Annotated in this window: 126 protein-coding genes, 4 tRNA genes, 1 other RNA gene, 1 pseudogene, 2 riboswitches and 1 other annotated feature (1 of these 135 only partly in view); of the genes and pseudogenes, 27 read left to right on the plus strand and 105 right to left on the minus strand. The window is 30.1% G+C overall.

All coding sequences use genetic code 11. From position 1 onward, the window contains the following. The 3 genes in view from RH95_RS01730 to RH95_RS01740 are tightly spaced (at most 49 nt apart) and all read right to left on the minus strand, a layout consistent with a single transcriptional unit that may run on beyond the window. Positions 1-15 carry the 5' portion of an ATP-dependent DNA helicase gene (locus RH95_RS01730; protein ID WP_010242630.1) on the minus strand. The gene continues 2,283 nt to the left of window position 1, outside the view, so 15 of the gene's 2,298 nt are visible here — the first part of the coding sequence; the start codon lies at positions 13-15; the stop codon falls past the left edge of the window. Positions 16-64: 49 nt separating this feature from the next. Then, positions 65-529 carry a tRNA (cytidine(34)-2'-O)-methyltransferase gene (locus tag RH95_RS01735; RefSeq protein ID WP_010242632.1) on the minus strand — a complete coding sequence of 155 codons (465 nt, stop codon included), beginning with the start codon at positions 527-529 and terminating at the stop codon, positions 65-67. Then, entirely contained in the window at positions 523-2,079 is a 1,557-nt protein-coding gene (locus tag RH95_RS01740; protein WP_010242634.1) for an NAD(P)/FAD-dependent oxidoreductase, read from the minus strand. Before RH95_RS01740 ends, RH95_RS01735 begins: the two co-directional genes overlap by 7 nt. A 93-nt stretch (positions 2,080-2,172) precedes the next feature. Between RH95_RS01740 and lepB the strand changes: the two genes are divergently transcribed. Beyond that, positions 2,173-2,691 (plus strand): signal peptidase I, encoded by a 519-nt coding sequence (gene lepB / locus RH95_RS01745; protein WP_010242635.1) that lies wholly within the window; start codon positions 2,173-2,175, stop codon positions 2,689-2,691. A gap of 5 nt (positions 2,692-2,696) precedes the next feature. Beyond that, positions 2,697-3,017, plus strand: a complete 321-nt coding sequence (locus RH95_RS01750; protein WP_010242636.1) for a hypothetical protein — start codon at positions 2,697-2,699, stop codon at positions 3,015-3,017. A gap of 95 nt (positions 3,018-3,112) precedes the next feature. On the opposite strand, the gene RH95_RS01755 is transcribed toward RH95_RS01750, so the two are convergent. The 3 genes from RH95_RS01755 to RH95_RS01765 are packed head-to-tail and all read right to left on the minus strand — an operon-like array spanning position 3,113 to position 5,402. Continuing rightward, the gene (locus tag RH95_RS01755; RefSeq protein WP_010242637.1) at positions 3,113-4,267 is read right to left on the minus strand and encodes a sensor histidine kinase; all 1,155 of its coding nucleotides are present in this window, start codon (positions 4,265-4,267) and stop codon (positions 3,113-3,115) included. Further along, positions 4,264-4,929, minus strand: coding sequence for a response regulator transcription factor (locus tag RH95_RS01760; RefSeq protein ID WP_010242638.1), 666 nt, complete (start codon positions 4,927-4,929; stop codon positions 4,264-4,266). The genes RH95_RS01755 and RH95_RS01760 overlap by 4 nt, the downstream gene beginning before the upstream one ends. Then, positions 4,926-5,402, minus strand: coding sequence for a dihydrofolate reductase (locus RH95_RS01765; RefSeq protein WP_010242639.1), 477 nt, complete (start codon positions 5,400-5,402; stop codon positions 4,926-4,928). The genes RH95_RS01760 and RH95_RS01765 overlap by 4 nt, the downstream gene beginning before the upstream one ends. Before the next feature lie 374 nt (positions 5,403-5,776). On the opposite strand from RH95_RS01765, the gene RH95_RS01770 reads away from it, so the two are divergent. Then, the gene (locus tag RH95_RS01770) at positions 5,777-6,505 is read left to right on the plus strand and encodes a hypothetical protein (RefSeq protein ID WP_010242640.1); all 729 of its coding nucleotides are present in this window, start codon (positions 5,777-5,779) and stop codon (positions 6,503-6,505) included. Between the two features lie 508 nt (positions 6,506-7,013). Beyond that, positions 7,014-7,087 (plus strand) — tRNA-Cys (locus RH95_RS01780). Between the two features lie 92 nt (positions 7,088-7,179). Here RH95_RS01780 and RH95_RS01785 read toward each other — a convergent pair. The 3 genes from RH95_RS01785 to RH95_RS01795 form a co-directional block, all read right to left on the minus strand. After that, a complete protein-coding gene (locus tag RH95_RS01785; RefSeq protein ID WP_010242644.1) occupies positions 7,180-8,121 on the minus strand; it encodes a histidine racemase CntK family protein in 942 nt (313 codons plus the stop codon). A 120-nt stretch (positions 8,122-8,241) separates the two neighbouring features. Further along, positions 8,242-9,414 (minus strand): methionine adenosyltransferase, encoded by a 1,173-nt coding sequence (gene metK, locus RH95_RS01790; protein ID WP_010242646.1) that lies wholly within the window; start codon positions 9,412-9,414, stop codon positions 8,242-8,244. A 187-nt stretch (positions 9,415-9,601) separates the two neighbouring features. After that, positions 9,602-9,696: riboswitch (SAM riboswitch) on the minus strand. 43 nt (positions 9,697-9,739) lie between these two features. Next, positions 9,740-10,693: an AEC family transporter gene (locus RH95_RS01795; RefSeq protein ID WP_010242648.1), complete on the minus strand. Its 954-nt coding sequence runs from the start codon at positions 10,691-10,693 to the stop codon at positions 9,740-9,742. Between the two features lie 86 nt (positions 10,694-10,779). On the opposite strand from RH95_RS01795, the gene RH95_RS01800 reads away from it, so the two are divergent. From RH95_RS01800 to RH95_RS01815, 4 genes are read left to right on the plus strand one after another with little or no spacing between them, the layout of a single operon-like run. Beyond that, positions 10,780-11,688: a hypothetical protein gene (locus RH95_RS01800; protein ID WP_010242650.1), complete on the plus strand. Its 909-nt coding sequence runs from the start codon at positions 10,780-10,782 to the stop codon at positions 11,686-11,688. Between the two features lie 32 nt (positions 11,689-11,720). After that, on the plus strand, positions 11,721-11,930 hold the full coding sequence (locus tag RH95_RS01805; protein WP_010242653.1) for a DUF1858 domain-containing protein: 210 nt from the start codon (positions 11,721-11,723) through the stop codon (positions 11,928-11,930). A 60-nt stretch (positions 11,931-11,990) separates the two neighbouring features. Further along, a complete protein-coding gene (locus RH95_RS01810; RefSeq protein WP_010242654.1) occupies positions 11,991-14,000 on the plus strand; it encodes a YcdB/YcdC domain-containing protein in 2,010 nt (669 codons plus the stop codon). A 56-nt stretch (positions 14,001-14,056) separates the two neighbouring features. After that, positions 14,057-15,061, plus strand: a complete 1,005-nt coding sequence (locus tag RH95_RS01815) for a polysaccharide deacetylase family protein (protein WP_010242656.1) — start codon at positions 14,057-14,059, stop codon at positions 15,059-15,061. Between the two features lie 267 nt (positions 15,062-15,328). On the opposite strand, the gene RH95_RS01820 is transcribed toward RH95_RS01815, so the two are convergent. Next, complete coding sequence (locus RH95_RS01820; RefSeq protein WP_010242658.1) at positions 15,329-16,594, minus strand: Glu/Leu/Phe/Val family dehydrogenase; 1,266 nt, start codon at positions 16,592-16,594, stop codon at positions 15,329-15,331. 399 nt (positions 16,595-16,993) lie between these two features. Here RH95_RS01820 and RH95_RS01825 point away from each other — a divergent pair, with 399 nt between their 5' ends. Continuing rightward, positions 16,994-17,878: a YitT family protein gene (locus RH95_RS01825; protein ID WP_010242660.1), complete on the plus strand. Its 885-nt coding sequence runs from the start codon at positions 16,994-16,996 to the stop codon at positions 17,876-17,878. Positions 17,879-17,923: 45 nt separating this feature from the next. Here RH95_RS01825 and RH95_RS01830 read toward each other — a convergent pair whose 3' ends face one another. Genes RH95_RS01830 through RH95_RS01845 form a run of 4 tightly spaced genes read right to left on the minus strand, consistent with a single transcriptional unit; the run spans position 17,924 to position 22,720 of the window. Beyond that, positions 17,924-18,613 carry a CPBP family intramembrane glutamic endopeptidase gene (locus RH95_RS01830; protein ID WP_036742991.1) on the minus strand — a complete coding sequence of 230 codons (690 nt, stop codon included), beginning with the start codon at positions 18,611-18,613 and terminating at the stop codon, positions 17,924-17,926. Position 18,614: 1 nt separating this feature from the next. Beyond that, positions 18,615-19,157 carry a 5-formyltetrahydrofolate cyclo-ligase gene (locus RH95_RS01835; protein WP_010242664.1) on the minus strand — a complete coding sequence of 181 codons (543 nt, stop codon included), beginning with the start codon at positions 19,155-19,157 and terminating at the stop codon, positions 18,615-18,617. Between the two features lies 1 nt (position 19,158). After that, complete coding sequence (locus tag RH95_RS01840; protein ID WP_010242665.1) at positions 19,159-21,750, minus strand: PD-(D/E)XK nuclease family protein; 2,592 nt, start codon at positions 21,748-21,750, stop codon at positions 19,159-19,161. Beyond that, positions 21,731-22,720: an RluA family pseudouridine synthase gene (locus RH95_RS01845; RefSeq protein WP_010242666.1), complete on the minus strand. Its 990-nt coding sequence runs from the start codon at positions 22,718-22,720 to the stop codon at positions 21,731-21,733. Before RH95_RS01845 ends, RH95_RS01840 begins: the two co-directional genes overlap by 20 nt. A 74-nt stretch (positions 22,721-22,794) precedes the next feature. Between RH95_RS01845 and RH95_RS01850 the strand changes: the two genes are divergently transcribed. After that, positions 22,795-23,520 carry an endolytic transglycosylase MltG gene (locus tag RH95_RS01850; protein WP_010242667.1) on the plus strand — a complete coding sequence of 242 codons (726 nt, stop codon included), beginning with the start codon at positions 22,795-22,797 and terminating at the stop codon, positions 23,518-23,520. Positions 23,521-23,543: 23 nt separating this feature from the next. Here RH95_RS01850 and hydF read toward each other — a convergent pair whose 3' ends face one another. Genes hydF through hydE form a run of 3 tightly spaced genes read right to left on the minus strand, consistent with a single transcriptional unit; the run spans position 23,544 to position 27,195 of the window. Beyond that, the gene (gene hydF, locus RH95_RS01855) at positions 23,544-24,719 is read right to left on the minus strand and encodes a [FeFe] hydrogenase H-cluster maturation GTPase HydF (RefSeq protein WP_010242668.1); all 1,176 of its coding nucleotides are present in this window, start codon (positions 24,717-24,719) and stop codon (positions 23,544-23,546) included. Next, positions 24,719-26,140, minus strand: a complete 1,422-nt coding sequence (gene hydG / locus RH95_RS01860) for a [FeFe] hydrogenase H-cluster radical SAM maturase HydG (protein WP_010242669.1) — start codon at positions 26,138-26,140, stop codon at positions 24,719-24,721. The genes hydF and hydG overlap by 1 nt, the downstream gene beginning before the upstream one ends. A 14-nt stretch (positions 26,141-26,154) precedes the next feature. Next, positions 26,155-27,195 (minus strand): [FeFe] hydrogenase H-cluster radical SAM maturase HydE, encoded by a 1,041-nt coding sequence (hydE, locus tag RH95_RS01865; protein WP_010242670.1) that lies wholly within the window; start codon positions 27,193-27,195, stop codon positions 26,155-26,157. A gap of 255 nt (positions 27,196-27,450) precedes the next feature. Here hydE and RH95_RS01870 point away from each other — a divergent pair, with 255 nt between their 5' ends. Beyond that, positions 27,451-28,767, plus strand: coding sequence for an MATE family efflux transporter (locus tag RH95_RS01870; protein ID WP_164486732.1), 1,317 nt, complete (start codon positions 27,451-27,453; stop codon positions 28,765-28,767). Between the two features lie 79 nt (positions 28,768-28,846). Here the strand turns inward: RH95_RS01870 and trxB are convergent, their stop codons facing one another. Then, entirely contained in the window at positions 28,847-29,800 is a 954-nt protein-coding gene (trxB, locus tag RH95_RS01875) for a thioredoxin-disulfide reductase (RefSeq protein ID WP_010242672.1), read from the minus strand. Positions 29,801-29,868: 68 nt separating this feature from the next. Between trxB and RH95_RS01880 the strand changes: the two genes are divergently transcribed. Then, complete coding sequence (locus RH95_RS01880) at positions 29,869-30,756, plus strand: DUF2207 family protein (protein WP_010242674.1); 888 nt, start codon at positions 29,869-29,871, stop codon at positions 30,754-30,756. 69 nt (positions 30,757-30,825) lie between these two features. Here the strand turns inward: RH95_RS01880 and RH95_RS01885 are convergent, their stop codons facing one another. From RH95_RS01885 to RH95_RS01960, 16 genes are all read right to left on the minus strand, one after another. Further along, complete coding sequence (locus tag RH95_RS01885) at positions 30,826-31,347, minus strand: HutD family protein (protein WP_010242676.1); 522 nt, start codon at positions 31,345-31,347, stop codon at positions 30,826-30,828. Beyond that, the gene (gene fni, locus RH95_RS01890) at positions 31,348-32,364 is read right to left on the minus strand and encodes a type 2 isopentenyl-diphosphate Delta-isomerase (protein ID WP_010242678.1); all 1,017 of its coding nucleotides are present in this window, start codon (positions 32,362-32,364) and stop codon (positions 31,348-31,350) included. Positions 32,365-32,411: 47 nt separating this feature from the next. Then, positions 32,412-33,380 (minus strand): gluconeogenesis factor YvcK family protein, encoded by a 969-nt coding sequence (locus RH95_RS01895; protein ID WP_010242680.1) that lies wholly within the window; start codon positions 33,378-33,380, stop codon positions 32,412-32,414. Continuing rightward, on the minus strand, positions 33,365-34,231 hold the full coding sequence (gene rapZ, locus RH95_RS01900) for an RNase adapter RapZ (RefSeq protein ID WP_010242682.1): 867 nt from the start codon (positions 34,229-34,231) through the stop codon (positions 33,365-33,367). Before rapZ ends, RH95_RS01895 begins: the two co-directional genes overlap by 16 nt. An 18-nt stretch (positions 34,232-34,249) precedes the next feature. Then, positions 34,250-35,152 carry a UDP-N-acetylmuramate dehydrogenase gene (gene murB / locus RH95_RS01905; protein WP_010242683.1) on the minus strand — a complete coding sequence of 301 codons (903 nt, stop codon included), beginning with the start codon at positions 35,150-35,152 and terminating at the stop codon, positions 34,250-34,252. Between the two features lie 460 nt (positions 35,153-35,612). After that, positions 35,613-36,290, minus strand: coding sequence for a hypothetical protein (locus RH95_RS01910; protein WP_010242685.1), 678 nt, complete (start codon positions 36,288-36,290; stop codon positions 35,613-35,615). An 80-nt stretch (positions 36,291-36,370) separates the two neighbouring features. Beyond that, positions 36,371-36,850, minus strand: a complete 480-nt coding sequence (locus RH95_RS01915; protein ID WP_010242688.1) for a hypothetical protein — start codon at positions 36,848-36,850, stop codon at positions 36,371-36,373. 479 nt (positions 36,851-37,329) lie between these two features. Next, the gene (locus tag RH95_RS01920) at positions 37,330-37,812 is read right to left on the minus strand and encodes a ferritin (RefSeq protein ID WP_010242690.1); all 483 of its coding nucleotides are present in this window, start codon (positions 37,810-37,812) and stop codon (positions 37,330-37,332) included. Positions 37,813-37,907: 95 nt separating this feature from the next. Then, positions 37,908-40,010 carry an alpha/beta hydrolase family protein gene (locus RH95_RS01925; RefSeq protein ID WP_010242692.1) on the minus strand — a complete coding sequence of 701 codons (2,103 nt, stop codon included), beginning with the start codon at positions 40,008-40,010 and terminating at the stop codon, positions 37,908-37,910. Positions 40,011-40,038: 28 nt separating this feature from the next. Further along, positions 40,039-40,932: a PSP1 domain-containing protein gene (locus tag RH95_RS01930; protein WP_010242694.1), complete on the minus strand. Its 894-nt coding sequence runs from the start codon at positions 40,930-40,932 to the stop codon at positions 40,039-40,041. 1 nt (position 40,933) lies between these two features. After that, positions 40,934-41,866 carry a DNA polymerase III subunit gene (locus tag RH95_RS01935; protein ID WP_010242696.1) on the minus strand — a complete coding sequence of 311 codons (933 nt, stop codon included), beginning with the start codon at positions 41,864-41,866 and terminating at the stop codon, positions 40,934-40,936. After that, the gene (locus tag RH95_RS01940) at positions 41,866-42,156 is read right to left on the minus strand and encodes a cyclic-di-AMP receptor (protein ID WP_010242698.1); all 291 of its coding nucleotides are present in this window, start codon (positions 42,154-42,156) and stop codon (positions 41,866-41,868) included. The genes RH95_RS01935 and RH95_RS01940 overlap by 1 nt, the downstream gene beginning before the upstream one ends. Positions 42,157-42,164: 8 nt before the next feature. Beyond that, on the minus strand, positions 42,165-42,491 hold the full coding sequence (locus tag RH95_RS01945; RefSeq protein WP_010242700.1) for a cyclic-di-AMP receptor: 327 nt from the start codon (positions 42,489-42,491) through the stop codon (positions 42,165-42,167). Next, positions 42,488-43,096, minus strand: a complete 609-nt coding sequence (gene tmk, locus RH95_RS01950) for a dTMP kinase (RefSeq protein WP_010242702.1) — start codon at positions 43,094-43,096, stop codon at positions 42,488-42,490. The genes RH95_RS01945 and tmk overlap by 4 nt, the downstream gene beginning before the upstream one ends. Then, on the minus strand, positions 43,093-44,445 hold the full coding sequence (locus RH95_RS01955) for an aminotransferase class I/II-fold pyridoxal phosphate-dependent enzyme (protein WP_010242704.1): 1,353 nt from the start codon (positions 44,443-44,445) through the stop codon (positions 43,093-43,095). The genes tmk and RH95_RS01955 overlap by 4 nt, the downstream gene beginning before the upstream one ends. 61 nt (positions 44,446-44,506) lie before the next feature. Next, positions 44,507-45,487: a biotin--[acetyl-CoA-carboxylase] ligase gene (locus RH95_RS01960; RefSeq protein WP_010242705.1), complete on the minus strand. Its 981-nt coding sequence runs from the start codon at positions 45,485-45,487 to the stop codon at positions 44,507-44,509. Between the two features lie 59 nt (positions 45,488-45,546). Between RH95_RS01960 and RH95_RS01965 the strand changes: the two genes are divergently transcribed. Together RH95_RS01965 and ffs are read left to right on the plus strand one after the other, a co-directional pair. Continuing rightward, a tRNA-Ser gene (locus RH95_RS01965) sits at positions 45,547-45,636 on the plus strand. Between the two features lie 3 nt (positions 45,637-45,639). Then, an RNA gene (gene ffs / locus RH95_RS09320) (signal recognition particle sRNA large type) lies at positions 45,640-45,904 on the plus strand. Here ffs and RH95_RS01970 read toward each other — a convergent pair. The 3 genes from RH95_RS01970 to RH95_RS01980 all read right to left on the minus strand — a co-directional run bounded on the left by RH95_RS01970 (position 45,905) and on the right by RH95_RS01980 (position 47,969). After that, positions 45,905-46,648 (minus strand): hypothetical protein, encoded by a 744-nt coding sequence (locus tag RH95_RS01970; RefSeq protein ID WP_010242707.1) that lies wholly within the window; start codon positions 46,646-46,648, stop codon positions 45,905-45,907. Next, entirely contained in the window at positions 46,635-47,480 is an 846-nt protein-coding gene (gene ispE / locus RH95_RS01975; RefSeq protein WP_010242709.1) for a 4-(cytidine 5'-diphospho)-2-C-methyl-D-erythritol kinase, read from the minus strand. Before ispE ends, RH95_RS01970 begins: the two co-directional genes overlap by 14 nt. A gap of 222 nt (positions 47,481-47,702) precedes the next feature. Then, complete coding sequence (locus RH95_RS01980; RefSeq protein ID WP_010242711.1) at positions 47,703-47,969, minus strand: Veg family protein; 267 nt, start codon at positions 47,967-47,969, stop codon at positions 47,703-47,705. Between the two features lie 232 nt (positions 47,970-48,201). Here RH95_RS01980 and RH95_RS01985 point away from each other — a divergent pair. The 3 genes and pseudogenes from RH95_RS01985 (at position 48,202) to RH95_RS01995 (ending at position 51,063) form a co-directional block, all read left to right on the plus strand. Further along, positions 48,202-49,163 (plus strand): annotated as a pseudogene (locus tag RH95_RS01985) (IS30 family transposase). A 176-nt stretch (positions 49,164-49,339) separates the two neighbouring features. Continuing rightward, a complete protein-coding gene (mnmA, locus tag RH95_RS01990) occupies positions 49,340-50,401 on the plus strand; it encodes a tRNA 2-thiouridine(34) synthase MnmA (protein ID WP_010242713.1) in 1,062 nt (353 codons plus the stop codon). A 23-nt stretch (positions 50,402-50,424) separates the two neighbouring features. Further along, positions 50,425-51,063, plus strand: coding sequence for a 50S ribosomal protein L25 (locus RH95_RS01995; protein WP_010242714.1), 639 nt, complete (start codon positions 50,425-50,427; stop codon positions 51,061-51,063). Between the two features lie 52 nt (positions 51,064-51,115). Here RH95_RS01995 and RH95_RS02000 read toward each other — a convergent pair whose 3' ends face one another. Genes RH95_RS02000 through RH95_RS02025 form a run of 6 tightly spaced genes read right to left on the minus strand, consistent with a single transcriptional unit; the run spans position 51,116 to position 57,295 of the window. After that, positions 51,116-51,796 carry an HAD family hydrolase gene (locus RH95_RS02000; protein ID WP_010242715.1) on the minus strand — a complete coding sequence of 227 codons (681 nt, stop codon included), beginning with the start codon at positions 51,794-51,796 and terminating at the stop codon, positions 51,116-51,118. Next, the gene (locus RH95_RS02005) at positions 51,774-53,108 is read right to left on the minus strand and encodes a CehA/McbA family metallohydrolase (protein ID WP_010242716.1); all 1,335 of its coding nucleotides are present in this window, start codon (positions 53,106-53,108) and stop codon (positions 51,774-51,776) included. The genes RH95_RS02000 and RH95_RS02005 overlap by 23 nt, the downstream gene beginning before the upstream one ends. A 60-nt stretch (positions 53,109-53,168) precedes the next feature. Continuing rightward, positions 53,169-54,476 (minus strand): ABC transporter substrate-binding protein, encoded by a 1,308-nt coding sequence (locus tag RH95_RS02010; protein WP_010242718.1) that lies wholly within the window; start codon positions 54,474-54,476, stop codon positions 53,169-53,171. A gap of 41 nt (positions 54,477-54,517) precedes the next feature. Further along, positions 54,518-55,339, minus strand: a complete 822-nt coding sequence (locus tag RH95_RS02015; protein ID WP_010242720.1) for a carbohydrate ABC transporter permease — start codon at positions 55,337-55,339, stop codon at positions 54,518-54,520. After that, positions 55,336-56,229, minus strand: a complete 894-nt coding sequence (locus tag RH95_RS02020; protein ID WP_010242721.1) for a carbohydrate ABC transporter permease — start codon at positions 56,227-56,229, stop codon at positions 55,336-55,338. Before RH95_RS02020 ends, RH95_RS02015 begins: the two co-directional genes overlap by 4 nt. Further along, positions 56,219-57,295, minus strand: a complete 1,077-nt coding sequence (locus RH95_RS02025) for an ABC transporter ATP-binding protein (protein WP_010242722.1) — start codon at positions 57,293-57,295, stop codon at positions 56,219-56,221. Before RH95_RS02025 ends, RH95_RS02020 begins: the two co-directional genes overlap by 11 nt. Before the next feature lie 249 nt (positions 57,296-57,544). On the opposite strand from RH95_RS02025, the gene RH95_RS02030 reads away from it, so the two are divergent. Further along, a complete protein-coding gene (locus RH95_RS02030; RefSeq protein ID WP_010242723.1) occupies positions 57,545-57,871 on the plus strand; it encodes a hypothetical protein in 327 nt (108 codons plus the stop codon). 59 nt (positions 57,872-57,930) lie between these two features. Here the strand turns inward: RH95_RS02030 and smpB are convergent, their stop codons facing one another. From smpB to RH95_RS02060, 6 genes are read right to left on the minus strand one after another with little or no spacing between them, the layout of a single operon-like run. Next, positions 57,931-58,386, minus strand: a complete 456-nt coding sequence (gene smpB, locus RH95_RS02035; RefSeq protein WP_010242724.1) for an SsrA-binding protein SmpB — start codon at positions 58,384-58,386, stop codon at positions 57,931-57,933. Beyond that, positions 58,379-60,481 (minus strand): ribonuclease R, encoded by a 2,103-nt coding sequence (gene rnr, locus RH95_RS02040; RefSeq protein WP_010242725.1) that lies wholly within the window; start codon positions 60,479-60,481, stop codon positions 58,379-58,381. The genes smpB and rnr overlap by 8 nt, the downstream gene beginning before the upstream one ends. Continuing rightward, positions 60,481-61,653, minus strand: a complete 1,173-nt coding sequence (locus RH95_RS02045) for a D-alanine--D-alanine ligase family protein (RefSeq protein WP_010242726.1) — start codon at positions 61,651-61,653, stop codon at positions 60,481-60,483. Before RH95_RS02045 ends, rnr begins: the two co-directional genes overlap by 1 nt. A gap of 5 nt (positions 61,654-61,658) precedes the next feature. Then, positions 61,659-63,212, minus strand: coding sequence for a UDP-N-acetylmuramoyl-tripeptide--D-alanyl-D-alanine ligase (locus RH95_RS02050; RefSeq protein WP_010242728.1), 1,554 nt, complete (start codon positions 63,210-63,212; stop codon positions 61,659-61,661). 9 nt (positions 63,213-63,221) lie between these two features. Next, entirely contained in the window at positions 63,222-63,992 is a 771-nt protein-coding gene (locus tag RH95_RS02055) for an alpha/beta fold hydrolase (protein WP_010242730.1), read from the minus strand. Continuing rightward, on the minus strand, positions 63,979-64,410 hold the full coding sequence (locus RH95_RS02060) for a hypothetical protein (RefSeq protein ID WP_010242732.1): 432 nt from the start codon (positions 64,408-64,410) through the stop codon (positions 63,979-63,981). Before RH95_RS02060 ends, RH95_RS02055 begins: the two co-directional genes overlap by 14 nt. A 106-nt stretch (positions 64,411-64,516) precedes the next feature. Between RH95_RS02060 and RH95_RS02065 the strand changes: the two genes are divergently transcribed. After that, positions 64,517-64,756: a glutaredoxin family protein gene (locus RH95_RS02065; RefSeq protein ID WP_010242734.1), complete on the plus strand. Its 240-nt coding sequence runs from the start codon at positions 64,517-64,519 to the stop codon at positions 64,754-64,756. A 504-nt stretch (positions 64,757-65,260) separates the two neighbouring features. Here RH95_RS02065 and bioA read toward each other — a convergent pair. The 10 genes from bioA to RH95_RS02115 form a co-directional block, all read right to left on the minus strand. Continuing rightward, the gene (gene bioA, locus RH95_RS02070) at positions 65,261-66,460 is read right to left on the minus strand and encodes an adenosylmethionine--8-amino-7-oxononanoate transaminase (protein ID WP_010242736.1); all 1,200 of its coding nucleotides are present in this window, start codon (positions 66,458-66,460) and stop codon (positions 65,261-65,263) included. A gap of 8 nt (positions 66,461-66,468) precedes the next feature. Beyond that, positions 66,469-67,152 (minus strand): dethiobiotin synthase, encoded by a 684-nt coding sequence (bioD, locus tag RH95_RS02075; protein WP_010242738.1) that lies wholly within the window; start codon positions 67,150-67,152, stop codon positions 66,469-66,471. Between the two features lie 16 nt (positions 67,153-67,168). After that, the gene (locus RH95_RS02080) at positions 67,169-67,723 is read right to left on the minus strand and encodes a biotin transporter BioY (RefSeq protein ID WP_010242740.1); all 555 of its coding nucleotides are present in this window, start codon (positions 67,721-67,723) and stop codon (positions 67,169-67,171) included. A 153-nt stretch (positions 67,724-67,876) separates the two neighbouring features. Next, positions 67,877-68,644: a hypothetical protein gene (locus tag RH95_RS02085; protein ID WP_010242742.1), complete on the minus strand. Its 768-nt coding sequence runs from the start codon at positions 68,642-68,644 to the stop codon at positions 67,877-67,879. Next, positions 68,644-69,330, minus strand: coding sequence for an ABC transporter ATP-binding protein (locus RH95_RS02090; RefSeq protein ID WP_010242744.1), 687 nt, complete (start codon positions 69,328-69,330; stop codon positions 68,644-68,646). Before RH95_RS02090 ends, RH95_RS02085 begins: the two co-directional genes overlap by 1 nt. Further along, complete coding sequence (locus RH95_RS02095; protein ID WP_010242746.1) at positions 69,327-69,686, minus strand: GntR family transcriptional regulator; 360 nt, start codon at positions 69,684-69,686, stop codon at positions 69,327-69,329. Before RH95_RS02095 ends, RH95_RS02090 begins: the two co-directional genes overlap by 4 nt. Before the next feature lie 210 nt (positions 69,687-69,896). Continuing rightward, positions 69,897-71,021: a pyridoxal-phosphate-dependent aminotransferase family protein gene (locus RH95_RS02100; protein WP_010242748.1), complete on the minus strand. Its 1,125-nt coding sequence runs from the start codon at positions 71,019-71,021 to the stop codon at positions 69,897-69,899. Positions 71,022-71,114: 93 nt separating this feature from the next. Beyond that, a complete protein-coding gene (locus RH95_RS02105) occupies positions 71,115-71,720 on the minus strand; it encodes an ECF transporter S component (RefSeq protein ID WP_010242750.1) in 606 nt (201 codons plus the stop codon). Between the two features lie 52 nt (positions 71,721-71,772). After that, positions 71,773-71,885: riboswitch (FMN riboswitch) on the minus strand. A gap of 80 nt (positions 71,886-71,965) precedes the next feature. Continuing rightward, positions 71,966-73,342 (minus strand): L,D-transpeptidase family protein, encoded by a 1,377-nt coding sequence (locus RH95_RS02110; protein ID WP_010242752.1) that lies wholly within the window; start codon positions 73,340-73,342, stop codon positions 71,966-71,968. Positions 73,343-73,492: 150 nt separating this feature from the next. Continuing rightward, positions 73,493-73,576 (minus strand) — tRNA-Leu (locus tag RH95_RS02115). A gap of 295 nt (positions 73,577-73,871) precedes the next feature. On the opposite strand from RH95_RS02115, the gene RH95_RS02120 reads away from it, so the two are divergent. From RH95_RS02120 to RH95_RS02130, 3 genes are all read left to right on the plus strand, one after another. Continuing rightward, positions 73,872-74,273 carry a hypothetical protein gene (locus RH95_RS02120; RefSeq protein ID WP_010242754.1) on the plus strand — a complete coding sequence of 134 codons (402 nt, stop codon included), beginning with the start codon at positions 73,872-73,874 and terminating at the stop codon, positions 74,271-74,273. 100 nt (positions 74,274-74,373) lie between these two features. Continuing rightward, the gene (locus RH95_RS02125; RefSeq protein ID WP_010242756.1) at positions 74,374-75,264 is read left to right on the plus strand and encodes a copper amine oxidase N-terminal domain-containing protein; all 891 of its coding nucleotides are present in this window, start codon (positions 74,374-74,376) and stop codon (positions 75,262-75,264) included. A 119-nt stretch (positions 75,265-75,383) separates the two neighbouring features. Continuing rightward, positions 75,384-76,559: an FIVAR domain-containing protein gene (locus tag RH95_RS02130; RefSeq protein WP_010242758.1), complete on the plus strand. Its 1,176-nt coding sequence runs from the start codon at positions 75,384-75,386 to the stop codon at positions 76,557-76,559. 81 nt (positions 76,560-76,640) lie between these two features. Here RH95_RS02130 and RH95_RS02135 read toward each other — a convergent pair whose 3' ends face one another. The 6 genes from RH95_RS02135 to RH95_RS02160 all read right to left on the minus strand — a co-directional run bounded on the left by RH95_RS02135 (position 76,641) and on the right by RH95_RS02160 (position 84,296). Next, a complete protein-coding gene (locus tag RH95_RS02135) occupies positions 76,641-77,450 on the minus strand; it encodes a C39 family peptidase (RefSeq protein WP_010242760.1) in 810 nt (269 codons plus the stop codon). A 65-nt stretch (positions 77,451-77,515) separates the two neighbouring features. Beyond that, the gene (locus RH95_RS02140; protein ID WP_010242762.1) at positions 77,516-78,811 is read right to left on the minus strand and encodes a bifunctional folylpolyglutamate synthase/dihydrofolate synthase; all 1,296 of its coding nucleotides are present in this window, start codon (positions 78,809-78,811) and stop codon (positions 77,516-77,518) included. Then, complete coding sequence (locus RH95_RS02145; protein WP_010242763.1) at positions 78,808-81,459, minus strand: valine--tRNA ligase; 2,652 nt, start codon at positions 81,457-81,459, stop codon at positions 78,808-78,810. Before RH95_RS02145 ends, RH95_RS02140 begins: the two co-directional genes overlap by 4 nt. A 74-nt stretch (positions 81,460-81,533) precedes the next feature. Further along, positions 81,534-81,735, minus strand: a binding site (T-box leader). Continuing rightward, the gene (locus RH95_RS09475) at positions 81,736-81,948 is read right to left on the minus strand and encodes a sodium ion-translocating decarboxylase subunit beta (protein ID WP_141567118.1); all 213 of its coding nucleotides are present in this window, start codon (positions 81,946-81,948) and stop codon (positions 81,736-81,738) included. A 67-nt stretch (positions 81,949-82,015) separates the two neighbouring features. Then, positions 82,016-83,008 carry a tryptophan--tRNA ligase gene (gene trpS / locus RH95_RS02155; protein ID WP_010242767.1) on the minus strand — a complete coding sequence of 331 codons (993 nt, stop codon included), beginning with the start codon at positions 83,006-83,008 and terminating at the stop codon, positions 82,016-82,018. Between the two features lie 4 nt (positions 83,009-83,012). Then, the gene (locus RH95_RS02160; RefSeq protein WP_010242768.1) at positions 83,013-84,296 is read right to left on the minus strand and encodes an amidohydrolase; all 1,284 of its coding nucleotides are present in this window, start codon (positions 84,294-84,296) and stop codon (positions 83,013-83,015) included. Between the two features lie 97 nt (positions 84,297-84,393). Between RH95_RS02160 and RH95_RS02165 the strand changes: the two genes are divergently transcribed. The 5 genes from RH95_RS02165 (at position 84,394) to RH95_RS02185 (ending at position 87,988) form a co-directional block, all read left to right on the plus strand. Further along, positions 84,394-85,050: a trimeric intracellular cation channel family protein gene (locus RH95_RS02165; RefSeq protein ID WP_010242769.1), complete on the plus strand. Its 657-nt coding sequence runs from the start codon at positions 84,394-84,396 to the stop codon at positions 85,048-85,050. A gap of 1 nt (position 85,051) precedes the next feature. Further along, positions 85,052-85,366, plus strand: coding sequence for an MTH1187 family thiamine-binding protein (locus tag RH95_RS02170; RefSeq protein WP_010242770.1), 315 nt, complete (start codon positions 85,052-85,054; stop codon positions 85,364-85,366). A gap of 76 nt (positions 85,367-85,442) precedes the next feature. Then, positions 85,443-86,405 (plus strand): P1 family peptidase, encoded by a 963-nt coding sequence (locus RH95_RS02175; RefSeq protein WP_010242771.1) that lies wholly within the window; start codon positions 85,443-85,445, stop codon positions 86,403-86,405. A gap of 43 nt (positions 86,406-86,448) precedes the next feature. Beyond that, positions 86,449-87,204 (plus strand): ECF transporter S component, encoded by a 756-nt coding sequence (locus RH95_RS02180; RefSeq protein WP_010242772.1) that lies wholly within the window; start codon positions 86,449-86,451, stop codon positions 87,202-87,204. A 1-nt stretch (position 87,205) separates the two neighbouring features. Then, positions 87,206-87,988, plus strand: a complete 783-nt coding sequence (locus tag RH95_RS02185; RefSeq protein WP_010242773.1) for a type III pantothenate kinase — start codon at positions 87,206-87,208, stop codon at positions 87,986-87,988. A gap of 9 nt (positions 87,989-87,997) precedes the next feature. Here RH95_RS02185 and murI read toward each other — a convergent pair whose 3' ends face one another. From murI to RH95_RS02370, 40 genes are all read right to left on the minus strand, one after another. Beyond that, a complete protein-coding gene (murI, locus tag RH95_RS02190) occupies positions 87,998-88,831 on the minus strand; it encodes a glutamate racemase (RefSeq protein WP_010242774.1) in 834 nt (277 codons plus the stop codon). A 172-nt stretch (positions 88,832-89,003) separates the two neighbouring features. Beyond that, positions 89,004-89,074: transfer RNA gene (locus RH95_RS02195), tRNA-Lys, on the minus strand. Positions 89,075-89,250: 176 nt separating this feature from the next. Next, positions 89,251-89,454 carry a hypothetical protein gene (locus tag RH95_RS02200; protein WP_010242775.1) on the minus strand — a complete coding sequence of 68 codons (204 nt, stop codon included), beginning with the start codon at positions 89,452-89,454 and terminating at the stop codon, positions 89,251-89,253. A gap of 239 nt (positions 89,455-89,693) precedes the next feature. Beyond that, entirely contained in the window at positions 89,694-89,972 is a 279-nt protein-coding gene (locus RH95_RS02205; RefSeq protein WP_010242777.1) for a hypothetical protein, read from the minus strand. A gap of 6 nt (positions 89,973-89,978) precedes the next feature. Next, positions 89,979-90,287 carry a phage holin, LLH family gene (locus RH95_RS02210; protein WP_010242778.1) on the minus strand — a complete coding sequence of 103 codons (309 nt, stop codon included), beginning with the start codon at positions 90,285-90,287 and terminating at the stop codon, positions 89,979-89,981. Continuing rightward, positions 90,274-90,660: a phage holin family protein gene (locus RH95_RS02215; protein ID WP_010242780.1), complete on the minus strand. Its 387-nt coding sequence runs from the start codon at positions 90,658-90,660 to the stop codon at positions 90,274-90,276. Before RH95_RS02215 ends, RH95_RS02210 begins: the two co-directional genes overlap by 14 nt. Position 90,661: 1 nt before the next feature. After that, positions 90,662-91,411, minus strand: a complete 750-nt coding sequence (locus tag RH95_RS02220; protein ID WP_010242783.1) for an N-acetylmuramoyl-L-alanine amidase — start codon at positions 91,409-91,411, stop codon at positions 90,662-90,664. Between the two features lie 10 nt (positions 91,412-91,421). Beyond that, positions 91,422-91,760, minus strand: a complete 339-nt coding sequence (locus RH95_RS02225) for a hypothetical protein (protein WP_010242785.1) — start codon at positions 91,758-91,760, stop codon at positions 91,422-91,424. 60 nt (positions 91,761-91,820) lie between these two features. Beyond that, positions 91,821-92,456: a hypothetical protein gene (locus tag RH95_RS02230; protein ID WP_010242789.1), complete on the minus strand. Its 636-nt coding sequence runs from the start codon at positions 92,454-92,456 to the stop codon at positions 91,821-91,823. 52 nt (positions 92,457-92,508) lie between these two features. Continuing rightward, a complete protein-coding gene (locus RH95_RS02235; RefSeq protein WP_235777705.1) occupies positions 92,509-92,676 on the minus strand; it encodes a CD1375 family protein in 168 nt (55 codons plus the stop codon). A gap of 70 nt (positions 92,677-92,746) precedes the next feature. After that, complete coding sequence (locus RH95_RS09555; RefSeq protein ID WP_158309959.1) at positions 92,747-92,902, minus strand: CD1375 family protein; 156 nt, start codon at positions 92,900-92,902, stop codon at positions 92,747-92,749. Beyond that, complete coding sequence (locus tag RH95_RS02240) at positions 92,899-93,117, minus strand: hypothetical protein (protein WP_010242793.1); 219 nt, start codon at positions 93,115-93,117, stop codon at positions 92,899-92,901. The genes RH95_RS09555 and RH95_RS02240 overlap by 4 nt, the downstream gene beginning before the upstream one ends. 9 nt (positions 93,118-93,126) lie before the next feature. Further along, positions 93,127-94,425 carry a hypothetical protein gene (locus RH95_RS02245; protein ID WP_010242795.1) on the minus strand — a complete coding sequence of 433 codons (1,299 nt, stop codon included), beginning with the start codon at positions 94,423-94,425 and terminating at the stop codon, positions 93,127-93,129. Positions 94,426-94,441: 16 nt separating this feature from the next. Further along, a complete protein-coding gene (locus tag RH95_RS02250) occupies positions 94,442-95,116 on the minus strand; it encodes a phage tail-collar fiber domain-containing protein (protein ID WP_036742998.1) in 675 nt (224 codons plus the stop codon). A gap of 11 nt (positions 95,117-95,127) precedes the next feature. After that, positions 95,128-95,310, minus strand: coding sequence for a hypothetical protein (locus RH95_RS02255; RefSeq protein ID WP_010242800.1), 183 nt, complete (start codon positions 95,308-95,310; stop codon positions 95,128-95,130). Positions 95,311-95,319: 9 nt separating this feature from the next. Beyond that, the gene (locus tag RH95_RS02260) at positions 95,320-96,915 is read right to left on the minus strand and encodes a hypothetical protein (RefSeq protein ID WP_010242802.1); all 1,596 of its coding nucleotides are present in this window, start codon (positions 96,913-96,915) and stop codon (positions 95,320-95,322) included. After that, complete coding sequence (locus RH95_RS02265; RefSeq protein WP_010242804.1) at positions 96,905-97,675, minus strand: hypothetical protein; 771 nt, start codon at positions 97,673-97,675, stop codon at positions 96,905-96,907. The genes RH95_RS02260 and RH95_RS02265 overlap by 11 nt, the downstream gene beginning before the upstream one ends. After that, positions 97,668-98,804, minus strand: coding sequence for a baseplate J/gp47 family protein (locus RH95_RS02270; RefSeq protein WP_010242806.1), 1,137 nt, complete (start codon positions 98,802-98,804; stop codon positions 97,668-97,670). The genes RH95_RS02265 and RH95_RS02270 overlap by 8 nt, the downstream gene beginning before the upstream one ends. Next, positions 98,797-99,222, minus strand: coding sequence for a DUF2634 domain-containing protein (locus RH95_RS02275; protein ID WP_010242808.1), 426 nt, complete (start codon positions 99,220-99,222; stop codon positions 98,797-98,799). The genes RH95_RS02270 and RH95_RS02275 overlap by 8 nt, the downstream gene beginning before the upstream one ends. Before the next feature lie 10 nt (positions 99,223-99,232). Continuing rightward, positions 99,233-99,691, minus strand: a complete 459-nt coding sequence (locus tag RH95_RS02280) for a hypothetical protein (protein WP_010242810.1) — start codon at positions 99,689-99,691, stop codon at positions 99,233-99,235. Then, positions 99,691-101,181 carry an XkdQ/YqbQ family protein gene (locus RH95_RS02285; protein WP_010242811.1) on the minus strand — a complete coding sequence of 497 codons (1,491 nt, stop codon included), beginning with the start codon at positions 101,179-101,181 and terminating at the stop codon, positions 99,691-99,693. Before RH95_RS02285 ends, RH95_RS02280 begins: the two co-directional genes overlap by 1 nt. Then, on the minus strand, positions 101,178-101,759 hold the full coding sequence (locus RH95_RS02290; protein WP_010242813.1) for a hypothetical protein: 582 nt from the start codon (positions 101,757-101,759) through the stop codon (positions 101,178-101,180). The genes RH95_RS02285 and RH95_RS02290 overlap by 4 nt, the downstream gene beginning before the upstream one ends. Positions 101,760-101,761: 2 nt before the next feature. Continuing rightward, the gene (locus RH95_RS02295; protein ID WP_010242815.1) at positions 101,762-103,879 is read right to left on the minus strand and encodes a tape measure protein; all 2,118 of its coding nucleotides are present in this window, start codon (positions 103,877-103,879) and stop codon (positions 101,762-101,764) included. A gap of 169 nt (positions 103,880-104,048) precedes the next feature. Continuing rightward, positions 104,049-104,465: a phage tail assembly chaperone gene (locus RH95_RS02300; RefSeq protein ID WP_010242817.1), complete on the minus strand. Its 417-nt coding sequence runs from the start codon at positions 104,463-104,465 to the stop codon at positions 104,049-104,051. 1 nt (position 104,466) lies between these two features. Continuing rightward, a complete protein-coding gene (locus RH95_RS02305; RefSeq protein WP_010242819.1) occupies positions 104,467-104,907 on the minus strand; it encodes a phage tail tube protein in 441 nt (146 codons plus the stop codon). An 11-nt stretch (positions 104,908-104,918) separates the two neighbouring features. Next, positions 104,919-106,232 carry a phage tail sheath C-terminal domain-containing protein gene (locus RH95_RS02310; RefSeq protein WP_010242821.1) on the minus strand — a complete coding sequence of 438 codons (1,314 nt, stop codon included), beginning with the start codon at positions 106,230-106,232 and terminating at the stop codon, positions 104,919-104,921. Next, positions 106,232-106,402 (minus strand): hypothetical protein, encoded by a 171-nt coding sequence (locus RH95_RS09660; RefSeq protein ID WP_010242823.1) that lies wholly within the window; start codon positions 106,400-106,402, stop codon positions 106,232-106,234. Before RH95_RS09660 ends, RH95_RS02310 begins: the two co-directional genes overlap by 1 nt. Beyond that, a complete protein-coding gene (locus RH95_RS02315; protein ID WP_010242825.1) occupies positions 106,395-106,817 on the minus strand; it encodes a phage tail terminator family protein in 423 nt (140 codons plus the stop codon). The genes RH95_RS09660 and RH95_RS02315 overlap by 8 nt, the downstream gene beginning before the upstream one ends. Further along, positions 106,811-107,206, minus strand: a complete 396-nt coding sequence (locus tag RH95_RS02320; RefSeq protein ID WP_010242827.1) for an HK97 gp10 family phage protein — start codon at positions 107,204-107,206, stop codon at positions 106,811-106,813. Before RH95_RS02320 ends, RH95_RS02315 begins: the two co-directional genes overlap by 7 nt. Continuing rightward, the gene (locus RH95_RS02325) at positions 107,203-107,574 is read right to left on the minus strand and encodes a hypothetical protein (protein WP_010242829.1); all 372 of its coding nucleotides are present in this window, start codon (positions 107,572-107,574) and stop codon (positions 107,203-107,205) included. Before RH95_RS02325 ends, RH95_RS02320 begins: the two co-directional genes overlap by 4 nt. Positions 107,575-107,629: 55 nt before the next feature. Next, positions 107,630-107,977 carry a hypothetical protein gene (locus tag RH95_RS02330; RefSeq protein ID WP_010242832.1) on the minus strand — a complete coding sequence of 116 codons (348 nt, stop codon included), beginning with the start codon at positions 107,975-107,977 and terminating at the stop codon, positions 107,630-107,632. Next, on the minus strand, positions 107,974-109,011 hold the full coding sequence (locus tag RH95_RS02335; protein WP_010242834.1) for a major capsid protein: 1,038 nt from the start codon (positions 109,009-109,011) through the stop codon (positions 107,974-107,976). The genes RH95_RS02330 and RH95_RS02335 overlap by 4 nt, the downstream gene beginning before the upstream one ends. A 13-nt stretch (positions 109,012-109,024) precedes the next feature. Continuing rightward, positions 109,025-109,330, minus strand: coding sequence for a hypothetical protein (locus RH95_RS02340; protein WP_010242836.1), 306 nt, complete (start codon positions 109,328-109,330; stop codon positions 109,025-109,027). Positions 109,331-109,343: 13 nt separating this feature from the next. Continuing rightward, entirely contained in the window at positions 109,344-109,919 is a 576-nt protein-coding gene (locus tag RH95_RS02345; RefSeq protein WP_010242838.1) for a phage scaffolding protein, read from the minus strand. Between the two features lie 421 nt (positions 109,920-110,340). After that, complete coding sequence (locus tag RH95_RS02350) at positions 110,341-110,589, minus strand: hypothetical protein (protein WP_010242840.1); 249 nt, start codon at positions 110,587-110,589, stop codon at positions 110,341-110,343. After that, on the minus strand, positions 110,555-112,075 hold the full coding sequence (locus RH95_RS02355; RefSeq protein WP_010242842.1) for a minor capsid protein: 1,521 nt from the start codon (positions 112,073-112,075) through the stop codon (positions 110,555-110,557). The genes RH95_RS02350 and RH95_RS02355 overlap by 35 nt, the downstream gene beginning before the upstream one ends. Then, positions 112,053-113,405, minus strand: coding sequence for a phage portal protein (locus RH95_RS02360; protein ID WP_010242845.1), 1,353 nt, complete (start codon positions 113,403-113,405; stop codon positions 112,053-112,055). The genes RH95_RS02355 and RH95_RS02360 overlap by 23 nt, the downstream gene beginning before the upstream one ends. Continuing rightward, the gene (terL, locus tag RH95_RS02365; RefSeq protein WP_050992396.1) at positions 113,398-114,543 is read right to left on the minus strand and encodes a phage terminase large subunit; all 1,146 of its coding nucleotides are present in this window, start codon (positions 114,541-114,543) and stop codon (positions 113,398-113,400) included. Before terL ends, RH95_RS02360 begins: the two co-directional genes overlap by 8 nt. A gap of 75 nt (positions 114,544-114,618) precedes the next feature. After that, the gene (locus RH95_RS09685; RefSeq protein WP_050992397.1) at positions 114,619-114,810 is read right to left on the minus strand and encodes a hypothetical protein; all 192 of its coding nucleotides are present in this window, start codon (positions 114,808-114,810) and stop codon (positions 114,619-114,621) included. Between the two features lie 10 nt (positions 114,811-114,820). Then, positions 114,821-115,237, minus strand: coding sequence for a terminase small subunit (locus RH95_RS02370; protein ID WP_010242846.1), 417 nt, complete (start codon positions 115,235-115,237; stop codon positions 114,821-114,823). Between the last annotated feature and the right edge of the window lie 106 nt (positions 115,238-115,343).

A 115,343-nucleotide genomic window follows, 5' to 3' on the forward strand; every position in this document is an offset into this window, starting at 1 on the left:
TTTTACTTCTTTCACAATAAACCCTCTCTTTTTACAAAATCAAAAACTCTATAAATATAAAAATTTATTCCAAATCTAAAAAATCAAGTTGTCTTAAAGCTTCAAAAAGTATAATATTTGCTGAATTTGACAAGTTTAAACTTCTTCCATAATCTTTTAGCATGGGGATTCTTATTGCATTTTCATAATTCGAAAAAATTAAGTCTTCTGGCAATCCTCTAGTTTCTGGCCCAAAAATAATAAAATCACCATCTTTGTACTTTACATCAGAATATTTTTTCTTTGCCTTCGTACTTGCAAGATAAAAATTGCTATCTGGATATTTTTCTAAAAGTTCATCATAGGAATCATAATAATTTATATCCACTAAGTGCCAATAATCTAGTCCTGCCCTCTTTAAATGTTTGTCATCAACCTTAAATCCAAGTGGTTTAATTAAATGAAGTCTTGTATGAGTAAGTCCACAAGTTCTTGCGATTGCCCCAGTATTAAAGGGAATCTCTGGTTCATAAAATACTATATTTAACATTTTTTATCTCCTTCCAAAATTTCTATTGCACATTTAAGTCCGTCTAGAGCAGAAGAAATTATTCCACCAGAATAACCTGCCCCTTCTCCAATGGGATATAAATTTTTAATTCTTTCACTTCTATAATCTTTTCTCACAATTCTAATTGGAGAAGATGTCCTCGTTTCTACTCCTGTTAATATTGCATCATCATCACAAAAACCATTAACTCTTTTGTCCATTACATTTAGTGCATTTTTTATAGCGTGATTTATGCTATCTGGATAAATATCATTTAAGTTTTTAAAAGTATAATCTGGTTTAAAAGTTGGATTTACTTCTCCAAGTTTTTCTGTCACTCTATTTTCCAAAAAGTCCTTAACTCTTTGCACTGGTGCTTTCCCACATCCAAGTTCATAAGCTCTTTTTTCAATTTTATTTTGAAAATTCATTCCAGCTAAATTTCCCTCGCCAAAAATTTTCGAGTCCACTGTTGCTACAATAGCAGAGTTTGAATTTTCTCCACTCCTGTCGTGATAGCTCATGCCATTGATACATAATTTTCCTTCTATTGAAGACGAGTTAATGACATAACCACCAGGACACATACAAAAAGTATACACTGAATGCTCTTCATCTTTATCTGTGACGTTTAGCTGATAAGTTGCAGATGGAAGTTTTTCTGAAATCATTCCATACTGTGAAAGTTCAATATTTTTTCTCTTATGCTCAATTCTAAAGCCAACTGCAAAGGGTTTTTGCTCCACTAAATTATATTTATCGAGCATAACAAAAGTATCTCTCGCAGAATTGCCAATTGCCAAAATATAAACGTCAGCTTGATATTCCCCTTTATCAGTTATAATTTTATCTAGATTTCCATCTGTTATTTTAAAATCAATTAACTTTTCGCTAAATTTATAAATTGCACCACATTTTTCAATTTCATTTCTCATATTTTTTATAACATCGCGCAAAATATCTGTACCAATATGAGGCTTTTGTTCGTATAAAATATCTTCTGGTGCACCATTTTTCACAAAAATATCAAATATGTGCGAAACTCTTTTATCCTTCGATCTAGATGTAAGCTTTCCATCAGAGAAAGTCCCAGCACCACCTTCTCCAAACTGCACATTAGAATTCTCATCAAGCTTTCCAATTTTATGAAGAATTTCAATGTCTTTTACTCTCTCATCAACTGGCTTACCTCTCTCAATTAAAGTAACTTCTACGCCACTTTTTGAAAGTGCATAGGCAGCAAAAAGACCTGCAGGTCCAGTCCCAACTATCACTGCAGTTTTTATATTATTTTTGTTTTTAATTTCAAGTTTTTCTTCCTGAAATTCTGCAATATTATTTCTAAGTTTTTTTACAATTTTTTTGTCAATATCCTTTAAATCTAGATCCACAAGAACTTGATATACAAAAAATATTCCTCTCCTTGCATCAATAGACTTTTTATAAATTTTATATTTAAAATTCTTTTTATTTATTTCTCTTTCAATTTTTTCCCTCAAAAAACTTTCGTCTTTATCATAGGGAACTTTTATGTTTCTCAAAATTATCATAATTTCACCAAAAACATTATATCACGAAACTTTTGTTGATAAAAAACTAAATAATGAGTATTATAAAAATAGGTGTTTTATGTAGTAGTTATTATGAAAAAACATTTATCGGACTTAAAATTTATAATAATTGCAATATTAATTGCTCTTTTCATTAAAACTTTTTTATTTAATACCGTTAAAGTTCAGCAAACATCAATGTATCCTACATTAAAGCCCAATGATATAATTCTTTCTAGTTCACTTTACAGATTTAAAGGTGACTTTAAAAGAGGAGATATTATTGTTTTTAAATCAGTTAATGAAAATAAACTTCTAGTAAAAAGAATTATTGGACTTCCAGGAGAAGTGGTAGAATTTTATGATGGTACCATTTATATTGATGGTAAAGAATTAGATGAAAAATACTTTGATGAAAAACCCTACACACTTTCAAATACAAATAAATTTGTATTGAAAGATAATGAATTATTTGTATTAGGAGATAACCGGACTCCAAATGGGTCAATGGACTCAAGGGCTTTTGGACCAATTAATATAAAAAGCATAAGATCTCATCCCTTTTATAGATTATTCCCATTAAATTCAGAAAAATTTATTAATGGGAGTTGATAATAATGAATAAAAAAAATTTATTTATACTTTTAGTAATGACTCTATTAATTTTACCTTGTCAAATTTCAGCAAGTTCTATTAAAGAGAATATTAATGACGAGGTTCCTCTTAGAATGGGACTATATAATGTCGTAAAAGATTATAATTTCTACCAAGAAAAAACTGTACCTTGGGGTGTATTCTATACAAAGGATGGATTTAATTATTATAAAGACAATTTACATTTCGTTGGGATGAATGAAATTAAATTTACTTATTATAGATCTATGAATTCTGATCTAAAGGTCTATAAAATTTGCAATGGTTCTGGATTTATGGAGTAGTAAATAATACATAAAATGCCACTTTAAAAAGAGATTCAACATGGAATCTCTTTTTGTATGTCAAAAATGACTATGTATAAATTTCGAAAAAAGCCTCAATAAATATCTTTTATTTTGGGCAAAATTATTTCTACAATAGTTCCAATTTTTTCATTGTTTGCATTTTTATTGTCATAAACTTTTACATCTCCCTTTAATTTTTCCATAATATTTTTCACAAGATTTAGCCCTATGCCATAGCCTCCACTTTTTTTATTTCTCGACTCATCTACTCTGTAAAATAAATCAAAAATCTTTTCCTTGTCCTCATCACTTATGCCAATTCCTGTGTCAACTACTTCAATAAAATAATCTTTCTCATTTTCTTTAAAGTTAAAGAAAAGACTTCCGCCAGAAACATTATAAATTATTCCATTTTTTGCGACATTAAATAGCACTCTTTCCAGCAAAATATCACTGGAATAGATAATCTCACTTTCCACATTTGAAATAATTTTTATATTTTTTTCATCTGCCAAGTCCTCTAAATCTAAAATAACCTCATCAATTAAATCCTTTAAATCAAATTCACTAAAATTCACATTTTCTCTTCTGTTTAAAAATAAAATAGTTTCAATTATACTAGATATTTTATCAGTATTTTCTTCGAAATTATCTAAAAGTTCACGCAAATCCTCATCTTTAACTTTATTTTTCATTAAGTAAATTTCAAGAGATGACTTCATAACGGCAACAGGCGTATTTAACTCATGAGCAATAGAAGATGCCATGGACTTCTCCCTAAAATAACTAGAATAAATCGTATCAAAAGACTTCTCAAAGGCAAGGGACAGTTCTTCAATTTCCTGTGATTCACCTTTCATACAAATCTCTTCTCTATCTTTTAAATTGTCCATGTCAATCTCAATAACTTTTTCCTTTAATTCATTTAAAGGGCTTATGATTTTTAAAATTACTCTGTAATAAATTAGAGAGCCTATTAAAATTGTAGATACAATTACAATTTTAGAAAAATTTTTTATCTCTTTTGTTGAATTTAGCTTCGCATCTTCAATTACAATAAAAAGATCTTTTCCACTTTTATGAACCTTTTCTTCTTCTATAATATCTTCACCAAGGTCAAGAATTCTCTTCTCTTGGTATTTTCCAATAATAAAATTAGATGTTGCTGTCATAATCACAAAAATTAAAATTACAGAAAATAAAAGCTTAAAGACAATAGTTTTTTCAAAATTTTTAAACTTTTTCATTTAATCATATAACCCTTTCCAATTTCATTTACAATAATATTTTTACCAAGTTTTGATTTTAATTTCTTTCTAAGTGCAGACATGTGAACTCTAACTACATTAGAAAATAAATCCACATCGTCATTCCAAATATGTTCAAGTAGCTCTTCTGTTGTTACATACCTTCCAATATTAAAAAATAAATATTCTAAAATCCCCGCTTCCTTTGCAGTAAGTTTTAATTCCTCATCATTTATATAAAAAATTCTTTTTGTAGTATCAAATTTAATGCCCTCTTTTTCAATAATGGAATTTTCTATTGTTGTCTTTCGCCTTAAAAGTGATCTGATTCTAGCTTTTAGTTCTTCAAAATGGAAGGGTTTTATAATATAATCATTTGCACCAAGGTCAAACCCACGCACTCTGTCATCCACATCAGAAAGAGCAGTTAGCATAATTACATTGACTTCACTGTTTTCCCCTCTTATTTCCTTTAGAATTTCAAACCCATCCTTTTTAGGCAAATTTATATCTAAAATAATGAGGTCGTAATCATTGGTAAAGGCCATAAAGGACCCTTCTTCGCCGTCAAGGGCTGTGTCAACAACATAGCCAGAGTGGACCAAGCCCTCTCTTATGGACTCCAAAAGCCTTTCTTCATCTTCAATAACTAAAATTTTCATTTCTTCCTCTTCCAAATTTCATGAAAAACTTTATAATTTGGATCTTCTATTTCAAACTTATCTACAAGTTTAAAATCGTCAAAACTAGGAATAAATTTGTCTGCACCTTCTACAACAGTGTCAACTCTTGTAACTATAAGTTCATCAATTTCATCCCACAAAAGTTTTGCAATCTCAGCTCCGCCAATTACAAAAACTTCTTTGTCTTTATATCTATTTGTAATATTATTTAATTTTTCTATGGAATCAACATAATACAAGTCTTCTTCATCTTCTCTATCAGAATGAGTAAAAACGACAGAAATCCTATTTGGAAGTTTCTTTCCAATAGAATCAAAAGTAGTTCTTCCCATTACGATAATATTTCCAGTAGTGTAATTCTTAAACATATGAAGATCATTTTCTACAAATAAAATTTGCTCTCCATCCTTGGCAATAGCATTGTTGTTGTCAACTAAAATTAATAATTTCATTTGAACCTCCAATAAATTAAATTCTTACATTAATCATAGCATTATTCAAAGACTTTTTTAACAATTTATAAAGCTTTAGATATATTTCTTATAAAATTCACAAAATCCCGTCAAAGTAAAAGTGTAACGTATGTCCATACAGTTAATGAAAATATATAAATAAAAATTATAATAAAAATTATAAAAAGTATTGACGTTGCTATCGATAATTGATATCATTAATTTGGAGAATTATAATTCTATTAAAACTAACCATCAATTGAAATAGTAGATTTTTGAAAATTTGCCTAAAATTAAAAGGAGGTGTAGATTTAAACATTAATTATTTAAAAAATAAAAATAAATGAATTAATAAAATAATAGAAGAGGAAATTATGAAAATTTTTAAAAAAATGATAAGTTTAGCGTTAGTAGTAGTTATTATGATGAACTCTGTAACACCGATTTATGCTAACTCAAAATTGGATACTAACTTTATAAATATTAATGAAGATTTTAATAAAGATGAGATTATAATTGATTATAAAGAACATAGAGAAGATGGAGAATATTACATAGTAGAAAAAATTAATGGCGATAAAATTAATAGTAAGATTTATAAAATCGAAGATGGCGAGAATGTTTTAAAAAATTCGATTATTAGTGAAATTGAGAATGGAAAAGTTTTTTGTCTTGAAACTAAATCAGATGGTATAGTTGAAAAATATGAGGTTTCAGCAAAAATAATTGATAATATTGAAAATCACAAACAAGATAAAAATGAAATATCACTCTTAGGAAATAATACTTATTTGCGAACTGATAGGTATGGGATTTCTTTAGTAGGTAAAAAGGTTACTATTGCAATTACTGCAGCAGCAATCGTCGCTGCAGTAGCATATATAAATATGCCAATTGCAACAAAAATCATTATTTCAGCTATATCTGCAGGTGGTGGAGCCGGAGTTGCATCACTACCAGACTATTTATACGTTACTAGTAATGTTTATAGAACTCATAGTACAGGTAAAATCTATACTAGATATGAAAATGATTACTATTTAGATTCTAAAAGGACGCAATATATTGGTTCTTGGTCTTTTAGTGAAAGAGGGCTTCATTAAACTATGAAGTTAATCAAGAGAGAACTAATCAAAATATTTTTTATACTTGGTATACAAATTTTATGCGGATATATTTTCTCTCATTTTTTAAAAAAAAGTTTTAATTTAAGAGAATTTTTTACAAACTATGTAATGATTGTATTTTGGATAGTTTATTTCGTTGTTGTAATTGTCATTAACATTTTAAAAATGAAAAATAGAATAAATTAAAGTAAATTTCTAGGAAATTAAAATAATTTTCTAGAAATTTTTTATTTGTGTTAGGAGCAACAATAACTCATTTTATTGGATATTGCGAATATCTTATTTAAGTAGATAAAATTTTCTATAAAGAAAATTTTACTCAATTAATTATAATCTTTTTATTTAAAAATTGTGCTTTTGTAATAATGTAAAAAAAAAGATATATGTAATAGACTCGAATATGTCTTTATAGTTGAGAGCATAAATAATTGTTGTAAAATTTACTTGTAATTTTTATTATTTTTTGCTATACTAATATTGTTATGGCGACATAGCCAAGTGGTAAGGCACGGGTCTGCAACACCCTTATCACCGGTTCAAATCCGGTTGTCGCCTCCATAATAATTAATTATCTACTGATCTTGGTCAGTAGATTTTTTTATTTTTGAGTACAAAAAAAGAGAGGTTTCCCTCCCTTTTTTATATTTTAATCAATCAAATCCAAACTTTTCTCTCATTACCTTTAATTCTTCATCTGTCAAGTCGTTCTCGTCTTTTTCTTCTGATTCATTTTCTTTTCTTTCTGCAACGATTTTGTCATGTTCTGCTACGACTTTTTCTACTACGTCTTGTGGAATGTCAATTGATTTCTTTTCTACATCGGATAGTTCAATTTCTCCGCCGACACATAATTTTTTTCCATCTTCAAATTCATAGACAAAAACTTCTAGTTCACCAGCTGGATTCTTTATTGATATTTTGTAATCTTCATCAAGTGATTTTATATCCTCTTCTAAGAAATTAACAACAGCTGCTGTCCCTGATCCACAAGATCCTTCTCTGAAAAGTGTTTGAGTTTCTTCTACAAATACATAGGGAACAATTTCTAATTTTTCTCTATTTAAAAAGATAACTGCATAGGCTTCAGATTTATAATTTTCTTTTAAAATCTTTAGAGCTTCTTCTACAAATTCTTCGTCTTCCTTTTCTTCTACAATTAGATGACTTATGCCTGGTAATTCTATAAGTTTATATTCCTTATCTTTTACCTTAACTGTTTTTTTATCTAGAGGTTCTTCCATCGCCACATAAGCTTTTTTATTCTTTACATCTGCTATTACATCTGTTGTTCCTTCTTTTCCGCTTACATAAACTTCTATATCAACAGGACCATCTGTGTCATAAAAACTTGCTGAATAAAGTCCATAGGCTCTTGTCGCATTTGCACAAAATTCGCCACCCATCATATCCATTCTAAGTGGTGCCCCTTCATAAGCTGGAGATATAAAACCAACTTGTTCAACTTCTTTATCAATTTGATTTATTATACAGTCAGTGTAAGCTTTTCTATATCCTGGATAAACTGGTGCAACAACAAATCCAGTTATATTACCACATGGGTTTGCTCTAAAATAATTAAAACTTTTCCTCATAATCATCCTCTTCTCTTCTATTTCTCAAAACCTTCTCAATATATTATAACATATTAAGATAGTGTTTTTTCTCGGCTAATTATTTTCTACCCGATTTTGCTCTTTTAATTCACTATAAATTTATTTTAAATATTTTTTAAGAGTTTCTACCCTATCTGTCTTTTCCCATGGTAAGTCAATATCTGTTCTTCCAAAGTGACCATAAGCTGCTGTTTGTCTATAAATTGGTCTTAATAAATCTAGCTCACGTATAATTGCAGCTGGTCTCATATCGAAATTTTCCATAATTATTTTTTCAATTTCTTCATCTGATAGTTTACCTGTACCAAAAGTTTCTACATATACTGAAGTTGGTCTTGCTATTCCAATTGCATAAGCAAGTCCAATTTCAACCTTGTCTGCTAAACCTGCTGCTACAATATTTTTTGCAATATATCTTGCATAATATGCTCCAGATCTATCTACTTTTGTTGGATCTTTACCAGAAAAAGCTCCACCGCCATGTCTTCCAAATCCACCATAAGTGTCTACAATTATTTTTCTTCCTGTTAATCCTGCATCTGCCATTGGTCCACCAATTACAAATCTGCCAGTTGGATTAATAAAGAATTCTGTCTTATCATCTATTAATTCCTTTGGAACAACTTTTTCCACAACTTCTCTTATAATATCTTCTCTTATTTGTTCCATTGGAACTTCTTTTGAATGTTGTGATGATACAATTACATTTTTAAGTCTAACAGGTTTGTCTTCTTCATATTCAACAGTAACTTGTGTCTTTCCATCTGGCCTTAAATAATCCAACGTTCCATCTTTTCTAACTTCTGTAAGTCTTATTGCAAGTTTATGTGCAAGTGAAATTGGAAGTGGCATAAGTTCTTCTGTTTCATTACAAGCAAATCCAAACATAATACCTTGATCGCCTGCTCCAAAAGAGTCTAGTTCATCTATGCCTTCTTCTTTGAATCTGTCCACTCCCATTGCAATATCAGATGATTGTTCTTTTATTGCTGATAGTACAGCACAAGTCTTTCCATCAAAACCGTATTTTGCTCTATTATATCCAATTTCATCTAGAACTTCTCTTGCAGTTTTTTCAAAATCTACATAAGTGTCTGTTGAAATCTCTCCAGTTATAACTATCATGCCTGTGGAAGCCATAGTTTCACAAGCTACTCTTGCGTTTTTATCTTCTGCCAAAATTTTATCTAGTATGGCATCTGATATCTGATCGCAAACTTTGTCAGGATGTCCTTCTGTTACGGACTCTGAACTAAATTGCCATTTTTTCATTTTTTTCATTCCTCCATTTTTTATAATACCCCTTAGATTTAATTTTATGAATTTATTTTACTTTTTATATTTTTATTTGTGATTTTAAACTTTTATGATTTTTATAAGATTGTAAAAATTTAAAATTCACGCAATAACATTTTTAATTCATAAAAAAAATCCTCACAAAAAAAGCGAGGACCCTTAAACCTCATCTTTCAGATAAAAAAATCTGTGGGATTTAGCACCAACTAGGTTGCTGGGTTTCAAAGTGCCCATTCACTCCACCACTCTCAATAAGGTATTCTTTTTTTAGTTGTAATGTGATTATAGCACTTATAATTTTTTAGTGCAACAAATTAAAATAATTCATAAGAGATATCCCAACAGGATAAGTAACTATACTCATTATAAAACTAAGAGTTATTATCTTTGAAGCAAATTCATAATCTGAATTCATTTGCCTTGTAAAAATAAAACAGTTTGCTGCACAAGGAGTTGCCCAAAAAACGTAAGCTATTCCCAGCTCCATATTTGTAAATCCAAGCCACTTTCCTGTTGGAATTAAAATTAATGGTGCAAGAACAGTTTTTATAAATGCTGATAAAAACATCAATTTAAAATCACTCTTTGAACTTTCAAAATTTAAACTTGCTCCTATAAGTATTAAAGACATTGGAGTTGAAATTTTTGAAACCATTTCAATTGCCTTATCAACGCCAGAATAAACTGGTATGTGAAGAAAATTAAATAATGCTCCAAAAACAACTCCAATAATCATTGGATTTTTTATAATTTTTACAATTATATCTAAGAAAGATATTCTTTTTTCTTCTGATTCGCTATAATATGTCAAAAGTATTATTGCAGAGATATTGTAAAGAGTTAGACCAAAGGAAACTATAACTATCATATGTTCCATTGATGGTGCGCCATTATACAATATATCAAGTATAGGAAAACCAACATAGACAAAATTTGATCTATAAGCACAGTGCACAAACGCAGAAAGTTTTCTCTTGTCTTTTATTCCTATTACTTTTCCTATTATTAACGATAAAAAAATTACAAATATTACTCCCAAAAGTATGTATAAAACATACTTAGGATGAAGAGATTCTATTCTAGCATTTTTTATATCGTAAAATAATTTAAAGGGCAGCGCCAAGTAAAACACTATCCAAGTTCCCTTATCTACAAAATTATCATCTATATGTCCTCTTTGTTTTGCAAAATATCCCAGCAAAAGTACTAAAAAAACTGGAGAAACTATATTAAATCCCATAAGTAAATTTTCCATTTAATCACCTATTAAAATTATATGTGAAACTTTTTCTCTTGTCGAGAACTATGTTTTAAAATACAATAGTCATAGGAGGTTATATTATGAAAAAATTTATTGGCGTTGCTGTTACTTCTCTAATCTTATTTTCAAGTATAAATGTTTTTGCAAGTGCAAAAGTTTCTGGTCAAAGTATTGTTCTAGATGGTAAAGATACTGGCATAAAGGGCTACAACATAAAGGACAACAATTATTTTAAGCTTCGTGATGTTGCCGCTCTTTTAGATGGCAAAGATGCCGAGTTTAGTGTGAATTATGATGAAAATAGATCTGCTGTCATGATTAATAGCAAATCTGATTACAAAAAAGGTGAAAAAGATTTAATTCCACTTAAAGACACTGATTCTGAAATAAAAAAATCTAGTCACAATGTTTTTGTAAATGGAGTTAGACATTCCTTTAGTGTCTACACTATTGATGGCTACAATTACTTTAATCTTCGTGAACTTGGAAAAACTATTGGGTTTGACGTTACTTTTGACGAGAAAAATAATAATATTCTAATTGATTCAAAGGCTATAGATGGGAAATCTCTTGTAAACAATCAAGTTGAAATCAAAATAGTCGATTATAAAACTAGTTACGATGAAAGCAATCTGGATATAATTAAAAATCCTAAATTAGATATAAATAAATTTTTCTCAAATGTTAAAAACAACATCCTTGCCACTCAAAATGAGGGGCAAATTACTTCTGAGGCCACTTATGTGAAATCAGAAAATATTGTAGAAATTATTCCAAAATCAACTAAGTACAGCGGAAAATTTTCTTATAAACCTTATATAGAAATTACTCAAGGTGATAAGTCTGAAACTTTCCCATACTCTGGCGAATTTGAAGTTGCAAAAACTTTAACTTCAAAGGGTTTTGATTCTACAAAAGAATTTGAAATTAGTTTAGGTTCAAAAAAAGAAGATAATTTTATTAAATACTCATCTTTTAATTACGAATAATTTTGGGTATAATGTCAACAGGAGGTGTTAAAGTGGAAATAAAAAAAGATATGTTAATCGGAGAAATTCTTTCTAAGAAACCCGAATCCATTGGCACTCTTATGAGTTTTGGAATGGGATGTATAATGTGCCCTTCTTCTCAAATGGAAACTCTTGAAGAAGCTGCTATGGTTCATGGTATAGATCCTAATATTATAGTAGCTGCTCTCAATAAAGATGATAAGGAAGAAGCAGAAGCTTAATACTTTGAAGAGGCAGTTGGCCTCTTCTTTTTTTACATATTTTATATGCGAGGAGAAATTATGAAAAATAAAAACTTAATTGTTGCTACATCAGTTTTATTACTTCTATCACCTGTATATGCAAGTGAACTAAATAAAAATAGCAATGCGATGCCTGATGAAGCAATTTCAGTTGAAATTACTGCAAAGGAAAAAGAAAAAGTAAAAAAGATAAAAGAAATATTTAATATTACAGAAAACTATGAAAATTTCACAATTTTAAAGGAACCTGTTGATGGCGACACTGGAAGTGATTATTTAAACAAACTTGTAAAGGACAAATACATTGAAATGTATAAATGGAGCGATGAAAATCTAGGTGGAATTGACGTTTCATTTAATAGTGACGGTGAATTTATTTCTTACTCAAAATGGAAAAATGAACCAGAAAAAAGTACAAAGACTCTTTCTAAGGTTGAAGCACAAAAAATGACTGAAGAACTTTTGCAAAAATTAATAAAAGATTTTGATAAAAAATATACTTTCTGTGACTATGAAGTTTTTAAAGGAAGTAATGACATAAATATTACTTATCAAAGAGTTATAAATGGAGTTCCTCTTGCTGATACCTTTATGACTGTAAATATTGACTCTCGCTTTGGAGAAGTTAGTGATATCTATTCTTTGGGAGCAAATTCTAATGCATACTCTTTTCTAAAAAATTCTGATTTTAAAAAAGACAATAAAATAAGTTTAGATGAAGCTAAAAAAATATTTTTGGAAAAATCTCCCCTTGTTCTTTCCTATAAAATTAATGAGAAAGATGACAGCGTAGAAAAAGTTTACCACACAAAAGTAGCAGACATTGACGCAAAAACAGGAGATATTGTAAAAGAAAAAACAGATTTAAACTTTATGCCTTATGGAGGAGTAGAAGAAGCAAAAGATTCCAGTGATTTAACTAAAACTGAAATTAAAAAAATTGATGGACTTAAAAATATTAAATCTAAAAATGCAGCAAAGAAAAAAGCAATTGAGATTGTAGGAGAAGATTTCGAAATATCAAATATTTCTCTCTACTCTGACAAAAAAGATTATTATTACAGAATGAATCTTGAAAAAGAAAAAAATGGAGGACAAATTGTTTTAAATGCAGAGAATCTAAATTTAATAAACCTTGACACTTGGTCTGACAAAAAAGAATATAATAACAATGTTAAAGAAAAAGATGCAATAAAAATTGCAAAAAACTTCCTTGAAAAGTATGGCGACAAGAGCGAATTAAATTTAGAAAAAATTATAGTTGAAAAATCTCAAATGGGCACAAATGTCTTTTTCCCTAGATATGTAAATAAAATTCCTGTAATTGATGAAGGCGCTATGATTTTTGTAGATGATGAAAAAATAGTAACTACTTATGATAGAACTTCATCTGAACATGACTTTAAAAAGGTAGAAGAAATTAATCTAACAAAAGAAGAGGCAAATCAAATATATTTAAATTCCAAAAATTTTGGCTTAAAATATGAAATTTCTGACAAAGGTCCAAAACTCTTATATGGAACCGTAAAAAAAATAGAGCCCATCATTGGAAAAGATAGAATTTTGAGAGATTCCTTTGGAGAAATAGTTAATTTTAAAGAACAAATTAATTACCAAGATTTTGACAATGCAAAAAATAAAAAAGCTCTAAATTCTTTAAAAGAAATGGGCATTGGATTAATTGGAAAAAATCTATCTGACAAAGTAACTTATGAAGAATTTTATTCTCTCATAGGGGAAGACTTGGGAAAAGATATTTATTATAAATCTAGATTTGGAATTGATATAGAAAATTTAAAAAATAAAAATATTTTACAAAAAGACGTGATAAAGGGCCTTGTGATAAATAATGATTTAGAAAAATTTACAGAAGCCAAAGATATTTTTAAAGAAGACTTATTTAAAAATAAAGAAGAATTAAAAGATTACGAAAAATATTATATTGTGGCAAAGGGCTTTGGATTTTTAAATTGTGATGTTGATCCAGACTCTCAGCCAAATCTTGAAGATGTTTTATATATTATCTATGATTCTATAAATAAATTGTAATTCTTTTGTAATTGCAACTTAGATTCCTGTGATGTATATTATCATAGGGAGGTACTATGAACGATTCAAACTACGATAGAAGAAAAAGAATTAGAAGACAAAAGGCAAGAAGAAGAAAGAGAATTAGACAAATTATTTCCCTTTCCCTTCTGGCAATTGTCATAATTTTTACTTTTTCAAAAATTCTTTCTTCTAAAAAACCTGCAAAAGAAATTTCACCATCTATTATGTGGTATTATACAAATGAAATCTGGCCAGATAGACCGAAAAAATATTTTTACGACAGCGATTATATCTCTAACCAAGCTCTTGAACCTTTTAGAGATATTCGAAAAGAATTTATAGTAAAAGGATCAAATCACCTTCAAAAAGTCGATAAATATGCTTACGATGCTAAGGAAATTAGAGAATATATAAAGAAAAATAATTATAAAGGTGATAAAAGAATTGTATTCTTAACTTTTGACGATGGTCCAAATAATGTAATTACTCCACAAATTTTGGATATATTAAAAGAAGAAGATGTTCGTGCTACTTTCTTTTTAGTTGGAAAATCTATTGGCGACAAAACTTCTCAACGAGTACGTGAAATTTTATCTAATGGAAATGCTATTGCAACTCATTCCTTTAGTCATGATTACGACTATTTATATCCAAATAGAACTGTAAATGGCACAAGAGTTTATGAAGAAATAGAAAAAACCAATGGCAGACTAAAAAATATTTTGGGCGATAACTTTCATTCCAGTGTATTTAGATACCCTGGCGGAGAAATGTCTTGGAATAATACAATTGCTTCCAATTCATTAATAGAATCTAATGGAATTCACTGGATTGACTGGAACTGTTTAGTCGGCGATGCAGAAAGAAAGTCTGTTAGACCAACTACAGTTGAAGGATTTGTAAACTACCTCGACAAAAGTTTAAACCAAAATAAAAATACAAAAATTGCCGTTGTTCTAGCACACGATGCTAAAAACAAACAGCTAACTGCCGATTCTCTAAGAGATGTAATAAAATATTTTAAAGATAGAGGCTATGAATTTGGAATTTTAAAATAAAACTTTAAAGATATAAAGATTAAGCTGCAGAAATGCAGCTTTTTCATATAGTTATAAATTCTTCAAAAAACTTATCTTTTAAATATCTTTCAATATGTGTATTTTACCTTTGATAAAATCATAAACTCAATATATTTATTATTACTATATTAATGTTTAAACTATTTTTGTAACATACATTAAATTTTTCTAAAATAAATAAAAAAGCCGCAACTACAAGCTGCGACTTTTATCTTCATTTTTTGTAAAATTTATTTACAGAACAGATTAATACCATCCTCTAAGTTTCATTGCTTTGTCAATTGATTGAATAGCGTACATGTAAACTCCTTCTCTAGGAACTACATCGTATTCGTCACAAATTCCAAATACACCTTCGATAGCTTTCATCATATCTGCTTCTTGTTTCTTTTCTACTTCTGCTTCTGTCCAGTACATTCCGTATTGATTTTGAACCCATTCGTAATAAGAAACTAGAACTCCACCAGAGTTAGTTAAGATATCTGGAGTTAGAGGAATTCCTCTTTCCATAAGAGCTTTATCTCCTTCTGGAGTAGTAGGACCATTTGCTGCTTCACAAACTAATTTAACATTAAGTTTTTTAGCAACGTCACCTGTGATTACATTTTCAAGAGCTGCTGGAATTAAGATATCCCATTCGCCTGTCCAAAAATCTTCTTCAGAAATTTTTTCTGCTCCTGGGAATCCAATAAGAGTTTTGTGTTCATTCTTATAAGCAAGAAGTTCTTTGAAATCTAATCCTTTTTCAGAATATAGAGCATAGTTTCCTTCTTTTTTATCCCATTCAGCTAATGCATAAACTTTTCCGCCTTGTCTTTCAATATTCTTAACTGTGAAAGATCCAACATTACCAAAACCTTGAACTGCAATTTTTGCTGTTGCAAAGTCAATTCCTTCACGTTTTGCAGCTTCTCTAGTTACTACTGCAACACCAAAGCCTGTTGCTTCGTTTCTTCCTTCAGACCCACCAAGTCCAACTGGTTTACCAGTGAAAGTTCCTATATCTTGTCTATCTCCATTTAATTTGATGTATTCGTCAAGGAACCAAGCCATAATTTGTCCATTAGTGTTAACGTCTGGTGCTGGAATATCAATTCTTTCACCAAGATATTTGTAAAGTCCTCTTATCCAACCTCTTGAAAGTTGTTCTAATTCTCTTTCAGATAATTCAGATGGGTCTACACAAATACCACCTTTTCCACCACCATATGGAAGTCCAAGTGCTCCACCTTTGAAAGTCATCCAAAGAGAAAGAGCTTTAACTTCATCTAGATTTACATTTGGATGGAATCTAACTCCTCCCTTAGAAGGACCAACTGCTGATGAGTGAGCTGATCTCCAACCTTTGAAAACTTTAACTGAACCGTCATCCATTTTTACTGGAATAGAAATTTCAATAACTCTTTCAGGTTCTTTTAGAAGTTCATAAACTGCTGGGTCACAACCTAGTTTATCACATGCAGCCTTAACTTTTTGTTGAGCTGCTACCAATGGATTTAAAGTATCTGTCATTTTTAACACTCTCCTTTATGTATAATCATGATAACCATTTCTTACAGCTTTTATTATATCAAATCAACTTATTAAGTTCAAGAAGTGTTATTAACTTTAACGAATTGTTATTATTTGTACTATTCGCTTTAAATTTTACTTTTTTTTAGTGAATATTAATTCAATTCGTAAACAAAAGTAAGCCAAATTTAAAAAAATCTTTATTTTATGTTGGATTTTTATTTTTTATATTAATAAATATCCTATTAAATATAGCCTTTTTACTTATGATATCATTTTCATCATTTAAATTTAAATTAATAAAAAAATCTCCCTTAGGTTAAAATTTTTTATTTAAAATAATTAATTCTCCTTAATTTTATTTCAATTATAGTGTATTATACTTGTTGAGGTGATTTTATGAGTTCTAGTAATTTAAGTTTAAAAAGTTGGATTTTCTCAAAAACTTTTGCCAGAAAACTTTTTTCTGTAATACTTTGTAATATTATTGCTGCATTTTCCATTACTTACATAATTAAACCAAATTTACTTATATCTGGAGGTCTAACTGGTCTTAGTATTCTTATTTCAAATGTAACTGGCCTTAGTCTTCCAATGTTAGTTTTTGTTTTAAATATACCAACTTCTGTTTTAAGTTTTTTCTTTTTAGATAGAGATTTTACTTTTTTTTCTACTCTAGCAATTTTACTTTTATCAATGTTTATCTCTTTTTATGAAAAAATTATGCCAAATTTTTTTCTCACTAAAGAACCAATACTTGCTTGTATTTTCGGAGGACTTTTAAATGGAATTGGAGCGGGCATTGCTTTTAGAAGCGGAACTTCTACTGGAGGTCTTGACATAATTGCTGCAATTTTAAAAAAGAAATTTAATATAACTATCGGAAATGTTCTTATGGGAATTAATTTTATAATTGTAAGTTGCCTAGGCTATCTTTATACAATTGATAAAGTTCTTTTTACTTTAATTTTAATGTTTATAAATTATAGTGTAATAGATAGAATACAATTAGGTGTTGGAAAACAAAAACAAGTTTTAGTTATTTCTGAAAAAAATGAGGAAATTTCTAGAAAAATTCATGAAGAAATACATAGAGGTTCTACATACATAAAAGGAGTCACTTCTTATAAAAAGAAAAACATTTACATTCTCTATGTAGTTTGTTCCTCTAGGCAACTTGTAAAAGTTAGACAAATCATAAAAGAAGAAGACCCTGAAGCTTTTGTTTCTGTATCAGAAACCTCAGAAATTTTGGGCAATGGATTTAAAGCGCTTTCTATATAATATAAAAAAACCACGACAATTTATCAAAACTCGTGGTTTTTATCTTTAGTTAATTATATTTCCAGCAGTTATATAAAGTCCTATTAAACTCCAATCGTATATTATGTGAATTAAATAGGTCACTGTCAGATTCTTTGAAAACACATAAGACATTGACAGGCCTGCTCGTATTATTGAAATTATCAAAACCGCTTGCAAAATGTTAAAATTATAAGTTGTAATGTGCATTGCTCCAAAAATTACTGAAGATAAAATTATTGCACATATATTTTTAAATGTTTCATTTTCTGTTTTCATTTTATTTATTACAAAAAGAAAGGGAATTATAAAAATTATTTCTTCTGCAATAAACTGTATAATTGTGGAAACAAAAAAGTCTTTAAAGTTATCTGGATTTAAGCTTTCAAAAATAGGATTTGTATTTCCTTCTATTCCAAATTGTTGCATCACTATGCTCGATATTACAATAGCTACTGCACAAAACAAAAGACCCAAAATTATATAAAATATGTCCTTTTTTTTCATAGGCAAAAATATTTTCTTTATAAAATCTCTATCTACAATTAAAAGAGATAATAAACATAGTGCACTCACTGCTACTGCACCTAATATTTCGCTTTTTATATTAAATACATAGAAAATTATTCCTACTCCATAAAAAGATGCAATTGAAACTAATAGTGCTAAAATCCATTTATATGTTTTGGCTTCAATTTTAGGATAAACTCTATTCATTTTATTTGTCAAATTTTTCAAACCCTTCATCTGTCAAAAGATAATCTAATTTTTTGTCATAATCTTCGTGAATTACTTTATCGACTTTCTGATCAGAATATCCTATTCCCATTTTTATTGTATCTACTTTTTCAAAAAACCTGTCGTAAAATCCTCCGCCATATCCAAGGCGATATCCCTCTTTATCAAAAGCAAGACCTGGTGTTATTGTAAGATCAACATCTATTTCTTCTTTTCCTTCCTTTGGTTCAAGTATTCCCATTTTATTTGGCTCTAGATCTTCAATCCCTTCTACTTCTACTGCGATCATTTCTTTTCCCTTAACAAGTGGCACCAAAAGTTTTTTGCCATCTTCTTTTATCATTTCAATTATTTTTAATGTGTCAACTTCTGTTCTATAAGAAATAAAAACAAAAACTGATTTTGCATTCTTATAAATTTCTAAGTTCTTTAAATTTTCTCTAATTTTTTCATCTTTTTCTTTCTTATTTTTTATTTTTGATCTTATTTTTGTATATTTCTTTCTAAGTTCTTTTTTATCCATTTTAATTCTCCTTATTTTCGCAAATTTCTTTATAATTGCAATTTTTACATTTGCTATCTGAATTATAATTGCCACTTTTTATATTAGATACCATGGAAATAATTTCATCTTCTACTCTCTTTAGCAGGTCTTGCAATTCTTCTTCAGTAAAATAATACTTTTTATTATCATCTTTTGGAAGTATATCTGAATTCTTTATTACTGTAACAATTTCTGCTCTTTTCACAGATCCATAATTTGCACTCGCTATTTTCTTACCCTTTTTTACCCTCGATATAGCATAAATTGGCATCTGAAAAGATTTTAAATCTTCAATTTCTTTTTTATTTTTTACAGATGACCTCTTATAATCAATTAAAATTTCTTCATCGGATCTAGCATCAATTCTGTCAATTCTTCCCTTTATCTTTATTCCCGAAACTTCCGTTACAAAACTTTCTTCAAAATATTTTGGCACAAATCCGTACTTTCTCTGTTCTATTAAGTCTTTTTCTATATATCTTTTTAAAATATTAAAAGTATTTATTACAGAAATTTTTTGAAGAAAATTAAGACTTTCAAAATCTCCCAAATTTTCTTCTTCTAAAATAATTTCCTTCAATGTTTTTTCTCTAAAATCTTTTTCTCTTTTAAAATATTTTTCTAAAATATGATGATATTTATCTCCCATGTTTAGATAAAATTTTTCATCATACTTTCTGCTAAATTCCTCAATTTTATAAATTCTCTCAAAAAGAAATTTTCTGGGACAATCTTTTAAAATATCAAAATCTGTCGCAGAATAAACTCTACTACAAATTTTATCATTTATTCTACTAATATATTCTGCACCTAAGTTATAATCATGCTTTGAATTTTCTAACTTCTCTTTTAATTTTAAAGTTTTATATGTTAACTCTCTTTTTTCTATATCTAAATTTAAATCAAAAATTAAAGTATTTAAAAGTTTTGAAAATCCCTTTTCTTCATCTTCATTCAATATAAAAATTTTATCAGCTAAAATTAAATCATATATCAAGTAAATATAATCTCTTTGGAAATTGTCCTTTATAAGTCCAATTTTTGTCATGTACCCTTCTGTTTCTAGTTTATAAATAAAATTACTTTTCATATTATTTTCAAAATTGTGGTCAAATCCTATTAGAAATAGATTACTAAAATATCCAAAATAATTTGACCTGTAATCAGAAATTTCTATTCCTTCTAGATTTTGAACTTCTTCAGTCTTGAAATTCTCAATATATTTTTTAATAATCAATACAAATTCTTCTAAAGTTATTTGGCGATAAAATTCCTCAAGTCTTTTTACTTTATCAAAACTTTCTCTAAGTTTTTTTATAAATCTCAATTCTCTGAAAAGTATAAAATTTAGACTTTCTTCAAGCTGTGAATTTATAACCTCTTCTGCATCTTTTAAATATTTAGAAAAAAATTCTGTATAATAATCAATGCTATTTTTCTTTTCTATTTTTTCAGACTTTAAAAAATCTACACCATATAAAAAATCGACTAAATTTTCATCCTCTATGCTTAAATTTTTTATGTTGTCAAAATTTATTTCATCTAAATTTTTAAAATTAAAGGATATTAGAACAGATTCCAGTTTGTTTTCATTCACAGGTAATTTAAAATAATTGAGTTTCACTCTTTTTATTGTATTAGTTTTGTCTTTTAATACAAAATAATCCATTAAATTTATAAATTCCCTACACAAAAGAGAATTTTCCTTTTTCTTAAAATTAAATTCAAGCTTTTCAAAACTCTCGCGATTTTTTATGCCCTCAGCAAGTTTTTTGGATCCTGTTAAAATTTTTACATCAGAAACTTTTTCCTCAAGAAGAGTTAATTTTAACTGAGAAAAAAATAAATTATAAAAATCATCTTTTGTGGATATGACCTCTATTTTTTTATCCTTTAAATACTCTCGATAATTTAAAAAATTATCCTCACAGACTTCAAATCCAACATTTTTTAGACTATCTATTGTATCTTTTATTAAATCACTTTTGATGAAATTAAAAGGAAAATCTACATAAATATTTCTGTTAGAATTTGAGAGTTCCTCTATTAAATCCATTTCACTCTTTCTAAATTCCAAAAATCCAGAAATTATAATGCTGTCAAATTTACTTTTTTCTAAAAATTCTTTGTCCACATAATCATATAGTTCGTAAGACTTCTTTTCAAAAAAGTTTTTATATTGCAAAAAAACTTTTGAAAGTTTTTCAAATAAATCTCCTTCGATTTTTAGGATATCTTCACTTCCTAAATTTTTTTCAACTATATCGTCAAAAAAATCTAGGACAATATCAATAGTTTCAGGAAAAATTTCTTTGTCTTGAAATTTTTCCTTTAAAATCTTTGAAAGCACTATGTATTTTAAAATCGTATCTGGTTTTTTTCTCTTAGCTTTTCCTTTAATTCCATCGAATGTTTCAAATTCTGTCTTAGTTATATCAACGGAATTTTTTAACATATCTCTTATATAAAAATTTATTGCAGCTTGAGATGGCAAGATAACAAGTGTATTCTCTCCCTTCAATTTTTTTAAATCTAGCCTCTTTTTTGGATTTCTAAAAATTATCTTTCTCATTTAATTTTTCACCTAGATCTATTTCAAAAATATTTTCTGCAATATCCATCATTTTTTTGTTAGGCAGATATATAAATTCCCTTCCCTTTAAATTCGGAAATTTTTCTGTTTCAAATACAATTTTATAATTGTGAAGGTACTGACTATCTAAACCTAATTCCCTAAATTTTTTATTAATCCTTTCATCTCCGTATTTTCTGTCACCAATTATAAATAGATCTTTTTCTTTTAGAGATACTCTAATTTGATGAGTCCTTCCCGTTATCAAATTTACAGATAGAAGAGAATAGCCCTTTATATTTTTTAATAAGTGGAATTCTGTCAAAGATTTCTTCCCTTCATTTTTTGTAGTCTTTTTCACAACATTATTTTTGTCTTTTTTTAAATTAATATCCACAGAAAAATCATCTTTTACATTTCCAGACACAATAGTTAGATAATATTTTTTTATCTCTCTATTTTTTATTGCCTCATTTAAATTTTGTAAAGTTTTTAAATTTTTTGCGCCAATTAAAATTCCCGAGGTATTTCTGTCAAGGCGATTTACAAAAGCAGGTCTAAAGGATTTTTCAAGTCTTGGGGAATATTCTTTTTTATAAATCAAATAATCCACCATCCTGTCAAGAGCGTTATCCTTATATATATTACTATCATTGTGAGTGAGCATATTTACAGGTTTTTTTACTAAAATAATATCTTCATCTTCATACAAAATATCTGGAAATTTTGAATGCTTTGATTTTTTAATTTTCTTTTTAAATTTATTTATTGTATCTTCTGAAAGAAATAGTTTTATAATATCTCCTTCATTTATAATATCCTCTGGTTTCGCTTTTTTTCCATTTAAGACAATATTTTTTTTCCTCAAATTTTTATAAATAAAAGATAACGGTGCTTTTTCAAAATAAATTTTCAAAAATCTGTCAAGTCTTCTTCCCTCGTCATTTTTATTAACAATTATTTCTCTCATTGATCTCTCCAAACTTTCCATTTTTTAACTTTACTGATATAATTATATCAAAACGAGATGAAAAGAGGTTTATTTTGAAAAATTTTAACAGAGGCAAACTTTTTTTAATTAAATTTTTGCAAGTTCTATTTTCTATTTTATTTTTATTTGCCTTAATCTTTGTCGTAAAATGGAGAATTGACTCTCTTTATTTAAATTCAATATCACATAAAGATTTAAAAATTGGAGTAACTGACGAATTTAAAAAAATAAGAGATGAAATTTTCGTGACTACTGGTCTTAAAGAAAAAGAATCAGTAAAGCCCATTGTCATATTAGATGAAGATAAAGAAAATAAAAAAGACAAAGAAGAAAATTTAAATGTAAATAAAATAACAATTCCTGAAGGTACAAATGTAGAAACTTTGGGAGAAATTTTGCTTTCAAATAATTTAATAAAAGATGTAAATGCCTATAAATACTTAGTTGATGACATGCAAATAGAAAATTCAATTGTACCAGGAACTTACAACTTTGAAAAAGGTTTGACAGTTAGAGAAATATTGGCAAAAATTTCTAACACCGAACTTAAAAAGTACAATATAAATATTTCTGAAGGTGCAACTCCAAATGATGTGGCAAATTCACTAAAAACCCTTGGAGTAATAAAATCTCCTGAAGATTTCGTAGCAGCTTGCAACAATTTAGGAGTTACAAACTTTGCCCCAAGAGAACATGAAATTATAATGCCGTCAAAGGTTAATAATATAATTAGAACACTTTCAGCAAATGAAGAAAACATCGAAAATAATACGAATTAAAAAAACTGTGATTCACACCACAGCTAAAAATCAATTTTATCAAGTATCCCTTTAAAATATGCAATTGCAATTCCATAATTTGTAATAGGGATGCTTTTTTCTTTTGCAATTTTTATTCTATTTTTTATATTTTTTGAATTTAACATACATCCGCCACACTGTATTATTAAATCGTAATCAGAGATATTATCTGGAAAGACAGCCCCGCTACTTACATCAACTTTTATATTTTCGCCAAACTTTTTTCTAATCATATTTGGGATTTTCATTCTTCCAATGTCCTCTTCTGCTGGTGCATGGGTGCAACATTCTGCAATTAAAATTTTAGAATCTTCCTTTAAATTTTTAATTGCACTAGCACTACTTACATACTCTCCTATATCTCCCTTTAACTTCGCAAATAAAATTGAAAAAGATGTCAGTTTTACATCTTTTGGCTTCTTTTCATAAACTTCTAGAAATACTGATGAGTCTGCAACTATTAAATCTGGATTTTTATTTAAAAGCAAAAGTACATCGGAAAGTTCTTCTAGTTTAACCATAGTTACAATTGAATTTTTATCTAAAAGTTCTCTTATGGATTGCACTTGAGGCAAAATCAATCTGTTTTTTGGAGCTGCGATATCCTGTGGAATTACTAATAATACTAAATCTTTTTCTTTTACCATGCCATCAAAAAGTTTTTCTTCTCTTTCTGGTTTAAACTTCAAAAGTTCTTCTAAGAATAAATCTAGACCAAGTTTTTTAAGTGCCGAAACTTCTACAATGGAATAATTTTTAAAATCATCTTTTATTTTTTTTATTTCACTATCGTTCAAGATATCAATTTTATTTATAACTACAATAATTGGAGTATCTTTAAAACTTTTTATTAAATTTTTTTCATCTTTAGTTTTTGTATCAGAAATAACTATTACCGCTATGTCTGTTTTCAAAATCACATCTTCAGTTCTCTTTAGCCTCTTTTCTGCCAATTCTGTATTATCAATTATCCCTGGAGTATCCATCAATAGACAAGGTCCTAGGCTTTTTATTTCCATTGATTTATATACAGGATCAGTCGTCGTTCCTTCTTTACTCGACACAATAGATATATCCCTATCTGCAAAGGCATTTATTAAAGAACTTTTCCCTGAATTTACTCTCCCAAAAAAGCCTATGTGAATTCTATTTCCAGAATTTGTCTTGTTTAGCTCCATCAAAATCTAAAATCTCTCTTTCCAACGGATTCCATTTCATTTATATATTCTGTTGCCTTCCCCTTTACAACTTTATCTGGAATTTTTTTAAGTTCTTCTTCTATTAATTTGTCGCTTAATTCTTTTGTCCTATCATTTCCATAATCTAACATATATTCTTTTAAAGTCATAAGAGCATTTGGTTGACAACAATTTAAAATTTGTCCAGATTTACAAAGTTGCATAAATCTATCTCCAGTTCGTCCTGCTCTATAACAAGCTGTGCAAAAACTTGGAATATATCCCAGTTCTATTAGCCAATCTATTACTTCTTCTAAAGTTCTATTATCTGCAACATCAAATTGGGCCGAATTATCTTCTTTCTTTTCTTCCTCTACGTAACCACCAACAGAAGTTTTTGATCCTCCTGATATTTGACTGACGCCAAGTTCAAGCGCACGTTCTCTTACTCTTTTTGATTCTCTAGTTGAAATAATCATGCCAGTGTAAGGTACAGAAACTCTTATAAGTGCAATTAATCTTTCAAAAATATCGTCTGCAAGTTCATTTTTAAATTCACTTGGATCAATATCATCAGCTGGTTGAATCCTTGGAACAGAAATTGTATGAGGTCCCACTCCAAAAGTCGCCTCCAAATGTTCTGCGTGCATTAAAAGTCCAACAAGTTCATATTTATAAGTTTCAAGACCAAATAAAACGCCAATTCCCACATCATCAATTCCTGCTTCCATTGCTCTATCCATTGCCTCTGTGTGATAAGCATAATTGTGTTTAGGCCCTGTTGGGTGAAGTTCTTCGTAGGATTTTTTGTTGTAAGTTTCCTGGAAAAGTATATAAGTTCCAATTTCAGCCGCTTTTAATTTTTTATAATTTTCCACAGTTGTAGCTGCAATATTTATATTAACCCTTCTTATCTGTCCATTTTTATGTTTTATTGAATAAATAGTTTTTATGGACTCTAAGATGTATTCCATAGTATTATTTACAGGATCTTCCCCAAGTTCAATTGCAAGCCTTTTGTGACCCATGTCTTGAAGTGCAATTACTTCATTTTTTATTTCTTCTTGAGTTAATTTTTTTCTTCTAATATTCTTATTTTTTGCATGATATGGACAATAAACACAACCATTTACACAGTAGTTTGAAAGATAAAGTGGTGCAAATAAAACAATTCTATTGCCATAATGATCTTCTTTTATTTTTCTAGCAAGTTTATAAATTTCTCTTTGAACTTCTTTATCTTCAGTAAATAAAAGTACAGCTGCTTCTCTGTGACTTAGTCCCTTTTCTATTTTTGCTTTTTCTAAAATTTTATCCAAAACTTCTTTATTATTTTTATTTTTTTCCGCAAAATCAAGTGTATCCAAAATTTCTTCGTGATTTATAAATTCTTCTGCAACTCTTGAATCTTTTTTATACATCTTATCCTTCTTTCTCACCTGTAATCTCCCCTATATGGAGAAATTTCATAGCCAATCTTTTTAAGTTTTTCTTCTAAGCCTTTAAAATCGTCAGAATTTTCAACTTCTGTCCCAATTTTATTGTCATACAATTTATAATTTTTCCTAAGTTTCTTTGCACCTACATTTGGCATAAGTACATTTGCCCCTGCGAGAATTCCATTTTCACGTCCAAATTCATCAATACTTCCAAGAGCAGTAGTTGCTGGAAGAAGTATTTTTTCATCTGATATTCTAACAATTGATAAAATTTTTAGAACATCAGATAAATTTCCTCTTTTATAATTTCTAAAAGGTGTATCCTTGTGCGGAATAAATGGTCCCAATCCAACCATTTGAGGTTTTAATTCTAAAATAAAATTCAAATCATCATACAAATTATCATAAGTTTGAAAAGGTGATCCTATCATCATTCCACATCCTGTTTGAAATCCAATTTCTTTTAATTTAAAAATAGAATCAATCCTATTTTTAAAACTCATTGAATTTGGATGAAGTTTCTCGTAATGACTTTTTGAATAAGTTTCGTGTCGAAGTAAGTACCTGTCAGCTCCAATATTTTTAAGTTCTTCAAAATCAGAAAAATCTCTTTCGCCAAGTGACAAAGTAATTGCAGTATCTTCAAATTTATTTTTTATACCTTCAATGATCTTCTTCAAATAATCTAAGGTATAAAAATCATCTTCTCCACCTTGAAGGACAATAGTTTTTATGCCCAAATCCACAGAATGCTCTGCCAAATTTAAAATATCATCTTTAGATAGCCTAACTCTACTAACTTTTTCATTTGCATTTCTAAGACCACAATAAAAGCAATTATTTTTGCAATATGTACTTATCTCTATAAGACCTCTTATATAAATTTTATTTTCAAAATTTTTAATAGTCAAATCTCTTGCAAATTTGTAAAGTTTTTCAGCGTCTTCCTCTTCCAATTTCATGAGATATAAAAAATCATCATAAGAAATATTTTTAGTTTTATAAAATTTTTCACAAATATTTAGTGTTCTGTCCATAAAGTTCCTATCATTTATTAAAAAGAGTAAAAATCTCACAATTTATTATAATACTTATAGATATATAATCAAATATTATAATAATGTCTTCCTAATTTTTGTGTTTTCTTATTTTTTAAAGTACAATATTATTGATTGTATTATAAAAATATTTACTAATTAAATAGTAACACGAATTAATAATTTTTTAAAATAATTATATGGAATGATTCAAAGGTGAAAAGTAAATCAATATCAAATATTGAAAAAAATTTAATGACAGAGGGTAGCATTTGGAAAACAATTTTATTATTTTCAATCCCTCTAATTTTTGGAAATCTATTGCAACAAACTTATAATACTGTTGACTCAATGATTGTAGGAAATTATGTGGGCGGCAATGCACTTGCAGCTGTTGGATCAAGCACGGCTTTAATTAATTTATTAATATCTTTTAGCCAAGGTATCGCAGTAGGATGTGGAATAATAGTAGCTCAATCTATGGGAAGCGATAAACAAAAAGATATTAGGACTTCAGTTCACACTTCAATAGCAATTTCAATTGTACTTGGTCTTCTAATATCTATTTTGGGATATTTTCTTGCGCCATGGCTTTTAAAGAGTATGAACACACCAAAAGAAGTCATGAAAGAATCCATTAGTTACCTTAGAACATTTTCTCTTGGACTTGTGTTTAATATTATTTATAATATGGAAGCAGGGATTCTTAATGCAGTAGGTAACTCAAAAAGATCTCTTTTATATCTTTTTATAGCTTCTTTTGTAAATATAATACTAGATCTTTTATTTATTAAAAAGCTTAACTATGGAGTTAAGGGTGCAGCTGTGGCAACAAATATAAGCCAAGCAATTTCTTCTATACTTGCTCTTTTATTTTTGATGAGAGTTCCACAAATTTATAAAGTTCGCCTTTCAAAAATAAAAATACACAAGAAAATGGCCCTTAAAATAATAAAAATAGGAATTCCCACAGCAATACAAAACACAGTCATATCACTTTCCAATGTAATCATGCAATCTAGTGTAAATGTATTTGGAGCTTTTCCCATGGCAGGATTTGGCGCATTTATAAAAATAGACGGTTTTAATATTTTGCCTGTAATGAGTTTAAGCATGGCAATAACGACATTTTCAGGACAAAATTATGGTGCATCAAAATTTGAAAGAGTGAAAAAAGGAATGTGGATTACTTTAATTATGAGCATTATTTATACGATAATAACTGGAACATTACTTTACAAATTTGCCCCAAATGTAATATCACTTTTTACAAAAGAAACAAAAGTAATAAAATCTGGAGTCCTCGCCGCTAAATTTTTCTGTCCATTCTATTTTCTTTTGGCAATTATGCACTCACTTGCCGGCACAGTTAGAGGAACAGGAAGAACAGTTCCACCAATGATAATACTCTTAGTGTCACTTTGTGCTTTTAGAATTCTCGCAGTTAAATTTATAATTCCAAACTATAACACAATTGAAAATGTATATATGTTATATCCAATATCATGGGCTATAGGAACAATTTTAATGATTATATACACTGTCAAGGTGGATTGGATGAAACCCCTTTAAATTAAAAAGTAAAACTTAACTTTTATATAAAAAACATTGCTTTAGGTGATTTTAAACACTAGCAATGTTTTTTTACAATTTATTTACTTTCTTTAAAACCTTCGTAGAGATTTCCCTCTTCTTCATCAATATATTTCTGTGCATTCATAGCTGCAACTGCGCCATCTCCTGCTGCATTTATAACTTGTCGAACACTCTTTTTTCTAATGTCCCCTGCTGCAAAAACTCCCTTTACGTTTGTCTTCATCTCTTCATCAGTCTTTACATAGCCATCTTCTGTTAGTTCAACTTTTCCGTTAAACAAATCTGTCTTAGGAATATAACCAATAAACACAAAAATTCCAAATGGATCATCTGATTTAATTGATCTCATTTCACCTGTCTTTGTATCTTTTAAAATCATTTCATTTACAATTTTATCGCCCTTTATTTCTTCAACAGTTGTATTCCAAATAAAATCAATTTTTTCGTTGTTAAAAGCTTTTTCTTGCAAAACTTTTGATGCTCTAAGTTCATCTCTTCTGTGAATTATAAAAACTTTTTTTGCAAAATTCGTAATAAAAATTGCTTCTTGAACAGCAGAATCTCCGCCTCCGACTACATAAACTGTTTCATCTTCATAAAAAGCTGCATCACAAGTTGAGCAATAACTTACACCACGTCCCTTGTATTCCTTTTCTCCTGGTGCTCCAATCTCTCTTGGAGATGCCCCAGTTGCAATAATAACAGCCTTAGCTTCATAATTATCAACTTGACCCTTTATTTTCTTAATATCTCCACCAAGCTCAAGGTCAGTAACTTCATCCATTACAATTTCTGCACCAAATTTCTTAGCTTGATCTGCCATTTTCTTCCCAAGTTCTACTCCGTCTATTGTGTCGATTCCTGGATAATTTTCAACTTGAGTAGTTTCTGCAATTTGTCCACCCTCGATTCCCTTTTCTATTATTAAAGTTTTCTTTTTGCTTCTAGCTGCATAAAGACCTGCAGTGAGTCCTGCTGGCCCTCCTCCAATTATTATAATATCGTACATTAAATCCCTCCAATATATTTATTATACCCAAAATTACTTTTTTGTATATAATAGTATATGGTGATTAAATGAATTTAAAAATGAATTTTAGCAGTACATATTTTTTATTTGTAAATATTATTTTAATAATTTTATCTATAATTATGATTACTATTTTAAAAAATAAAAAAGTAAAAAATATTAAAGACAACTCTATAAATTTAAAATATTATGAAAAGGGCTACTTATATAAAGGTGCTAATTTTATATACAATACAATTATTGCTATGATTTTAAAAATTTATGGCGAAGGAAATCTCGAAATAGAAAAAAATAATTATGTTACAAAAAGTGGAGAAAATAAAAAAGAATATATTTTAAAAAATGTAAAAAAACCTAATCTTTGTGATGCAGAGAAAAAAATTATGGGCATCTTATTTTCCTTTGGAAATGGTGAAATTTCAACAAGAACTCTTGACAAAATAAGAAGAACTGAACCAGATAGTTACAACAAAAAATTTAATGATTTTATCTATTTTATGGAAAACAAAATGGTGGAGAAAAAACTTTTTTCCAAGGAAAAGAAAACTTTTAAAATGTTTTTAGCTTTTGTAATTTTTTCACTTTTGTTTTTCACTGGAACTGTCACAGTTTATAACGAAAATTTTTGGGGTGCCATTAGTATAATTTTCTCAATAATTTGCTACGCCTTTTTTGTAACAAGCTTTTCAAAAATGACAGAACTTGGCAATCAAAAATTTAGAGAACTTGAAAAAATTGAAAAAGATCTTTTAAATTACAAAGTCAATGTAGAAGATGCAACTATCCTCGCAATATCTTTTGGGCTTACAACTGAAAATATTAAAAAAATTTATGAGAACTCTAAGGAAAGTGGATATGAAATATTTTTTGAAGATGACTTTTACAAAACCTTTAAAACTTCATTTGTCGGCGATAGTCTTCTCACAAGAAATTAGCTAAAACAAAAATAGAGCTGCGATTTTTATTTCACAACTCTATTTTGTCTAAATAGTTAATCTATTAAATTAAAATTCACAAATTATAATTTTGCCCTTTCCCTTTATTTCAATCTTTTCATCTTCAAGATAAATTGCAGAAAACTTTTCAAACTTATTTCCATCAACTTCTAAATCTGATTCGTAATTGAAGATTACAGATTTATTTTCTGATTTAAAAACAAAATTATTGATATTAAGTGAGTACATCTTGGCATCAAGACCTTTTTTGTAAATTAAGTTAAAATCTCTCACATCTCCTGAAGATTTTGTTTCGTCATCTCCATTGAAAAACAAAACTTCAAAGGGATTTAGTTTAAACTTTTCTTCGCCAGTTTCAATATTCATCACATTGTTAATTGGTGTGATATATCTATTAAATCCTGTGTAAGGTGTATAATTTGAAACTTTTTCATTGCAAGTTGCAGTAGAAATTCTAAAATCAAAATTTTTTTCTCCTACACTTGCATCCTCTGGATATATAAAAACTTCCGTAGTAACTCCTGCTGACCACTTTGAATCTTTAAATTCATTTTTCTTTATAAATTTCATTTAGCCATCCAACAATTCTTTTAATTTTCCAGTAACTTTATAATCTACTTTTTGAAGTTCAGAAATATTTTTAGCACCATTTAAAACCATTAGCATTTTTGTTTTTTCTATCAGTCCGTCAATATATCTTAGCGTGTAATCATATCCACCACGAACTATATACGCAAGGATCTCACCACTAATCGCAGTCATGGAAGCACCAATTGCAAGGCTCTTTACTATGTCCATTGAATTTTTTACTCCACCTGCTGAAATAATATATAAATCATCTAAATTTAAACTTTTTGCTTCAATTATAGAAAGTGATGTTGGAATTCCCCACGAAAAAAGATCAGAGAAATCTGTATTTGGATCTCTTAAATTTTCTATTTCAAAAAAGTTAGAACCTCCATATCCAGATACATCTACATTTCTCACTCCTATATCATAAAGAGTCTTTACAGTTTTCTTAGACATTCCAAAACCAACTTCTTTTACTATAACTGGGACTTCAGATTTTTTTACAATTTCTTCAATATTTTTTAAAATTCCACAAAAATTTCTTTCACCCTCAATTTGTACAAGTTCTTGCGCAGGATTTAAGTGAATTTGAATTGCATCTGCATTCAAAAGATCAACTGCTTTCTTGGCATCTTCTGCATTTGAAAAACCACTTAAATTTGAAATTACTATTCCTTCTTTTATAATTTCTCTTACAATCTCAAAGGATTTCCTTGAATCTTCATCTTCAAGGGCAATAGATTGAGATCCAACTGCCATAGGTAAATCAAATTCAAGAGCAACGCTTGCAAGACCTTTATTTATTTCTTCGGAAAGACTGCTGCCACCTGTCATTGCGTTTATCATAAGTGGGAATTTTATTTTTTTATTTAAAAAATCAACGCTTGTATCAATTTCATTATAATCTATTTCTGGAATAGAATCATTGTACAAAAAGATGTCAGAAAAAAGTGCGTCGCCAACATAAGTTGAACGAAGAAAATTTTCTATATGTTCTGTCTTTCTATACTTTCTCATTTAATCCGCTCCTTTAACAAATAAATAATATCATTTTTAAAATTTTTTTACAACAAAGGAGTTTCAAAAATATGCGCTCCTATTTTCCTGCCATCGTGCCTTATCAGACCATCTTTGATTTCGACAAAATTCCCCTCAGTTAATCTTATATTCTTTTCTTTAAAATATTTTCTATCTTCTTCTTCTACAAAAATAGGACTTGACTCTTCTTCATTATAATAATTTTTATATTTCTCTTTATCATTTTCAAAGTCATTTGCGATTACCTCATCAATAAATTCAAATTGTGAGTGCCTAAAAATTGCATCCACATGATCTTTTAGAGAATAATTTTTTGTTTCTCCTCTTTGAGTAGTTGCATTTGCAATATAGATAACCTTTGCCCTAGTCTTATAAAGAGCTTCATTTATCCCTTTAATCAAAAAATTTGGAATTATAGAAGTATAGAGAGATCCTGGACCAATTATAACTATATCCGCATCCAAAATTGCCTCTAGAGCCTCTTTATTTGCATTAGGATAGTGAGGAATCATACTCATTTTTTCAATTTTTGTATTCAATCTGTAACACATTTTTGGAATGTAAGATTCACCAACTACTTTATCCTTTGAGAGAAATTCTGCAACTAAATTAGTTTCGTCTAAAGTTACAGGAATAATCTTTCCAGTTACATTAAAAACATTACTCATCTCTATTACAGCTTTATCAAAGGATCCAGCTATGTCAGTGAGTGCCGCAATTAAAATATTACCCACATTCTGATTGTCAAGACTCCCAGAACTAAACCTATAATTTAACAAATCCTTTAAAGTCTTATCTGTATTAGAAAGAGCTATTAAACATCTTCTCACATCTCCTGGAGGAAGTATTTTTAACTCTTCCCTGAGAATTCCACTTCCCCCTCCATCATCTGACATAGATACAATTGCAGAAATATCTTTTGTGTAATATTTAAGTCCCCGTAAAATCGTAGATATCCCTGTACCTCCACCCAATACCGCTATCTTTTTTTCCATAAATTTTTCTCCATATCTCTGTGAGTAACATAGGTGGATTTATACTCTTCTCTTAAAATTTTTCCAATCTCTTCTGCTATTACAACAGATCTATGAAAGCCTCCTGTACAACCAATTCCAATTGTAAGAACTCTCTTCTGTTCTGCCATATAATTTGGAATTAAGAATTTAAGAAGATCTATTATTTTTTCTAGAAATTCCTCTGTAAGGTCCCACTTCATTACATAATTTTTAACTTCTTCAGTTTTTCCATTTAAATGCTTTAACTCCTTTATATAGAAAGGATTTGGCAAAAATCTAACGTCAAAAACTAAATCTGCATCTCTCAAAATTCCATTTTTATATCCAAAACTTGTAACTTCAATAGCAAATTTGTCCTTTTCTTCATAAGATACAAATGCCATAAGTTGAGTCCTCAAATTTCTAGTAGAAAGACCTGTGGTGTCAATAACAAAATCTGCCTCTTTTTTTATTTTTTCAAGAGTTTTTTCTTCAAATTTATATCCTTCAACTATGGAGCTATTCATTGGATGAGGTCTTCTAAGTTCCTTGTATCTTGCAATTATAGCTTCCATATCTGCATATAAAAATAAAAGTTTTGTTTTTACATTCATTCCCTTTAAATCTTCATACGCAGAATAAAAGGAATTAAAAAATTCTCTGCTTCTTAAATCAACGACAACTGCAACTTTGTCAAAATTTTTACTTTTGGCATCAAGTGCCATTTCGCAAAACTTTGGAAGAAGTGCTGGTGCAAGATTATCCATTGCATAATACCCTAAATCTTCAAAAACATCTAAAGCAAAGGACTTTCCAGACCCACTCATTCCTGTAATTATAATAAGTTCCATTTAATCACCAAATATTTATTATTCTCCGATAATCTTTACTTCTCTTTCTAGCTTAACATTAAATTTATCTTGGACAACTTTTTGCACAATCTCAATTGTTTCTAAAACATCACTTGCAGTGGCATTATTTTTATTTACAACAAATCCACAGTGTTTCTCGCTAATACCAGCTCCATTGTGAGTAAAACCCCTAAGTCCAGAATCATCAATTAATTTCCCTGCAAAATATCCAGTAGGTCTTTTAAAAGTTGAACCAGCAGAAGGCAAATCTAAAGGTTGTTTTTCTTCTCGCCTTCTGTCAAATTCTTCATACTTTTCTCTGATTTCAGTTTTATCTCCATAGCTAAGAGAAAAAGTTGCACCAAGTACAATTAAATTTTTCTCTTGCACAAGAGAATTCCTGTAAGAAAAATTCATGCCATCACAGGAAACCTCAATTATATTTAAGTCTTCATCAAGGAGTCTAACACTTTTAATTACATTTTTTATCTCTCCATCGTATGCACCTGCGTTCATAGTAACTCCACCACCAAGAGAACCTGGAATACCATGACAAAACTCAAGACCTGTAAGAGAATTTTCCATTGCAAATTCACTAACTTTTTTAAGACTCACACCAGCACCTGCATAAATATCTGTATCAGAAACTAATTTTAAATCATTTAAATTGTTCTTTAATTTAATAATAATTCCATCGAAACCATTATCTCTAACAATTACATTAGTACAATTGCCCAATACATAATAATTGTAATTATTTTTTTTAATTTCTTTTAAAATTTTTATAAGAGAATCCTCATCTTTTGGTTTAATTAAAAGTTTACAAGGACCACCAACATTAAAAGATGTGTGATTTTTCATAGGTTCATCATAATAAAATTCGCCCAAATTTTTATATATATCAAAGTCATTAAAATTCATATAACACCTCAGTTTATTATCACCTTTATTATATCATTAAAAAGATTAAAGAAAAATAACACAAAAAAGGTACTGTTGCAAAATAGAATAAAACAAAAAAACGGCTCGCATATGCGAAAACCATTTTTTTGATAAAATTAAGGTATGAACAATCCATTAACTTATCAAAATAATAATTAGGCAAATGTATAATCTTGTCTATAAAATTTTTTATCTTCGCATAAATCCCAAATGATTTCTTCTTTATATTATAAAACAATATTTTTTGTCCACTTTTATATTTAACACTAGCTATAGTAAAATTATTCAATACGATGCAGTATTTTTCATAAATATATTTTATTAAAAAGACGAGGAAAATAAAAACCCTCGCCTTGTAATTTAAATTAAATTTTTATTAGCTTTTAAAAAATATTATCTGTAAACACAATACTTAAGATAATAATAGTTATAAATTTTATTATCTTACACCTGCAAATATTATTCTTCCACCACTAACAACATTAAAATCTCCTCTACCAAGTGTTATGCTTCCTAGATCATAAGGATGCAAAAAGATATTATACGCATTAGATGTTCCGTTAACACGATCCTTCACAGGATAATAAGCCCCTTCAATATTATAAGTATTTAGGCTATCTATAACTCCTTGTTGATGTACGTCAGAATAAGACCCTCTTAAATTGCTTTGATATCCCCCATAAGCTGCTCCTCCCATGTCACCAACATCAAAACCTACCATATACCTAAAGCTGTCTCTTATTTCACGAAATGAGTTTCCTAAAGGCAATATATTTGATTTAGAATATAAATTTGTGGTTAAATCATCCTTACTTAAATCACGTTTGGGATAATATACACTTATTATTAAATCTCCATCTATAAAATTATCTGCATTCATTTTTACTTTATATTTGCCGTCATCTTCCATAATTTCTTCGCACTTTTGTTTCAGAATTTGATCGATTTCATCAAGCGATTTATCACCAAATATTTTTTCTTTATCTTTCAAAGAATAACCAACTGTAACGATTTTGTTTACTTTCTTATCTTTTAAATCTTTATCCTCTTTTGCTAAAATAATAGATGGTATTAAAATTAAAGTTAGTAACAACATTATACTAATATGCTTTTTCATAAAATCCCTCCTAGTTGTAACCATATTATACACTACAATTAAAACTTAACCATTGGAATCACCACCTATAATATATTAGTCTAATGTTTAACACCGTTAACTTGAAAACCTTTTAAATACTCTTGTAATTTTTTAAATTCTTCTTCATTATTTTTATAATCTTCTATACTCTTGTTATAGTTAGTATTAAGTATCATATCTACCATTTCATAATCTATATATAAGAGTAGTTTTTCATCGTTATATATGTAGTCTATGTCTTGTGCATCTGTCAATATAATTAAGTTTATTGCATTTACTACAAAATTCTTTGCATTTTTTAAATCATAATCTTCGTAGTCCTTTGACATAGTAATTGCTATATTTTTGCCTTGCACTTCAAAATCTTTTACCTTATCGCCATCCCAATCCATTTGAGAGATTATATTCTCCACACCCTCTCTATCTGATAGGTTGGTTTTTAATTGATATAGGTTTCTATTTGCACATGCAGTAGTAAAAGTTATGAGTAATAGCAAAATACATACTATTTTCTTAACTCCTCTTGAAAGTATAAACATCTTAACTCACCTCGATTTTATTATAATGATAATACCCTTGATAACGTTTCTATAAAAAGTTTAATTTCTAATGCTTAAATAATAAAAAAATATATATCCCGTCAAAATCAAATTGTAGATGTTAATTTGACAAATAATATAAACTTTATAATAAAAAAAATAATACTATTTTAGCAGTTATTAAAAACTGTATAAAAATTTATAATACCTATATATTATATGTTATATCATCTAACTACAAAAATAAAAGATTTGGTAGTGTCAAGTTTTTTGTGTAAACTCTTTTAAATCTCTTGTAAAAGTAAGCAGTAAATATATTTTAATTTAATAATAAACTAACTGATTAAGTCAAGAGGAGTTTACACGGGTGTGTGTCAGAATAATTGAATTCTGACACACACCCGTTTTTTGTAATTCAAGCCATATAAAAAATACCTCTCTCGATGTATCTTTTGTAAAACTTTAAGTTATATTATATATTATCTTTTTGCAAGTTCTGCATCAAAGATATAAAGTCCAGACCAGCTTTCGTCAATTCTTTCAAGTCTTTCAATTATATTTCTAAATGTGTCTTCTTCTTCAACTTGTTCATCAACATACCATTGTAGTAATGATGTTGCTCTTTGGTCATCATCTTCTACTGCAAGATTAACTAAATTATGAATTCTCTTAGAAACTTCTTTTTCGTGTTCTAATGCAAATTTAAATGTTTCTGTAAAATTTCCAAATTCTTCTTGTGGTTTTGGAAGTTCTCTAAGAACTGGTTTTTCATCTATTTGGAATAAGAAGTTTCTCAATTTTTCTGCATGTCCAAATTCTTCATAAGCTTGTTTGTAAAAGAAATTTGCAAATCCGTCCATTCCTTTGTCTTTTACATAATGTCCCATAGATATATAAATATATCCTGATTCAATTTCAAAGTTATATTGTTCATTAAGTCCTTTTAATAACTTACTTTCCATAAATATATTCCTCCTAAGATTATTTATAATTATATTAGCAATAAATTCTATTTGCTCACGTAAATATGTTACCCTCTTTTTTATTTTTAAAACAATTAACTGGACAATCCTAAATTATCTATTGAAATTTTTATATTACCTGTAAATTTAAATTCAATTTTATTTATTTCTTCCAAATTTAAATTATTATTTTTAGCTTTAAAATCATCTAGAGGAATTATTACTGTCTGAGGTGCAAATCTCTTTACAAAATCATCAGTCAAGTAATCAGTCTTATAGATAAAGGATTTTGTCATTGGAGTTAAATTCTTATACTTATTTAAATTTAAATTTGCACTATTTCCCCAAGTATCTTGAACTTCAATATTTATTTCATCTGAAACTTCTTGATAATTTAAATTTTCTATATCAAATTGCAAATACTTTTTATTTGGAATTTTTTCTGTAAATCTTATCCCATAATTAGAATCTTTTTTTGATTTTACAAAAACTGCAGTTGTATCTGAACTGCTATTTCCATAGTCGTGACTATATTCATAAATTTCATTTAAATTAGAAAAATTCATAAGACTGCCTTTGATAGAGCCTGTTGTTAAATCATAGTCTTCCTCATAATCTGCCAATTTTATAAAATTTGAATCCATATATCTACTGTAATAATTTGTTTCTGGAAGATCTTTATATTTTTCTGGCCCTCCTTTAAAAATTTCTCTATTATAAGTTTTTCCAAAGGAATTTTCTAAAAAGTTATAAACATAGGTGCAAAGTATTTCTCTTTGCTTTTCACCATCCAAAAGTTCTTTTCTATTTAAGAAAAATCCTTCTGCTGGATCTAAATCATAATTCCCCCAAAGAGAATTAAAATTCCCATGATTTGCATATCCTATGTAGAGTGCAGCTTTAAATTTGTCCTTTTCACCCGTGAAAAATACATTGTCATAAAGTAACATCCCTTCAAATCCTTTAACATCTGCATCATTTGTCCCCCCAAGTGACAAATAATCTACATCTTTTAAAACAATATTTTTATCAGCTGGAGAATATTGATCATACGTTGGTGAAATAGTAATCACAGCTGATATATTAAATTTATACTTATGAGAAATATTTCCATCGTCTGGATGGAGATTTAATTCATTAAAATTATATGCGATGGCAGCTGCTTCTCCACCACGAGAATGTCCCAAAAGTGCAATCTTCTCTGGGTCAAATCTGTTAAATAGAATGCTATTTTTATTTTTATTCCTAGAAACAATATTTTGTATATTTTCAAGAAATAAAACTGCTCTTGCATCATTTTCGTTTGAAAGTCCATACTTCATAAATCCATTTAACATATTCATATCAACTGAAACAACAGCTATACCTCTTTTTGCAAGATACTTGCCAAGATAATCATATCCAAGATAATTTTTTGTTGTGAATCTATGATTTCCATGAGCTACAAAAAGTACGGGAGCCTTCTCTAAATTTTTTGGTGCATAAATTCTTCCTCTTACTTCAGTTTCATCAAGGCTTCTTCCAAAGAATTTATCTCTGATTTTCTTTTTTCTCCCGCTATAACTTACAAAATCCGTCAAATCAACTGAATTTGCTTCGTAATCTATTATCTCAACTTTGTATTTCTCAGGTTTATTTGCAATTTTATTCCTTTCTAAATCTAAAGTATAAATTTCAGATCCATTAAATCCACTAAAAAGCATAAAATAAATTGATGCTCCAACAACAAGTGTACTTGGAATTAAAAATAATAAGGCTTTTTTCCTTTTATTTTTTGTAAAACTTATAAGGGACTTCGAAAAAATAATAATTATAAGAAATGTTACAACAATAAAAATTATTTCGAAGTGATTAATATCAACATAATAAAGACATTCATCATAGAAATACTTTATCCCATAGAGCAAAATTCCGTAAATTGCCATATTTTTTGCCCTAATTCTCTTTATTAAAGTAAAAATATATTTTAAAAAGAAATACAATACAAAATATCCCACAAAAAAAATAAGTGTCGAAATAATAAAAGCTAATATCTTTGGCACATCTAAATCTGAAATATAGTAATAAAAAAATATAGCCGAAAATAGTGACATTATAAATATTGTCACTATTCTAAATTCACTTGCTCTTCCAAAATGCTTTTTAAAAAATTCATTTAATTTATTTGAAATCTTTATTAAAAAATTATTTATTTTCATAACAATGGGATAAGCCCTAAACTTATCCCTAATCCCTCTCTAATTCTACTAATTCACTCTCGTCATATTCTTCAACATTTAAAGACCTAGACTCATTTATAAAAGTTTTATTAAATTCATAAGTTCTTTTAACTTCAGAAAGCTCAAAATAAGCAGTTTCTTTTTCATCTTCAATTTCGTAGATGACTTTTACAAGCTCTTGTATTGTATAAGTTGAAATTACTGTTGCTTTTCCTATTTCAGTCTTTACAATTTCTCCAAGTCTAGGCATTTTTTTATTTATGCATTCATAACCGTCCTGTTCATACTTTAAACAACACATAAGTCTTCCACATATTCCGGAAATTTTTGCAGGATTCAGGCTTAAATTTTGATCCTTTGCCATTTTTATTGAAACTGGAGAAAATTCGCTTAAAAATGTGGAACAACAAGTTGCTCTTCCACAACAACCAAGGCCCCCAACATACTTTGCTTCATCACGCACGCCAATTTGTCTAAGCTCAATTCTAGTTTTGAAAATCGCAGCCAAATCTCTTACTAATTCTCTAAAATCAACTCTTCCATCTGCTGTAAAATAAAACAATAATTTAGAACGATCAAAGGTATATTCGCAGGAAATTAATTTCATATCTAGCCCATGTTCTTCAACTTTTTGCTCGCAAATTATTATTGCTTCTTTTGCTTTATTTCTATTCTCCACATTGATATTTTTATCTTCTTCGGTAGCAAGACGTATTACAGGTTTTAATTCTCCCTTTATAATTTCTTCATCTATTTCTTTTACAATCTCAACTCTTCCAAATTCAAGACCTCTTATAGTTTCTACAATTACGTAATCACGAGTTTTTATATCTATATCAACGGGATCGAAATAATAAATTTTGCCAGTCCTCTTAAACCTAACTCCAGCTATTTTTATCATCTCATTCCCCCAATTCCATCAACAAGTTTTCTATATTTAAATCAAAATTAATATTATTTTCACTTCTTTTAATTGCATTTATTATTGCATCATAGGACTTCAAAGCTCTTTGTATATTAACATCCTGAAGTTTCAAAAGATCTAATTTATCGACATTTACAATATTATCTTCTCTTCCACTTTTTAAGTAAATAAGATCCAAATACCAAATCAGCATAAAATTTAAAATATCTCTAAAATCATCTTTATTTTCCTTAAAAAAATTCATCTCATCAAAGATAAATTCACTTCTTCTAATAATTTCGTCTAAAGCTCTTATAATCTCTTCTCTCTTTGACAAAAGTTCTGGATCTTCTGAATATTTAAGGGCAAGACTTACATTTCCATTGGACAGCCTTGAAAATAGTTTGGCATTTTTTTCTGAAATATTTTTAGAAATTAAAAATTTTTCAATTCTATTTTCTGAAATATCTGAAAATTTTAAAACTCTACATCTTGAAATAATTGTGGGAAGAATTTTTTTCACTGTACTTGATATTAAAATAAGTATCAGGTAATCCATAGGTTCTTCCAAAGTCTTCAAAAGTGCATTTTGCCCCTCAACTGTCACTTTATCAAAATCATCTATAATTACAACTTTATAATTTCCAGAATAGGGCTTTGAAAAAGAATCTTCAATTATCTCTTCAATTTCTTGTTTTTTTATACTGTCTTTACTTTTTACCACTAATAAATCAGTATCTTCATACTCATCAATCCCATTAAAAAATCTAAGAGTCTCTGGATCTTCTTTTAAAATCGCTCTTGCAAAATTTTTTGCATGAGAAAATTTTCCTATTCCCTTGGTTCCACAAAAAAGATAAGCATGGCTAAAGGATTTATTTTTTAAATCCACTTCCAAGCTATCTATTGCCTTTCTATTTTCTAAAAACATCAAATTCTCTTTGATTCTTCCAAATCAACAACAAAAATTGTAGCTCCAGAAACTTTGAAATCTCCCTCTTCTCTGTGAATATCTTCTGGCTCAGTTAATTCTTTAAATATTTCATAAATCTTTTCAAGTTCGCTTTCTTTACAACCCAATAAAAGAGTTGTATTACCTGACTTAAAAAAACCACCAGTAGAAGACAATCTAGTAACATAAATATCTTCATCTAAAAATCTATCTATTATCGCATCTGTATACTTCTCTTGCACTATTGCTATCATCATTTTCGTATTCATAATATCACCTAAAACTTTTTAAAATCAAAAACATCAATTACAAAAATAGTCGCTCCCCCAACTTTTACTGTTATTGGGACTGGAATCATGGCTTGCCCAGGAATATTTATAGGTTGAATTGTCCTTCTTACTTCTCTAGTCTTTGAATTTTCTTCGATTATATCCATGAACTTGTCGTGGTCTTCATCTTCTATTCCTGAAAGAAGAGTTACATTCCCAGCTTTTAAAAATCCACCAGTAGAACTTATCTTTGTAACTTTAAAATCATTTCCGTTAAGAATTTTTACTAATCTTTCGCTGTCCTCATCTTGAACTATTGCGATTACAAGTTTCACACAATCATCCTTTCTTTAAGAACTTTCATGCAGTCGCAAAAAACTTCTTCAATACTTTTACTAACATCTATAAAATAAAAATTATCCTCTTTTTCCAGATTATTGTAATACTCTCTGACCTTTTTGTGAAATTCATCTGATTCTCTTTCCAATCTGTCATAAGAATTTTTGTCTTTTCTAAGAAGAGTTTTTTTATCTGTCCTAAAAATAAAAACAATATCTGGCTTAATATTTCCTGTTGCAAAATTATTTATCGCCATTATATCTTCTAAATCCTGTCCTCTTGCAAAACCTTGATAAGCTAGAGAGGACAGCACATATCTTTCACACAAAACTATATAGCTATCCCTTAAAGCAGGAACTATTTTTTCATAAGTGTGCTGAGCTCTCGCAGCAGAATACAAAAGAGCCTCGGTTCTTTTATCCATCTCTTCTAAATCTTTATCTAAAATAAGTTCTCTTATTTTTTCACTTATTCTAGTGCCTCCAGGCTCTCTCGTCTTTAAAACCTTTTTATTTTTTTTTAGAATTTCTTCATAAACTAAATTTGCAATTGTCGACTTCCCAGAACCATCTGGCCCTTCAAAAGTTATAAATGCACTCATTTAACTACCTCAATTTTTTTGTCTAAAAGACCAATTACTTCAATGCCTTCACTCAAAAATTTATCTATACTTTCTATTATATCTTTATTAATAACTTCACCAAAACTAGCCAAAGGAACTCCTGGTGGATAAGCAGCAATAATAGTTTTCGCAACTCTTCCACAAGCATCTCTATAATCTACATATTCCCCCTCACTTAAAAATGCTTCTTTAGGAAACATTTCTCTTTTGGGTATCTCAAAATTTATAGGAAAAATTTTTCTGCATTCGTTTATGTCATAACTTAAGATTGCCTCTTTTAATTTTTTTATTTCCTTACTAGTATTCATCGGGGAGATTATTGCGAGGGCATAGTATAAATCACCCATTTCAAGTCGTATGTTTTTATTTATTAAAAAATCCTCCACAATTTCTTTTCCTGTCATATTAGGAATTCTGAATAAAAATTTCATTGGGTCATTTGCTATTATAGATTCATGGCTTAAATTTAAATTATAATTAATTTCATTTTTTAGTTCTTCTAAATCAAAGATTCTATTTTTTATTTCACTTCTTCCAATTTCGTCCATATATTTTAGTCCAGCTTCCATTGAAAGCATGAGTAAATACGAAGGCGAAGTTGTGTTATAAATATTAATATATTTTAAAAGATCTTCATGAGAAAACCTATCTGTTCCTCTGTGTATAATTGCACTTTGTGTTAGAGATGGAATCATCTTGTGTGTAGAGTTTATGACAAGATCTGCCCCAGCATCTAGTGCAGAATATTTTTTTAAATCTGAGAAATAAAGGTGAGCTCCATGAGCTTCATCAACTATTACTACAATATTTTTGTCATGCAAAATACGTATAATTTCTCTTAATTTTAAGATTCCTCCAAAATAATTTGGACTTACCAGTACACAAGCCTTTATATCATTATCATTTATTTTTTTCAAAAATTCCCTTTTATCTATTCCAAAATACATTCCACGATTTTTATCATAAATGGTGTTTAAATAAATTGGATCAAGATCATTTAATAAAAGTGCGTTATAAATTGACTTGTGAGCATTCCTCTGAATTAAAATTTTGTCTTTTGGTTTTGTCACCATAGAAATAGCAATATGAAGTGCCCCAGTGGAACCATTGGTTGTCATGAAAGATTCCTTAGATTCAAAAAGATTTTTTATCTCTTTGTGAAGATCTGCTATTGCTCCCTCTGGATTTAATAAATTATCTGTCCCCAAAACTTCTGTCAAATCCATCTCCTCTGACAGATCAAAAAATTTATTTCCTTTATGCCCTGGCATTCCAAAAGATATTTTATTTTTTACTTTTTCAATTTCATCTCTCAATGGAGTGTTCATCTTTTCCCTCTAAATCTTACTATTAATTATACTATAACTTTTTATCATTTAAAAGTTAGCCCTATCTATAAAAATCTCCTTTTATGGAAACTTCTCCACTGGATAAAGTTAATTTTTCCTCTCCAGTGTCTACAATTAAGTTGCCTTTTTTATTTATATCAATTCCCTTTGCAAAATATTTTTTCCCATTTAATTCAAAGCTAAGTTCTCTTCCAATTACAAGGGAATGTTTCTTATAATAATCAATCACATCTTCTTCTTTTTTTACAAAATTATTTTCATAAAAAGAATTTAAAATGCTTGATAAAATTTCATTTCTTATAGTATCTGTGTCAATATATCCAGCAATATCTTTTAAATCCTTGAAGCTATCATCTTCTGGTTCATTTACATTTATTCCAATTCCAACTATTACAGAATTAACTTTTCTAGATTCAAAATCTGCATCAAGTTCAGAAAGAATTCCGCAAATCTTTTTGCCCTTCATAAATAAATCATTTACCCATTTTATCTCTGCCTGTTTTCCAGTGGCATTTTTTATACCTTCTGCAACTGATACAGCTGCCTTTACAGTGATTAAATCAAAATATGAAAAGTCAAAATAATCCTCTGGGTGTAAAATTATACTAAAATAAATTCCACTCCCCCTTGGCGATTCAAAAGTTTTTCCTGTCCTTCCACGTCCACCTTTTTGCATATCAGAAACTATTACTGTAAAATCCTTGACATTTTCTGAATAAAGTCTTCTTTTTGCCTCTGTATTTGTAGAATCTATTTCGTCAAAAACAATTACGTCTATATCTTTTAATTCATCTCGAAGACCCTTTTTTATACCTTCGCTAGACAACTTATCGTCACTTTCTATCAATCTATACCCTAGTTTTGTCTGAGATTCAATTTGAAACCCACTTTCTTTTAAACTATTTATAGCTTTCCAAATTGCAGTCCTTGAAATATTTAACCTTTCTGCAAGTTCTTGTCCTGAAATATAATTTGCCCTATTTCTTTCTAATTCTTTTAAAACAATATCTTTAGTTTTCAATTTATCACCTTATTCTTGACTTTTTATTAAATCTACTGTAAAATTATTTTCTAGACTGTGGAGAGATGTCCGAGAGGTTGAAGGAGCCCGCCTGGAAAGCGAGTATACATGCAAATGTATCGGGGGTTCGAATCCCCCTCTCTCCGCCACTGCCATGCTAAGCGGGAAATTAGCGATGTCCTGTACCTGCAATTCGCTAGAGCAGGGCTGAATTCTCTGTCGAGGATTTTATTTTTGCAGACTGCCCCTTATAAGTGGTGTTGATAATTGGGTCCTGCGCAACAGAAACTTATGAACCGTGTCAGGTCCTGATCGAAGCAGCACTAAGTAAGATCTTTTGTGTGCCGCAAGGGTAGCCTAGTTTGAGCTAACTGTAAGGGTACCGTGGGAAACTAACTTTCGACACAGAGTGCATGGCTACATATTGTCCCATTTATTGGGACTTTTTTTATTGTCTTTTTTTAATAATTTAGAAACATTTAAAATTTCATTTCTCTTTAAAATATTTTTCTCCCTTAAATATTTTTCACCACGAGAATAAAATCCCCGTTTTGAATATGTCACATAAAAATAATCTCTAATATAATTTTCCTTTCTATACTCATAATCTTCCAAAATTGCATCTGTATTTGAAAAAATTTCCTTATCACAAAAATAATTTTTAAAAAAATCTTTCTTTAAATGCAGACCACTTGATGCCAAAAAAATCAAATCATAGTTTTTTAAATCTACTTTACAAAAATATTCATCGCAAATCTTTCTCACAATTTCATCAGCAACTCCGTCGTTCGAAGCATTTATCAAAATTGGAACACTTATATAATCAACTTTCCCATTGGAAAAATAGTCTAAAGATTTCTCGAAAAAAGTAAGAGGCGTGGAAAGGCATAAGACTTTTTTGTCCTTTAAATTTTTCCTAAGAGAACTTTCTCCGAATTCTGCTTTACTAGAATTTTTAAAAAAATTTATTGCATCAAAGTCCATTACATAAATCTTTTTATCTTTTTTGAAAAAGCTTTTTAAAAATTCTATTCTGTCATTTACATCTTTTCTCTTATAAAGTCCATAATATTCAAATTTATCATCTACATAATAATTTAAATTATCAATGTGCTTTTCATATAAACCCACAATACCAGGTCCTGTGTCAAAAACAGCCAAAATCTTCACCTACCCTCACTTTAAAAGTATTCTCATACTTACCTCTAAAAAATAAAAATGCCTCTTCTAAATCATATTTATTTTCAAAAATCCCAAAAACTGTGGCACCACTCCCACTCATAAGCGCTGCCGAATTAAAAGAAATCATTTTTTCTTTTATTTTTTTTATTTCTGGATACATAGAAAATACAACTTCTTCCATTTTATTTTTAAGACAATCATTTAATTTTTCTATATCTAAAGAGTAAATAGAATTCAAAATTTTATCAAATTGAATTCTACTTTTATCAACTTTCATCCTATCGTAAACATATTTTGTAGAAATTCCAAATCCAGGATTTACAATAAGCACGTTTTCTAATTCTATATTTGGCACATCTTCTAAAATATCTCCAATTCCTTTTGCAATCTTACTTTTTCCAGTCATCATATATGTAAAATCTGCACCAATGCATTTGGACATTTCTATTAAATTATCCTTGGGTATTTTTAAATCATAAAGCTCATTTAAAGCATAAAAAGTCGCCGCACCATTAGAAGTACCCCCTGCAAGTCCTGCTGCTATGGGGATTTTCTTATTTATATCTACTCTAAAAGGAAGATCAAAACCCACTTCAGTTTTTAAAACTTCATAGGATTTGTATATCAAATTATCTTTTATATCAAAATCAAAATTTGGAAAAATCTCAACTTTGTCACTTTTAACAAATTTCATTTCATCATATAAACTCGTCATAACCATTAAAGTTTTTATTTCATGATAATTATCTTCCCTCTTTTTTAAAATATCTAGAGATAAATTCAATTTGGCATGTGCCTTTTTTATAATCATAAAACACCTCAAGATAATTATAATTCATAAATAAATTTTTTGCATCTTAACTCTTTTCTATTTTTTTATTTATTTTAACCAAATCTAAAACTAATTTATTTTTACAACTATTAACTTAAATAAATTTCTGAAATTAATCTGTAAATCTTAAATTAATTAAATATTTTTTTAACTTAACTATATAAATTTGTGCAAAAAAATAAGCTGCCTAAGCAGCTATCTTTATGAAATCATCTTTGCATCCTTATAACTAACATCTTCATCCAAAACTGTAACTCTAACAGTTGAAGTCAAAACATCTGAATAAGTATAACTTGCTGTTACAAGTTCTTCTCCATTAAAGACTTCAAGTACAAAAAGACTTGGATAAATTGCCTTCAAAATTCCTTTTCTAGTGACAATTTTTTTTCTACCCTTATTGGCTTTTACAATCACTTTTTTCCCAATATGGTTCTCCAGCTCTCTCTTTATTAATTCCATTTGATTCATATGCTATCAATTCCTTCCAAAGACTTTTAATACATAATTATTATACATTAAAAATCTTCTCTTGTCAAATAAATCTATAATTTTACTCTATATTTTTTTCTTTGTCAATATTTTTTATAATTTTTTTGTAGTTTATAAATTGTATATTTAAATTAGCCACCTAAGAACATAAAAAAGCATCCCTAGGGTACAATGTAATAAAACAAAAAAATACAAAGGAGTACCCATCAAGATGCAAGATAATAATAACACAAAAGGAAAGCATTTAACATACACTGAACGATTATTAATTGAACGTTGGAAAAATAAAGATAAAAATCAAATAGAGAAATTGCTAAGCTACTTGGTAAGGCTCCTCAAACGATTAATAATGAAATAAATAGGGGTCTGGTTGATTTGTCTTTTAATGGTGGATTTGTAGAATATTCTGCCGATATGGCTCAAAACCATTATGATTGGAATCGAATGGCCGTTGGTAAGACTAGTGTTTGGTCTCCTGAAAAAGATGAAATTATAAGAGCAGGTATCTTGAATAAGTTATCTCCTGAAGTTATTTCTCAAAAGAAAGGCATGCCTTGTTTTTCGACTATTTATTCTTGGATAGAAAAGGGATGGATTAAAGGTATTTGTAAAAAGGATTTAATCTATCCTAGGAAAAGGAAAAAGACTTTTCATAAAAAAACAAAAGATATTCGAAAAAGGGGTGGGCTCTCTATTGATTTGCGTCCAAAAGTTATTGAAAATCGTGAAGAAGTTGGTCATTTTGAAATTGACTTAGTGATTTTTAACAAAACCAAGGGAGAACAATTACTCACGTTAACAGACCGTAAGACTAGGTATGAAATTGTCCGTTTAATTAAAGATAAGAGAGCTGAAAGTGTTCATGAAGTATTAAAGAAATTATCAAAACAGTATAACTTTAAATCCATTACAACAGATAATGGATCTAAATTTATGCGTTTAGAAGAAGTTATGGATTGTCCTATTTATTATGCCCATCTTTATTCCTCTTATGAACGAGGAACAAATGAAAATGCAAATAGGATGATTCGTAGGTTGCTACCTAAAGGAACGCAATCAGCCACAGCTAAAGCTGTGGCTGATATAGAATCATGGATGAATCATTACCCTAGAAAGATGTTTAATTATAAATGTCCTTTAGATCTTCCTGAAGTGGCTAACTTATTCTTGTAATTTATATTTTTTTGTAGTTTTATAAATTTAAAAATTTTTAACTTATATTTATAATTTTTCGCATAATTATTTTTTCTTAAACTTGCTTGTAAGCTTAGTTTTATGAAATAAGGGTGGATTTTTTGGTACAACTATTGTATAATTATGTATTGTTATTGAGTGGATTGGAGGTATTGATGCAAACAAACAAAAAAGTCATTCTAGGAATGAGCGGCGGTGTTGATTCTTCTGTTGCTGCTATTCTCTTAAAAGAAGCTGGCTATGATGTCACTGCTGTTTTTATGAGAAACTGGGCTGAAGATGATGGAATGTGCACCGCAAGAGAAGATTACATTGATGTAGTTTCTGTTTGTTCACAACTTAATATAAAATATTTTACTGTCAATTTTGAAAAAGAATATAGAGATAGAGTTTTCTCTTATTTTTTAAGTGAATATAAAAAAGGCAGAACTCCAAATCCCGATGTCATGTGCAATACTGAAATTAAATTCAAAGCTTTTCTAGATTATGCGATGGACTTTGATGCTGATTATATTGCAATGGGTCATTATGCTAGGACTAAAAAAATTGATGGAAAAACTTACCTTTTAAAGGGGATTGATTCAAACAAGGATCAATCCTATTTCCTATCACGAGTTAAATCTGATGCACTTTCAAAGACCCTCTTTCCAGTTGGTGATTTAAATAAAAACGAGGTTAGAGATGTTGCAAAAAAATACAATCTATCTACTGCTTCAAAAAAAGATTCTACTGGGATCTGCTTTATTGGTGAAAGAGATTTTAATGAATTTTTAGATCAGTTTCTTTTTACTAAGCCTGGAAAAATTGTGGACGAAAAGGGCAATGTAATTGGAGAACATTCCGGTCTTATGCACTATACAATTGGTCAAAGACGTGGAATTGGAATTGGAGGCGTAGGAAGTGGAGAGCCCTTTTTTGTCGCCGACAAAGATTTAAAAAATAATCTTTTAATTGTCGCACAAGGCATTAATAATCCTGTTCTTTATAGGGATGAGTTTGAAGTTGAAGATGTTTTTTGGATTACAGAAATCCCCTCTCTTCCTTTAGATTTATCTGTTAAAATAAGATATAGAGCTAAGGATGAAGATGCGACTTTAGAAATTAAAAATAATAAATATGTTGTAAAACTGAAAAATCCACTAAAGGGTGTTACACCTGGTCAAGTGTGTGTTTTTTATCAAGATGATGTCTGTCTTGGTTCAGGTATTATAAAATAAATTAATAAATTTTGGAGGTTTATATGAAATTAGTTTTAAACAAAAGAGATTCTAAGGGTAAAAATAAAGTTGATAAACTTAGAGCTAATGGCGAAATTCCTGGAGTTCTTTACTCTAAAGGAGAAGACGCAAAATTATTAAGTGGTCTTGAAAAAGATTTATTGAAAGCTTTTTCTGAAGAAGGATACTCAAATATTTTTGAAATCGAAGTTGATGGAGAAACTATATCCGTTCTTTTCAAAGAAGTTCAAATGCACCACATTAAAAATTCAATGGTTCACTTTGACCTATATGAAGTTGATATGAATTCTGAACTTACTGTTGAAGTTCCAGTTATTCTTGAAGGTAGAGATGACATTAGAGTTCAACCATCATCATTAATTCAAGTATTAAATGAAGTTGAAGTAACTTGTCTTCCTAAATATCTTCCATCTGAAGCTGTTGTAAATGTTATTGATATGCAAATTGGCGATGTTGTAACTGTTGCTGACTTAGACATTTACGGCAATGAAAATATTAAAATTGACCTTGCTAGTGAAGAAACAGTTGCAACTCTTGTTGAACCAACAGAAGAAAAAGAACCAGAAGAAACAGATGAAGAAACTTCTGCAGAAGTTCCTACTGTTTCAGAAAGTGAAGAAAAAGAAGAAACTGAAGAATAATTTATATTTAAAAAGGGCTTTTTGAGCCCTTTTATTTTTTATTATGAAAACTTTATATAAAACTTAAAACTTCCATTGGATTTTCTACAATATTTTCTGTGTATTCTTCTAACATTTCCTTTGAACCTGTGCCGCAGAGCACTCCTACCTTTATAGTGTCCTTTCCAAATATCATATCAACTTTAGAATCTCCCACTATCATAATCTCTTTATCTCTTAAATTATACTTTTCTTTAAAAATTTCAAGCCCTTCAGTATCTGGTTTCTTTTTATACAAATCAGCAGCTGCATAAAAATCTATAAAACTGTCTACTTTCAAATACTCCATAGAAAATTTTGCCTGTCTATAATTGTCCGATGTAAAAATGCCTATTATTATATTTTTACTTTTTAAATATTCAAACAATTTTTTTAAATCACAAGTTTCTTTTATTTCACTTTTACTATTTTTTAAAAAATCTAATAGATAATTATCTAATTCTTTATAAATTTTTTCTTCGTCTTCTTTTATAAATTCTGAAAATATCTCTGCCAAATCTCTCGCTGTTTCTGATGAAAGTATGGAATTTTCTTCTACTTTATTATTTTCATTTATTCCAACTTTTTTATATAAGCTTCTTCTATCTTCTTCTGTCAAATCTTTCTCTTTTAAAAATCCTATGACAGAATCTATCCACAAGTCTGAAAATTCAAGAAGAGTCCCATCTTTATCAAATAATACTGCTTTTATCATTTACTAATTTCCTCAATTCCTTCCAAGTTTTTATTTTTTTAGAACTCTTATCTAAATTATAAAAATAGGGATTCGTAAATCCATAGAGTTCTCCATCTTCGCATCTAACATTTACTCTTGCATAATGATAATTTTCATCTAAATCAAGCTTTATGTTTAAAGATTTTTCACAAGTCTTTAATATTTTTCCATCTAATATAAATTCTATAAAAAGTTTTTTATTGTGAAAAGTATTTTCTTCTAATTTTATAAAAAATTCACAATCATCTATTTCTTTTAGCTCAATTAACTTTTCCCTAGATACAGAAATTTTCCCAGATAACATACCATCTTTTAACTTATCCTTTGAAAGATTTTTTGAATATACAAATGTCTTCGGATCTCCAAGTAAAGAGGGATAATTTGAATTTTCATACTTTTCATTTGGATAAAGATGGGAATCGCTTCCGCCCAGTCCATAGACTTCATAGCCATTTTGTAAAAGTATATCCCATGCAAAAAGTGCCTTTTCCATGGCGTCAACAGAAGTCATATATGTTGGATCATTTATTATTTCCATAAATTTCAAATTTTTTAAATTATAATCATCTACTAAAAATTCAAAAGTTTCCATAAATGGATGATTTATAGAATAAATTTCTCCATCCAAACTTTCAAGTATCTTTAAAAGTCCCTCTTCCGTGTTTAAAATCTCAAGAGAAAACTTATCAAATATAGATTGATTCGTAAAAAATATATTTATGTGACCAAAACTTGATGTTACTTCCGTTCCTTCTATTATTAAAAGCTCGCTTTCTGGAAATTTTGTGTGATTAAAGTTGTGATCTGTTGGCGAAAAAAATGATAACTCCTTCTTTTTTGCTACTTCTATATTTTCTTCTGGGGACAATTTCCCATCAGAATAAAATGTGTGAGTGTGGAAATCTCCTGCATACCACTTTTCTTCCTTTGATTTAACTTCTGAAGATTCTATATCAATTTCATTTTTTGAATTGACTTCACTTTTCTTTTCTCCGATGGTCAAAGTAACATCACTTTTTTTATATAGAAGATAAGAAATTTTGTAATCTCCGCTTTCAAGACTTTTAAATCCATCTGAAGATTTTAAAATGTCCTTTGACATAAATCTATTTACACTTCTATTAGTTGTAATACTGCCACAAATTTTTTCATCTTTATAAATAAACAAACTTATAAAAAATTCTTCGCCACAAATTTTTATTTCAATGGAATCTTCTTTCACGTCATTCTTACTTATTCTTAAATCAATTTCATTGTATCCATCTTTTAGATTTTCTATAATATTTTCCATAATTCTCCTTAAAAAAAGCTTTGAGTGTAATGTGTCCCAAAGCTAATTTTTTATAAAATTTTATTTGTTAATTGCATCTAGTGCTTCTTGAGCAGTCTTTGCTGCTTCATCAAGAGCTTCTTTTGCATCAATATTTTGAAGTTCAACTTTGTCAGCTGCAATACTTAATGCATCTGTAATCTTTCCATCAGTTGGATCTATAAATGCAGGTGAAGCGTGCATTGCTTGTTCATAAGGCACATTTGCATATGGATTTTCTTCTATAAATTTTTTGTAGTCATCTACTTCTGCGGCACTCTTTCTCACTGGAATATATCCAATCTTTTTAGACCACTTTGCAGAAACTTCTGGGCTTGTAAAATAAGCAATCCATTCGTAAGCTGCTTTTTGTTGCTCTTTTGTTGCAGCAGCTGGAACTAAAAGTGAATGTGCCCCTGCTACTGGCTTTCCTGGATTTCCATTTAATCCTGGTTGTGGAAGTGATGAAATTTTTGTAAAATCAAGGTCTCCCTTGTCACCTGATGAACCTGTGTAGGACATTGCATCTCCATTCATTACATCATCAATAGTTCTGTACCAATATTCCCAACCTTGTCCACCTGATTCAATTTTCGTAGTTTTGTCATCAAAAATTTGCTTTCTCACAAAATTCCAAGCATCAATCCACTCTCTGCTATTAATTAAAACTTTCTTGCCATCGTCAGAAAGTATTTTTCCACCATTTGAAAGTGCCATATCAATTAAATTTTCGTGATTATACATAACAAGATGTCCATAGTCTGCAATTTTCTTGTCTTGAATTTCTTTTGAATATTTAAAAACATCTTCCCAAGTATCGTAAACTTTTTTTGGATCAAGTCCTGCTTTATCAAGTAAATCTTTTCTATAATAAATTACTTGGGTAGTTCCATAAGCAGGAAATCCATAAACTTTTCCATCTATCACTTCTGGTTTCATAAATACATCTAAGTAATCATCTAGTGGAGTCTTTTTATCGTCAATATATTCTGATAAATCTGCAAGCATTCCATCTTTAACTCTAAGTTCAACATTTGAACCAATATAAACTGCTGGCGGTTTTTTTGCTGCAACAGCAGCTTGAACCTTTTGGAAAGTTTCTGCATAATCAGCTTGTTGTACACCTACAACTTTCACCTTGTCTTGAGATTCATTAAATTCTTTTATGATTTCTTCCATAGTTTCTCCAGCAACTGAACCTAGACCATACCAAAATTCAATTTCAGTTGGTCCACCGCTATTTTCCTTTTGGTCATCTTCTTTCATTGCTGTTTTTGATGCATTTGAGCAACCTGTAAATAGCATTAGAGCACACAAAATAATTAATAATCTTTTTGTAATTTTCTTCATTTTTTCTCCTTTTTAACTTTTTATTTTTATAAATATAATTCTTATCCCTTTATTCCACTGTCAGATATTCCTTTTATAAACCACTTTTGTAGGACTACAAAAAGTATTAAAAGTGGCAATACAGATATAGTGTTTCCTGCCATAAGAAGAGGCAAATTTTCTCCAAAATTTCCCTGTGATGTGAAAAACTTATTTAGTCCAACGCTTATCAAATATTTTGATTTTGAATTGGTAATAAGAGATGGCCACATATAATTGTTATACATTGTTACAAATTGTATAAGGGCACTAGTAAGTATTGTTGATTTTGAAATGGGAAGTATTACTTTTAAAAGTATATCTCTGTCACTTGCACCATCCATTTCTGCCGCTTCAATTAACTCTTTTGGGACTTCTTTAAAGGTATTGTAAAGCATATAAATTGTAAAAACTGCAACTGCATTTGAAATAATAATTCCTGTCAAAGTATCTATTAAACCCATCTTTGCAATTATTACATAGCTTGGAACATAAGTTGTGGCAGCAGGTAACATATAAGTTAAAAGAATGCCCTTAAACAAAACTCCTCTAGCTTTAAAAGAAAATCTATACATCCCATAAGCAAGTAAAACTCCTGTAATAATTTGTAAAACTACAATTATTATAGATGTCACAATTGAATTTATAATATATAAATCAAAGGGTGCCAAATTTAATGCTCCAGCAAAATTTCTAAAATCCAAAAAATCCGGCACAAAACTAAGAGGCTTTCGCATAATAGATTCTGTCGTCTTAAAAGAATTTGAAATCATCCACAAAAGTGGAAAGAAGGTTATTATGGATAGAATTATTAAAATAATATGTCTAAATATTTTCTTCATCATGCATCCAACCTCTTTTTCATATGAATCATAAATAGAGATAATATTGCAGTTATTATTACTATAATTAAAGATATTGCACTTGCACTTCCCATGTTAAATTCTTCAAAGGCTTTTTGATAAAACAAGTATAGGAGCGTTCTAGTTGAGCCTGCAGGCCCACCTCTTGTCAAAACTGAAAATTGATCGTAAGCCTGAATTGATGTAATTAAATTCATAATTAATAGAAAAAAAGTTGTCCTCTTAGTCATGGGAAAATAAATATATTTTATTTTTTCAAAAGTATTTATTCCTTCAACCTCTCCAACTTCAAATAAACTTTTTGGAATTTTACTCATTGCATCTGTATAAAATAACATTGCCCAGCCAGCATTTTTCCAAATAGTTACCATTATAACAGCAAACATCGCCGTCTTCTCATTGGAGAGCCACTCTGGTCCATTAATTCCAAAAATTTCAAGTATTCTATTTATAAGACCCACATCCCCTCTAAGCATCCAAGACCATACAATAGACATAGCAACCATTGGAGTTACCCAAGGGGAAAATAGAAATCCTTGATATATAACTTTTCCCTTTATATTTCCTTGTAACAAGAGCGCAAATATAAACCCAAAAAATAAAACTGGCACAACAGTCCCAACTCCAAAAATAATAGTATTTTTAAAAGCTTGCCAAAAAAATTCATCTTGCAAAATACCTTTATAATTGTCTATTCCAACAACATCAAAATTTGGGCTTACATAATTCCAATTTGTAAAAGAAATTAAAATAGAAGTAATCATAGGCAAAAACCAAAAAATTATTAATGGTGTCAAAGGAACTAAAAAATAAATTAAAAATTCTTTTAGTCCCAACTTCCTCTTATAACTTTTTTTACAATTACTCTTCATGATTTTCACCTGTAAAAATTCTATTGCCAGTATCTTTATCAAAAAAATATATTTTTTCTCTTGGTAATTTTACGAATAAAGGACCATTATCTCTAGGATTTTTTTCAAGATCGCATTTTAAAATTATCTTATTTCTATAAAGTTTACCTGATATATTGTAATCAGATCCCAAAAGTTCAATTAAATTTATGTCAAAATCAAACCCTTCATCTCTAGAAAGTTCAATAGATTCCGGCCTTATTCCAAGAATAACTTCGCCATCAGAAATATTTATCTTCTCAACTAATTTATTTTTATTGTCGTCATAGAATATTCCATCTTTTATTTTGCCTTCTATAAAATTCATAGATGGAGATCCTAAAAATCCAGCTACAAAAGCATTAATTGGATTGGTGTAAAGTTCCTTTGGCGTTCCAATTTGTTGAATTACTCCTTCATTTAAACAAACTATTCTTGTTGCCATAGTCATGGCCTCTGTTTGATCGTGAGTCACATATATTACAGTTGAACCTAGTCTATTTTTTAGATTTAAAATTTCCTCACGCATTTCAGCCCTAAGTTTTGCATCTAAATTTGACAAAGGTTCATCCATTAAAAAGATGTCACTCTCTTTTACAATTGCCCTTCCCAAAGCAACTCTTTGCATCTGACCTCCAGATAAATCCTTAGGCTTTCTATTTAAGTAATTAGTAAGATTTAACATTTCAGCTGTATCCCTTACTTTTTTATCAATTATATTTTTGTCAAATTTTCTTATTTTTAATCCAAAAGCTATATTATCGTAGACAGATAAATGAGGATAAAGTGCATAAGATTGAAATACCATGGCGATATTTCTATCTTTTGGTGCTAGTTCATTGGATAATTTTCCATCAATATAAAGTTCCCCACTTGTTATATCTTCAAGCCCTGCAATCATCCTTAAACTTGTCGATTTTCCACAACCAGATGGCCCTACAAAAACTATAAATTCATTTTCTCTTATATCTATGGAAAAATCCTTTACAGAATATTCCTCATTGTCTTCATATTTTTTGCATATATTTTTTAAGCTAATTTTGGACAATTTCTCTCCTCCCTCCACCTGAACTATTCTACTTATAAATTAAATAGAAAAAATATATAATTCGTAAAAAATTTGTAAATCAAATTTTATTTTATAATTTAACTTAATAATATATTTTTAAATGACAGTAATATATAATATTATGTATTTATAACTTATATTCTGGGATGGTTATTTTATTGATTAGTTTTAAGTTATGAAAACAAGTAGTTTATTTAAAATCTAAATTGAAATATATGAAGGTAAATTATGAATACCAAAAGCAAAAAAATTTTAAAATATGTATCTATTTTTGCCATACTCTATATACCTTTTCAAGTATCTCTTTCAAATAGAAGTCACATTGCCTTTAACAAGTTTACCAAAAATAATCAAACTCTTAGTTATTTCATAAGTCTACTTACATTTAATATACTGGTAATATTTTTAATAAAAAAATCTATAATAGGATATAATTTCTATCTCATTTTAATTTCATTTAATGTTATAGATGCAGTAGCTATGTCAGATGATATTGCCAATTCTCACAATGATAATTATTTTTTTTATAATTCCATCTATATTTATCTCAATTGAATGCTTTTTATTTTATAAAGAAAGAAAAAATTAAATATATAAAAAAATAAGACAGGAACTCAATACATGAGCTCTTGCCTTATTTTCTTATCAACTTCTTTTTTCTTCATTGTTTCTCTTTTGTCCCAAAGTTTTTTACCCTTTGCCTTTGCTATTAAGACCTTTACTTTTCCCCTCTTGAGGTAGACCTTTAGTGGAATAATTGTATAGCCATCTTGAGTCTTTACTTTTTCAAGACGTAGGATTTCACTTTTGTGCATCAAAAGTTTTCTCTTTCTCATTGGATCTACATTATGAATGTTTCCTTGTTCGTAAGGACTTATATGCATTCCATGAACAAAAATTTCTCCATTATTTATATCGCAGTAAGAATCTTTTATATTAACTTGTCCTGCTCTAATTGATTTTACTTCTGTGCCAAAAAGTTCTATGCCTGTTTCATAAGTGTCTTCAATAAAATAAAGATGGCTCGCCTTTTTATTATTTGCAATTGCATTATCTTTTTCCTTACTCATCTTTATCACCTACTAATTTAAAATCAATATTTCCCATATTTAAATCTACATTTACAACTTCAATTTTCACTTCGTCGCCAATATGAAATTCATTTTTTGTTTCATAGTCCACAGCTTTATAGTGATCTACATCAAATTCATAATAGCCATCCATGGATTTGTAGCTCACAAGTCCCTCTATTAAATTATCAAGCTCTACAAAAATACCAAAATTTGTAATACTTGAAACACGCCCATTGTAAACTTCTCCAATTCTCTCAGACATATACTCTGCCATTTTTATATCTTCAACTTGTCTTTCTGCATCTTGGGCAATCTTTTCTGTCTTCGAAACTTGCTCTGCAATCTCTGGCAGAACCACCTTTAAGCTTTTCACTATTCCCTTTGAAAGTTTTCCCTTTAAAGACCTTTTTATAATTCTGTGAATTGTCAAATCCGCATATCTTCTTATAGGAGATGTGAAATGTGAATAATGCTCAAATGCAAGTCCAAAGTGAATATCATTTACTTCAGAATATTTTGCTTTTGTCATAGAGCGAAGTGTAAGTGTTGATATAAACATTTCTTCTTTTGTTCCCTTTGCTTTTTCAAGAACTTTTTGCACATCAACTGGTTCCACTTTTTCATCATAATTTATCACGTATCCCAGTGGTCTTAAATAAGAATTAAGTTCAGAAATTTTTTCTTCCTTAGGTCTTTCGTGAATTCTATATAAAAATGGAACTTTCTTAAAAAAATATTCTTTTGCAACACAGACATTTGCAAGTAGCATAAAATCTTCTATTAATTTATTAGCAGATCTTCTATCCCTTTTGTGGATATCCTTTGGCCATCCTTTTTCATCTGCATCTATTACAACCTCTGGAATGTCAAAATCTATTGCTCCGCCCTCTTCTCTCTTTTTTTGCAAAAGTTTAGAAAGCTCATACATATTGTCCAAAATGTTTTCAATTCCACGAAGTGATTCATGCACAACTCCATTTTCTAAATAATCAGAAACATCATCATAGACAAGTCTTTTGTGAGAATTTATTACAGATTCTTTGATATTATATTTTACAACTTCGCCTTCTCTATTTACTTCCATAATACAAGATAAAGTCAGTCTATCCACACCTTCATTTAGTGAACATATTCCATTGGAAAGTTCAAAGGGAAGCATCGGTATCACTTTATTTAAAAGATAAACAGAATTTCCTCTTTTAAAAGCCTCTTCATCAATCGCACCATATTCTTCAACATAATGTGCCACATCAGCAATGTGAACTCCCAAAATATAATTTCCCTCATCAGATATTTCAAGAGAAATTGCATCGTCAAAATCCTTAGAATCTCTTCCGTCAATTGTAAATGTAATTAAATCTCTTAAATCAAGCCTTCCAATTATTTCTTCTTCAGAAACTTTTTGTGGAAGATTTTTTGCTTGAGATTTAACTGCCTTGTTAAACTCCATGGGAATATCAAGTGACTTTGCAACAGACATCACATCTACATGAGGATCATTTGGATAACCTAAAATTTCAATTATCCTGCCCTCAGGCTTTTTATTTTCTTCTGGCCATTTTTCTATTTTAACGACGACCTTTTGACCATTTCTTGCTCCATTTATTTTTTTCTTTGGAATGTAAATGTCCATAGTCATTTTTTCTTCATCAGCTATTACAAAGCCAAAATCTTTTTTCTTTTGAAATACACCTACAAACTTAGTGTTGCCCCTCTTGGCAATGGAAATAACTTTGCCCTCTGGCTTATCTCCTGAAGAATCATTGTATCTTTTAACAACTACTTCATCACCATTTAATGCTGAGTTTAAATTATTCCTTGAGATATAAATATCTTCATCAAGATTTTCAGTTATCAAAAATCCAAAACCCTTTGCATTTGTCTGAAGTTTTCCATAAAAATATCTTTCATTGTCGACGACTCTATATTTTTTTCTGCTGTCCTTAAAAATAAGTCCTTCACATTCAAGTTCCTCTATTATTTTCATAAACTGGTTTTTTTCTTTATTTTTAATTTTAAATAGCTTAATGAGTTCGTCCTTTGACTTTGGCTTTGAATTTTCAATAATCTTTAAAATCTTATCTTTAATCATTAAATCTTTGCTCCATAACTTGTCATATTAAATAAATTTGAATCAATGGAATAATTGTTTTCTGCTCTCTCTTTATGTCTTTCAAATCCAAGTTCAATTAACTTAGTAATTAACTCCTCTATTTTAATACCCTCTACTTCAAAAAGATAAAAGGCAATAGAACCAGGAAGTGTATTTATTTCATTAACATAAGCCTTGTCGCCATCTACTAAAAAGTCAATTCTTGCAACCCCTGAAGCATCAATTGCTGCAAAACTTTTTTTTGCAAGATTCTTTATTTCTTTTTCAAGTTCAGGCGTCAAATCTGCCGGAAGTTTTTTATTTTGATTCTTTTGTGAAGATTTTGCACCCTTTGACCCTGCAACATATTTATCTTCATATCTCAAAAGATCCTTAAATCCAATTGGCTCTTCTGCTGCAGAAACTTGAAACTCATTTTCATAGCCTAAAACAGCAACATTAATTTCCCTTGGATTAACAACAGCTTCTTCCACGATTACTTTTCTATCATAATTTGCAGCAACTTCAAGAGCTTTTGAAAGATCAAGAGCATTTTCTACTCTAGAAATTCCAATTGATGAGCCTAGATTTGCTGGCTTTACAAATAGAGGGTAATTTAAATTTTTACATTTTTCAACAATATTTTGTAAATTTTTGAGTTCTTCTTTGTAAAAATATTTATAATTTGTCATTGGAATACTTTCTGATTCAAAAACTTTTCTCATGACAACTTTGTCCATCCCAACGGCCGAACTCATTACACCGCAACCGGTGTAAGGCATACCAATTAATTCAAAAAGTCCTTGGGTACATCCATCTTCTCCAAAAGTTCCATGAAGTGCAAAAAATATTTCGTCTATCTTTTCAAAAACCTCAACAGAATTGTACTCAGGTTTAAAAAGTTTCTTTTCATTATGCTTTACACAGTATAAATTTTTGTCACCATAAATCGGTTTGAAGAAAACTTCCACTGCATCATCAAAATCTTCGTTTTTATATGATTTAAAATTTTTTAAACTATCTCCTGACAAAAACTTTCCACTTTTTGTAATATAAATTGGAATTGGATTGTACTTACTTCTATCCATGTTTTCAATAATTTGCATTCCCGTTATCACAGAAACTTCGTGTTCAACAGATCTTCCTCCAAAGATTACTCCTATATTTTCCACTAATTTCACTCCTCATTGTAATTGTCAGGAAGATCATTTTCAAATAAAACAACATCTCCTGGCATAGAAATTTTTGCGAGAACTTCTGTCGCCTCAGCAAGAGAAGAAACTCTATATACATTATCTTCGTTAAAATCTTTATTTTTTAGCCCTTCGTAAATTGGAACAGTTCTCTTTTTGCCAACTAAAATTACAAAATCAACAACATCTGAGATAACTTCACCAATTTTTCTATTTTCATCTTCTTCCATATCGCCAAGTTCGACCATTCCAGGTGTAATTATTATTTTTCTGTGCCCTTTAAACTCTTTTAAAACATCAAGAGCTGCTCTAAATCCAACTGGATTTGAATTAAAGGCATCATCAATTACAATTGTATTGCTTTTTGATGGTATAAGACTAAGTCTATGCTCCACTGGCTCAACTTTTGCAATCCCACTTTGAATTTGTTCTAAACTAAGTCCCAAAACACTCGCCGCAGTGGCTGATGCAAGTAGATTTGAAATATTATGCACTCCAAGAAGTTTTGTCTTGCACTTTATTTCTCCTTCACCTCTTATGTGTAGCATAAATTCCGAACCATTTTCGTCAACTTTTATCTCATCTGCATAGACATCAAGCTTTTCAATGTCCTTTGTTCCGTATCTCAAAGTCTTCTTTTCAGTTTTATCTGCCAAAATTTTTACATAATCATTGTCGTAATTAAAAATTGCAACTCCATCCATTGGAAGATCTTCAATTAATTCGTACTTAGTCTTCATTATATTGTCAATTGTCTTAAAAAGGTGCATATGAGTTGGCCCAATAGCAGTTATTATACCAATATCTGGTTGTACAAGACTCGCAACTTCGTGAATCTCTCCTGGAATTTTTGCTCCAAGTTCTGCAATAAAAACTTCTCTATCGCTTTCAAGTTCATTATTTATAACTTTTGAAAGTCCCATAGGTGTATTAAAAGAAGATGGAGTATTTTTTACTTTTAATCCCTCTGACAAAATTGTATCTGTAATAAACTTTACAGATGTTTTCCCAAAAGATCCTGTAATCCCAAGAACTTTTAAACCATAATTCTCCTTATAATTTCTTATTTTATCTTGTGCTTGATTGAAAAATCCCATATTTATTCTATCTTCTGTTGGCTTTGCCCACTTATTTGATAAAATTAAAACTTTATATTGGTAAAAATAAACTAGAAAAGATAGTCCAATAGTTACCAAAACTGAAAATATATGAGAATCTATAACATTAAGCATTATAAATGAAATTATTATCGCAACCACGAAGCAAATAATATTTACAATTTTATGTTTCTTTAAAAGTCTTTTTGCCCTATCAGTCCAGACAAGGGGAGTTTTCTGCTCCTTATCTAATTTATAAACTAATTTATTTACTTTATTTTTATTATTTTTTAAAAACGTCTTGTATTCATCATTGTCATACCCCTCAAGTTGGAGCATGTGAATTGGATAATTGCTTCTTTTATAGGAACAATAAAGTGCAAAACAAATTATTACAAAATCTATTATATAAATTGGTAAATCTTTCAACAAACTTTTCATCTAATTCTCCTAATCTAAAAATGAATTTAAAACTGCATTAAATTGACTAAACTTGTCTATATACGAATAGTGCCCCGCATCTTTTAAAATGACAAGTCCAGAATTCTTTATCTCCTTTTCAAAAATCTCTGCCATATAGAATGGAGTTGCCTCGTCTTTATCGCCCCAAATAAGAAGAGTTTCTGCATCAATGTTTTTAAATTCTTCCCTTGTGGACTCATTTACAACTTTTACAAAACACTTTCTCATAATTCCATTTGCAGATTGATAATCATCAGAGCCATGTTTTTTGTAAAACTTTTCAAGTGATTCTTCACTATTTCCATGTGTAATCATATATAACTTCTTTGCCGCCTTAAAAGAATAAACTTTCCCATAGTAAGAAAGTTTTCTCTTTGGAAGAACACCAGAGGCATCAATCATAACAAGTTTATCTACAATTTCTTTGTTTCTTGCACCTAAAATGGTAAGAGTTTTCCCTCCAAAAGAATGACCTATAAAAGTAGCTTTTTTTATACTAAACTTTTCTAAAAATTTCAAAAGAAATTCATAATAATCATAGGTCCCCATCACAAAACTTGGATCATCGCTATCTCCAAAGCCTGGTGCATCATAAGCATAGACTGTATAATCTTCTGGCACAGAATTAAAAATTGGCATAATTGATTCAATATATGCTCCCCATCCATGTAAGATTACAACAATTTTTTTGCCGCCATCTCTTTTTATATATGCAGTTTTTATTCCATCTATATCAACAAATTCTTTATTTACCTTCATCTTCATCTTCTTTTATAAAAATAATAGACCCATCACTCTCTTCTGATTCACTTTTATCGACATAGAGTCCACTAAAATCTTTTTCATCTTTCTTTTCATTTACAAAATCAATATTATTTAAATTTTCACTTAAATCGAGGCCCATTTTCAAAGAAGAGATTCTTGCCTTGTGCCTTTCAATTTCTTCCAAAGCACTTTCGACATTTAAATTGGAAATTTCTCCCTTTATAAGTTTATACTCATGACGTCCCAGTTTCTCAAAAAGCTCACTTAAATATCTCTCTTCATTTAAAATTTCATATTTAATTTTTGCTGTTTTCTTTATCTCAGCAGATTCTTTTACAATCTTTTTCTTTAGATAATTTAAATTTCCCATTATATCATTTACATTTCCATCTATACTGTCAAAAAATCCCAAAATATCACCTCGAATCTATGTTATTATACCAAAAAATAAAGGTCTTTTAAACACTCGCCTTGTTTTCTTTATTCTCAATTGGGTAAAATAATTGTGGAGGGATATTATGGAAAAATTAACATTGTACGTTAGAACAACTTGTCCATTTTGTAAAAAAGTAGAATCTTTCATTGATGAAAATAAAATTCATGGCGTAGAAATAAAAAATATTGATGAAGACAAAGAAGCTGAAAAATATTTAGTTGAAAATGGAGGAAAAAAACAAGTTCCGTGCCTATTTGTAGGTGACAAACCTCTTTATGAATCACTAGACATTATAAAATATTTAAAAGAAAATGCAGCTTGACTTAAAAAAATCTGTTGGGGAGTAAATCTCTAACAGATTTTTTATTTTATATGTGCAAATCTTTTAAATTAGTCCGACTTAAAAAGTCTTAAGGAAAAACTTTTTTACTTGTATAAGCTATAAAGAGAAAAATTAAACCTTTAATACAAAGAAAATGCCATATACAAAAAGCATATATAACTAAACAAGTAAGGACTTGATGAAAATAAAAATCATACTTCACTTTGCTTTTAATCTTTTCTATACTAACATCTATAACGATATGGTCTTGGAATTTTATAAGCAATACCTGTCCAATTTAATAAAGTACACTTTATTCTTCCTATAACTTCTCCATCCATTAAAAAAATTGAAATTTTTACTGTTTTCAGTATTTAACCCCAGCATTATACTTTCAATTATATTATACCTGTTTTAATTATTTTTAGTTTCTGACATACTACAATAAAATAAACCCCTTGTTTTTACAAATCAAAGGGATTTAAAGATTAATAAAATATAAAATTATTTTTCAAACCATTCTTTCATAGTTCTCATAACTTTTCTAAGCTCATCTTCACTTATTACATAAGGAACCATTGAATAAATATATTTTATAAAAGGTCTTGCAAAAACTCCTCTTTCATAAGCAAATTCTTGAAAGCCGCAGATATCTTTTTCATCTTTTACTTCAATGCATACACATCCACCCATTACTCTTACATCTTCTATTTTAGGATGTGTGAACCCATCCATTTCTTCTCTTTCTATTGCTTCTATTCTCTTTATCTTTTCCATAAAATTTTCTTCTTCAAAAATTTCTATTCCACGAAGAGCTACTGAACAAGCAATAGGATTTGCCATAAAAGTTGGTCCATGCATCAGTGCATGAGTTGGATCATCATCATAAAAAGCGTCAAAAACTTTTTTATTTGCAATTGTGGCGGCATGACCAATATATCCACCAGTTAGTGCCTTTCCTAAACAAATTATATCTGGTAAAACTAAATCTGCTACAAATCTATTTCCAGTTCTTCCGAAACCTGTTGCAACTTCGTCAAAAATTAAAAGTACATTGTACTCATCACAAAGTTCTCTTGCTCTTTCTAAGAAAGAAATATCATACATTCTCATACCACCAGCTCCTTGAAGAAGTGGTTCAACTATAAATGAATTTAATTTATCTCCATATTTTTCAAAAGCATCTTCTAATGCATCAATTTCTGTTGGAATGTGAACTACATATTTGCTTTTTCCATAGGCCTTTAAAACAAAATGATAGTCTTCGTCATCTCCTACTTCCATAGTTTTAAAAGTATCTCCATGATAAGCGTGATTAAGTGCAAGGATCATTGTTCTGTCTTTTTCGCCCTTATTCATATAAAATTGAAGTGCCATTTTAAGAGCAACTTCAACTGCAACTGAACCCGAATCTGAAAAAAATGGATAATCCAAATCTCCCGGCAAAAATTCTTTTAGTTTATTAGAAAGTCTTTCTACAGGCTCGTGAGTAATTCCACCAAGCATCACATGAGAAAATTTATTTACTTGATTTATAATTGCATCATTTAATTTTTCATTTTTATAACCATAAATATTGCTCCACCAAGATGAAACTGAATCTATCATTTTATTGTCTTCTGTGTAGAGATAAACTCCCTTAGCATCAACTACTTTATAAGGCTCTTTCATTGTTTTCAATTGTTCATAAGGATACCAAATCATAATAACTCCTATTCATAAATTTTCTTTAAATCTTCTACATCAATGTCAAGATTTTTATCTCCCTCTTTTACACATGCGATAACTTTTGATCCTGTCATATATTTGCACATTTTTATATTATCTTCTTGCATTAAATCTCCTGGAATAAAATTGTTGAAAATTATTCCCTTTAAATCTATATCATTTTCTTTCATATAAAAAGTTGTGAGTACAACATCATTTATAGTTCCAAGTCCTGCATCTGCTACTATCACGCAAGAAAGATTAGCTTTTTTTATAAAATCTTCTAAGAATATTTTTTCCTTATCAAAGCGAAGGGGACATAAAATTCCACCAGATCCTTCCAAAGTTATGTATTCATATTCTTTTTCAAGTTCTTCAAACTTTTCTATAACTACACTTAAATCAACGGGATTACCTTCTATTTGCGATGCTAAATGAGGAGATACTGCTCTCTCGTAAATATATGGGCACATTTTTTCTAATGGTTCTTCTATATTAGCAAAATCTTTTACAAACTTCGCATCTCCTGGAATAAGTGCTCCCTTCTCGTCCCTTTCATTTCCACTCATAGCCGCTTTATAATAAGCTGATTTTAGATTCGCTTCAGCTAATTTTTTTACCATAAGACCTGCTACATAAGTCTTTCCTATTTCAGTTTCTGTTCCTGTTACAAAAATCTTTTTGCTCAATTTTTTCTCCTTTGTTTTAATTAAATCCTCTATTTATCATTGGAATAAGCCTTTTCCCAAGCATTGCTCCCAAAAAGCAAAGAAAAATATCTCCTGGCACTGCAAGCACAAAACAATATAGAATAATTGCCTTTACTCCAATTGGCGACGCCAAATAAAATTTGCTGATTATATAATAATAAATCATGCCAAAAGCATAAACTATAAAAAGTCCTATAAAGTTTGCTATGAGAAGTCTTCTCATACTTGGATTTTTTTCTTTATTTGCAATTTTTCCTGTCGCATAAGCACCAACTGCAAACCCAACAATGTATCCAAAAGTCGGTTTAAAAATGTATCCTATGCCACCTCCCTCTGTAAATACAGGAATACCAATAAGTCCCAAAATTATGTAAATTATTACAGAAGTAGCACCTAGTTTTGGTCCCAATAAAAGTCCTGCAAGCATTGTAAATAAAAGTTGCAATGTGAAAGGCAAAACTGGAATTGGTATTCTTATAAAAGTTCCCACAATAACCAGTGCAACAAATAAAGAGCACAAAACTAAATCTCTTACTTTTGAATTTTTCAAATATTTCCTCCATAATTATTATTGTAAATATTTACTTTAAATAAAGTACCATCAAAAAATAGTTTTGTCAACTTATTATTATTTTAAGTTCACTATATATGATGGAAAAAGAGCTTATCTCATGACAAGCTCTAAAAAATTAATTTTAAATTTTTAACTTACTGAAATTTTATTTTTGTGTGAATAGTATGTTCCATATATAAATAAAGCTGCCTCAATTGCTATTAGAATTAAAGATGCATATCCCATCTTTATAAACACACCTCCATTGCCTAAATACAACTGAATATTTGTCATTACATTAGACTTATCTAGCAGATGAAGAATTATGCCTTCTCCTATGGATAGTGCTATATAAACTAAAACTGAGCCTCCAGAACCGAATCTACCCATTTTTTTAACACTGCCATAATTTATAGCGAAAATTATTTTTAATATTGATCTAATCAAAATTATAATTCCCCAAGAAAGTGCAATAAGAATATTTTTTAATCCAACTTTATTTAATTCTTCTATAAAACTATTCCAATTAAAGCCTTGGAAATTAGATGGACTTGAATCTAAAGCAATAGATGCAAGTACAAAAAATAATAGTCCCATGTATATTGAATAAATTAAAAACATTATAAAATAATATAAAACTCTTGAAAAAGTTTTTGCCCACGGGCTAACTGGTATGGATTCATAAAAAAGAGCACTATCTCCAAAAAACATATTGTAATCTCCTACTACAACAGTTATTGCAGCTGCAATATAACCAAAAATCACAGAAGTAATGCAAAGTCCAAAAATTGTACCTCCCCAATTAATATTTATTGTATTAAAAGCTAAACCTGTAACTCCAAATATTATTGGCAATATAAGAATAAACCAGTTAGATTTAAAATGTCTTTTTATTTGATGTCCAAGTAATTTTCCCATTAAAATACCTCCGTAAAGTAATCTTCAATACTCTTATTTTCTTCACTTCTTATTTCGTCAACAGTTTTATTTATGGAAATTTTTCCATCTGATAAAAATAAAACTCTGTCAAGTAGTGGTTCAATTTGATTTATAAGATGAGTTGATAAAATTATGAGAGAATCTTCTTGAAAATTATTTAAAATAATATCTATAATCTTTTTTCTTGCAGAAGGATCAACTCCAGAGATTGGTTCATCCAATAAATATATATCTGCATTTCTTGAAAGGCTAAGTGCAATTTGCATCTTTTCTCTCATACCTTTACTCATTTCTTTTACCTTTGCTTTTTCAGGTAATTTAAATTCATTAAAAATTTTGTAAAATTTTTCTTCATCAAAATCTTTAAAAAATAATTTGTAGATATTTACAACTTCTTTAACAGCAAGCTTGTCGCTTAATGCAAATTTATCTGGCTGATATGAAATAATGTCTGCCATTTTATAATCCAACTCTTTTCCATCTACAAGAACTTCTCCCTTATAAGTTTGTTCAAGTCCTGCTAAAATTCTAAGCAAAGTTGACTTTCCAGCACCATTTGGTCCAACAAGTCCAACAATTTGTCCCTTGTCAAGTTCTAAATTTAAATCATCTAGGACTTTATTTTTATATCCCATGTTTAAATTTTTTATTTCTAACTTACTCATACTTCCCTCCAATATTCATCTAAAAGTGTCATTGATTTTTCTTTCGTGAGATTTAATTCTTCTGCGACGCTAATTAAATTATCACAAGATTTATAAAAAGCTCCCTTAGCTATCTTTTCAATTAATTCTTCATCATCTGTTATAAATCTACCAGTGGTTCTATTAGATTTTGCAAGTCCCTCTCGCTCCAACTCTTGCAAAGCTCTTTGAACAGTGTTGGGATTTACTCCATAAATTTTTGCCAAATTTCTCACTGTGTCCATTTTTTCTCCGCTCTTCCAATCCCCACTTGAAATCTTTAACTTGAAATCTTCTAGAAGTTGTATATAAATAGGTCTATTATTATCAAATTCCATACTAAACTCCTTTGTATTGTTGTGTCAATTCCTTAATACAATAATTATTATATTCTCTTCATCGTCAAAATGCAAGAGTAAATTTAAAATTTTTACTATACTTATATTTTAAAAAATTCATAAATCTAATTACTTCTAGGAAAACAAAATCTTTAAAAGTAAAAAACCTCTTGCCAAAATAATATAGCAAAAGGTTTTATTAAAATTTTTTTATCTATCCATTATTTTTTTAAATTCATCTTTTAAAGAAATTTTTCTCTCTATTCCAAGTTCGTCAAAAACTTCATCTAACTTTTCATAAAGTTCCAAAAAATTTTCATAGGAAATATTATTTCCCATATGACCTATTCTAAAAACTTTTTCAAAAATATCTCCTGCACCCTTTGAAATTAAAATTCCCTTATTTCTAAGTGATGCTAAAATATCTTCTGCAACGAAGCCTTCTGGCACAAGAACAGCTGTCAAAGTATTTGACCATGAATCTTTTGCATATAGTTCAAAACCTGCATGAGTAAAAATTTCTCTTGTAACTTCCGCATATTTTTTATGAAGTGCGATACTATTTTTTTCAAATAGTTTGTCGAGAGCAAGGTCCAAAGCATAAGTTAAATTTTCATTCATTGTATAAGGAAAGGCAAAACCATCTGAATAATTATAATAGTTTAAAAAATTCATATAATAACTTGGCACAGGTGTCTTTCTATTTTCAACTACTCTTTTAGCATTATCTGAAATTGTAATAAGAGTAATACCTGTCGGTGCAGATATACATTTTTGACTTCCGCCAAGTGCTATGTCGACTTTAAAATCATCAAAATCAAATTCTTCTCCACCCATTCCAGAAACTGTGTCCACAACAGATAAAATTCCATATTTATCTAACAAATTGCAAATGCTTTTAACATCATTAGTTATTCCAGAAGGAGTTTCACAGTGAACCATTGTTGCAACTTTAAAATCATGATCTTTTTCCAAAAATCTTTTTAATTTTTCTATATTAAATCCTCGTCTAAAATCATCTTCGTAGATAACAGCTTCACCACCATAAAATTTTACATAATCTGCAAAACCTGCCCCAAAGACCCCATTATTTAAGACAAGAACTCTGTCACCTTTTTCTACCAAATTGCAAATTGCAGCTTCAAGACCAATAATCCCTTCACCAAGCATTAAAAAAGATGTAGCATCTGTATTTAAGAGCTTTGAAATTTTCTTTTCTACTCTTCTATGTATCTTTTCGTATTCTGGATCAATATCTGGATTCGTGAGGGACTTTCCCATAAGTTCCATAACTTCTTCATCAATTGATGTTGGACCTGCACACAAAATTTTCATTTTACTTCCTTCTTTCTTATAAATTTCTTTTGAATAAATTATATTATATAGTCGTAAAAAAACAAGCTGCCACAAGACAGCCTGTAAAATAAATTATTTTTTAAAAATTGGACTCACTTTCTTATAAACTAACATCATAACTGCAGATGTTGTAAATCCTTTTATTAAATTGAAAGGAAGAACAGAGTAAATCATCATAGAAAATAACCCTGTTATCTTTGAAGTGATTGCACTTCCCATTGCTATTATAGCATCCATTGGCATCACCTTTGCATAAAGTGGGAACACTACAAAATAATTTGAAATCATTGCAAGTGTAGTCATAGCAAGAACTCCAATTGTAAGTGAAAAAATTGCCCCTTTATAAGTTTTATGTCTTTTATAAAGAAAGCTTGATACAAAAGCAAAAGTTGCAGAAATTATAAAATTTGAAAGTTCTCCAATTCCCGCTGTCATAGTCCCCTTAAAAACAAGTGCCAAAATATTTTTTAATGCTGCTATTATAATTCCAAAAACTGGTCCCATAGTAAAAGCGCCAATAAGAACTGGAAGATCTGATATATCTAGTTTCATAAAAGGTGGTGCCACAAAAGTAAGCGGCAACTGAAAATACATAAGCACAAAACCAATCACAGATAGCATTCCAATTTTTGTCATGTCTTTTGTTCTAATCATAGAACTTGAATTTACTTTATTCATTTTACCTCCTGTTGGGGCATAAAAAAACCCCGAACCTTCGGGGTATGAAAGTTTAAATCATTCTTTCATCCAGACTTTACTGTCGGTATTGGAATCTAACCAATTCAGCTTTCGCTCGCGGACTTTACCGCCGGTTGGGACTTTAACCCTTCCCTGAAGATTTAAATTAATATTTATTTCTTATATTTAATTATAACATTTGTTAAAAAATTTTCAATGATAAATTGTATCAATTTTATATATTTTTAAATTTTTTGAGTTGCAGAGTCATAAACAATGACAGGCATCCCATTAAAAGTTTTTCCGTATAAATTCCCCATTACACTTGGCGGAACATTTATACAACCATGAGAACCATTTGAAAGATAAATATTTCCTCCAAAATTTGATCTCCATGTAGCATCATGAAGCCCAATTCCCGACCAATTAATTGGAACCCAATAATTTACCTTAGACCTATAAGTTTCTCCAGTCAAATATCTATCTCTTTCACGAGACCAAACTCTATCAGTGCCTGTTGGAGTTCCATTTCCTCTGTTAGGATTTCCTGAAACAATATTTGTTTCAAGTTCCATAACTCCATTATTGTAATACCAAAGTTTTTGCCTAGCGAGGTCAACTTCAATATAAGTTTTGCCAATATCATCTGCACTTCTACTAATGGCATCTTGTCTATAAACAGGTTTTAAAATTACCTCACTATCTTTATCTAAAGCTGCAATCAATTCTTCTTTCGTCTTTACTCTGTCAGTGAGCCAACCATATATCCCACCATCCACTTTTACATTACCAATTCCTGTGGCGTTAAAAACTCTAGAAGTTTTAAAAGTATCATATTTAGATGAGAGATTCCCTACAAACTTTGCAACTTTTTCTTCGTCAACAACAAGATTCCCGTCATCTGTTTTAGAATACATGGCAATAATATTTTGTCCAGTAACTTCTTCCTTTCTGTCATCAAAATCATAAATAATTTTTTTCTTATAAACCTCTTTATAAGAATTTAGCAGATTTTTAATATAATCACTATCAGAAGTTATTTTAGGTTCAATATAAAGATTTTCATCTTCTAAATTTAGTTTGTCATCCTTATCCGCAAAATGATTTAAAATAGAATTCCTGAGTTCATTTCTCTTTACAAAATCTCCATAAACTTCTTCTTCGATTTCAAAATCCCTTCCATTATAAATGACCTTGGCATCAGCAGAATGAACCTTCTCATTTTTTACAACCTTTAAATCATTTATCCTATTTGAAAGTGCATTATCATCATAGTGCATCTCATGTTCAATTTCATAATTTTTTGGAACTAAAGAAGCGACAGGCCAATAAAAAGGAGTCTGATCCACAAATCCACTGCCAATATTATCTTCATAATTAATTTCACTTGCAGTGATTTTTTCATTATTCTCCTTGTCCTTAGAAATTACTTCTAAAACAAAATTTTTGGACAAATCATTGTAATTTTTTTCAAACTCAGAAATTTTTGTAAGTCCAAAATCTCTTCCATTTACATAAGTCCTTGGCATAAACCTGTCCTTAAAAAAATAAAGTCCTGCTGCATATATAAAAATAATTAAAATAATTAAAATTGTAAAGAATATTTTAAAAGTCTTCTTCATAATTCCTCCCAATATATTATACATCGAAGAAAAATTTTTTCGACAGAAACTTTAAAATGTAAGAATATTGTAAACATTTATAGAACTTTTAAAAGCAAAAAGTGCAAAAAAAATCACTATCTAATTAAAACATCAGATAGTGATTAACAATGGTGCGGGAAAGAGGACTTGAACCCCCACTCCAATGGAACTAGATCCTAAGTCTAGCGCGTCTGCCAATTCCGCCATTCCCGCATGAAGTGTTAACAACAAAATATATTATACGTACATCTTTATTCTTTGTCAATACTTTTTTATAAGTTTTTTATGAAAATTTTACAAACCCAAGTTAAAATATCAAATATAAGATAAAATACTATAAAATTCTAAATTTATCATATCACAATATCACATATTTATAAAATATAATGCAGTACTACAAACAAAAATTGTTTTAGGTTTTAATTTAATTGAATTGTAATTCCCCATGTAATATAATGATCTTGAACTTAAAATTTTATTTGATCATTTGTTAGAAAGAGTTGATTTTTTGAAAACAAAAGAAAAATTTAGACAATTTATGATGGGAAGATATGGCAATGACCAACTTGGAAAATTTATATTGTTTTTAGTAATAATATGTTGTGGAATAAATATATTTCTTAAAAAAACTTGGCTAGCTACAACTGCCATAATCCTTTTAATTTACTTTTATTACAGAGCCTTTTCAAAAGATGTAAATGCACGATACGCTGAAAATAAAAAGTACCTAGACGCAGTAGACCCACTTAGAAAAAAATTTTTTAAATCAAAAAATAAATATCAAAACAGAAAAGTTTATAAATACATAAAATGCCCAAATTGCAAGTTTGAAATGAAAGTGCCAAAAGGCAAAGGCAAAATACGAGTAACTTGTAAGTCTTGCGGCAACAAATTCATAATAAAATCTTAAAAGTTCCCTCATGGGGACTTTTTATTTTGCCTAAATTCTTAATCTTTTTGTAATTTTTAAATCTTTTATTAATGGTGTAATGAATTAAAGGAGTGATATCGTGAAAAAGAAGTTTTTATTTATTTTATCTTTTTTATTTTTATTTACTAGCGTTTATGCCAATGGTGGGAAAAAGATGACTCTTGTTATAAATAACATTGTCTTTGAAAAGGAATTTGTTGTTAAAAATGATAGGATTCACATTCCTCTTCGCCTAGTTTCTGAAAATCTAGGTGCTGATGTCAATTGGAATGCTGATGAGCGTAAGGTTAAAATTTTAAATCAAGATAAGAAAATTGTCTTTTATGTTGATTCTAATGAGTACAGGATTGACGATATGGTCTTCACAATTGACTCTCCATCTTTCATCATGGATGATACAACTTATGTGCCAGCAAGGGCTCTTGCCAATGCCATGGATGCAAAATTAGAATGGAATGAAAAAGAGTTTTACTGTGCAATCGACAATGGTTATGAAATTGACTCCACTCGTGATGTAGATTTAATTAAGGATGCAAAGGATCTTCAAACTATTAATAAGATAAGAAAGGTAACTGATCTTGCTGGATATCTAAAAGATGGTGTGATGAAGGTTGAAGAAGTGGAAGATGGAAAAGTTTATGAATTATACTTAAAGGATTATGAAAAGAAAAATTTGTCTATGAGATTTTCTTTTGATAAAAATAATAATTTAAGATTTTATAAGTTTGACTACTTCCCTAACGAAAAGTATCCTTTCTTGGAAAAACATTTAAGTGAAAAGGAATCAATGAAAGTGGCTCGTGAATTTATGGACATAGTTGGGGATAAGAAAAGATTTTTAAAGGAAAAAGAATTGGGCGCAAATCAACAAGTCACACCAGAAGCTGGAACTTACAACTTTTATACAAAATCTAGCCTCATAGCAGTTGATGCAAGTGGTAGTTTTATATACTGTTATTCAAACAATTAATCATTATTACAAAAATATTAAATATTCTAAATTAATTCATTAATTTTCCAATTAGAATTGATTTCTCTTTAAAAATCTGTATAATGGAGGTAACTTATATTTTTTAGGGGGAATAAATAATGAATAAAAAAATTACATCTTTATCTTTAGCAGGAGTAATGCTACTTTCTACTGCAAGTCCTGTTCTTGCTGCTACTGAAGAAAAGGAAGTTAAAGAACCTAGCAAAGTAGAACAATTAGTTAAAAAAAGTGAAGAAGAATTAAGTAAATCAGAAGAAGCTAAAAAAGAAATGCCTTCTGAAGAAACTTTAAAAGCTCTTAAATCTGAAATCGCAAAAGAAAAAGAAGTTCGTGAATCAGAAACATATAAAAAAGCTGAAGATAAAGTTCAATCTAATTACGAAAATGCAGTTGCTGCTGCAAAATCAATTGTAGATGATAAAGACGCTTCTAAAGAACAAGTTGATGATGCTCTAAAAGCTCTTAATGAAGCTTGCGAAAAACTTGGCAAAAAAGAAGAAGCTAAAGACGTTAAAATTGAAGTAAAAGATGTTAAAGCTACTACTCAAAAAGTTAAACTTGACGGAAAAGATGTTGTTATCTACGGATATAACATTGATGGATACAACTACTTCAAATTAAGAGATTTAGCTGCTGTTCTTAAAGACACTAAAGCTAAATTTGGCGTTGAATACAAAGATGACGTTGTTACTCTAACTAAGGGTGCTGATTACAAAGTTGCTGAATCTGACCAAAAAGAAGTTAAAGCTGATTCTAAAGGTTCAGTTACAAACGATAAAGTTCTTGTTGGCGACAAAGAATTAACTGCAACAGCATACAAAGTTGATGATAGCAATTACTACAAATTAAGAGATCTTGGCGAAGCTCTTAACTTTGGCGTAGATTTTGACAAAGAAGCTAATGCCGTTTTATTAACTTCTGAAAAAGATACTAAAGAAGAAAAAGTTGCTCCAAAATTAGAAGAAGTAAAAGAATCTCTTAAATCTGAAATCGCAAAAGAAAAAGAAGTTCGTGAATCTGACGAATACAAAAAAGCTGATGTAAAAGTTCAAACTAATTACGAAAATGCAATTGCAGCTGCAAAATCAATTGTAGATGACAAAGAAGCTAAGCCAGAACAAGTTGAAAATGCTCTTAAGGCTCTTGTAGAAGCTCAAGAAAAACTTGGACTTAAAGCTGACGCTAAAGTAGAAGAAAAAACTGACAAAAAAGAAGTTAAAGAAGATAAAAAAGACGAAGTTAAAGAAGATAAAGACGCTAAAGAAGCAAAATAATTTAGCTTAAACAAAAAAGTCATGGTTTTTCCATGGCTTTTTTATTTTGAAAATTTTTAAAAATCATTTTTAATAAATTACTTATAAATCTTTATTTACAGCCCAAGCTGCTTTTATTTGTTTTTTTATTCTATCATATCTCCATCTATTTTTTGAATTATAAATAGAATTTGGGTCATTTAAAATAATTCTTCCCTCATCGTCAAGTCCACTTGCCAAAGCTATGTGTCCACTATCTGTAAAATAACCTGGACCAAAGGATAAAATTACATAATTTCCATTTTCAAGTTCACTAATTATCTCACTTTTCATAATTCCATGAACATTTATACCTTCTTTACTTAAATAATCCTCCACAAGATTCCACGAACTCATTCCACTTTCCACATAACCACTTTTTTCTGCAAACTCTGCAATTTCTTTTGGACTTCTATCTATCCCGCATCCACTTAAAGTCATGGAAAGAGTTGTGGGCATACAACCTCTTGTGCCAATTATTCCACCAGCATATTTAACATATCCCCAGCGAGGATCATACTGAAGATAAAATTTTACAGGATTATCCACGCCACAATCTTCACTTTTCATTGCAATACTTTTGTCATCTTTTAAATATCCAATAATAAATCCAAGAGATTCTTCTCTTTTAGCTGCAAGCTTTACCATAAGATCTGGGAGCTTATCTATATTTTCGTAGACATAAGCATAATTTTTATCATCCTTTGCTTTTTCTTTTATTATTTCTATTTTGTCTGATAAGTCTTCTCTTCTAACAAAATTTTCACTATCTTTTAAAGTAACTTCTCTTGAAATATTTTCTCTATTATTAAAATATCCTCTCGCAAGAAAAATTAATAAAAAAATAATGATTGCAGTTCTAATTTTTTTCATAATATCACCACAATCATTATATAAAATCATTTTTAAAACTTTATTCCGAATTTCTTACAAATTTTCTAAATACTGTATTTATAATTTAAAATAACTGATCTTGCTTCACTTACAAAATAAAGTGAGCCCGTCACTAAAATTAAATCACCATCTTGGTATTTTTCTTTGTAATAATTTATTGCATCTTCCACATTCATAACCTCTGCATGAAGCCCATAATCTGCAGCCTCTCTTTTTAACTCTTCAGGATTTGTTCCTCTTTTATAGTCTAAATTCACAAAGACAACTTCATCTGTATAATTTGAAATTTCTTCAAGCATCTTCTTGTGCTCTTTGTCCGACAAAATCGACATAATAAGATGCAATTTTTTAAATTTAAAATTGTCAATTGATTCGACTAATTTTTTAATGCCGTCAAAATTGTGTGCCCCATCTAAAATCATTAATGGATCTCTTGATACAATTTCCATTCTGCCAGCCCAAGTTGATTTTTCTATTCTAGATTTTATTTTTTCCAAAGAAATTTTTAAAATTTTCTTTTTATTTAAAAGATAAAGTGCATAAATTGCTCCAATTGCATTTTCCACTTGATAGTCGCCAATTTGAGTTAAAATAAAACTTTCCCAATCATCTAATTTTAATTTAAAGTCTATCCCAAACAAACTTGACTTTATTATCTCACTTTCAAGATTCTTTGTATAAAAAATTTCTGCATTTTTTTCTTCTACTTCTTTATTTATAATCCTAAGAATCTTCCTATCTTTATTTGTAGTTACAACAAGTCCACCTTCTGTTACTATACCAGCTTTTGCACTTGCAATTTCTTCAATAGTACTTCCCAGGTATTCCATGTGATCCATAGAAATTGATGTGATTATTGAAATTAATTTCTCACGACTTGTAAAAATATTTGTTGAGTCGGCACGACCTCCCATTCCAACTTCCAGAATTGCTAAATCAACTTTTTCTCTTTCAAAATAAACTATTGCCATTATTGTCAAGAACTCAAATAAATTTAGTGCTCCATATTCTTCTATTATTTCAGACTCTCTATTTATTATAAACTCTCCAATGTCTGCAAAGTCATCCCTAGAAATTTCAGCATCTCCGATTTTTATTCTGTCACAATAAGTTATTAGATGCGGTGATACAAAAGACCCAACTTTGTAATCTTCTTTTAAAATGTCTTTTATAAAATTAACTGTTGAACCCTTGCCATTTGTGCCTGCAACGTGAATTACCTTTAAATTTTTGTGAGGAGAGCCATTTTTTTCTAAAAATTTTCTTATCCTAACATTACCTTTAGATTTAAATTTGCCAATTCTTCCTTCAATATCTTTTACAACTTCTTGATATGTCATAGATTTTTTTCTACCTTTTCAATTTGTGCTTTTACTGTTTTTAAAATTTCTTCATATTTTGTTACTTTCTCTTTTTCTTCTTCAATTAATTTTGCTGGAGCTTTTGATACAAAACCTTCATTTGAAAGTTTTCCCTTCGCCCTTTTTAGTTCAGCTTCAGCCTCTTTTTTATCTTTTTGTAGTCTTTTAAGTTCTTTCTCAAAGTCAACAAGTTCTTTTAATGGTAATTGAATTTCTGCCTTATCAAGTACAATTGCAATATTTTCTGAATTTTTTCTACTTTCATCGTCTGTTATTTCAACTGAATTTGAATATCCAAGGTTTAAAAGTAAACTTTTCATTTCTTCAAAAATTCCCCTAACTTCAGCATCCTTCGTGTAGACAATTGTATTCGATTTCTTTGAATTTTCAATATTCATTTCACTTCTTGCATTTCTAATTTCACGAATTGCATTTTCAATATATTCTGTGGCACGCTCTTCCTTTTCAAATACAAATTCTTCTCTGTATTCTGGCCAATTTGAAACAATTAGTGCTTCACTTCTATTAGGAAGTGCTTGCCAAATTTCTTCTGTGATATAAGGCATAAATGGATGAAGAAGTTTTAAAATATTTTCTAAAACATATAGAAGAACTTTTACAGTATTATTTTTTTCTTCTACTTCATCAGAATATAAAACTGGTTTAACAATTTCAATATACCAGTCGCAAAAATCAGACCATACAAAATCGTAAATATCATCTGCTGCAAGTCCAATTTCATATTTTTCAATTTTTTCTGTAATTGACTTTATAGTTTTTTGTAATTTTGAAATAATCCACTTATCTTCGTAATGAAGTTTTTCTAAATCAAACTTTGAATCTTTAATATCACAAGACATATTCATCATGAGAAATCTCGTTGCATTCCAAAGTTTATTGGCAAAGTTTCTATTTGCTTCAACTCTTTTTGTATAAAACCTCATGTCATTGCCTGGTGTGTTTCCAGTTACAAGAGTAAATCTAAGAGCATCTGCACCATATTCGTCAATAATATCAAGTGGATCAATTCCATTCCCAAGGGACTTAGACATCTTTCTACCTTGATCATCTCTAACAAGTCCATTTAAAAGTACATCCTTAAAGGGAAGCTCACCAGTTTGTTCAAGTGCAGAAAATACCATTCTAATTACCCAAAAGAAGATAATATCGTATCCCGTTACAAGTACATTTGTTGGATAAAAATATTCATATTCAGGAGTTTTTTCTGGCCAACCCATTGTTGAAAAAGGCCAAAGCGCAGATGAAAACCAAGTGTCTAGAGTGTCTTCATCTTGAGTATAAGTTTTTTCTTCGTGTCCCTTTGTATTTGATGGATCAACTCTAGAAATTACAATTTCATCATCAGAGTCTGAGTACCAAACTGGAAGTCTGTGTCCCCACCAAAGTTGCCTTGAAATATTCCAATCACGAATATTTTCTAGCCAATTTTCATAAATTTTTCCAAATCTTTCAGGAACAATATTTAAATTTCCCTTCCTGTATTCTTCAAGAGCCGGCTTCGCAAGTGGTTCCATTTTTACAAACCATTGTTTTGATATAAGTGGTTCAATTACAGTCTTACATCTTTCACAGTGACCAACAGCATTGTGATGATGCTTTTTGCCAATGTAGTAACCTAACTTCTCAAAATCTTCTATAATTTTATTTCTAGCCTCATATCTTTCAAGACCTGCATAAACACCTGCATTTTCATTCAAATATCCTTTGCCGTCCATAATAATATTTTGACCAAGGTCATGGCGAGCACCAACTTCAAAGTCATTAGGATCGTGTGACGGAGTAATTTTTACTGCTCCAGAACCAAAATCCATTTCGACATATTCATCTGCAATAATTGGAATTTTTTTATTGTCCATTACAGGAATCATTACATATTCACCAATTAAATCAGTGTATCTTTCGTCATTAGGATTTACTGCAATAGCAAGATCTCCTGGGATTGTTTCAGGTCTTGTAGTTGCAATTTCAATTCCACCTTCTCTATCTGCAAAAGGATATTTAAAATACCAAATATTTGAATCTGTTTCCACGTGCTCAACTTCTGCATCAGAAATAGACGTTTCGCAAGATGGACACCAGTTTATAATTCTATTGCCACGATAAATAAGTCCCTTTTCATAAAGTTCTATAAATACTTCTTCTACTGCATTGGACAAATTATCGTCAAGGGTAAAACTTTGTCTAGACCAGTCGCAAGAAATTCCAAGTTTTTTAAGTTGATTTACAATATTTCCACCGTATTCGTGAGTCCAAGCCCATGCACGATTTAAAAATTCTTCTCTTCCAATATCTTCCTTAGCAATTCCTTCATTTCTAAGTTTCTCTACGACTTTTGCTTCAGTTGATATAGATGCGTGGTCAGTTCCTGGAATCCAAAGAGCAGAGTAACCTTGCATTCTCTTTGTTCTTATTAGCACATCTTGAATTGTGTTGTTCAAAGCATGACCCATGTGTAAGTTTCCTGTAACATTTGGAGGTGGCATTACAATTGAGTAAGGCTTTTTATTTTCATCAACCTCTGCTCTAAAATAATTATTTTCCATCCAATAATCATAGATTTTTTCTTCAAAATCCTTTGGATCATAAGTTTTGTTTAATTCCTTCATTTTTCCTCCTACTATTTATCTTTTTTTGCATTTTTACAATTTTATAAAATTAAAAATAAAAAACGTCCTCCATCCCTAAGGACGAAAGACGCGGTACCACCTTAATTTTTATTTTTCAATAAACACTTTAGAATCTTTAACGAGATAAGTCGTCTAAGGCTACTATTTTCACCAAAGAAGCAAAAAAGCTACAATTATAAAATTTATAAAAACTTTTCACCAAGCAGTTTTTCTCTAAATATAAATTTTTACAATCCTCTTTTTTATTGCTTATTTTTATTCTTTATCAGTATAAATCTCAGTTGAGCCGTCTGTTCCACTGGTTATTTCTATACCTTCATTTTTGTCATTGTCTTCTTTCTTTTCGGTGTAAATCTCAGTTGAGCCGTCTGTTCCTCCAATTATTCCAATAGATGCAGCTCCATCTGAATTATATAAATTTCCCACACCTAACAAGCTAATCGTTGTTATAATTATTAATTTATTCACAATTAACCCCACTTTCTTATAAGAAAGATACCACAAAAATCTTTTAAAATCAATAATCTTATAAATTTTATCTAGGGATAAATCCAACTTTTTTATAAACTTTTCTAAGAGTTTTCCTTGCAAGATAAGATGCCTTTTCTGACCCCTCTTTGTAAACAGATTCAAGATAAGCTTTGTCATCTCTTATTTCCTTAAATCTTTCACGAAGTGGTCTTAGACCCTCAACTACAACTTCTCCAAGATCTTCTTTAAATTCTCCGTAGCCAAGATTTTCATATTTCTTTACAATTTCCTCTGTACTCATGCCAGAAAAGGATGCATGGATATTTATTAAATTTTTCAGACCAGGTTGTTCATCTGAATATCTAAATTCACCAGATGAATCCGTAACTGCCCTTTTTATTTTCTTTCTTGTGTCATCTTCTGAATCTAAAATTAAAATAAAAGAATCTTTATTTGAATCAGACTTAGACATTTTAGAGCTTGGATCTTTAAGTGACATTATTCTCGCCCCAACTTTTGGCGTCAAAATCTCTGGAACTACAAAAGTTTCAGAATATCTCGAGTTAAATCTTTGTGCCAAATCTCTTGTAAGTTCAAGATGTTGTTTTTGATCTTCACCTACGGGCACATAAGAAGTCCCATAAAGCAAAATATCAGCTGCCATTAGCACAGGATAATTTAATATCCCCGCTTGAACGTCAGAATATTTTTTAGACTTATCCTTAAATTGAGTCATCCTTTGAAGTTGACCAAGACCTGTCATCGTATTTAAAACCCAACCAAGTTCTGCGTGCTCAGGCACGTGAGATTGAATATATATAATACTCTTTTTTGGATCAAGACCTGCCGCAAGGTAAAGTGCAAGGACATCTAAAGTATTCTTTCGAAGGTCTTTTGGCTCTTGTGGTGCTGTTATTGCGTGCATATCTACAATACAATAAAGACAATTGTATTCATCTTGAAGCCCGATAAAATTTTTAAGTGCTCCAATATAATTTCCAATAGTGAGTGAACCAGAAGGCTGAATTCCACTATAAACTATCTTTTTATCATTCATTTTATTACCTCTTCTTTATATCTTCCCATCTTTCATTTACAATTTCCCTAATTTCTTCTTCATCGACTTTTACAATTTCTCTGTCCTTCATAATAAATTTCCCATCGCAAATAACACTTTCTATATCAGATGAATTTGCAGAATAAACAAGTGCAGAAATTAAATTATTCTTTGGCGTAAAGGAATTTGAATTTAAATTAAAAATTGTAAGGTCTGCAATATAATTTTCCTTTACAAGTCCAAGGTTTTCAAATCCTAAAGCTTTTGCCCCGTTTACAGTTGCCATTTTTAAAATTTCTATTGCAGGCACAGCCTTTTCATTCATAGTGACAGCCTTATTTACAATTCCACCAATGTGCATTTCTTCCACAAAGTCTTGATTATTATTTGATGAGTCACCATCAGTTCCAAGTGCCACTATAATTTTATTCTTTAACATTTTATCCACTGGTGTAAAACCACTTGCAAGTTTTAAATTTGAACTTGGATTATAAACTGGGTAGAACTTTTTATCTTTTACAATCTCAATTTCCTCATCAGTTATGTGAACGCAGTGTGCAGCTATTATTTGATTTTCCAAAAGTCCAATAGAATTTACATATTCAATTGGAGTCATTCCATATTCTTTTTTAGAATTTTCAACTTCTGTCAATGTTTCTGAAAGGTGAATATGAATTAGACCGTCATAATTTTCTTTTGCTCTTTTTGCAATTTCTTTTAAAAATTCTGTGCTACAAGTGTAAATTGCGTGAGGTGCAGGCACGACTTTTATTCTTCCATCACTCTTATTGTGATAATTTTTGTAAAGTTCATCAAACTCTTCTAGCTTTTCTTCTCCCTTTTTATCCACATCTGTCATGCCACGAGTAAGAACTCCACGAATCCCTGACTCTATTGCGGCATCCCCAACTCTATTCATTTCATAATACATATCGCAAAAAGTTGTAACACCAGATTTTATATTTTCAATAATAGATAACATTGAAGAATAATAAATATCTTCTGCGTTTAGTTTCTCTTCAAGTGGCCATATTTCGTTTACTAACCAATCCATCAAATTTAAATCATCTGCATAATTTCTAAAATAGCTCATGCCAAGATGAGTATGTGCATTTACAAATCCTGGTGTTAAAAGTTTATTTTTTCCATCAATTACTTCATCTGCATCTAAATCTAAATTTTCTCCAATTTTTTTTATTTTATTTTTTTTAATAAAAATATCTACATCATCAACAATTTTTTCATTTTCTATATCTAAATAAGAAATATTTTTTATAAGTAAGCTCATAATTCCTCCAATAGTATTATTATAGCAAAGTTTAAAAAATTTTTTCAAATTATTCAAATAAGTTACTAGAAAAATTAAACTTTGATATAATAAATTTATGAAGGGAAATTATTTAGACTTTAACATTTTTTTCGATTTAATCGGAACAATTGCCTTTGCAATTTCTGGTGCAATTCTAGGCTGTAAAAAGAATATGGATATATTAGGTGTAATTGTACTTGGACTTGTAACAGCTCTAGGAGGTGGATTTGTAAGAGATCTTGTACTTGGAATAACTCCACCTAAAATGTTTCAAGACTCAAAAAGTGCAATTATATCTACAATTTTTTCTATAATTGTCTTTATTTTCTTTTACATTCAATTTAAATTTAAAAATCCAAAATGGCTAAAGATAACGAATAAATTTATGATTATATTTGATACAATAGGACTTGCATCTTTTACAATCACAGGAATGGCAACAGTGATCTCTCTTGGTTATTATAAAAAATTTTTGCTTATGTTTGTAGGAACAATAACAGGTGTAGGTGGAGGAATGATTCGCGATGTATTGGCAGGTACTATTCCTTTTATCTTTCGTGAACAAATTTATGCGGGCGCATGTATATTGGGTGCAACAACTTTTATAATTACAAGACACTTCTTTTCTTACGAGATTTCTATGATAATTTGTTTTCTAACAGTTTTAATTATAAGACTGTTAGCCGTAAAAAAAGATTGGAACTTGCCAAGAATTTCAAAAGAGGAGGAATAAAATGGCAGTAGCAGAATTAACACTAATACCAATAGGAACAAAGACGACATCTGTAAGTAAATACATAGCAGGTGCACTTGATTCTATTGAAAAAATCGAAGGACTAACTTATGAACTTAATCCAATGGGCACAACTTTAGCTCATGACGATCTAAAAATTTTATATGAAGTCATAAGAAGAATGCAAGAATCTGTATTTGAAAATGGAGCAGATAGAGTTTACTCTGTTGTTAAAATTGACGACAGGCGTGACAAAGATTATACTTTTAAGGACAAGGTAACTTCTGTAAATGAAAAGAGAAAAATAAATAATTGATAATGAAGATTAAGCCTCATCTTTTGATGGGGCTTTTGATAAAATTTTTAATAAAATAATTCTATAAGGAGAAAATATGTACGAAGGTTTTTTGACAGATGTTAATGGAATAAAGCTTGGCCACGCAGAAGATAATGTTGCACTAACTGGGACAAGTGTGATCTTGTGTGAAGACGGTTTTACTTGTGGTGTCGATGTTCGAGGTGCTGGGCCTGGAACTCGCGAAACTGATCTTCTAAGGGCAGAAAATTTGGTTCAGAAGGTTCACGCTGTTTTTTTAACTGGTGGCTCTGCCTATGGCCTTGATGTTGGCGGCGGTATTATGAAATTTTTGGAAGAAAATAATCATGGATTTGATGTTGGTGTCGGTGTTGTGCCAATAGTTCCTGGTGCAGTTTTATTTGATCTTGCTGTTGGAGATTCTAAAGTTCGTCCTGATTTTAATATGGGTTATGTTGCAGCAAAAAATGCAAAGAAAAAAGATGAAACTATGGGAAACTTTGGCGCAGGTTGTGGTGCAAGCGTTGGGAAAATTCTAGGTAATGATTTTGCAATGAAGTCAGGCATTGGTCAGTCTTCTGTAAAAGTTGGTGACTTAGTTGTATCTTCTATTGTCGCTCTAAATGCTTTGGGCGATATTTTTGATTGTGAAACTGGAAAAAGAATTGCTGGAGTTTATGACAGAAAAAATAAAAAGTTTTTAGATACTAATACTCTTTACGAAAACAAGTTTAAAGACTATAATCTATTTAGTCCTGCCAACACGACTATATCTGTAATTTCTACAAATGCAAAACTCACAAAGGCAAATTGTAATAAGATCTCACAAATGGCTCATGATGGTTATGCTAGGAGTATTAATCCTGTGCATACTATGAACGATGGAGATACTATTTTTACTCTTGCAAGTGGTGAAGTAAATACAGATTTAAATTTAGTTGGAATTCTTGCTGCAAAATCTATTTCTAGATCTATTGCAAATGCAATTTATTCTGCAAAAGATTCTGGCGGACTGGTAAGCTATAACGGTATTAAATAATTTATCGAAGGGTATCTACATAGAACCCTATCAGGAGGAAAAAATGAATAAAATTACTGCTCGAAACAAAAACAGAAAGCTAGTGATAGCTTCAATGCTTGGTGCGATTACAATTGTGCTTGGGATGACTCCACTTGGTCTTATTCCCCTTGGCTTTATTAATGCCACAACTATGCACATTCCTGTAATAATTGCAGCCATTGCTGAAGGACCTATTGTTGGTGCACTTGTTGGACTTATTTTTGGTATTTCTTCTCTTTTAAATGCCATTTTAAAAAATGCAAGCCCCGTTGCTTTTGTATTTTATAATCCGCTTATTTCAATTGTGCCAAGAGTTTTAATTGGAATAACATCTTATTACAGTTATGTTGCTATGAAAAAAGTGAAGGACAAAAACCTAAAAGTTTTGACAAAAATTCTTTGGGGAATTGTAACTCTTCTCTTAATTCTACTGCTTGTTAAAGATATTAAGACGGGAGCATCAACTATTAATATAACCTTTGTTGTAATTTTACTTGCTTTATGTATTGGACTTTTTATCTATTCTCTTAAATCTAATGAAATAGATTTTCCAATTGCAATAGGTGCCTTTATCGGTTCAATGACTAACACAATTTTAGTCCTTGGTGGCATTTATTTAATTTATGCAAAGAGATATGTGGAAGCACTAAACATTCCCATGGAAAGTGCAAAATCTGCGATATTGGGTGTTTCTGTTACATCAGGCATCCCTGAAGCTATAATATCTGTTATTGTAACAACAGCGGTTATAAAAGCTTTAAAATCAAAAAGGAGCTAATATGTTACTTGCAATTGATATAAATAATAAAAATACTAATTTTGGCGTATTTGATGAAGATAAAATTATTACAAAATTTTCTATTATGACTGATAGAAATAGATCCACAGAAGAAGTTAAACTCATTTTAAAATTAATCTTAAAGGACAGAAATATAATGCTAGAAGATATTGACGACATAATACTTTCAACAGTAGTGCCAGAACTCTACCAAAATTACGAAATCATTTCCATAAATTTAATTGGAAAAAAACCTAAAATTATTTCTGCTGGAGTAAAAACAGGTCTTAATATAAAATGTGAAAGCCCCCGAGATGTTGGTAGTGACAGGATAATAAGAGCTGTTGCTGCAACAAACAAATATAAAGATAACTTAATAATAATTTCTGCATCATCTATTACAACTATCGACTATATCAATGCAAAAAAGGAATTTTTAGGTGGCTTAATATTTCCTGGAGTAAACTTACTTCAAAAATCTCTTGTTCGAGAAAGCTCAAAACTTCCACAAGTTGAAATAAAATCATGTAAAGATATTTTGGGAAACAACACAGAAAAAGCAATCCAAAGTGGAATATACTTTGGATATAAAAATGCAGTTTCAGGTGTTATAAATGAAATATTTAAAAAGTATTCACTTAATAAAAAAAACACACAAATCTTAACCACAGGGATTTATGCAAATCTTCTTGATAACAATGAATTTGAATTTGTTGAAGAAGAGATGCTCGGTCTAGAGGGTTTAAAAATAATTTATGACTTAAACAAAAATAAGGCTTCATAATTCGAAGTCTTATTTTTTATACTTTTCTAAATCTTTTATTTTAACATTGTGAAAATTTACCTCAAAACTACTTAAATCAACAATTTTTTCCATAGTATACTTAAACTTTTTTATGTCACCTGTAATGTAAAAATCAATTTTACGATTTTTATACTCAACTTCATTTTCATTTATATCCAAAATATCCATGGCATCTAAAACAGTTTGATATGCAGGATCTACCATCAAAACTTTCTTCCCTTCTCTTTTTAAAATCCTCTTAAAAGAATTTTCAACAATTGGATAGTGAGTGCATCCTAAAATCATAGTATCAAAATCATAATCACCAAATTCATCTATGTATTTTTTTACAATTCCATCAACATATTCCTCTTCAAAATCTCCGCTTTCCACAGCAAGAGTGAGCGCAGGACAGTATACACTTCTAAGCTCAACAGTAGGATCAATTTCTCTTAAAGCTTTTTCATAAACTCCACTTTCAACGCAGGATTTTGTAGCTACCAAGGCTACTTTTTTATTTTTCGTCCTCTCTACTGCATTTTCACTTCCAGGTTTGACAACACCAATAATAGGATAATCGTAGGTTCCATTTGACTTTTTGAGCCCATAACTTGTTGCAGTATTGCACGCAATAATGGAAAGATCAACACCTAGATCATTAAAAAACCCCATGGCTTCTATGGTATAATCTCTTATTTCTTCTGCACTTCTTGCACCATATGGCATCCTCAAAGTATCTCCAAAAAAAACAAAATTTTTATTCTTGATTTTATTTAAAGCAACTTTTAAAACAGAAAGGCCACCAACTCCACTGTCATAAAATCCAATCAAATTTTTGCCCATTAAATCACCCGCTCTTTTATTATAATAACACAAAAAAATAATAAATTATAAACTAAAAAATATTTTAACTTAAATTTATAAATTAATCAAAATAATATTTTTTATCAGAAAATATATAACTGTTTATCGCAAAGAAAAAAGCCCGTAACCATTGAAATTACAAGCTTCCAGATGGTGCACCTTTACGGACTCGAACCGTAGGCCCACTGATTAAGAGTCAGTTTTAAAGACCCTTAAACCTGCTATTTCAACGCATTATGCGTAGTTTGTGCGTTAAGTTTATTTATGTTTTAGGCTATGTGATTAATTATAAATAACATAAGATTTAATAACAAGTTAATTGTAGAAAATAGCAATTAAAAATCTAAAATTTATAGTGCTAACTAAATATCTTTGTTAGCACTATTTTTTTATAATCATTAATTTACTTTATCCTCCAATATTATATAAAGTATGTCTTCTATAAATAAGTTTTCCTCCATAAAATTTGGGAAATACTTTTCAATTACTTTTTTCATATTCCACCAGTTTTTTACATTGTGATCCTCTCTATCAATTTTTATAGCCATAAGTATTTCTTTTATTTCGTCATCATTTAATCTCTTTTTAAAATTATTGTTCATTTTTTTACCTCCTAAATACCTCTACTATATATATAGAAAAATTCTTCAAAAGTTACTATGGCTCTTCTTAATTTTATGTAATTATTTTAACCAAATAAAAAAAGCCTAGAGATCTAATCCCTAGGCTCAATATCTTAACAAATATTCAAAATTATCAGAAAAAAATTTTAGTTTTAAAATATACATACAATACTCGTACTAAAATCCTTGTAACCCTGTAAACATCATGCCTACAAAGGTCAAGGCTCTACAAGGCTCATATAAGCCTTTTTATTTTCTTTTAATGCCTTTGAATTGCTGTTTTCAAGCTTTTTATACTCTTTTTCACTAAGTAATCTTCTTGCAGCGATTTTAAATTCTTCGCTATAAGGCATAAGGTTTTTATCTAACAAATTTCTAAGTTTTACGGCATCTTTTTTTCTCCGCATGTGTGCGTGCTGTCCGTATTTTCCGTTAACTCTTTTTATAAGCCAGGGCCTATCAAAGCACCTCGGCTTATATCTTATAGAAAGTTTCATTTCATACTATTTACTAATTTCTTTTTTCCAACGGTTTAACTCAAGGACACTCGCCCTTCTCATATCATCTAGATCCTTTTCTGTTACTTTAAATCCCTGTTCATTAAGTCTCATAAGTACATATTGCTTTTTAAGATCGCCTTGACCAGTCTCCTTGTAGATTTGTTCAGCTGCCTTTACCGCTATGTCAACTGCTTCCATTACATTAACAATTTTTTCTTTGCCGTATTTTTGTTTTAGTAGAGGCACCAAGACACCTGTGATTAGCACAGATACAATCGATAAAACTACATAAAAAATATTACTTGCATTCATTTCTATCCTCCATAGATTCTTTAAATTCCTTAATTAAGTCCTCTTTCAGTTCCCAGTTCTTAAGATTCTTAAATTCAGTATGTTGCTTAAAAAATTGATGGACTCCTACTGCAGTTGCACCAAGAAAAACTCCTTGGCCAATACTCATGAGGATCCAAACAACAATTTGAATGCTATTCATGGGATCCATTCGATTAGCAAGACTTGTCACCAAGGCAATAGGAATACCTACAATGGATAAAATTGTAGGTATTAGACTATCACTTATTCTATTGGACTTCTTTAAAGCTTTCCCTATCACAACAAGCACAGGAATCATAAAGACCAGTTCAGGACTTAAATATTCCTTTAAACTAAAGACTAAGTCTTGCATCCTATCCCCTCAATTCAACAGTTTGTTTTTCTTGATTCCAACCAACTTGTAAATTAAGAGCTTCTGCAAGGTCTCTTATAGATACATAATTAGTACCTTGAATATTTTTACCTCGCAAGTTAATTTCCTTGCCGTTGTAATTAATCTTAACCTTGTCGGATTTTAATATTTGATCCATAACTTTATCAGTCCTTTCCTTAAGTGCCTTTTCTTGTATAGGTACACCAACACTGGACTTTGACAAATCCAATTTTATCCTTATAGGCTCTTGAACATCCTTTAAAAACTTTTCCCAAAGATTTTTTGTAAAAAAAGTTCCAGGGCATCTTTTCCTGGAAACATCATAGTGCCTACAAACATTTTTTATAGGAATATTAAATTTAACCCTGAGATTTTTAACCAACTCTACTAAATTGTCATAAGCCTTTTGATAATCTCCATCTGAATTTATACAAAGTTCAATCCCAATTGAAGTGCAATTCCTAACACCATTTAAAGCCCTTCCATGACCTTGATTATCTCCACAATGCCAAGAAGAAAAGCTATCTCCAATAATTTGCACTATCTCATGGTCATCTACAAAATAATGGGCACTTGCATTCCTATTTCCACCACCAAAAAACTTAAAGTGATTAAAAGCATTGGCTCCTCTTCCAGAATTACCAGTGTCGTGGATAACTAGAAATTGGACTTTCTTGCCTTTTCTACTGGAATAGTTATATTTAATCGGCATAAATTTAAACGCTAACATCTTCCACCTCCTATTTAAGCATAGGGAAGAGATATACGACAAAACCGCTAACCAGAATTCCTATTACTACACCAAAAATTTGATTTCGCAGCTTTTCTGATTTCTCTATAGGTCTAACGAAGTGGTCTTCTTCCCTATTCTTTTTAATTTCTTTTATGTCACCTTTTATTTCTTTGGTGTCATTAAGAATCAAGTTCATAGTTGTTTGAATTATTTTTATATTTGTTTCTGAATCATAGAGTCTAGCTTCCACCTTATTAATTCTCTCATTGGTCTTATCTGTTTTTGAATCAACACTGTCCACCTTTTTCTCTAGTTCAGTAAATTTATCTCTTATATCTTGATCCATATGTCACCCTCTTTTTTGTTGTAATAAAAAAAGACCTTTATTAGACCTTTGATTGTTTTTTTATCCAGTCTCTTTCATGAATTCTTCTATCTTCTTGGTATTCTCTTTTGATTGATAACTATAGTAACAATATTCATTAAAATTTATTCCAGTTAGAAATGTTTTGTTAGTAAGAATTATTGAATCAATAGATCTTTTAAATAATCGTAGATTATTATCAAAAATATCTAGAACATCATAAAACTCATCTCTTTTATGTTTACGATAATATTTTAAATTGTTACTTATCATAAATCCAAAATAAAATTGCATAAGAACTTCATTAGTTTTTATGAAGAGATTCCTTTTAAAAAATACTTTTTCAAATTTTGTTATCCTTTTATGCTCAGGATAAAACATTAAAAGTTTCTCTAATTCTTCTATTCGTCCATCTATATCGGTTATTTCTCCGATAAAGGCTGGTTGATGTTCTTGCCCCTTTAAGTGTCTCATCTTATTTATGGAAGTCTTGATATTCTCGGTAATTTCTAATACTTGCTGAAGAATATTTATTTGACTTTTCATTAGTTGTTCTTTCTTATCCCTCACATAACTATATTTGGATAACAAAATCGCTCCAATAACACCTATAAAAGATCCAATGAAACCTCCCCAGTCAAAATTTCCTTTGAAAATTCTGTTCACAAAATCAATCAAATTTAATCACTCTCCTCAATACTATTATATCAAGGAGAGCAACTTATAATACTTATTCTTCTTCCATTTTTACAGGCATACCATCTGCATCAAGTCCTAAAGCCTTTAAGTCTTCTAAGACTGCATCTCTCCAAATCTTTGGCACTTGTCTTACCTTTTTGTTCTCAGGATTACAAGTCCTTCTTTGACGAGAAACTAAACCTACATAAAGATCTAACATACTTACACCTCCCTTCCTGACAAAAAATTTGTATAAAAAAAGACTTGCCACAGCAAATCCAATTACTACACTATTTGATTTTCTTTCCATTCTCATCATATCCTTGATTTTTAAGTTCTTCTATGACTGCTTCCCTTAAATTTGCAGGAACTAACTTAACTTCCTTGTTCTTAACATCACAAGTTCTCTTACCCCTAATAACTAATCCAACATATAAATCAATCATTTTTCTTGACCTCCTAAAATAGTTTCATAAATTGTCGCCAACACTTCATCAGTTTTTTCTGCCCTTTCCAAATTAGTCTCATAATTTGTGGCTACAGCCTCTGCTAAAGCAAGATTTGCATCATTAATATTTTCAATTCCCTTTAAAATTTCCTTAGGCACATCTTCAGCTTCTCTCAATTCTTTTAAAGGCTTCTCGTTTATAAACTCAAACATATTTCCCTCCTACATGTAGGCTCCAACGAATCCGTAAAGATAGGACTCTTCAGTTGCCTTCTCTTTATCAATCCTAATTTCAACACCAACTCCCCAATTGTCACCAGTCTTTGTTGTGTTTCTAAAATTATATTTTTGGCCATACAATTCTTCTGGAACAGTTTCCCAAGTTGGCTGAGCATCCATAACATTTGAGCACACCTTTATAGTCATCTTTGCCCCAGGTGCAAGTTCTGCTAAAGGATTTACAATTACTGCAGAAGGCTGTTCTGATAATTCCTTTTTAAGCCTATACCATGCGTAAGTTAAGTTTTTAGAAAAATCAGCGTATCCTGCACCAACTGCATTATAAGAATCCTTGGCTTCTACCCTTATTTTATGTTCTCCATTAGGGATTTTTGCAAAGTCAATTTTTGGCAAAGTTATAGTTTGCTTTCCAGATACTTTCCCGAGATCTTTAATTTGCACATCGTCTATAAAGACTTTTGCTGTAATCTCATCATCATCTGGGTCTTTTGCTTCAAAGGAGATGCTAAAAGGCTTGTTTTGTTCTCCATAGTGAGCATTAGTCATGGTTACAACTGGAGCAGAGTTAATCCTTTTAAAGGTGTATCGTCTTACAGCAGTCGCTCCGTTAGGGTCTGTAACTGTTATCTCCACTGTGTTTTGTTGGTTTAAAGTTAGTGCATTAAATTTATTATCATCAATGTCTATTGGGTAATTTGTATTTCTTGTAGCGTTGTTTACTGTTGCAATAGTAACTCCATTTAAGGTAACAGTCACATTTAATTGTTGATCACTATCCCCATCATCAACAGAATAGTATCTCTTAAAGGCTTTCTTATAGCCACCCCAGTCCTCGTCTTTGCCACTAATTGTTGGCGTTTGGTTTGCAATACCCTCGTAAACATACCAATAATAGCCTGATTTTCCATTGTCTGGGTAGGCTCTACGATTAGTTGACGTTACTGTATCAACCCTTGAACCTTTTGAGTATGATTTAGTCAGACTGTATATTTCTCCAGTTATAGTTTTGTAACTATCATAATAGATATCGGGTTTGGTTGGATTTCCATATTCATCTAGTAGATAATTTGATACCTCGGAAATCTTTAGGTAGTAGTCATAGTCAGATGATGTCGATGATTTAATGATATCTCTTTCGTCCATCTTTCCAACAATTTTATAATATCCCTCATCTCCAACTGTTGGATTTTCCTTTACATTTACGGCTAGATATTTAGAAGTCTCATATTTTTTATTTATATGTTCCCTGACCCAATATTTCCCCCATTTATAAGTTGTCATACTCTCTCACTCCTCTCTAAATAACAAATCTCGCCATCTTAGTATCGTAAATTCCTTCAAATTCTTCATCACCCGTTAACGTTTTAAATTGTATTTGGAATCTGTTAGTAGTAATTCCACTACCTATTTGCGTACTTTGAGCCGCCAACTGTAATTTTAAATCTTGTATCAAATCCCAGTTTCCTTTTACAGTTTGGTCTGTTCTTCCTCTACCTGCTAAATCCCAGTACTCTTCCCAAGTAACATAAGTCATTGACCTATCAATATTTATCGTTACATTTTCAACATTTGACACAACGACTATGATGTCAAGCATAATTTCTACCATCTCTTGATTGTGTACGGGAATATAATCACTGTGCTGGTCGTAGTAAGCTACTGCATATAAGATTTCCCCTTTTCTTGGATCTTGTGCAAATAGTCCAAGTTCTTTTAAAAGAAATCCAGTTTTTACATCGTCATTAGATAAACTCACAGATATTGTACTTGTGCCATCACCATTTGCTTTTATACCCGTCATTGTTGCTTCGTAGACTTCGTTTTTAAGTTCCGTCATTTTAAAAAGTTCTTCTGTACTTGTGATTGTTCCATCACCAACTGCAACTTTTGTAAATCTTAACTCTGCCCCAGTTTGGCAGTATGCGAGTAAATCTCTACCTTCCTCTGTTAAGTAATATCTTCCTCTTTGCATATCTACTCCTTTCAAATTTTAAATCCTTGCTTTTTAGTATCAAAATTCCCTTCCCACTCTTCTTCTTCAGTTAGACTTTTAAAATCTTTAGAAAATTCAGTCCTTATCTTAGACCAGATTATTTTTTCACCATAAAATAATTTGCTTTTTGACTTGCCGTTGATAATTATGTCCTTTTTATTCCACAAATCCATATCAATCACCTAGTCAATCGCATAAATTGTATTAGGCTTCTTAATGGGTAGTGCGTTATAGTCAGAAAGACTCATTTCAATCACATCAGGCTTTTTAGCAAGCTCTTTCTTTAACTCTTCTGTCCTTTGGAGTAGTTCAGATATCCAACGACTAAGCCCCAATGTTAAGCTACCCCACTCGCCACTACTTACAGTGATTCTTGTAGCTTCAACTTCACCAGCACTAATTTTTTTATTCCAACCATCAATCATACTTTGGGTCACGTTGTTTTTCTGTGCTCCGTCCTCAATCCCTTGTAGTTTTTTAATATCAGCTTGTGTGATTAGATTTGGAGATATTTCCACATAAGCACTACCAGACCATCTAAAAATATTTTCTGAGGATAAATCGACATAAATCTTGCCCTTTTCTCCAGTTTTTGGAAATTTTGATTTGCTTTCAAATTCCATAACATCATCAACATAAGATGGTAGTTGTGAAGATGGGACTTTGCCATCATCTCCCAAGCTTGCATAACCCCCTGCCTTTCCTTTTTTAGACACATCTTCAGGAGTGTAATCAAGCTTCCCTGCGACAACTTCTTCCTTAGTTGCAAAAGTCCTTTTCACATCTTCAGTCTTTGCATAGGGACCAAGGTCATAGACCCTGATGGCTTCTTCAGGAAGCTGTTCCTTAGGAACCTTTCCAAGCTCGTTAAGAGAAGCATAACCATTGGCAGCACCCCTGTGGATTGCATCTTCTTTTTTCTCTAATTCTGTATTTATAGCCTTATTGAATTTATCTAAATCCACTTTCTTAATGTAAGCTTCCAGTGTCTCTTCAATAGCTTTCTTCAAAGTATTTAAAGCTGTAATTTCTGCATAAGTTTTTTCAATATCTTCTGTCCTTGCGTAGAGACTTAAGTCATAAGTTGTATCTCTTAAAGCCTCGTCTGGCAGTTGTCTCAGAGGAACTTTTGAATTTCCGTCAAGACTTGCTATACCATTAGGACTTCCAATAGAATTTTTAATAGAAGTATTAAACTTTAATATTTCTTCCAAAATATTCTTTAATAAATCCTCGCGATTCTGTAAAGAAATCTTATTTTCATTAAGTGAGCTATCCTTATCTAATTTATTGTTCCAGGCTGTCTTCTCCTTTTCACTAACAAAGCTTCTATTCTCATTAGTTTCAATCATTTCAGCTGAGTGTTTTAAAGGGTGCTCATAAATAGTATCTTGGTCATCAGCAAAGACAAGCTTGCCCTTATCATCAAGTTTTAATACTTGACCAATTTTACCACCATCTGGCCTTACAATCCTCTTAGAAATCTCTCTAAAGATTTCACTTATGGAATCTTTATTTTCTTCTAGTGCTTGAGATACTTCTAAAAAAGTATTGTAGGCTTCAGGAGCACCTTCCAGAATATCCTCAACCATTTTGGCAAGTTCAGAAGGTGTAACCTTTAAAAGTTCATCAAGAGGAGTCCCGTCTTCTGTATATATAGTTGAAGTCAGCATTTTGGGAGATACCCTTGCAAATTTTTGCTGCGTTTCATCCCAGGATAAGAGCCACTTATCTTTTAAAGTGTTACTCACTGGCAAATCTTTTAAATTATCTGTCATATTTTAATCTCGCCTCACTTCCATCTTCAATCTCTTTCATCATTCCCACATCATCAACAGTCCACACATCCGGCATAATTGCCTTTCTCTTGAGCCTCTTTCTTACCTCACCAATCCCATAATAAGTAGGTGAATTAAAGACCCTGTCCTCAGGCTTAACTGCCATAATAGTAACCTTCTTGGCCTTTTGCCCGTACATTCCATAAAATATTTTCTGGTCTCTAATAAACTTAATTCTTATAAACTGTTTCAAGTTAGCAGGAATTATATCCCTAACTTTCTTTTGAAAATCATCAAGTTCTAAGTTCAATGATTCTTTTATATTTACCAGTATCTCAATTCCATATTTATCATAGTCAAAAGATAAAACATAATTTCCCTTGCCTAAATATAAATCTAGCCACTCTTCAAAGGTTCTGTGGGTCCAAATTCTGGCCATATTCCAAAGGGCATAAATCTTTTTTCTCTGGACTTCCAGATCACCCTTTATATTCTCATCATCAATTAACTTTTTATAAGCACTTAGTCCAAGTTTCTCAGCTGATCCAATATATAAATTTTCCATCAAAGAATTGAGTTTCGCCCAAAGATTAGAAAGCTCAATATTTTCTCTGACTCTTATATTAGTAAATTCAGCACCTTTCCCAATAATATCCTGTGGCAGGTGCCTACCTATATCCACATCACGATTTATAGAAATCACATCTTCAAGTTCGTGAAAATTAATATTATTTACATCAACATTAAATTTCTTATCCATTTCTAACCTCTGTAACAATGACATCACCTAAAACAGGAAGTTCATCTTCAGAAAGCTCAAATATTTTTTTATCTGTATCTGTAAACTTAATTGTTTCATAGTCAATAACATCAGCCACATTTAAAACTATGCTAGTTATTTTTGCTAATCTAATATCATTTTCAACATAAATATTAGAATCAACTTTCTCATAAGTTGCCCACTTCTTCCTTTGAACCTTAAAATATTCCTCTACATCACTTTTAATTTCTCTTTTTATTTCTTCTAAATTTGAATCTCTAGATTTTAAAATTTCGCAAGTAATATTTATTTTCCTTGACTTAGCACCAACTACAGTTACATAGTGACCAATAGGAGCAACTCCTACACCTTTTTGATGAAAAGGTATGGGATCTATGATTTCTTGAACTTTAGAAATAAGTTCAGATGTCGGCTCTTTAAATTCTGAATCAGTAATAATTAATTTAACTGTCCCACCGCCATTCCACACAGGAATGACTTTCACAAGTCCAACACCATCAATAGCCTTTACCTTTTTCCTATAATCATCAATATTTCCACCATAGGCAATGGACTTAATAGTTTCAAAATATCTTTCTCTAAAATCTTCAGTGTCCTCTTCATTTTCCCCTAATATAGCTAGTTTATATATCTCTGCTAAATTGAGATTTCTTATAGTCCTTGTCGGTGTTAATTTCCCACCTTCTTTGTTTCCAATAGATCCTTCTTCATTACAAATTAGCTCATAAAAAAACAGTCCCTTTTCTTCTTTTTGAAGTTTCGAAACTGTGTAATAAATATCATCTATAAAAAATCTATCGCCAATATTAAGTTTTGCATCAAATCGTCCAATAATAACAGATCTAGTAGCCTTGTACGGTTCAATCCCTCTTTCCTTTGCTCTTTCAATAAGCCAATACCTATTAGCAGTGTCGCCAAAAGCATTTTTAAAAAGAAAATCCAAGTAAGAATATAAAAGAGAAATTTCAATTGCCATTGGTGCAATCGCATCATAAATAACAGAGCCTTCCCTCTTGTCGAATTCATCTGGAATCCTATCTAAATTTCTTTCAAGGACATTTTCAAAAGTATTATCATCAAAGATAGGCTCATAAATTCCCCTAGCCAATTCTTATCACCTCTTCTATATCAATTGCTTTATCGTCAAAAATAGTCTTAACCTTAAATTTCATTCCAAGATTATCTTCCTTACTCCATTCATTTACATAAGAAAAATCAAAAACATCTTCAATTCTGTCATCTAACATCAAGGCATCAGTGATCCTTCTAGTTAAAACTATATAAGCATATTCCTTCCTTTTTCCAAATAAATCTTCCTTCTTAACTCCAAAACTTGGGTAAATAGGATAAACTCCTCTTTCAGTATTAGTACATTTATAAATCATCTGCCTTAAAGCTTCTAAATCATCATAAATATAATTTTTGACCCTCTCTTCTTCTATCCACATCTTGTGAGTAAAAGAAGGCTGCGGAATTATTTCAATTTCATCACCATACTCATATTCATTGTTAAACTCTGGTATCATTTAACCACCTCTAATCATTAATGTGATTTTTGTGCATCTCATCTTTAATTTTTCCTTTATATGATTCTACACTTCCATGAGTAACTACAACATCACCATGAGGGCAAGTTCCATGCAAGGTGCATTTCATTTCACCACTTATAAACTCGTGAGTCCCTTCAAAGTGATAAGGGACTCCATTGGATCCTTGTGGCTCTGATGCTTCATACAAATAAAAATAAGTCTGTCCCCCATCATTAGAAATGAGAACAAACTTCTTACCTAAATCTTTTTTAGTAAAGGGCCTATACTTAGGCACAACTAAAAACTCTTCTTTGATGTGTACTTCGTCAGTGTTTTCAAGAATAAAATCAAGAGGGTCAAGAGAAATTAGCTTGCAATAAACAACCTCAGAGTTCATTCTTCTCCCTAAATTCTGATTGACTATTTCATCAATAGCACCTCTTAAATCTAAAATCTCATCATTCATTACTTAGGAACTACACCTCCTTGATATCCCCAGCCTCTATAGTGTTTCCACCATCCACCGATTTTATGCTTCTTGACAGTAGTATCAGTTGCATCAATCATCATTCCATTACCAGCATAAATTCCCACATGACCAAATTGTGGAGAATATGGACTGTTAAAATATACTGCAGCACCAACAGGAATATTGTCCCTGCTTGAACTTACAATCCACTTATTACCGGCAGTCTTAGCACTTCCAGCACTTCCATGTATTCCAGCAGATTCATAGCAAACTCTAACAAAGCCTTGGCATCTTCCCTTATAAGCTCTTGTTCCTATCATGCTTTCAGCCTTATTTACTATTGTTTGCATCTTCCTATTGCTGGCCTTAGGTAAATCTCTTACTTGTAATTCAGTTGAACCATCAAGTTTATTAGATTTTCTTACAGCCTTTCCAATATCATTAAAATCATTTACATTAGATCCTTTATTTTGTTTTTCCTTGTCCTTAATAATGCCATCAACATCACCAATTTTTTGAATGTCCTTATTCATGACTTCCAAATCCATAAAATGTGCATCATCAAAAAAAGTATGAGTGACTTTTTCAACAATCATATAAGAATTAATATTAATGTCCCCGATTGCCATCATCTCAACAGGAATAACAGAGCCTGCACGAACTCTAATATCTCCTATAGCTTCTTTTATTGAAAGGCTTCTGTACTTTCTATTTAAAACCTCCAAAATTTGTGATGCTTTGTTTTCAATGTCTTCTGCATTGTTTGTTGTGAGAGTGTATTCAAGCACTCCCCACTTAGCAATGTTTTTCTCATCTTGCTTTACAACTTTTTTAATAAGCCTACCGTCATCATCAGTTAAATAAACAACAACTCTATTATAGGTCCCATCATCAATGCTTGTTTCATAAGAAAAATCTACAATATTGTCATAGCTAATGGGACAATTTACAATCATCTTGTCAGCAGATTTTAAAGAAATTTTCCCGCAATCATCAAAAAGTGTATAGATCTTCCCAGTTTGAGATATGGTTATATCATTTGCAACCTTTACCATGTTTAAATACTCTTGATTTTTCTCAAGCCTTTTAGGAATTTTATATGATGTGTCTTCAATTTCTCCAACTTGTAAATTTCTATCACTACAAATTTGTTTTAATAGATCGCTCATAGACTTAGAAGAGTATTGATAGGTGTCTCTTGATTTCAAATACCTTATTTGGTCATAACAAACAGTAGAAATAACTTGTCTCTTATCTCTTGTCTTTTTAAAAACATATCCTTTAAAAACAGTTTTACCATCTATACTAAAACTAACAGGATTACCTTCCTGATAATCAATAATCTCATCTTTTACAACATCAAATTCTAAAATACCAGCCCTAAATCCTCTTTCCCACTTAATAGTGACCTTTCCTTTGATTACAGGCTGGTAAATTTTTCCATTATTTGCAATAAATACTTGATAAATCTTTTCTTTCTGCTTCATTTTTTAAACCTCTTTGCCATTTTATAAATAGTTTTAGAATTAAAAAATGTCTTTGCCACTACTGGGACAGTTAAGGGAGCTGTTGCAATAGCTGTTTTTACAACCTTATTGACTTGTCTTTTATCTGTGCTAGATCCAGTGTCTTTTAACTTAATAGTCTTTAAGGGTTGGTATTCCTTTAAAGTCAAATCAATTAATATATTAGTTCCAATCTTACTGTCTTCATCAATGCTATAATCTTCAAGAGTCATATACTTACAAATTGAATTTCTAAGATTAGGATCTGATGTAATTCTTAAGATAACAAACTCAAAGATTTTCTTTTCTTTCTTTAACTCCTCTAGCTTTTTTATAATCTCTTGTTGAGGAGTGTATAAATCTACGCCATCATGTTCTTCTGAAAAGGCATAGAAAGAAAAAGAATATTCCTGTAACTTGCTTTTTCTTAAAACTGTATAAGTTTCACCATTTACTAAATCATAAAAATCATTCTGTCCGCTTATTTTATTCTTTATTTTTGAAGGAGTTATAGGAATTTCCATTCCGTCAATATACAGTTGATAAGGTTTTTTACTCATAATCAACCTCCATTTATATTTAGAATAAGGTCTTTTAATAATTTTTTATTTGCTTCATCAATAATTTTTTCTGCATCAACATCACTCTTCATATCTCCAGTAAACTGATTATATACTTCAAGCTTAATCTCTTTTGATAAATCATTAATAGCCCTAGTTTCCATAAGCCCCTTTAAAGCAGATAAATTGTTGTTATCCCATTCACTTTCTTTCATTTTGTCATTCATGGATTTTGTATTTTCTGCAATTTCATCAAGAGGATCCGTCATAGCATCAGTATTTAAAAAATCTTTAGATTCAAGATTATTTTCAAGTTCCTTTTGTCCAACTATATTAGATGCAAAGTCTTTCATGGACTTTGCCTTATCTTCTCCCCACTTGTAGCCTTTATTGAACCATTCCTTAGTTTCAATTCTTTTTATCTCAGGAACTTCTCTATCAAGGGTAATAGCTTCTTCATTCTTTCCCCAACTAAGAACTTTTTTTTGTAATCCTTCAAGTCCACTAGACCAGTCAGTCCCAAAAATAGCATCAATTATCTTAGTTACAACTTTACCTAAATCTAAAAACCAAGAAATAATATTTCCAATTAAATTCTTAACTGCATCACCAAAGGAATCAAATCCACCCTTAGCCACATTTAAAACCCACTCTATTATTGATATAAAAGGACTAACAAATCCTGTGTAGATAAATTGGATAAGACCATTAATAATGCTTATAGCAATATTTAAAATTGTCGCCCCAGCCCAAAGAACTGAACCAACAATTAAGCCTGTTGCACTGTAGGTAGCTCCTGTTACCTTATTAATTGCAGCTACAATTCCATAAATAAGCCCAATTACTCCTATAATAATTGCAGGAATCCAAAACAAGGGACTTGCTAAAAGTGCAGCATTAAATCCACCTTGGATAGCTGTCGCCTTACCAGTAGCTATTGCATACAAACTAACTGCCCTTGCCATTAAGAAGTGAGTAGTGGAAGAAATAAAGGCTAAACCATTATTAATTGCAAGAGCGGTTTTATAGATTCCAAAAATAGTTAATAAACCCATAAGAGGTGGTCCAACAATATCAATAGAACTTGCCAGCAAATTAAAACCACTTATTCCTATATCAAGAGCCATACCAAGAAAGTGAGAGAACACCATAATTCCATCTGTAAGACTATTAAAAAATCTTTGAAAGGAATCTGTGTTTATAAAATTATTAAACTTTTTCATGGGTCCTTGTAGTCCTAAAATCAATGTATTTGTTAGTTCGGTCTTTAAATCCGAAAAAGATTTAGGAATTTTCTTAAATCTTTTCTCAATATCATCCGCACTCTCAAACATAGCTCTTTTAATAACATCGGCTGTAATCTTTCCATCACTTGAAAGTTCTTTTAGCTCTCCCATAGTAACGCCCATGGTCTTTGCAATTGCTTGTGCAAGTAGTGGAGCATTTTCTCTTATTGATACAAATTCATCACCTTGTAGTCTTCCAGAAGCCATTGCCTGTGTTAATTGATACATTGCGGCAGCTTGTTCTTCAGCAGATGCACCGCCAACTTTAAAGTTCTTATTTAAAATCTCACTAAACTTAGTCGCTTCTTCAAGACCACTAAAGGCATCACCAGCAAGCATTGTAAGCTTTGCAACAGAATCAGCCATGTTTTTATAATTGGTTCTTGAATTCTTTGCAGCCTGTGCAATCCTTGACTGAACGTCAAAAAGTTTTTCTCCTTCTCCAAGCATAAAAGAAAGTCTTGAGTTAATATTTGTTAGTTCATCAGAAAGACCAACAAAAGCCTTTATACTTTGAAGACCTGCATAAGCCCCAACAATCCCTATAATCTTACCTTTAATACCACTTAAAAGGCCCTCGCTTTCACTAACTGTCTTATTGTAATTACTGTGTTCATTTTCTAGATTGCTTGTAAAACTTTCCATATTCGCAAGTTCAGCCTGAGCGTTTCTTAGAGAACTTAAAGAAGCATCAAGAGAAGATGTATCAATCATATTTTCTGTTGAATCATTTAACTTATATGCTGCTGAAATAACCATATTCATTGACTCAATAACATTTGTAAGAATAGGACTTACATTATTGATCATTGAAATTGTAGTTTGTAAACTCACTTCTTCACCTTCTTTCTAGCCTTTTCTAATTCTTCATTTCTAAATAAAAAACTTGCCATATATATAGCTTGAAGTCCGCTATCCATAGCAAGAAAATCCTCAATTTTTATATTGCCCTTACTTTCCCAAAATAAATTATGAGCGAACCTTAAAAGTGGCTCGCTCTTTATTAGTTTTTTGCATCGCCTATAATTACATCAGGATCATCCATAAATCCTTGTGCTTTCATAAGCTTATCAGTAAATCTTTCATATTCGCGTCCTTCAAGCATCTTGTCTAAAAGTTCAGAAATATTCATTGCACCATAGGCATTTTGTAATTCTTCACTTTTTAAATTAGGATAGATTATAGTTTCTGAAATCGTATCAACAATAAGTTTCTTAGTATCTACTTTTAAAAGACTTTTATTTTTCTTAACAATTGCAGCATTTTTTAATTCGTCAATTTCCTTAGCACTTAAAAGTCTAAAAGTCCAAGCTACCGGATTTCCATCTTCATCAATGAATCTATCTGATACAACTATTTCAAAGTTTTCTCTTCTTTCCTTTGCCACTTCAGGCATAAAGTAATTTAAGTTTTTCTCCATTTTATCTCTCCTCAATATCTTCAAAAGTTCCTTCGATTTCTTGTTCCAAATGGGAGTTTTCAATATCTAATTTGAAAATTTCACCACCATCTAAATAACATCTCTTTAAAATAAGCCTGTCTTCTCCACCCTCAAAATTAGGATCGTTTTGAGTTAAAAAGATGTCAAAAGATGTTTCCTTTCTTGTCTTCATATATTTAGTTAGAACTTCCCTAAAGGCCTTAGTATGTGCATACATAGTAGCTGTGAAAGTTCCCTTAGCACTTCCCCCAACACTTAAATCAACAGGAGTTCCAAGCCTTGGAATAGTTTCTCTATCAATATCAATCTTCGCAGTAATATTTTTTAGATAAAACATTGATTCTCTATTGCCATCAATTACAACAACAGCTTCCCCAAATCTACCATTGATTAAGTCGCCGCGTTCTAAAAATTTATCCATTCTTTAACCTCCTATTCCACAATCACATGCATGTAAAGTTTTGCCATTGCCATAACTGGATTAATTAAATACTCACAGTAAACAGCATCCTTAGTATCTCCAAGTTCAACTTTTATATCTTCAGGTTCTAAATTAGTAATAGCACCTAATCCTTGAAGTTTAAGAGCGTGATTATATATGTCATTCCAAAGAATGTTTCTTCCCATTTCGTTGTTTTGTTCCTTATCAAGGTATCTAGTATTAAAAATAGTTGAAACATCATTTCCCACTTGATGGAGCACTCTTATAATTTGATTTTTTGAAAAATCCTCATTCTTTTTAACACTAAAATCAGTAAAGGAATTAATGTCAGATAAAACTCTTGCTTTGTTATCAACTTCATGGAAAACAAACTGACCTTTTCTAATTGCAGAAATAAGATCTCTTTGTTTCATATTTAGATCAATTGTATATTCACCATCGTAAATATCATTTCCAACAGTCCTATTTATTTCACAACCAGCCTCAGCACCTGCTACCCAATAAACAAGACCAGCTTCATTTTCTTTTGCCTTAGATCCTACATTAATAACAAGTTCACTATTGGCATCAAAATTATATAATGCTGCTTGGAAGTATGCCCCTTCAAGATTAACTCTTCTCTCAACATAAGACTTATACATTCTCTTTATAGCTTCATCAGTTCCTGCATAGGCAACCACATTTATATATTTCTTTTCAAGTCTTTCCAAGAATTCAGTATGTGCCTTTGTAGTTTCTTCTCCATTAGTTCCACCACTTAGATTTGCACCAAGAGTTTTAGTCAAAGTTCCTTTAAATTCAACATATGGACAATCTGATAATTCTTCTATATTTTTAACTGCAACTTTTTCATAAACTTTAAGAGTTCCAATTTTTAAAGTAACATCAAACTTTTCTTCTTCATCAACGTTATTTGCAACAATAACTACAAATTCATTGCCCTTAGTTCCTGAGTGTTTCGCAGTTATTGTAAGAGATTCAACGCTTGCCTTTGCCTTTTCTCCACCACCATTTAATCTATAAATGTAGGCAGTCTTAGCATGGACCAAAAGTTCTCTTAAAGGTAATAACTCTTTATCTGTATATTCAAGACCAAATAACTCAAGAGATTCTCTTTGCAAATCTGAGGGTTCAACAGTTATAATCTCACTTTCTAGTCCAAAACTTAAATTTAAACCACAGGCAACAAAACCTCTTTCGCCAAAAATATTAGAAGGTCTTGCCTTTGAAGAAAAGCAAATATAAGTTCCAGAAAGCACTTTGTTTTGTACTGGAGGATTCCAAGCACCACCACCATAAGCCATTATTTAACCTCCTTATTCATAAAATCTTCATAAAGCTTTACAGCTTCTTCCTTTGTGTATTCCTTACCATCTTCTAAAATTGCATAAAGAGCATCAACATTTCCTATTGGATCTTTAGCATTTAAAAATTGCTCCTTAGTAAAAGTAGGAGCACTAGTCTTTTTATTCATTTTTAATTAAACCCTCCTGTTTAAGTCTTCTCATAAGTGGATCAGGTATCTTCACTTTTTCCATCCAAACATTTAAATCAAAAGTCATTACAAGGTCACCATCAATAATTTTTGTCTCAAGATTTTCACAAGTAACTCCTATATTATTAAGCCTTACCTGCTCCATTCCTGTAAGAAGTATGAACCTGATTTCTTCTAGTCTAAATAAATCATCTTCATCACATCTTAAATAATTAATATTTACAGTGTTATTTATAAAGAATCTATCATCAAATTGTCTAATAAGCTCGGTCCTAACAAGGTTAATAAAAAAACAAGGAGCTTTTACCCCCTGCTTTTGCCTATCAATTTCAATTCTTATATCAGGAAATAGCTCTTTAAGTCTATTAATTACAGGCTGTAAAATAACTACCATAACTCTTTAAACCTCTTTTCAAACTTCCTTTGAAAGATCCTATCCATAACTTTTTCTAAGTTTTTTTCAGAAATAGTTAGCATAAAAACCCCATCTTTCCATCCTAAAGTATTCCCACCGCGAACAATCCTATGTCCATATTCAACATAGCTTGCATACTCTACATCATTAGAAATTTCTATTTCATAGACACTTCCCTTTTTCTTAACATCATCAATATTCCATGACTCCCTAAGAAAACCAGTGTCAACTGGTGTATTTTTTACAGTAGCCCTAAAAACTCTTCCTGCTACCTCATATACAGCCTCCATGAAAATTTCATCAGTTACCCTCTTAAATTTTCCTAGACTATTTCTGTAATTCTTTAAAACTTTTGTATCAACTTTCACGAAACATCAACCTTTTCAAGCACATATCTTCTGTGGGAAAGATGAATTGAAGGAATATCAGAAAATTTATAATGATATACACTTCCATCACATCTAGTGACAATAACATCAGAGCCTTTTGGAATATCTACTTGAGGTCCAGTTGTCAAAATATCTTTTCTCTCTGCTTCACTATGACCAATAAAATCATCACTGTGAGAAGATGTATTGAAGCTAAGTCTGCATGGTTCGTCTTCTACAACAGTAACCTTTCTTCTCCTTGTTACTTTAGTTTTTTCATCTTCATAAGTTTCAAGGCAAATTGCAGTTACCCTATCTTCAAATAAAAGCGATAAGCTTTTGCCGTAGGAATCATAATCAATTACCATTTTAAGCACCTGTACCTGCTGCAAAAAACTTCAAGTCTAGAATCAAATAAATTATTTAACCTTTTTTATAACTTAAAATTTTAGCATCTCTTATTTCTTCATCACTTCTACCATCAAACTCAACTCTAGTATTCTCAATAGAAATTGATTTAGCGATTCTTTTACTTTCTTCAATAGGCTCTTTAGATTTTTTTAAGTCATCAGTTTCTATTTTATTTAGAATTCCTCTAATAGCTATAAAATATTCAATAAATCTATTCGCATCTTCTGGGAAGTCTTCCCTGTAACAAGCCCATCTTAAAATATCTAAAATCTCATCATGAGTAAAATTAAAAAGCTGGGCATCAATTTCATCTCCACCCAACTCTTTAATAATTTTATTTACATTATCAAGGCTAATCATTTTACTTTAGCAACAAATACTTCATTGCAAGCTTCAAAAGATGGAATGGCTCTTGCAACAGATTTAGTAATTCTTGCAACTGGATCTATTCTTCTATATATAACAGAAGTTATGAAGTCCTTATTTCTGACATCAATATTAGAAACTTGTGGAAGTTCAACTTCTTCAGCAGTTAAACCAAAATAAGTGTTTCCTAGCTTAGTTTCAGGCATAAGAATTACAGTATTTGCTTTAACTAGAGGAAGTATGCTTCCATCTGCAAGTCTATATTTTTCATTGTAAACTGCAACAGTTGGCAAATCTCTTTGGCTTAAAAAGTCATTTAAGTTTTGCATACTTGGCACAATAGAAGAGTTAACCCCAAAAATAGCCTTTCTTACAGCTTCAGAATTCAAAAGAAGTCTTGAAGTCGCCTTATCCATTAACATTCTACTAGGATTTACTCCAGTATTTTCAACAATTTTATCTACCCAAGCGTCAAGATTATTTAAAGGATCAGCCGTAGCTTCAGACCATCTTGCACTTGTCTTTAAAGTTTCTTGATGAGTTTCTGGCATATGATAATCAATAACACCTGTAACACCATTTTCATCAAGAGTGAGTTTTCCTGTTTGTAAGATTTCAAATCTCATCATATTAATTCTCTTGTAAACAGAATCAATAGTTAAATCAACATTATTAAAAATCTTATTTAAAACAGCTTGTTCCTCTGCAGTAGTTCTTGGATTTTGAAGTTTAACAATCTCATCTTCTGAAATAAATTTAGAATCCTTAACTAGAAGCATATCTAAAATATTTTTAGCAAATCCATTTCTTCCTGATAACTTTGTATTGGTGTCTGGTGCATAAACTTCAGCAGTAACAGGAAGCTTATTACCACCAATAATATATTCGATTTTCAAATCATCAGTCTTTATATTAGGAAATAATAAATTCCCAATATTATCTCCCTCTAGTTTTGTTCTTGCGTATTCTCTTAAATCTAAATTTCCATTATTTAAGTTTAAAATAGCATTAGTTAATTGTTCTGGCATTTATATTTCCTCCTTATACTAATTTAATTTCATTTAACTTTGCTTCAGCATTAATAGCTTCAGGAAGCTTATCCTTATAAACATAACCTTCAATAAGAAGAGGTGCTTCCATGTCTCCATCAGTTACATCAATATCAAAGGGAATAATCCCCTTAGCCGTAGCATCATTTTTTGGATAAACACTTCCTGCTTTAACAATATTTCTTCCACTTACATCTTTTCCACTCCCCTTTTTTAAAGTAACTGTTACAGCTACATAAGGATCAGCAAAAACTAAAACACTATTTTTACCATCATAAGCAATATTCTTTCCTAACATTTTTTACCTCCTATTATCCCCATGGATTAAATTTTTCTTCTTGGTCTTCTCTCTTAATAACAGCATCAAAAAGTCCCTTAGGCTTTTCCCTGTTATCACCTGCAATATTTGGGTTTGCTCCTCTAAAGTCATTATTAGCAAATAAAGATTTTAAAGAATTATCTTCCCTTAAAACTTTCATTTGTTCATCAATACCAATAAGCTTTTCATCTTCATATTTGATATCTTGATTATTGAGTAACTTCTTTAAGACCCCAACATTATTGACCCTTTGATTATAAAGATATTCAGTAATAGCATTGTCCTTTCTTATAGCCTTCAAATTCTCCTCGGCTTCTTCCTTAGCTTTCTTGTTAGCTTCCTTTAAACTATTGATTTCAGCTTCAAGTTCTTCTTTATTTCCGCTAAGTTTCTTTAAGCCGTCTATTTGCTTGTCTCTCTTAGAGATTTCACTATTAAGGCTTTCCAAGCTATCCTTTACTTCCTTATATCTATAACCAGGTACATAATCTTTGTTGACATCTTCCAAAATCTTATCTGCAAGATCTTCAGCAATTCCCATTTCTAATAACTTTTCTTTACTTAACATAATTTACCTCCTATTTACGCAATAGTTACTAATCGCCATTTTACAGTTGGCTAACTTTCAAGTTATTTGTCCCACCCCTTTGTGCAAAATATAACTTGCAGCACTTCCCACTTTGACCATAAAAATAATCGTGTGAATTTGCGTGTGTTTTTCGCACGATTTCCTCACGATTATTTACGATTAATTTTCTTTTTTTCTTCCAGTAGTCTATATTTGTTTGATAATTGTCCAATTATTGGGTATAATCTAACTAAGATAATTATCAAAAAAGAACACCAGGTAGGCCCCTAAAACTTTTGTAGTTTGGCTGACTGTAGGTGTTCTTTTTATTTCTTTATTGCTTTTATTATTTTTCCATCACTATAAATTATTATTTTCTCCAATAAAAAAGCACATCTAACATTATCAGTCAGCGTGCTTTTTAAAACCACATTATAGTGCAATCTTTTATTTCTCTTTTTCCTTCAACCATATCCCTTAAAGCATTTAATGCATTAACTGCATACGGATAAGCCGAATATTCTTTCTCATCTTTAGGAGAGAGTTTTACTGAATAATCATCAACATTTAAAGAGTTTATAGATACTGAACCATATTCATTCCAATCTTCAGGATGATATTCGGCATATATCCAATTATCCTTTTTTTCTACGTTCTTTAATTTTAGCATAATATTCGCTACTCTCCTTTCTGTAATTGTATTTTTTACTAGCTATTTTATGTGCTTCATCTTGAGTTAATCCCTTAGCTATTAATCTTCTTTCCATTATTTCATGATTTATTAGTGTCAAATCATGTTTTTCTATTTCATCTTGTGCTAATCTTTGCCAACTTTGAGCAATGGAAAAGTCAGGATCAAACCTTCTCTTAATTCCATAAATATCATGCTCTTCATAAAATAAATAATTCTTTATTTCTTCAATAAGTCTTTTATCGTAACCTGTATTTTTTGAAATCCTATCAATATCAGTCTTCTGATTTCTTATCTCCTCATAGTAAAGCTGTGCATGATTTCTTGCTTCTTTTGAATAGCTATCAGTTATAGCCCCTGACACATAATATCTTACATTATTATACCCTTTTTCTGTTAATAAGTCAGCTTTAAAGAAGAATTGACCTTGTTCTTGCTTTACTTCTTTTGTAATGTATTTCTTATACCACTCTTTATAAGTTAATTTTTCAACCCTAAGACTCTTTCCTGTCTCAGGATCTCGTGCCAATCTACTATTTTCTATGTCAGCTTGAATGTCATCATTATAATAAGGCACTGTTGTCGAACGGCAATACACATGAAAGGGTGGTGCTGTAACTCCTCTTTCATAGTCTTTAACATCAAATACTTTCCCATCTAACTTCCTACAAATATCAGAAGTTCTTAAATCAAGAGTCGCTACTACTTCATATTTTTCTACTCCCATTCTTTCATACATTGCTTTTCTTGACTGTGAATGCATAGCTGAACTTTCTGTTAAGACAAGTCTTTTAGCATTTGATTTACTAACTTCTAATTTATCGGAAATAACTTTTGTGATTTCATCTGGTTTTTTTCCTGTAATTAAGCCTTGCCTTAATTCAGTGTCAAGAATGTTTAAGAGCTTATCTTTTCTCTTCCATATCCTATCAGAAAAGTTTTCTCCATCGTTTGTCCATGAAGTATTTAAAATATTATTTACAAAGTCTTTTGATAGACTATTTATGTTTTTATATCCTGTAATTCTCTGCAGTTCGTATAAGTCTTTATAATAAGAAGATGTGAATTTATTTGAAAGGTGAGCAAATAATTTCTTTTGTTCCTTATTTAATAGAGTCGCTACCTTTGATTTCATAGACACTTGCATTGCTTGCAGTCTTGATATCCTAACTCTTCTTGAAACTATATCAAGTTCTTTTTCAAGATCGGGACTTATAAAACACTTTGATGCCTTTCTAAATTCATCAAGACCTGATTTAAAGGATCTAATCTCATATTTATTTAAAAGCTTCTTAGCTTCTGCCATACTCACATCTTCCATAGAGTTTAACAGTTTAAATATTTCACTATCAAGGTCTTCAATAGTACTTTCATAAATTTTAAAGATTTCTTTTACATATTCTTCATCACTATCAAATACATCCTTTGTTGATTTTATAAATCTATTCTTCCAGTAATCCGTCATAGTCGGACTCCTCTTTCATCTCTTGGTTTCTTTGCTTTATTTCTTCTTCAACATCATTAACCCAAGGATGATGCTTCATTATAGTTTTTTCAGATATTATGCCTGATGATTTCTGAGCATTTTCAATTGTCGCAGATTCGTTAATTAAAATATTTCTATCAAAAGTGAAGTCAACTTTTTGATACTTGTAACCCTTATAGAAATTATAAAAATAAAGTAGAATATCTAAACTTACTTTAAATTCAGTTTCCATCTCATTGGCATCTAAATCTATGTTTGTATAAAGAGACTGAATTGTCATTTGATTTACGGCCTTTTGAAATAAGTCTGAATTAGTATCGACACCTCTTCCCACATCAATAATTGCCCTTCTTAATATCTCTAATAGGGTCTGATAATTGCTAATATCCATGTCAACTTTTAATGTGGAAACATCAGCATTGCCAGTTTGTGAATTAGAGGAAAAAGCAAGTATTCCACTTCTGTTTATGCCTTTTCTTATTTCTTTTAAAGATTCTTCGTCGTGTCCACCAATATTTTTTAGAACTAAAATTGTATTTCTTGAATCTTCGTCCATAGAATCCATAAACTTTGAAAGAATTTGATTTATTGCATCTTGTAAAGTCTTAACCCTATTTAGAAGAGGCTGTTCCTGCTCGTCCATTCTAAAATAAATAAGAGGAATTCTACCCCAATTTCCTATTTCATCTCCTATAGTAAAATAAGCTTCTCTACTTGTTAAAATCAATTCTCCATTTTTTTCAACGTATTTATCAATTCCATATAAGTGATAGTATTCAACAATTTGTGTTTCATTATCATCATAATCAACAGAAGTATAAAATCTAATAAAACCACTCAGCCAAGTGTGAAGTTTATCTTCCCAGATAGGTATTATTTCAAGAGGGTCAAACTTCATTAATTTAAAATTGCCCTCAAAATCTATATAGGGATAAATATATCCCATATTAGCAAGTAAGGAATCCTTGCCAACTGACTTTATGAGCTTATGAAATTTTAAGTCAAATAATTCATTTAATTCTTTTTGATAAATTTTATTTTCTGCATTAACACCTATAGGTCTTGTAAGTAGATAATTCTTTTTTTGATCTACTAAAACAGAATATAAGTTATTCACTATTTTATTATTAGGTAAATTATTGACCTCTTCTCTAGTCCCTTTTATTGCACCTATAGCTAATCTCTTTTTGTCTAATATGTCCTGATTATTATTGTAATACCTATAACTTGTTAAGATATCCTTGTAATCTTCACTATTCCTATAATCATCTAGAATCTTTCTAATTATTTTTGGAGATATATTATCCAAAATATAAACCCCCTGCCTCTATTATATTTTCTGCAACTCCAGTAGTTGCATCTTGTGCATCATCATGTGGATTCTTACCTTCTCTTTGATACTCTTTCATACTGACAAAATACTCATTCCACTTGTTGTGCCAGTTGCTTGGGTAATAAATATGTTCCATAACCCAAGTAGCATTGCTAAGTATTCTCGCATTCTTATTATTGCTTTGATGAAATGTTCTTATAATAGTCTTGTGATTGCCAAGTTCTCTCATGTTTCTTTCAACTTGTCTTGCAAATCCTCTTCCACCATTATTCCCTTCAACAAGTGCATTGTTTACTTTGAATTCAGTTAGCCTTTTTGCAACTTCTTTTTCAGTTATTTCCATGTGATCCTTTGTATAATAAACATCTAAAATATAGGCTTCTCTATTTAACACACCATAAATAATATTACAAAGGTAATCATCACCAGTATCTGCAGTGTCACAATAGGACTTAATTTCGGTAAACTTATAATTACCAAACATATTCTTAGGAATTTCATCATAAGTTTTAAAACTTTTATATAAAGTCCCCTTTAAATCAATAGGCTCTTGCTGATAATTAGCAAGAGCAATTTCTGGACTCATTGTTTTTGTTTTAATTGTGTAAGAATCATAATTTAAAATATCATCACAAAGCATAGATCCATCTTCTTTTATTGCCTTGTATAATATCTGTTTATAACTAATCTTATTTTCATTGCAGTGAGAAATAAGCCTGCCGGCCAAGTCCTTCGAATGCCATCTAGTCATAACAACTATAATTTTCCATTCATTGCCTTCTAAACGAGATAGCATTGTGTCTGTAAACCAAGACCATTGTTTATCCCTATTTAGAGAATTATTAGCCTCACTTGCATTCTTTATTAAGTCATCAATTACAATTATATTTGCACCAAAACCTGTTGCAGTTCCTGTTGGAGAAGTTGCTAAATAATTATTGTTCCCCTTTTCCAAACTCCATAGATTGGCTGCACCATCGCCTTGTTTTATGTTTGTTTGTGGAAAAATATCAGAAAAAATAACTTTATTCTTATCTGCCTTTTTCTCTGTGATAGAATCTCTTACCATTTTAGAAAAAGAAGTAGAAAGAGTTTCATTGTATGATCCAGTCATTATTTTTAAAGAGTTATCATTTCCTAAAAGCCACTGTATAAAGTGACCTATTGTAAAAGTCTTCCCATGTCTAAGCTACGGAGGCATATTAACTATGAGAACTTTTTTATCTGAACTTATAAAAGCTTGTAAGCTGTTACAAAACTCTTTTAAATAAGCTCTGCCTTCCTTATAAAACTTTGGAGTTTTAAGTTGGCAGTAATAGTAAAAGTCTTTTCTTGCAAGAGCAAGTTTAGCTTGTTTCTTTATCTCATAGTCAATAGCCATAACAAACCTCCTAGTCACTCTTAATCAACTTTCTAAGTTCCTCTACGCTTAAATCATCAAAGGGATTATTAGTTTTTATATTCCCTGTGAGATTAATATTTTCAACAAAAGCACCTTGAACCTTAGCTAATAACTCACTAGTTTTAATTCTGTCCTTCATTTCAACTTCTTCGTCTCTAAAAGTTTTAGTCCAAAATTCTTGAATTTCTTTAGCATCAGCAATCTTTTCTTTTTCAATTTTTTTATTGATCTCACTTATATATTCTAAAACAGAAAGCTTAGCGGACTTTGAATTAGGATTTAACCACTCAGCCGCCCTATCCCTTGATGTACTTTCAGCAAAGCCAGCTTTAATTGCTGACTCAATTATTTTTCCAGTTCTGATGTACTCATCAGCAAACTTTTTATCTCTCGCATTTAATTTCATACACCATCACCTCCAAAATAAATTTGTGCATAACAAAAGAGACCTACTAAGAGGTCTCTTGGGGGAGTGTTAAAATTGATTGAAATCCATAACATATCATGAACCC

The organism is Peptoniphilus rhinitidis 1-13 (assembly GCF_000246925.1).
Taxonomy (GTDB): Bacteria; Bacillota; Clostridia; order Tissierellales; family Peptoniphilaceae; genus Peptoniphilus_A; species Peptoniphilus_A lacydonensis.

Excerpts from the sequence above, each read along its gene's own strand:
- RH95_RS02130 (WP_010242758.1), top strand. The coding sequence starts at position 75,384 with ATGAATAAAAAAATTACATCTTTATCTTTAGCAGGAGTAATGCTACTT.
- RH95_RS02175 (WP_010242771.1), top strand. The coding sequence starts at position 85,443 with ATGTACGAAGGTTTTTTGACAGATGTTAATGGAATAAAGCTTGGCCAC.
- RH95_RS02085 (WP_010242742.1), bottom strand. The coding sequence starts at position 68,644 with ATGGGAAAATTACTTGGACATCAAATAAAAAGACATTTTAAATCTAAC.
- RH95_RS02210 (WP_010242778.1), bottom strand. The coding sequence starts at position 90,287 with ATGAATGCAAGTAATATTTTTTATGTAGTTTTATCGATTGTATCTGTG.
- RH95_RS02245 (WP_010242795.1), bottom strand. The coding sequence starts at position 94,425 with ATGACAACTTATAAATGGGGGAAATATTGGGTCAGGGAACATATAAAT.
- RH95_RS02200 (WP_010242775.1), bottom strand. The coding sequence starts at position 89,454 with ATGAACAATAATTTTAAAAAGAGATTAAATGATGACGAAATAAAAGAA.
- RH95_RS01895 (WP_010242680.1), bottom strand. The coding sequence starts at position 33,380 with ATGGAAAAAAAGATAGCGGTATTGGGTGGAGGTACAGGGATATCTACG.
- RH95_RS01835 (WP_010242664.1), bottom strand. The coding sequence starts at position 19,157 with ATGGATAAAAAAGAACTTAGAAAGAAATATACAAAAATAAGATCAAAA.
- RH95_RS02145 (WP_010242763.1), bottom strand. The coding sequence starts at position 81,459 with ATGAAGGAATTAAACAAAACTTATGATCCAAAGGATTTTGAAGAAAAA.
- lepB (WP_010242635.1), top strand. The coding sequence starts at position 2,173 with ATGAAAAAACATTTATCGGACTTAAAATTTATAATAATTGCAATATTA.
- RH95_RS01810 (WP_010242654.1), top strand. The coding sequence starts at position 11,991 with ATGAAAAATAAAAACTTAATTGTTGCTACATCAGTTTTATTACTTCTA.
- RH95_RS02055 (WP_010242730.1), bottom strand. The coding sequence starts at position 63,992 with ATGAAGGTAAATAAAGAATTTGTTGATATAGATGGAATAAAAACTGCA.
- RH95_RS02370 (WP_010242846.1), bottom strand. The coding sequence starts at position 115,237 with ATGAAATTAAATGCGAGAGATAAAAAGTTTGCTGATGAGTACATCAGA.
- RH95_RS02095 (WP_010242746.1), bottom strand. The coding sequence starts at position 69,686 with ATGGAATTTGATAATAATAGACCTATTTATATACAACTTCTAGAAGAT.
- RH95_RS01870 (WP_164486732.1), top strand. The coding sequence starts at position 27,451 with ATGACAGAGGGTAGCATTTGGAAAACAATTTTATTATTTTCAATCCCT.
- RH95_RS01740 (WP_010242634.1), bottom strand. The coding sequence starts at position 2,079 with ATGATAATTTTGAGAAACATAAAAGTTCCCTATGATAAAGACGAAAGT.
- RH95_RS02250 (WP_036742998.1), bottom strand. The coding sequence starts at position 95,116 with ATGCAAAGAGGAAGATATTACTTAACAGAGGAAGGTAGAGATTTACTC.
- RH95_RS02280 (WP_010242810.1), bottom strand. The coding sequence starts at position 99,691 with ATGAATGATGAGATTTTAGATTTAAGAGGTGCTATTGATGAAATAGTC.
- RH95_RS01735 (WP_010242632.1), bottom strand. The coding sequence starts at position 529 with ATGTTAAATATAGTATTTTATGAACCAGAGATTCCCTTTAATACTGGG.
- RH95_RS01920 (WP_010242690.1), bottom strand. The coding sequence starts at position 37,812 with ATGGAAAGTAAGTTATTAAAAGGACTTAATGAACAATATAACTTTGAA.
- RH95_RS02255 (WP_010242800.1), bottom strand. The coding sequence starts at position 95,310 with ATGGATTTGTGGAATAAAAAGGACATAATTATCAACGGCAAGTCAAAA.
- RH95_RS02340 (WP_010242836.1), bottom strand. The coding sequence starts at position 109,330 with ATGTTAGGAAAGAATATTGCTTATGATGGTAAAAATAGTGTTTTAGTT.
- RH95_RS02275 (WP_010242808.1), bottom strand. The coding sequence starts at position 99,222 with ATGATACCAGAGTTTAACAATGAATATGAGTATGGTGATGAAATTGAA.
- hydF (WP_010242668.1), bottom strand. The coding sequence starts at position 24,719 with ATGGAGCTAAACAAGACAAATTCTGGAAATAGAATTCACATAGGCTTT.
- RH95_RS02100 (WP_010242748.1), bottom strand. The coding sequence starts at position 71,021 with ATGAAAATTTTGTGTGCAGGTCCAACATCAATTGATGAAGAAGTTATG.
- RH95_RS02165 (WP_010242769.1), top strand. The coding sequence starts at position 84,394 with ATGAAGGGAAATTATTTAGACTTTAACATTTTTTTCGATTTAATCGGA.
- RH95_RS02160 (WP_010242768.1), bottom strand. The coding sequence starts at position 84,296 with ATGAGCTTACTTATAAAAAATATTTCTTATTTAGATATAGAAAATGAA.
- trpS (WP_010242767.1), bottom strand. The coding sequence starts at position 83,008 with ATGAATGATAAAAAGATAGTTTATAGTGGAATTCAGCCTTCTGGTTCA.
- RH95_RS02205 (WP_010242777.1), bottom strand. The coding sequence starts at position 89,972 with ATGAAACTTTCTATAAGATATAAGCCGAGGTGCTTTGATAGGCCCTGG.
- RH95_RS02350 (WP_010242840.1), bottom strand. The coding sequence starts at position 110,589 with ATGCTAAAATTAAAGAACGTAGAAAAAAAGGATAATTGGATATATGCC.
- RH95_RS02225 (WP_010242785.1), bottom strand. The coding sequence starts at position 91,760 with ATGGATCAAGATATAAGAGATAAATTTACTGAACTAGAGAAAAAGGTG.
- RH95_RS02065 (WP_010242734.1), top strand. The coding sequence starts at position 64,517 with ATGGAAAAATTAACATTGTACGTTAGAACAACTTGTCCATTTTGTAAA.
- RH95_RS02290 (WP_010242813.1), bottom strand. The coding sequence starts at position 101,759 with ATGAGTAAAAAACCTTATCAACTGTATATTGACGGAATGGAAATTCCT.
- RH95_RS02220 (WP_010242783.1), bottom strand. The coding sequence starts at position 91,411 with ATGTTAGCGTTTAAATTTATGCCGATTAAATATAACTATTCCAGTAGA.
- tmk (WP_010242702.1), bottom strand. The coding sequence starts at position 43,096 with ATGAGTGCATTTATAACTTTTGAAGGGCCAGATGGTTCTGGGAAGTCG.
- fni (WP_010242678.1), bottom strand. The coding sequence starts at position 32,364 with ATGAGAAAGTATAGAAAGACAGAACATATAGAAAATTTTCTTCGTTCA.
- RH95_RS01750 (WP_010242636.1), top strand. The coding sequence starts at position 2,697 with ATGAATAAAAAAAATTTATTTATACTTTTAGTAATGACTCTATTAATT.
- mnmA (WP_010242713.1), top strand. The coding sequence starts at position 49,340 with ATGCAAACAAACAAAAAAGTCATTCTAGGAATGAGCGGCGGTGTTGAT.
- RH95_RS01930 (WP_010242694.1), bottom strand. The coding sequence starts at position 40,932 with ATGATAAAAATAGCTGGAGTTAGGTTTAAGAGGACTGGCAAAATTTAT.
- RH95_RS02310 (WP_010242821.1), bottom strand. The coding sequence starts at position 106,232 with ATGGCTTATGGTGGTGGTGCTTGGAATCCTCCAGTACAAAACAAAGTG.
- ispE (WP_010242709.1), bottom strand. The coding sequence starts at position 47,480 with ATGATTATAAAAAAGGCACATGCCAAATTGAATTTATCTCTAGATATT.
- RH95_RS02110 (WP_010242752.1), bottom strand. The coding sequence starts at position 73,342 with ATGAAGAAGACTTTTAAAATATTCTTTACAATTTTAATTATTTTAATT.
- RH95_RS01830 (WP_036742991.1), bottom strand. The coding sequence starts at position 18,613 with ATGAATAGAGTTTATCCTAAAATTGAAGCCAAAACATATAAATGGATT.
- RH95_RS02050 (WP_010242728.1), bottom strand. The coding sequence starts at position 63,212 with ATGAAAAGTTTGTTGAAAGATTTACCAATTTATATAATAGATTTTGTA.
- RH95_RS01995 (WP_010242714.1), top strand. The coding sequence starts at position 50,425 with ATGAAATTAGTTTTAAACAAAAGAGATTCTAAGGGTAAAAATAAAGTT.
- RH95_RS09555 (WP_158309959.1), bottom strand. The coding sequence starts at position 92,902 with ATGATTGATTTATATGTTGGATTAGTTATTAGGGGTAAGAGAACTTGT.
- RH95_RS02330 (WP_010242832.1), bottom strand. The coding sequence starts at position 107,977 with ATGATTAGCCTTGATAATGTAAATAAAATTATTAAAGAGTTGGGTGGA.
- rapZ (WP_010242682.1), bottom strand. The coding sequence starts at position 34,231 with ATGGAACTTATTATAATTACAGGAATGAGTGGGTCTGGAAAGTCCTTT.
- RH95_RS02090 (WP_010242744.1), bottom strand. The coding sequence starts at position 69,330 with ATGAGTAAGTTAGAAATAAAAAATTTAAACATGGGATATAAAAATAAA.
- metK (WP_010242646.1), bottom strand. The coding sequence starts at position 9,414 with ATGAAAAAATGGCAATTTAGTTCAGAGTCCGTAACAGAAGGACATCCT.
- RH95_RS01845 (WP_010242666.1), bottom strand. The coding sequence starts at position 22,720 with ATGAGAGAAATAATTGTTAATAAAAATGACGAGGGAAGAAGACTTGAC.
- RH95_RS02000 (WP_010242715.1), bottom strand. The coding sequence starts at position 51,796 with ATGATAAAAGCAGTATTATTTGATAAAGATGGGACTCTTCTTGAATTT.
- hydE (WP_010242670.1), bottom strand. The coding sequence starts at position 27,195 with ATGGACAGAACACTAAATATTTGTGAAAAATTTTATAAAACTAAAAAT.
- RH95_RS02355 (WP_010242842.1), bottom strand. The coding sequence starts at position 112,075 with ATGACGGATTACTGGAAGAATAGATTTATAAAATCAACAAAGGATGTA.
- RH95_RS09685 (WP_050992397.1), bottom strand. The coding sequence starts at position 114,810 with ATGGCTATTGACTATGAGATAAAGAAACAAGCTAAACTTGCTCTTGCA.
- RH95_RS02315 (WP_010242825.1), bottom strand. The coding sequence starts at position 106,817 with ATGGTAGTTATTTTACAGCCTGTAATTAATAGACTTAAAGAGCTATTT.
- RH95_RS02265 (WP_010242804.1), bottom strand. The coding sequence starts at position 97,675 with ATGGATAAGAAATTTAATGTTGATGTAAATAATATTAATTTTCACGAA.
- smpB (WP_010242724.1), bottom strand. The coding sequence starts at position 58,386 with ATGAGTAAGGAAAAAGATAATGCAATTGCAAATAATAAAAAGGCGAGC.
- RH95_RS02325 (WP_010242829.1), bottom strand. The coding sequence starts at position 107,574 with ATGGTAATTGATTATGATTCCTACGGCAAAAGCTTATCGCTTTTATTT.
- RH95_RS02335 (WP_010242834.1), bottom strand. The coding sequence starts at position 109,011 with ATGCCAGAACAATTAACTAATGCTATTTTAAACTTAAATAATGGAAAT.
- RH95_RS02240 (WP_010242793.1), bottom strand. The coding sequence starts at position 93,117 with ATGTTTGAGTTTATAAACGAGAAGCCTTTAAAAGAATTGAGAGAAGCT.
- murI (WP_010242774.1), bottom strand. The coding sequence starts at position 88,831 with ATGGGCAAAAATTTGATTGGATTTTATGACAGTGGAGTTGGTGGCCTT.
- rnr (WP_010242725.1), bottom strand. The coding sequence starts at position 60,481 with ATGATTAAAGATAAGATTTTAAAGATTATTGAAAATTCAAAGCCAAAG.
- RH95_RS01825 (WP_010242660.1), top strand. The coding sequence starts at position 16,994 with ATGAGTTCTAGTAATTTAAGTTTAAAAAGTTGGATTTTCTCAAAAACT.
- RH95_RS02260 (WP_010242802.1), bottom strand. The coding sequence starts at position 96,915 with ATGACAGATAATTTAAAAGATTTGCCAGTGAGTAACACTTTAAAAGAT.
- RH95_RS02135 (WP_010242760.1), bottom strand. The coding sequence starts at position 77,450 with ATGAAAAAAATTAGAACTGCAATCATTATTTTTTTATTAATTTTTCTT.
- RH95_RS01980 (WP_010242711.1), bottom strand. The coding sequence starts at position 47,969 with ATGAATCAAATGGAATTAATAAAGAGAGAGCTGGAGAACCATATTGGG.
- RH95_RS02300 (WP_010242817.1), bottom strand. The coding sequence starts at position 104,465 with ATGGAGAAAAACTTAAATTACTTTATGCCTGAAGTGGCAAAGGAAAGA.
- RH95_RS01940 (WP_010242698.1), bottom strand. The coding sequence starts at position 42,156 with ATGAATACGAAAATGATGATAGCAATAGTGCAAGAGAAGTATACAGAT.
- RH95_RS02105 (WP_010242750.1), bottom strand. The coding sequence starts at position 71,720 with ATGAATAAAGTAAATTCAAGTTCTATGATTAGAACAAAAGACATGACA.
- RH95_RS02020 (WP_010242721.1), bottom strand. The coding sequence starts at position 56,229 with ATGAAGAGTAATTGTAAAAAAAGTTATAAGAGGAAGTTGGGACTAAAA.
- RH95_RS01840 (WP_010242665.1), bottom strand. The coding sequence starts at position 21,750 with ATGAGAAAGATAATTTTTAGAAATCCAAAAAAGAGGCTAGATTTAAAA.
- RH95_RS02030 (WP_010242723.1), top strand. The coding sequence starts at position 57,545 with ATGAATACCAAAAGCAAAAAAATTTTAAAATATGTATCTATTTTTGCC.
- RH95_RS01760 (WP_010242638.1), bottom strand. The coding sequence starts at position 4,929 with ATGAAAATTTTAGTTATTGAAGATGAAGAAAGGCTTTTGGAGTCCATA.
- RH95_RS02345 (WP_010242838.1), bottom strand. The coding sequence starts at position 109,919 with ATGTTAAGTAAAGAAAAGTTATTAGAAATGGGAATTGCTGAAGATCTT.
- RH95_RS01885 (WP_010242676.1), bottom strand. The coding sequence starts at position 31,347 with ATGAAATTTATAAAGAAAAATGAATTTAAAGATTCAAAGTGGTCAGCA.
- RH95_RS01765 (WP_010242639.1), bottom strand. The coding sequence starts at position 5,402 with ATGAAATTATTAATTTTAGTTGACAACAACAATGCTATTGCCAAGGAT.
- trxB (WP_010242672.1), bottom strand. The coding sequence starts at position 29,800 with ATGTACGATATTATAATAATTGGAGGAGGGCCAGCAGGACTCACTGCA.
- RH95_RS01955 (WP_010242704.1), bottom strand. The coding sequence starts at position 44,445 with ATGAACACTCCATTGAGAGATGAAATTGAAAAAGTAAAAAATAAAATA.
- RH95_RS02285 (WP_010242811.1), bottom strand. The coding sequence starts at position 101,181 with ATGAAGCAGAAAGAAAAGATTTATCAAGTATTTATTGCAAATAATGGA.
- RH95_RS01910 (WP_010242685.1), bottom strand. The coding sequence starts at position 36,290 with ATGAAAAAGCATATTAGTATAATGTTGTTACTAACTTTAATTTTAATA.
- RH95_RS01880 (WP_010242674.1), top strand. The coding sequence starts at position 29,869 with ATGAATTTAAAAATGAATTTTAGCAGTACATATTTTTTATTTGTAAAT.
- RH95_RS02185 (WP_010242773.1), top strand. The coding sequence starts at position 87,206 with ATGTTACTTGCAATTGATATAAATAATAAAAATACTAATTTTGGCGTA.
- RH95_RS01935 (WP_010242696.1), bottom strand. The coding sequence starts at position 41,866 with ATGTTTTTAGAAAATAGAAAGGCAATAGATAGCTTGGAAGTGGATTTA.
- RH95_RS02180 (WP_010242772.1), top strand. The coding sequence starts at position 86,449 with ATGAATAAAATTACTGCTCGAAACAAAAACAGAAAGCTAGTGATAGCT.
- RH95_RS02005 (WP_010242716.1), bottom strand. The coding sequence starts at position 53,108 with ATGGAAAATATTATAGAAAATCTAAAAGATGGATACAATGAAATTGAT.
- RH95_RS01925 (WP_010242692.1), bottom strand. The coding sequence starts at position 40,010 with ATGAAAATAAATAATTTTTTAATAAAGATTTCAAATAAATTAAATGAA.
- RH95_RS02235 (WP_235777705.1), bottom strand. The coding sequence starts at position 92,676 with ATGTTAGATCTTTATGTAGGTTTAGTTTCTCGTCAAAGAAGGACTTGT.
- RH95_RS02015 (WP_010242720.1), bottom strand. The coding sequence starts at position 55,339 with ATGATGAAGAAAATATTTAGACATATTATTTTAATAATTCTATCCATA.
- RH95_RS02305 (WP_010242819.1), bottom strand. The coding sequence starts at position 104,907 with ATGGATAAATTTTTAGAACGCGGCGACTTAATCAATGGTAGATTTGGG.
- RH95_RS01915 (WP_010242688.1), bottom strand. The coding sequence starts at position 36,850 with ATGTTTATACTTTCAAGAGGAGTTAAGAAAATAGTATGTATTTTGCTA.
- RH95_RS02010 (WP_010242718.1), bottom strand. The coding sequence starts at position 54,476 with ATGAAGAAAATTACAAAAAGATTATTAATTATTTTGTGTGCTCTAATG.
- RH95_RS01795 (WP_010242648.1), bottom strand. The coding sequence starts at position 10,693 with ATGGAAAATTTACTTATGGGATTTAATATAGTTTCTCCAGTTTTTTTA.
- RH95_RS01820 (WP_010242658.1), bottom strand. The coding sequence starts at position 16,594 with ATGACAGATACTTTAAATCCATTGGTAGCAGCTCAACAAAAAGTTAAG.
- terL (WP_050992396.1), bottom strand. The coding sequence starts at position 114,543 with ATGACTGGATCATACAATGAAACTCTTTCTACTTCTTTTTCTAAAATG.
- RH95_RS01755 (WP_010242637.1), bottom strand. The coding sequence starts at position 4,267 with ATGAAAAAGTTTAAAAATTTTGAAAAAACTATTGTCTTTAAGCTTTTA.
- RH95_RS02170 (WP_010242770.1), top strand. The coding sequence starts at position 85,052 with ATGGCAGTAGCAGAATTAACACTAATACCAATAGGAACAAAGACGACA.
- RH95_RS01785 (WP_010242644.1), bottom strand. The coding sequence starts at position 8,121 with ATGAGGAAAAGTTTTAATTATTTTAGAGCAAACCCATGTGGTAATATA.
- RH95_RS01770 (WP_010242640.1), top strand. The coding sequence starts at position 5,777 with ATGAAAATTTTTAAAAAAATGATAAGTTTAGCGTTAGTAGTAGTTATT.
- hydG (WP_010242669.1), bottom strand. The coding sequence starts at position 26,140 with ATGTATAAAAAAGATTCAAGAGTTGCAGAAGAATTTATAAATCACGAA.
- RH95_RS02215 (WP_010242780.1), bottom strand. The coding sequence starts at position 90,660 with ATGCAAGACTTAGTCTTTAGTTTAAAGGAATATTTAAGTCCTGAACTG.
- RH95_RS02140 (WP_010242762.1), bottom strand. The coding sequence starts at position 78,811 with ATGACATATCAAGAAGTTGTAAAAGATATTGAAGGAAGAATTGGCAAA.
- murB (WP_010242683.1), bottom strand. The coding sequence starts at position 35,152 with ATGAATTTTAATGACTTTGATATATATAAAAATTTGGGCGAATTTTAT.
- RH95_RS01815 (WP_010242656.1), top strand. The coding sequence starts at position 14,057 with ATGAACGATTCAAACTACGATAGAAGAAAAAGAATTAGAAGACAAAAG.
- RH95_RS01800 (WP_010242650.1), top strand. The coding sequence starts at position 10,780 with ATGAAAAAATTTATTGGCGTTGCTGTTACTTCTCTAATCTTATTTTCA.
- bioA (WP_010242736.1), bottom strand. The coding sequence starts at position 66,460 with ATGATTTGGTATCCTTATGAACAATTGAAAACAATGAAAGAGCCTTAT.
- RH95_RS09660 (WP_010242823.1), bottom strand. The coding sequence starts at position 106,402 with ATGAATAAAAAGACTAGTGCTCCTACTTTTACTAAGGAGCAATTTTTA.